A 113,659-nucleotide genomic window follows, 5' to 3' on the forward strand; every position below is an offset into this window, starting at 1 on the left:
GTCCGACTGCGGCCGTGGTGCCGTCCCGCGGCCGGCCCGCGCCCGATGTCGCGCAGCATGCATCACGGCCTCCTTAACTAAGTTCAGTGCTGTGACCAGCATGCCTGAACGCTGTTAAGGTGTCAATCGTGGCCGAGGGCATCGCCCGGGAGCAGATCGTCACGGCGGCGCTCGAACCCCTCGACGACCAGGGCACGGACGCCCTCGCCGTCCGCGCGCTCGCCTCCCGGCTGGACGTGCGCGCCTCCGCCCTCTACTCGATCGACCAGCGCGACGCGTGGCTCGGCGAAGGCGCGGCACTGGCCAAGGAGGCCGGCCGGACACTTCCAGGCGGCGACCGGCGGTTCAACCGGCTCAGAGCCAACGTCAGCAGACCGGGTTCGCCCAGCCCACGTCCGGGGCCATGCTGACGCTGCCGAGCACCGCGACCGGACCGGAAGCGAGCAGCAGCGCCCCGGCGGGGTCGACCGACCCGCCGGAGCGGCCCGGCGGCCCGAGCGCCTTCGAACAATGATCGGTTACGCTAACTATCGTCATATGACACGGTGTTCACGATCTCGGGTCGAGCCCGGGCGGTAGGAGGCGGGGCCATGGCCGCGTTTCTACGGATACCGACGCGCAACGCTAGGAATGGGTATTCATGAAACTGGCATTCAAGACCTCGGTAGTAGGAGCGGTCCTCGCCTCAACCGCCGTACTGGCGGCCCCGGGTACCGCATCGGCTGATGAGCCCCTGACCCGCTGTGACGAAGGCCAGATCTGCCTCTACGATGGCCACAACCTCACCGGTAGCAACTTGCAGCTCCAGTATCGGGTGGACATCCCCAACGTCGGCTCGGCGTGGAACGACCGAGCCAGCTCCGTGTGGAACCGTGGCGCGGGGTTCGTCTGCATCTACACCGATGCCGACTACCACGGCTACCACTACACCATCGAGCCGGGTGAGAAGCAGGAACTCCTGTTCCTCTACGACAACGCGGTGAGCTCCCTCGAGTACGGCGGCTGCGGGGGCTGAGCCGACCGGCTGACCGAACCCCTCAACCGCCCGCCACGTCAGACCGCTTGGAGGCGAGGCTTGCCTCCCTCGTACGCGAGTTGACGCATATCACGCCCCCGCCGGGTTCATTCCCCGCTGTCCTGTACGCGGCGGGGCGATGAACATTTCCACGACCGGAGCCCGTACCGCTCACACGGTGTCGCGCGTCACCGGCGCTTGTGGTTGGGGGCGTTCTCGCCGGGTTCGCTGCGCAGTTCGCGGGAGATCGCCCGTGCGCAGGTGCGGACGGCGGGTGTCATCGTCCGGTGGTCGACGGTCCCGCTCGGCAGGACCACGGACAGGGCGCCGCAGACGGTGTTGTCGGGGCCCAGGAGTGGTGCGGCCACGGAGGTCCGCGGCCACGGAGTGCTCAGTGTCACGGTGGCGAACCCGCCCCGGCGCACGTCGGCCAGGATCCGGCGCAGTTCCGTGATGTCCGGCGACTGCGGTCCGGCGGGCTGGGCGGAGAGGCCGTTCAGGATCCGCTCCTGCTCGGTGGGCGGTGCGCCGGCGAGCAGAACCAGTCCGACTCCCGTGGAGTGCAGCGGCACGCGGCCGCCGACGCGGTAGAGCACCGGATCGGCGTTGTGGGCGGACAGCCGTTCGACCAGCAGTGCCTCGTCGCCGTCGCGGACGGCCAGCAGGACGTGCTGGCCGGTGATGTGGAAGAGATCCTCCATGAACGGCATGGCGACGGCCCGCAGTCCATGGCCGCGAGGTGCCAGCGAGGCGATCTCCAGGAGTCGCAGGCCGATGGTGTACCGGCCGTCGTCGCGTCGTTCCAGTGCTCCGGTGCCGACCAGTTTCTTCGCCAGGCGCAGGGTGGTACTGCGCGGCATACCCGTGAGCCGTGTCAGCTCGGCCAGGGACAGGACCCGATGGGTCGGGTCGAAGGCGCCCAGGAGTGTGAAAGCGCGGTCGACGACCGCGTCACCCTGCGCGGGCCTGCGCCCGCGCCGCGGAGCCGGGTCACCGGGCGGGACCGCTTGAGCCATGCCGCAGTTTCCTGTTCCACTCATTGGCATCTGTACTGCCACTGTACGGCACACGTTCCTACGGTGGTCCATACCGCGGGGCGATGTCCCGCCCCGCCGGTACCGCATCTCCCACCGCATCTCCCACCCAGGAGCGATCCATGAAGATCCTTTCCAGTGACCTCACGCTGCTCGGCGGCAGGACGACCGGTATCGCCGCACTGCCGGACGAGGCCACCGACCAGCCCCTCCTGGTGTTCCTGCACGGCGGTGGTGCCACCGCGCGGTCGTTCGACATCCCGGGCCACTCACAGATCCTGCGGGCTGCGCGGAACGGATTCCCCGCCTACGCCCTCGACCGCCCCGGCTACGGCGGCAGCGAGCCTCTGGGCCTCCCCGCCGACTCCGACACCGGGGTGCTGCGGGCCGCCGCGGAACGGCTCGACCAGGCCGTCACCGAACTGTGGCAGCGGCATGCCACGACCGCGCCTGGGGTCGTCGTGATCGGTTGCTCCATCGGCGGCGCAGTCGCCATCCATCTGGCCGCCCGGTGGAGCGCCCAGGAGCGGCCGGGCTGGCCGCTGCTCGGTCTGGCCGTCGCCGACATTGGCCAACTGCCGCCGGAGAACGTGGTTGACGCCTGGCATTCCACCCCGGCCGAGGAACGCGTCGATGTGTCGGAACTCCAGGACAAGATCGCCGCGCCTCCCCGGTGGGCTCTGGCCCCTCATCAGCTCGCCCTGCACAGCATGCCGGGCATCCTGGAACCCGTCGTACGGGCCGAGGGGCTGGAGATCGTCGGCGGCTGGCCGCAGGAGTGGCGACAGGTCGCCTCGCGGATCACCGTGCCCGTCCACTACCGGCTGGCTGAGTTCGACACGCTGTGGACTGCCCGTCCCGACCTCGTCGCCGAGTTCGCCGACACACTGCGCACCCGTTCACCCTACGTCGACGCAGCCCTGTTCCCCGGCTCCGCGCACGGCCTCGCCGACAGCGTCGTCGGCCGCGAGTACTGCCTCCAGTCCCTCGGCTTCGCCGAGCGCTGCGCCGCCGCAGTGAGCACCCCGCAGCTTCTGCGAACGGACGTCTCGCGGTCATGAAGAACTGTCCGCCTCGGTTCGAGGCGGACGCGGTCGCGTTGTGTGCCGGTTGTCAGCTGCCCTCCGGTTCTGCGCGGGCTTGGGACAGCAACTCCACCACGGCATCGCCTCGTTCTGTACGGCTGATCCGTACGTGCCGCCCCTCGCGGTGACGTGCGAGGAGCCCGGCGTCCACGAGATGACGGCAGTGGTGGGTGGCGTTCGCCGGGCTGCAATTGAGCAGGACCGCGAGTTCTCCCATGGTCAGCGAGTGCGCCGTCGCGCGCAGAATCGCCGCGCGCAACTGGCCGACCACCAAGGAAAGCGCGTCCCTTTTCGATGCGGCGGCCCTCGCGGAGGTACCCCACAACCGGCCTATGCCGGGCAGCGGGTAGCCGATCCACACCAGATCCGGGCGGTCCAACGCGTACATGGAGGCACCGGGGCCGGACACGATGGGGACCAGGACCAAGCGTCGCCCCTCAAGTGCGTAGGTTCTCCCCTGTGGGTCGGGCAGTCGGAGACTGCCGTCCACCAGTCGGAAGCGCTCGCTCAGGCCCTGGAGTACTGCCTCGGCACATCCCTGCACGAGTGCGGCGCCGACTCGTTCGGTCTCCCTGCGAATGAGCCCTTCCGCGTTCTTCCAGATGGGACGGAACTCCTGCCACACGCAGCGGAGCAGACGCGCATAGGCGTTGATCCACTGCTGCGGGCGTTCCACGACCGGCCTCCACTGAGGCGGAAGGGCTCCGCCGAACTCTGTTTCGAGCTCATCCAGGAGGGTGTCGGGCGAGAGATCGGCCAACTGCGTGAACTGGGCGGCCGCGTCGCCGTCCGGCATACATGCGGTCGGGGTGATGCAGTCCGGGACGACCGAGTACCCAGGGGCGAACAGGGGTCTGAGCACCGCCGGTCCGACCGTGGACACCGCGGTGAGCAGCGACTGCCGCCAGTGCCGGGGCACACCATGGCTGCGTCCTCCGAAAACGTCGGCTGCCAACGACAGGAGGGTGGCACCCTGATGGGGCGCGAGAAGGATGCTGATTTCGTCAAGTGGGCCGAGACGCAGCTCGGTGTGCTTATACATGGAACCCCCCGGTCAAGTGCCCGCCCTTCGCTTTGCCCGGTTCTGGGAAGGTGCGGCCAGGAGCGCTGGAGCAGGATCATGCGTGGCCTGCTGTTCCCGGTCGCAGAGTGCGACCGGTGGCGACGCCGTCGGTTTTTTCCTTGGTGGATGTTCCGGTCGACGAGCGTAGGCGCGGTCCACGATGCGAGAGCACCAGTACGTGCTCACTGACCCCCCAGTTCGTGCACCAGTTTGTGCACCAAGCAGCAGTAGAGTGGCGACGCGGACGGGGATCGGGGGAGACCGGCATGACGGATGACAAGCGTTCTCGCTTGAATGGAACCGAGCCTTTCGAGGCGGCGGCCTCGTCCTTGTTCGCTCCCCTGCGGGTAACGGATCCCGGTCCGCCGGCGTTTCATGCCGTGGTCGACCACGTGGACATCGGGCCGGTGACCGTGGCCCGGATAGAGGTCGACGCCGCAACGGTGACCCGGGACCGCCGCACCATTTCCTCCCGCGACCAGGAGTTGATGCACCTGACCCTGCATCACCGTGGCCGGGTCGCGGTGATGCAGGACGGCCGGGCCGCCACCTTGAAACCCGGCGAACTGTTCGCCTGTGACAACACCCAGCCCTACCGGATCATCGGGTCCGCCCCCAGTGACATGACCGTGCTCTGTGTTCCCCGGGCGAACCTCGGCAGGCACGCGGACTCCATCGGCCGCCGCACAGCCCTTCCCCTGTCCGCGCAGGGCGGGATCGGTGGACTCCTCCGCTACGCGCTGTCCGTAGCCGACGAGGACGTTCCGGGCGGAGGACTGACGCGCACGTACCTGGCCGAGGCGCTCACCGCACTGTTACTGGCGGCTTTCGCCGACACCACCCCCGAGCGAGCCTCCGTCGCCAGTGACCTCGCCGACCGTATCCGCGTCCATGTACTGGCCCACCTCGGCGATCCCCGGCTCAGCGCCGAACGCGTCGCACGTCGGCACGGCATCTCCGTCCGCCATCTCCACGCGCTCTTCCAGGGCGCTGACCTGACCTTTGCCGCTTGGGTCCGGCACGAGCGGCTGCTGCGGATCCGCCGCGACCTGCTCGACCCGGCCTGTGCCGATCGATCCACGGCCGCGATCGCGAGGCGGTGGGGAGTACTCGACGCCAAGCACCTCGGCAGAGCACTGAAATCCGAGTTCGGCGAAACCGTGAGCGACCTGCGCCGTACGCAAAGAGCTGACTGAACAGCTGTTGTCTGTCCGACTTCTTCGGCCCGGCTTCTTCGGCAAGGACGTGTCGGGCCTTTGAACAAGCGGCTGTTTCCTGAGGACGAACGGCCACGGACCCGTTCACTCCGTGTCCGGGTTCTGTAACCGGTGCCGGTGGCTTACAACCCTGGTCGGGTCACGACAGTCAACCCTTCGAGATCGACAAGCTGTTGGAGCTGTCGATGAAACGGGGGATTCACATGAACATCATTCAGCGTGCCGCGGCGGTCGGAGCGGTCACGGCCGCCGTGGTCGGCGCCATGGGGGCCATCGCCCCGCAGGCAGGGGCGGCGACGCCCCTGGCGAAGTACAACGGTGTCTGCGGGACGGGCTACACGGTGGTCGACTCGGCACCGGTCGGTACGGCGGGCACGGTGTATCTGACGTACAACCCCGCCACGGGACAGGACTGCGTGGTGACGGTACGCACCCGTCCCGGCGCCGCCGTGTCGATGCTGGCAGCGCTCACAGACGCCCAGGACGTCGACCCCGAGTTCGACGACGGCCAGTACACGACCTACGCCGGTCCGGTGTACATCGGCCACCCGGGGCACTGTGTGAGCTACTGGGGACGGATCTCCGGCCAGAGTGGCGGAGCGGACAACGTGCACTGCACACCACTGACCGACTGAGCGGTCTCACCTCGTCGTGTGCTGTTCACGATCAACACGGTGTCCCCGCGGGGCGAGCTGCCGCGGGGTCAGGTGTGTGCGCCAGTGGGCTGACCAGGAAACGGCTTCGCGCCCCCTTGGACGGGCGTGGATGCCGGCTCGCCGGAGGGACTGAAGATGACCGACGTTGTGTTGAAGCTGTCAGCCCGTGACTTGGTCCATGCGGACCTGGCGTCGTGCGGGTGGGCAGGCTCGGACCATCACCTGGCCGGCGTCGCCGCGCAGTTGGAACGTGCCCGGGCCGGTGAGGTCGACTATCTCGCGGTCTGTCCCGCGACGAACATCCCTGTGGCGAAGGGCGGTGTCGACTACCGGGTCAAGGAGGGTGTCGGCACCTTGTGGCAGCTGGCGGTCCACCCCGCATTGCAATCGTGTGGGATCGGCACGTTCCTTGTCGGAGCCGCGGAACTGCGGATCAGGAACCGCGGTCTGCGGCAGGCCGAGCTGGGTGTGGAGGAGAACAACCCCCGGGCACGTGCACTGTACGAACGACTGGGATATGTCGCGTACGACCGTCAGCCGGACGCGTGGGACGAGCAGGCCCCCGACGGATCGCTACGCCGCTACGAAACCATGTGCACATTGATGCGGAAGGAACTCGTGTAGGCCGAGCGACAGCGTGGCCGGCGATGGTGGTACCAGGCAGGCACACCGCACGAGGTCGCGTTCGCGCCGGGGCAGAGGGGAGAAGCCCTCCAGGAGGGCGGCGGCCGGATCGTTCCAGGCGATCACTTCGTAGGTTGCGGGGAGCGCGAGCGCCGCGGTGCCCGGCAGCCGCCGCGGCCTCCGCTGACAGCCGAGCGGAATTGAACCCGTTCAAATTCCATGGCATCGTGAGTGCCCACCGATCTGGCGTGCGAGCCGATCAGGGCGTGACGTATGCAAGGGGGAGCCATGCGTGAGGAACGAGGGCGAGTCGCTGCGGTGGGGTTGCGTGGGGTGGTCCCGGCGGTCGCGGTCGCGGTCTTGATGCTGGCCACGGGGTGCGGCATGTGGGAGCAGCGGGAACTGGCTCGGGCGGACATCGCAGGCACCTGGACCGGGGGTGATGCCGGGACCCTGCGCTTCGAGGATGACGGCACCGTCGTCGTGACCGACCTTGCCGTGTACGACAACGACGGCGACCAGGTGTCGTCGTGCAGCGGCACCGGCGAGTGGGGCGTGTATCCCGACGACGAGGCGGCGAAGCTGCTGTGGACCAGCGTCTGCGACGGCAACCCGTGGGAATTCGGCGGCTCGAAGGCGCATCCGAAGATGCGGCGCAGCGTGGGCGACCCCGAGCGCGGGAAGGTCCAGACCCTCAGCCGCGAGGGGGAGGAGGCGCCCGGCGCGTCCGGGCGGTGACGCGACGCGCCCGTGGCCCGGTCGTCGGCGAGCTGCTCGCCGATCCGCATGCCGGCTTTCGGCCCCCCTGTCACACCCCTGACCCGCAACCTGACGATGCACACCGCACACCGCACACCGCACACCGCTCACCGCGCATCAGCGGCACGGGCGCGGCCGACGGCGAAGGTGTGATCCGCCGACCGCCCCCCCGCGCTGCCGACATCGAGCTTTCAGGGGGACGGGGGCGGGGTGCCGTGCGCCGCGTACGCCGCGCACGAGTCGCGAGGGGTGGACGGGCGGTGGACGGGCGGGTCACACCCTGGTCGACTCCTTCGTGTCCGCCCCAGCGGCTGCCGCCGATCCGTGGCCGGACCTCGGCTCGGGACCGCCTTCGCTGAGGCCGTACCGCGCGTGGAACCCGCGCAGGAAGCCGGGCGCGTACCAGGCCGTGTTGCCCAGCAGACGCATCGCGGCGGGTACGAGCACGCCGCGGACGGCGAGGGCGTCGATGAGGACGGCCAGTCCGCTCCCGAGGCCGAACATCTGGATGAAGCTGAGTTTGGAGGTGCCGAAGGCGAAGAAGCTCACCGCGAGCAGGAAGGCGGCCGCGCTGACGATGCGCCCGGTGTGGCCGAGGCCGCTGACCACCGCGGTCTCGTTGTCCGCTCCCTGGTCGTGGAGTTCCTTGATCCGGCTGGTGACGAAGACCTCGTAGTCCATCGAGAGGCCGAAGCCGATGCAGAACATCAGCACGGTCATCGACAGCTCCATCGGCTGGGCGGTGAAGCCGAGCAGCGACGACAGGTGGCCGTCCTGGAAGATCCAGGTCATCACACCGAGGGTGGCACCCAGGCTGAGCAGGTTGAGGAGCAGCGCGCGCAACGGCTGCACGACGCTGCCGGTGAACAGGAAGAGCAGCAGGAAGGTGCTGAGGACGACCAGGGCCACGGCCAGCGGCAGTTTGTCGGCGATGGACTCCTTGGCGTCGACGAGTACGGCGTCGTTCCCGCCGACCAGGGGGGCCGTCCCCGGGGGCGGTGTCACCGCGCGCACCCGCTCGACCAGCTTCTCGGCTGCCTCCGACTTCGGCGTCAGGCTGCTCACCACGCTGATCCGCTGTGCGTCGGGCCGGCCGAGGGCGGAGTCGGCCGGGCCGGGCACGGCGGGCCGCCCCGCGCTGTAGGTGCCCACGCTGCTCTCGACGCGCTCGACACCCTTGAGCGCGGCCAGTCGCTCCGCGTACGCGGCCAGCGGTGCCTTGGCCACGGAGGTGTCGAGGGCGATGAAGAGGGCCGCGTCCTCACTGCCGCCGAAGTCCTCCCGCAGGACCTGCGAGACCTGGCGGCTCTCGGCGTCCTTGGGCAGCACGCGCTCGTCCGTCGTGCCGAAGGTGATGTCCAGCAGGGGGCTCGCCGCCAGCAGCAGCACCGTGACGACGGGCACCGCGGTGAGCACGGGCCGCCGCATGACGGTGTGCGCCAGCCGTCCCCACCGGGATGCCCGGGCCTCGGAGCGGCGCACCTTCGCCCACGGCAGCCGGCCGCCGTTGACCCGGTGCCCCAGGGTCTTCAGCAGGGCCGGCATCACGAACAGGGTGCTCAGGGCGGCGATGGCGACGACGCCGACCCCGGCGAAGCCGAACGACCGCAGGAAGTACTGCGGGAACACCATGAGGGTCGCCAGAGCCGCCGCGACGGTCGCCGCGGAGAAGGCGATGGTGCGGCCCGCGGTGTGCACCGTCCGCCGGACGGCATCCTCCACGCTCACACCGGCCGCGAGCTGCTCCCGGAAGCGGTTGACCATCAACAGGGCGTAGTCGATGCCCAGTCCGAGCCCCAGGGCGGTGATGAGGTTGGTCGCGGTGTCGGCCACGTCGGTGACGCTGCCGAGCAGGAAGAGCTGGGCGAAGGAGCCGGTGATGGCGATGACGGCGATGACGAGCGGCAGCAGCGCCGCGACGACGCTGCCGAAGACGAACAGGAGCAGTACGAGGGTCAGCGGTACGGCGATCGCCTCGGCGAGGACCAGGTCCTCGACCACCTGGTTCGACAGGTCGGCTCCTACCGCGGCGCCTCCCCCGGCCCGGACGGTGAGGGTGTCCTTGTAGGAGCCGCTGTAGGTGTCCAGGATCGCGAGGGCGCTCTCCCGCTGCTCGGTGGTGTCTCCTTTCACGTGGGCGAGCACCAGGGCTTCACGGCGGTCCCCGGAACGCAGGTCGGGGCTCTTCGTCTCCCAGAAGGAGACGACGTTGCTGAGCCGCTCGTCCTTCTTGAGCTCGGCCACCAGGTCCTGGCCGTCCTTCTCGGCGGCAGGGGTGTCGATGCGGCCGTCGGGAGAGCGGACCAGCAGGACGAGGTTGGTCTCGCCACCGAACTTGTCGGCGATGACGTTCGCCGCGCGCGTGGAGCCGGAGGCGGGATCGTCGAAGCCGCCCCCCTTCAGCTTGTCGAAGGCGCCGGCGCCCACCACGCCCATCAGTGCCACGGCCAGGGCGGCCACGAGCAGCACCAGCCGGGACCGGCGGATCGCCAAGTCGGCCAAACGTTCGAACACGAGTGGATCTCCTTCAGGGGTCTTCGGGAAGGACGGGAGGCGGCGGCGCGGCCGGACGAGAAGCCGACGGAACGCGTCGCAGAGCCCTTCGCCCCGGCAGACGGTGCAGCGATGCCGCGCTCGTCGCCGCTGGGAACGACGCTAATGAGGGAGCGTGTTCTTGAGCAGAAGGAGATTTACCTGACACTGTCAGGTTTTCCGCACGGGGGCAGTCCTCTGATGACTCGTCCCGTCAACCGCCCTAGGATCGCCGCATGTTCGCCGACAAGCCCGCGACGGTCCTGTCGCCCCTGCGCCAGCGACGCCGAGCCGCCGCCATCCGGGAGATCGTGGACGCCGCCGAGCGCCAGATCGCCGAACACGGGCCGCACGCCCTGTCCCTGCGCGCGGTCGCCCGCGACCTCGGCATGACCGTGCAAGGGCTCTACCACTACTTCCCGAACAGGGACGCCCTCGTCACGGCGCTGGTGGCCAAGGCGTACGACGACCTGGGCGATGCCGTGACGGCGGCCGTCGACGCGGCGGCCCACGAACCGGCCGCACAGCGGTTCCTGGCCGCCGCCGAGGGCTACCGCCACTGGGCCGTCACCCACGTCGAACGGTTCCAACTGCTGTACGGCGCACCGCTGCGCCACTACGAGGCACCCGCCGAGGGCCCGACCACCCGGGCGATGCGCCGGCTGAGCGCCATCTTCCAGCGGGAGATGTTCGACGGGTTCACCACGGAACAACTCGCCGCGGCCGACACCCGGGCGCTCTCGCCGACTCTGCGGCAGCACCTGGAACCCCTGATCCCGCACGGCTCGGAAACCCTGCCGCCTCCCGCGACCGCCCTCCTCGTCGGCGCCTGGGGACACATGCACGGCATGGTCGTGCTGGAGGCCTTCGGGCACACCTCCTTCATCGGCGAACACCAGGCGGAGATCTTTCGCATGGCCATGCGTGACCTGCTGGAGGACCTTCATCGCCGCATCCACGCCGGCCAGGACCCGCCGAGCAGGTCTCCGAGAAGCACTGTCCCCGGGCCAACCTAGGGAAGCGCAGCGGTGGCGTGTCGGAGAGCAGCTTCACTTCACGCATCCGGTGATTCCTGGCGCCGGAACCCCGTCGCACCAGTCGCTCACGGCCGTTCCCGGTCCCGGCGCCGACCGGTCGGCAGCCGGACGGGCGCCGCGCCGGGGACCACGGTGTTGGTCACCGTGCCGATGCCCTCGACGGTGAGGGTGACCGTGTCGCCGGGTTTCAGGGGCGGGGGGTCCTGCCGGCCCCGTACGCCCCAGAGTTCGGCGAGGCAGCCGCCGTTGCCGCAGGTGCCGGAGCCCAGGACGTCGCCGGGGACCACCCGGGTGCCGCGGGAGGCGTAGGCGGTCATCTCCTCGAAGGTCCAGCTCATGTGGGAGAGCAGGTCCTCGCCGACCCTCTCGCCGTTCACCGAGGCGGTCAGGGCCAGGCGCAGGAAGCCGTCGGTGTCGCGGTGGGGCTCGAGTTCGTCGGCGGTGACCAGATAGGGGCCGAGGGTGGTGGCGGTGTCCTTGCCCTTGCAGGGGCCGAGGCCGACCTTCATCTCGGCGGACTGGAGGTCCCTGGCCGACCAGTCGTTGAACACGGTGTAGCCGACGATGTGGTCGCGGGCCTGCGCGGGGGTGAGGTCGCTGCCCTCGCGCCCGATGACGGCGGCCACTTCGAGCTCGAAGTCCAGCACGGCCGAACCGGGCGGCATCGGGATGTCGTCGTACGGGCCGTAGACGGCATGCGGGTTGGTGAAGTAGAACGTCGGCGCCGCGTACCACTGCTCGGGCACGCCGCCGGTGCCCTCCACGGAGCGGCGTACCCCTTCGACATGTTCCTCGAAGGTGACGAAGTCCCGCACGGAGGCGGGCCGCAGTGGTGCCAGCAGCCGGACCTGGGAGACGTGGGGGCCAGGGGGCACGTCCAGGGCCGCGGCGCCCGCGTCGAGCAGGCCCGGGAGTCCGTCGCTCTCCTGGATCAGTGCGGTGAGCGAGGTGACGCCGGGCAGCGGGAAGAGGGTGCCGTCCCCTTCCACGACCGCCACCCGGCGGCGGTGTCGGTGTTCGTAGGCGGCGAAACGCACGGTGCGGCTCCATCGGGTGCGGGGACGGGGGTGCGGGGACGGGGGAGCGGGGACGCGGCGGCGCGCGTCGGGGCAGTGCCGTACTGCCGCGTCCCCGGAGTCGACGGGTCGGGTCAGACCGGTGGGGCGACGAAGACGCCGCGGTCGGGGTCGTTGAAGGACTCCTTCGCGACGATCTCGTTCATGGCGTTCGCGGTGCCCCACTGGTCGGTGACCTCGGGCCGGGAGAAGTCGTAGACGTGCGGGTGCCAGGTGTCCTCGTCCAGGCACTCCAACTCCGTCGTGTACTCGACGGTGTTGCCGTGCGGGTCGAGGAAGTAGGTGAAGGTGTTGTCCCCGGCCATGTGCCGGCCCGGACCCCACACCTTCTTGAACCCGGCGCGCATCACTCGGCCGGAGCCGCGCATGTACTCGTCGATGCCGCGCATCTCGAAGGAGACATGGTGCAGGGAGGTGTGCGGACCGCGTGCGATCGCCATGGAGTGGTGCTGGTTGGAGATCCGCATGAAGTGCATGACCTCGCCCATGTGCGGCGAGCTGAGCGTGTCGGAGAGCGCGAAGCCGAGGTGGCGCTCGTACCACTCGCGGGTGCGGCCGAGGTCGGGGGAGTTGAGGACGACATGGGAGAGCTTGACCGGGATGGACTCCTTCTCCTCGATCCTGCGGTGCTGCCGTACCGCCACGTCGGCGGAGACCTCCAGGGTGCGGCCGTCGACGTCGAAGAACCGGAAGCCGTAGCCGCCGCCCGGGGTGTCCACCTGCCCCGGCCGTGAGATCAACCGGACGCCGCCCGACAGAAGTCGCTCGGCGAGCGTGTCCACGTCGGCCGCGCTCGCGGCGCCGTAGGAGACGAGGTCGAGGCGCTTCTCCTCGGCCCTGCGGAGCCGGACGACATACTGCTCGGGGGAGCCCTCGGCGGCCAGGAAGGAGATCCCGGAGTCCTCGGCGACCTTGGTCAGGCCCCAGACGCCGGCGTAGAAGTCGAGCTGCTTGTCGTAGTCGGGCACGGCGAGGTCGACGTGCCGCAGATGGGTGAGCAGACGCATGGTGTCAGTCCTTCCGGAGGAGGGCGCAGGCATTGCCGCCTCGGACGGCATGGAAGTCGGTGCCGGACAGGTGCGCGGCGCGCAGGGCGCCGACCGGGTCCTCGGTGCCCATGTCGAACGGGAAGTCGGAACCGAGGAGCACCCGGTCGGCCCCGGCGGCCCGGATCAACTCCCGTAGTACGTGCGGGTCGTGGACGAGGGAGTCGAAGTACAGCCGTTTGAGGTAGCTGCTGGGCGGGTGGGCGCAGCCGGCGCCCGCGTCCGGGCGTGCCGACCAGGCGTGGTCGGAGCGGCCGATGTGCGTGGGCAGATAACCGCCGCCGTGCGCCGCGATCAGCTTCAGCCCGGGGTGCCGGTCGAGGACCCCGGAGAAGATCAGGTGCGAGAGCGCGACGGCGTTCTCGGTGGGCTGGCCGACGGTGTTGGACAGGTACCACCGGTCCAGGCGCTCATCGAGCGTGCAGCCGAAGGGGTGCAGGAACAGCAGCGCGCCGGTCTCCTCGGCACGGGACCAGAAAGGTTCGTAGGCCGGGTCGGACAGCTCGCGTCCCGGGGCGTGGCTGGAGATCTCCACCCCGGCCAGGCCCTGCTCCAGGGCGTGGTCCAAGGCGCGGACCGCCTGTCCCGGGTGCTGGAGCGGGACCAGCCCGAGTCCGCGCAGCCGGTCCGGCGCGGCCGAACAGTGCGCGGCCGTCGCCTCGTTGGCCAGGCGGTACAGCTTCTCGGCCGTCTCCTCGTCCGCCCAGTAGTGGTAGTGCGAGGGGGAGGGGCTGACCACCTGCACGTCCACGCCCTGCGCGTCCATCGCGGCCAGGCGTACGGCGGCGTCGGTCAGCCGGGGGAGGCGCGCGCGGACCATGGGGCCGCTGACGGCGAGGGCGGCGGGGCCGTTGCGCCGGGCGTCCAGCGCCCTGGCCTCGGCGAGACCAGGCAGGCCGGCCACCAGCGCCTCGACCTCGGGGAGCAGGACGTGGGCGTGCACATCGACGGTCGGGGTGGTCCCGGACGCGGTGGGTGTCGTCACGGCAGCTCCCTGAGCATGGTCATGGTGCGGCCCATGAGCCCGGGGATGTCGGCGTCCCGGACTCCGTCGAGCTGCCACTGTCCGAGCTGCACGGAGGCCTCGACGGCCGGGCGGACGCGGGCGATCCGCCGCTCGTGGTACGCCTGGAACAGCGCGTCGTCCCAGGTGTCGGCGCCGGTCAGCAGCTCGGCGAGGACGAGCGCGTCCTCCAGGGACAGGGCGGCACCCTGGGCGAGGGTGGGCGGGCAGCAGTGGGCGGCGTCGCCGATCAGCACGACCCGGCCGCGGTGCCAGGAGCCCTCCACCAGCATGCGGTCGAACCAGGTGTAGTTGACCCGGGACGGGTCGTCGATGTGCGCGGTGATCTCCGGCCAGAAACCGCCGTACGCCGAGGCCAGGCGCCGCATCTCCTCGGCGTACGTCCCGGGCGGGATCGACGCCCGGTCGCGGTTGCCCTCGACGACGTAGGCGTACAGCGTCGTGTCGCTGGTGGGGCAGTAGCCGGCGATGTACGCCGGGCCGCCGTAGGCGAGGTCGGTGCGGACGACGCCCGCCGGGCGCGGGGCCGCGATGCGCCAGATCGCCATGCCGGTGGGTTCGGGCCGGTCGGTGATGCCGATGGCGGCGCGGGTCGTGGAGCCGAGGCCGTCGGCGGCGACGAGGAGGTCGTAGCGGGCCTCGGCACCGTCGCTGAGGCGTACGAAGACGCCGTCGGCGTCCTGGCCGAGGATCTCCGCGGTGGTGCCGAGGCGGACGGTGGCGCCACTGGCGCGTACGGCCTCGATGAGGATCCGCTGGAGCCGGGGGCGTTGCAGCCCCACCGTGGCCGGCAGGTCGTCGCCGCCGGTGCGCAGGTCGTCCTGGACATGCAGGACGGTGCCGTCGGGGGCGGTGATGCCGACCGAGTCGAAGCCGTACCCGGACGCCTCCACCTGTTCCCAGACGCCGAGTTCGCGCAGGACGCGCAGGGCGTTGCCCTGGAGGGTGATGCCGGAACCGGCGGTGGCGTTCCAGTCGGCCTTGGCCTCGATCAGGTCCACGGCGAGACCGGCGCGGCGCAGCAGGATCGTCACGGCGTTGCCGGCCGCGCCGCCGCCGACGACGAGGACCGTGCGGGGCTGGGTCATGAAGAACTCCTTCGTTCCTCGGTCTACTTGACCGCGATCGGGTTGACGGGCGAGCCGACCGCGCCCGTGATGGGCAGGGGGGCGGCGGTGAGCCAGAACTCGTGGCGGCCGTCGTGCGCGCAGTCGTCGGCGAGGGCGTCCAGGTCCCACATCTCGCCGATGAGCAGGCCGATGTTCGGGATGGCGACCTGGTGCAGCGGCTGGAAGGCGTGCGCGAACTCGTTCGGGCGGACCTCGAAGCCCCAGGTGTCGGTGGCGATCGCGGCGATCTCCGTGCCGTGCAGCCAGCCCGCCGTGGTGAACGACAGCCCGGGTGCGGGGCCGCCGGCGTAGTCGCCCCAGCCCTCCCGGCGGGCCCGCGCGAGCTGTCCGGTGCGCACCAGCACGAGATCGCCCCGGCCGACGGCGACCCCGTGCGCCTCGGCCGTCGCCGTCAGATGCTCCTCGGTGATCGCGAACCCGTCCGGCAGCTCACCGCCCTCGCCGACGACCCGGCCGACGTCGAGGAGCACTCCGCGTCCGGCGACGTGCGGGGCCATGTGCTCGATGCCGGTGACGAGGTCGCCGTCGGAGGTGACGACCTTCTCGGCGGGCCGTCCGTTCCATGCCTTGCCGTGGTCGAAGATGTGGCCGAGTCCGTCCCACTGGGTGGAACACTGCAACGGCATCGTGATCACGTCGTCGGCGCCGCCGATGCCGTGCGGGAAGCCCTGGTTGCCGAGGGCGGCGTCGGTGCCGGTGTCGAGCATGGTGTGCACCGGGTTGGTGCGCCGCCGCCAGCCCTTCTGCGGTCCGTCCATGTCGAAGCGCTGGGAGAGGGAGAAGCAGGCGCCGCGCCGTACCAGCGTCGCGGCCTCGCGGCGTTTCGCCTCGTCGAGGAAGTTGAGGGTGCCGAGCCGGTCGTCCTCGCCCCAACGGCCCCAGTTCGAGTACGCCTTCGCGGCCCGGGCGATGGCGCCCGCCGGGTCCGTACGGTCCGGGATCACCCGGTCACCTCCGCCACACAGCGGGTGCGCTGGGCACCGAGTCCGGTGATGGACGCGTCCATGACGTCGCCGTCGCGCAGCAGCCGGCCCCAGTGCATGCCGTTGCCGGCCGGGGAGCCGGTGAGGATCAGATCGCCGGGCAGGAGGCGGGCGGACCGCGAGGCGTAGGACACCACCCGGGCCACGTCGAAGATCATGTCCTTGGTCGACTCGTCCTGCATGGTCTTGCCGTTGAGCTTCAGCGTCAGACGCAGGTCGCCCGGGTCCGCGATCGACGTGGCGGGCACGATCCAGGGGCCGAGCGGGGTGAAGCCGGGGGCGTTCTTGCTGCGCAGCCAGTCGGTGCCGATCTGCGGCATGTCCCGGCGGAAGACGGTGGCCCGGTCGGTCAGATCGTTGGCGATCGTGTAGCCGGCGACGTGGTCCAGGGCCTCGCCGGGGGACACGTGGTACGCCGGGCGGCCGATCACCGCGGCCAGTTCCAGTTCCCAGTCGGGCTTCTCGGCCCAGGCCGGCAGCACGACGTCGTCGTAGGGGCCGGTGAGCGCGCTCGGCAGGCCGATGAACACGTACGGCAGATCCTCGGCGGCCCGCCGGTCCATGATCTCCGCCGCCTCGGCGCGGCGCTCCTCCTCCGGCCGGTCGTCCCCCGGGGCCCGGTGCGCGACGTGCAGATCGATCACGTGCTGCCGGTAGTTGGCGCCGGACTGGAACACCTGGCGCGGCTCGACGGGGGCGTGCACACGGAACTCCGCCAGCGGCCTGCGTGCCGGCGCACCGTCCTCGGCCAGTGCGGTCAGCCGCGGTGCCACCGACTCCCAGTCGTCCAGGAGCGTCCGCATGGTCAGGCCGGTGCCGCCGAGAGCGGGGCGCAGGTCGAGCGCCTGGGCGTCGGGGGTGACGAGGGCGGGGAAGGCGGGGCCCCCGGGAGCGGAGAGGGTGGCGAGTGCGAAGGGTCCGGCGAAGAGGGCGGACGCGGCTTCAGGTTTCACGGACATGTCCTCCTGATTGCGGTGGCACTAATCTGGACCCGCCACTCACGATCAGAGAAATCGATTCCATGGATGAGCGTCATCCAAGGGATGGATTCTCGCTGGTCATCGCCGTACAGCCAGGGAAAGGGCCGTGAATCTCAGTCGTCTGGACCTCAATCTCGTCGTCGCCCTGCGGGCGCTTCTCGAGGAACGCAACGTCACCCGTGCCGGGCAGCGCGTCGGCCTCAGCCAGCCCGCGATGAGCGCGGCCCTGTCCCGCCTGCGCCGCCACTTCGACGACGACCTGCTCGCGCGGGTCGGTGGCCACTACGAGCTGACCGCCCTCGGCCAGGTCCTTCTGGACCGCACCGCCACGGCGTACGACGTGCTGGAACGCCTCTTCGCCAGCCAGGCGGACTTCGATCCCGCCAGGGAGCGGCGGGAGTTCAAGCTGTTCGCGTCCGACTACGCCGTCGCGGTCTTCGGCGCCGAACTGGCCCGGGTCGTGCACGAGGAGGCCCCGGGCATCCGGCTGCGCTTCGCGCAGACCCCGGCCACGGTGGTGGACGCCACGGACGCGCTGCTGAGCACGTCCGACGGCCTGTTGATGCCGCACGGAGTCATCAGCGGCTTCCCCACCACCGACCTGTACGCGGACCGGTGGGTCTTCCTCGTCGCCGAGGACCATCCCGGCGTCGGCGACCGGCTCACCCGCCAGGACCTGGCCCGGCTGCCCTGGGTCACCTACCAGCGCACCTACGACGCCCCGGCCGTGCGCCAGCTCGGCATGCTGGGAGTCGAGCCCCGGGCCGAGGTCTCCGTCGACAGCTTCCAGAGCATCCCGCTGCTGGTCGCCGGAACCCGGCGCATCGCCCTCGTCCAGGCCCGCCTGGCCCGGCTCCTGGCCCCGCTCGCGGCCGTCCGCGTACTGGAACCGCCCTACGAGGCCGTCCCGTTGCGTGAAGCGATGTGGTGGCACCCCGTGCACACGCACGACGCGGCCCACATCTGGCTGCGCGAGACGGCCGCGCGCGTCGGCCGACGCATGGCCGACGCGCCCGAGGGGTGAGCCGACCGCGACGTCGGCGCGGGAAGGCGCGAGGGCGCGGCCGGCCGGCCCGGCACGACGTCGTCAGCGTGTCTGTGCACGTGAGCCGGGACGCAGCAGACCCACGACGGCGGTGACCATGAGGGCCAGGGCGGCGAGGCCCGAGACGAGGGGCAGCACGGCCACGTCGTCCTTCAGCTGATACGCGGCGTTGATCGCCAGGATGACGCCGACAAGCAGGTAGAGGGCGCTCATGCCCCGGCTCGTCGGGATGATCCGCCATGCGCGGTCACTCATGTCTGCCTCCAACTCGGCCGCTGTGCACTGTGGTTCGCGTGCCCAGAGGTCCGGGAGGCAATCCGGCCGGGCCGCCGCTCCGCGCCGGGGCCGGTGTCGTCGAAGCCGCTCCGCCACGGCGACGGTCATCGACCGGTGCGCCCACCGCCCGGCAGATCGGCCGCGGGTTCGGTCGCGTAGCGGCCCATCGCGTCGATGTCGGCCTGCGGTGCCAGCGGCCGCCCGTCATGGCCCGGCAGCGGTGCGTGCCCCGTCGCGCGCGATCTGGTTGGCTGGCTTCATGAGCGAGACAACCGCCCTTGGCGCGAGCGGCATTGACCCCGTAGAGCTGTTCGCCGATCCCTACGCCGTCTACGGCCGGCTCCGTGAGGAAGGGCCGGTGCACCGCATCACCGGTACGGACGGGCTGCCCGCCTGGCTGGTCACCCGCTACGACGACGTACGGCAGGCCCTCGCCGACCGGCGCCTGTCCCTGGACAAGAGCCACGGCACGCCCGGCGGGTACCGGGGCATGGCTCTGCCGCCCGCGCTGGACGCCAACCTGCTGAACATGGACCCTCCGGACCACACGCGGATCCGCAGGCTGGTCTCCCAGGCGTTCACTCCCCGCCGCATCCAGCAGCTGCGCGACCCCGTGCGACGCATCGCGGACCGGCTCCTCGACGCGCGGCGCGGGGACGAGGAGTTCGACCTGATCGCCGCCTACGCCGCCCCGCTGCCGATCGCCGTGATCTGCGACCTCCTGGGCATCCCCGAGGACAGCAGGCCCGACTTCCGTTCCTGGACCGACGCGCTGATGGCACCCGACCCCACACGCCCCGCCCGGGCGCGTGACGCCGTCGGCCGGCTGCTCGCCTTCTTCACCGGCCTCCTCGCGGACCGGCGAAGGCGCCCGGGCGACGACCTGCTCTCCGCGCTCATCGCCGTACGCGACGAGGAAGACCGCCTGAGCGAGGACGAGTTGATGTCCCTGGCCTTCCTCGTCCTCGTCGCCGGATACGAGAACACCGTCCATCTCATCGGCAACGCCGTCGCCGCGCTGCTCGCCCATCCCGCGCAACTGGCCGCGCTGCGGGCGGATCCGGAGCTGCTGGACGGGGCGGTGGAGGAACTGGCCCGCTACGACGGCCCGATGCCGCTGGCCATCCGGCGCTTCCCCGTCGAGGACCTCACCATCGGCGGCGTCACCGTGCCCGCGGGGGAGACCGTGCTGCTGTCCCTGGCCGCCGCCCACCGGGACCCGCGCCGCTTCCCCGAGCCCGACCGGCTCGACCTCACCCGCGACGCCACCGGGCACCTCGCCCTGGGACACGGCATCCACTACTGCCTCGGCGCCCCGCTCGCCCGGATGGAGACCTCGATCGCACTCACCGCGCTCTTCGACCGCTTCCCGGACCTCACCCCGGCCTGCCCACCCCAGGATCTACGGCACCGCTCGTCCATGCGCTCGCGCGGCCTCGTCGCCCTGCCCGTACGGACGGCCGCGCCCCGTGGCTGAGGAGCAGGGGCGGGCGCGGCCGTCGGGAGTGTGGGCCACGGCCGTGGGGGTCGCCAGGGTACGGGCGCTGGAGACCGAGCGGGCGAACGCGCTGTTCCGTGACCCACTGGCACGGGCCTTCGCCGCCGCGGGCGGCATGTGGCCGTCCTCGCCGGCGGCGGCGGCCGACGACGAGGCCGGGCGGCGCCGGCGGGCCGGCGTGGCGATCTCCATCGTCATCAGGACGAAGTTCCTCGACGACCTGTTGCGGCAGGCCTCCGCGTCCGGAGTACGGCAGGTCGTACTGCTCGGCGCAGGCATGGACAGCCGGGCCTTCCGGATGGACTGGCCCGAGGGCACCCGGCTCTTCGAGGTCGACACCGCTGCCCCACTGGACTTCAAGGCCTCGGTGCTGCGTCAGGAGCGGGCCGTCGCGCGCTGCGAGCGGATCACCGTCGCGACGGATCTCCGGGAGGACTGGCCGGGCGCGCTGGCCGCCGCGGGGCACGACCCGGCCGCGCCCACCGCGTGGATCGCCGAAGGGCTGCTGATCTATCTGCCGGAGGACGCGGTGGAGACGCTGCTGGCCCGGATCGGCGCGCGGTCGGCGGCGGGCAGCCGGATGGGGCTCACGCTGGGCACGCGCGGCGTGATCGAGCGCTTCGGCGCGGACGCCGTGCCGGGATCGGCGGCGTCCCTGTGGGTCTCGGAGATGCCCGACGACCCGGTGAGCTGGCTGGCCGGGCACGGCTGGGAGGCCGAGAGCCACACCTTGCGCGAGCGCGCCGCCGTCTACGGCCGTCCGCTCGGCACCCCGCCGCGGCGCGAGGAACGGCCCGGAGGGCTGATTTCGGCGGTCCGGAGGCAGAGCGCCCCGTCACTCCGGTCCTCCACCGGGCATCCGTGACGGCCCGCCGGGAAAGCCGGCGGGCCGTCACGGGCGGGTGGAATCAGGGCGCGTCACTCGATGGGAGAGGCCGAGACCACCGCCGGGACACTCCGGCTCGTCGGGCCGGAGGCCCGAACGCCCGGGAAGCTGTCACTGCCAGGTCCGAACGCCCGGGAAGTCGTCACGGCCGGGCCTGAACGCCCGGGAGGCCCTGGGCGACGGTGTCGCCCACTCGGCTCCGCCGTGCTCCTCAGCCCGTCGGCTGTGCGACCAGGTGGTCCGCGATGCCCGCCGCGTCGGGGTCGTAGTACTCCCTGATGGCCTCGGCCCAGGCCGACACCGATGCCTGCTCGGTGCCGGCCGGCTCCAGGGCGTCGAACAGGGACCTGATGTTCGGCTCGGAGAAGCCGATGGCCGTCATGACCGCCATGAAGGTCGGCCGCTCGACCATCCCGTCACCGTTCGGGTCCGAGACGGCCGTGAGCGCCTCGGCGAACTGGCCGACCGCCGCGGAGAAGCGTTCCGGGGCGAGGACGACCGCCTTGAACTCCTCGAAGTCGACCTTGTTGTCGCGGTTGGTGTCCAGCTCGTCGGCCAGGGTCTGCCAGAACGTCCGGAAAGCGGCCGTCATCGCGTCGCGCCTCGCCGCGTCCGCCTCGGGTACCGCGGCCACCACCCTCTTGGCCATCAGGTCGAAGTCGTCGGCTTCGAGGACTCCGTTGCCGTCGGCGTCGAACAGCGTGAACACGAGCCGGACCCGCTGGATCGCTTCCGTCCGCATGGGCGTTTCACCTTTTCCTGTCGGTGTACGCGCACTTCTCATCGGTATGTGCGCACTCCGCACGGTATGGAGAAAGGCTGGTCGGGTCATGAGGAATGCGCGGCGTTCATACGAAGGAGTGGCGGCGGACCGTCGGCCCGAGGTGGCCCGTGCGGGTGGCGTGACCGGACACCGGGGCGCATCTTGTTTCACGCTACATGTAAATGCATAATGCAGTGATGGACATGCGTGACGCACCGCCCGACGAGCCCCACGCGGCGACGGAGGACCTCGTCGTCGCCGTCGAGCAGGTACTCCGGCATGTGCGGCAGAGCGCCACCGCCGGAGGGCTCGGCATCGCCGCGTCCTCGCTGCTCGGGCGGCTCAGCCGCGAAGGGCCGTTGCGGCTCACCGAGTTGGCCCGGGCCGAGGGCGTCTCGCAGCCCAACGCGACCCAGCTCGTCACCCGCATGGAGCGGGCGGGGCTGGTGCGCCGCACCGCCGACCGCAGCGACGGGCGCGGGGTGCTCGTCGCGGTCACCGACGCCGGGCTGCGGGTCTTCGCGCAGCGCCGCGCCGAGCGTGCGCGGGCGCTGGGCGAACTCATGGCCGAACTGACCGCGCCCGAGCAGCGGGCGACCGAGGTCGCGCTCACCGCCCTGGCGCGGGTGATCCACGACCGGCGTCAGGAACGGGGGTGAGGCCGCCCGTGCACACCGCGGGCCCACCCGCGTCGACGTCCGGTTCCGCGCGGTCCCGCGTGCACCGGGTCCAAGGTCCCCGTGCCCGTCGCCGTCCCCGTCCCCGCTCCCTCCTCCTGCTCCTGCCCCGTTCCACCCGCCCTCGTCCGGAAGAGAACCGCACATGAGTGCACCGCACGGAAAGGCTGCCAGCCCGTTCCGGCAGCCCAAGGCCGTCTGGGCCGTCGCCTTCGCCTGCGTGATCTCGTTCATGGGCATCGGTCTGGTCGACCCGATCCTGCCCGCCCTGGCCGACAGCCTGCACGCCACGCCCAGCCAGGTCTCCCTGCTGTTCAGCAGCTATCTGATCGTCACCGCGGTCGCCATGCTGATCGTCGGCTGGGTCTCCAGCCGCATCGGCGCCAAGCGGACCCTGGTCACCGGCCTCGCCGTGATCGTCGTGTTCGCCGCGCTCGCCGGCACCACCGACTCCATCAACGGCATAGTCGGCTTCCGGGCCGGCTGGGGCCTGGGCAACGCGCTGTTCATCGCCACCTCCCTCGCCGTCATCGTGGCCTCCGCGAGCGGCGGGTTCGGCGGTGCGATCATCCTCTACGAGACCGCGCTGGGCCTCGGTATCGCCGTCGGCCCGCTGCTCGGTGGCGAACTGGGCGCCATCAGCTGGCGCGGTCCCTTCTTCGGCGTCGCCGTCCTCATGGCCATCGCCCTCGTCGCCACCATCGCCTTCGTCCCCTCCCTGCCCAAACCCGAGCGCCCCACCTCACCCGTCGCCCCGCTCAAGGCACTGCGCCACCGCGGCCTGCTCACCATGGGCATCATGGCGCTGCTCTACAACTGGGGCTTCTTCACCATGCTCGGCTACGCCCCCTACCCGATGGAGCTGAGCGCCCACCAGCTCGGGCTCGTCTTCACCGGCTGGGGACTGCTCGTCGCCGCGTTCAGCGTGTTCTTCGCCCCGCGCCTGCAAGGCCGGTACGGCACGGCGCCCGTTCTCTACGCCAACCTGCTCGGCCTCGGCATCGTCATGGCGGTCATCGCGGCGGGCGTCGACACCCCGTCCGTCGTCATCGTCGCGGTCATCGTCAGCGGCGCCTTCATCGGCATCAACAACACCCTCACCACCCAGGCCGTCATGCTCGTCTCGCCCGTCGAGCGCCCGGTCGCCTCCTCGGCGTACGGCTTCCTGCGCTTCATCGGCGGCGGCCTCGCCCCGTACGTCGCGGGCAAGCTCGCCGACGCCACCGATCTGAGCGTGCCCTTCTACCTCGGCGCCGCCACCTTCGTCCTGGCCATCCCCGTGCTCGCCAGCGGGCACCGGCTGCTGGCGCGGGCCGAGCAGCGCGACGGGGACGGCGAGAGCGTCGAACCCGCCGGAGCCGGCTCGCCCGTGTTCACACCGGTCGGCGCCGCCGCGGCCGCCGACGGTCACCCTCCGGTCGTGGTCGCCGTGGGCGCGCACGAGCGGGCCGCCGCGATCGTGGACGCCGCAGCCCGGCTCGCCCGCGACACCGGCAGCCCGCTGGAGGTCGTGCATGTGCGGCAGACCGCCGTCGTCGAGGGGCAGGCCGTCGACACCGAGACCGAGGAGGAGGCCCGGGACGCCGTCACCGCGCATCTCGCCCGGCTCGCCGGCCTCGGCGTCGCCGCCACCGGGCAGATCCTCACCAGCGTCGGCGACCACGCCGCCGCCGGACACGCCCTGGCCCGGCACGCCGCCGACGTCCACGCCCGGACCGTCGCCGTCGGCCGCTCCCCGCGTGGAGCGCTCGCCCAGTTCGCCGACGGCAGCCTCACCACCGCGCTGACGCACGCGGCCACCTGCACCGTCGTCCTCGTCGAACCCGACGACGACCCCCGGCCGCTGACCCCGGCATCGCTGACGGACCTGCGCACCGGCGGGGCCTGAGGCGCGGTGGGGCCGGGGCTGGTCGAGGACCCCGTCTTCGTCCTCGTCCCGGCCCGCTCCGGCTCCAACCCTGCTTCGGATGCTGCTCAACGGCCACGCCCGGATCCGAGCCCCGCGCGAATTGCGGCACCCGGTACGGGGACCGCGCGAGATCGCGGAGCGGTGGGGTATCGAGCCCTCCGAGGCCGGCTGTTTCCCCCATTCGGGCACGGGCACCCGGTATCCCTGCAAAAGGGATATTCGTGGCATATCGCTGCGGAACGCTCTCTCGACGCTCTAGCGACCAGGAGGAGCCTTGAGCGACTTCCAGAGCACCAGCCGCCCGGACCGGGGGACACCGGCGGCAGTGGCGAAAACAGCCCAGGACAAGGCGGGCGAGGGCGCCGGACTGGTGGGCGACAAGGCCGCCGAGGTGGCCGGCACGGCCAAGGAGCAGGCGGGGAACGTGGCCGGTGAGGCCACCGCCCAGGCCCGTGACTTCGTGGACGAGCTGCGCGAGCAGCTCCAGGACCAGGCGGACTTCCAGACCCGGCGCCTCGCCGACAACGTACGCAAGCTCTCCGACGAGCTGCGCGCCATGGGCGACAGCGGTGGGCGCGAGTCCAGCGCCGCCGGTGTCGTACGGCAGATGGCCGACGGCGGTCACAAGGTGGCCACCCGGCTGGAGGAGCGGGGGCCCGACGGCCTGCTCGGGGACCTGCGCGACTTCGCGCGGCGCCGTCCCGGTGTCTTCCTCGCCGGGGCCGCGGTGGCCGGGTTCGCCCTGGCCCGGGTGGGCAAGGGCGTCGGCGCCGCCGGACAGGGACAGGACGGCCATGCGGCCCTCACCGACGGCGCCGGCCCGGGCGGCCGCCCGGCGGGCGCGGGCGGTGCCCCGTACGCCGGCTTCGAGGACCCCGCGTACGGCTACGGGGAGGCCCGGCCGTCCTACGGCGGCCCGGGATACGGGCGGGGCTCCGGATACGGGGACGGCGGGGGCTACCGGGAGGGCGGAGGATACGGGGAGGGCTCGGCGTACGGAGAGGGGCCGGGGTACGGGGAGCCCCAGGGGTATGGGCAACGGCCGGAGTACGGGCGACGGCCGGGATACGGGGAACGGCCGGGATACGGGGAGGCTCCGCCCCGTGAGCCGCTGGGGGAGGGTGCCGAGCCGGCGCCGCCCGGGCGGCCGACGCGAAGGGACTGAGCCATGGCCACCTCCTACTGGGAACCGGGGGCGGCGCGGCCCTACGCACCGCAGGAACCGGTCATGCCCTCGGCCGACGGGGCCGAGCCGTCGCTCGGCGACCTCGTCGGCGAGATCGGCAGCGATCTGTCGCAGCTCGTCCGCGACGAGATCGAACTGGCCAAGGCGGAGATCAAACAGGAGTCGACGAAGTCCGGCAAGGCGTTCGGCATGCTGGGCGGCGCCGGATACGCGGGGCACCTGGTCCTGCTGATGGGCAGCCTCACGGTCATGTTCGCCCTCGCCAACGTCATGGACCTCGCCTGGGCGGCGCTCATCGTCACCGCCGTGTGGGCGGTGGCCGGCGCCGTGCTGTACACGACCGGCCGGGCCCGGCTGCGGGCCGTCCACGTCAAGCCCGAACAGACCGTGCAGACCCTCAAGGAGGACGCGCAATGGGCACGACACCCGACCAGCTGAGGACCGACGTGGAGTACCGGCGCGCGCATCTGGCCCGCAACGTCGATCTTCTCGCGGACCGGATGGGCCCGCGGCGGATGGCCCGGCGCCGTGCCGCCGCCACCCGGACCAGGATGACGCACATGAAGGAGCGCGTGATGGGCACTTCCCGTGACGCCGCGTCGCGCATGACGGACAGCGCGCACCACGTCGCCGGCGGCGCCGGCCAGGCGGCGGGCAGCGTCGCCGGCACGGCCCGCTCGACGGCGGGCCAGGTCGCCGGCACGACGCGGTCGGCCGCCGGCCAGGTCGCCGACACGGCGGAGCATGCCGCCGGGCAGGTCGGCGAGGCGATACAGCAGACACCGGAGCAGGTACGGCGGGGGACGGAAGGCAGTCCGCTGGCGGCGGGCGTCATCGCCTTCGGCGCCGGCATGCTCGCCGCGGCCCTGCTGCCGCCGACCAAGGCGGAGGAGCGGGCGGGACGGCAACTGCGGGAGCACTCCGACCAGTTGCTCGACCCCGTGAAGCGGGGCGCGGCGCAGGCGGCGCAGGACGTCAAGGAGGAGCTGCGCGAGCCGGCGCAGGAGGCGGTGGACGCGGTGAAGTCCACGGCGCAGGACGCGGCGCGCACGACGAAGGAATAGGCGCGGGCGGCCGGCCAGGACACGGCGCAGGGTCTGAAACAGGTGGGCGAGGACGCGGCCCACGAGGCCCGCGACAAGGCCGGCGGCGGCCCCGGCGGCCCCGGCGGCCCCGGCGGAGCCGGCTGACGGGGGCCCGTCCCAGGTTGGTCCCTCCTCCCCGCGGAGCCCGGGGGGAGGGACCGAGCGCGGGGGCGGGACACGCGGGAGTGCTCGGGGTGCGGTGGGTTGACGTCTGCGGGTGGGATGTGGCTGGTCGCGCCCGCGCGGCGGAGCCGCAGATGGGTACGGCCCCGCGCACCTGGGCTGGCCGGGGTGGGCCGGGGATTCGGAGCGCAGCCCCTGGCCTCGCCGGGCCCACCTTCCCGGGGCATGGGGCGCAGCCCGGATCTTTCCGGGGGTCCAGGAGGCGGAGCCCCTTGGGGGTTGCTTGCGGCGGGCCTCCGGGGCGTAGCCCCTTGCGTTTTTCGGGGGTGCAGGGGGGCGGAGCCCCCGCTCGGGTGCTGGGGCGGAGCCCAATGTCCCACCGCCCCAGGGCTGACGGGGCGGAGCCCCGCGTCCCAGCCACCCCGGGGTTGAGGGCGCGGATCCCCGCGTCCACCCACCCGGGGTCGAGGGGGCGGAGCCCCCTGGGGGAGGGGGCGGGCAGGGGTGGCGGGGGCGAAAGAGCCCGGGGGGACGCCGCCGTACCGGACAGGAGCGCCATGGACCCTCGCACCCCCCTCGCCGCCGGCACCGCCACCCCCCGCACCTGGGAGTACGCCGGATACGACCCCACCGCCGAACGCCTCAGGGAATCCCTGACCACCCTCGGCAACGGCCGCTTCGCCACCCGCGGCGCACTCCCCGAGTGCGACGCGGACGACGTCCACTACCCCGGCACCTACCTCGCCGGCTGCTACGACCGCCTCACCTCCGACGTCGCCGGCCGCCAGGTCGAGAACGAGGACATGGTCAACCTCCCCAACTGGCTCCCCCTCCGCTTCCGCCCCGCCGGAGGCGGCTGGATCACCCCGGACACCACCCCCGTCCTCGCCCACCACCTCACCCTCCACCTCGACTCCGGCCTGCTGGAACGCCACACCCGTTACGCCCTCGACGAGGGCCGGACAGCCCTCGACGTACGCCAGCACCGGCTCGTCTCCATGGCCGACCCTCACCTCGCCGCCCTGCACACCGAGTTCACCGTCGACGGCGCGGCCACCGGACTCGACGTCGAGTCGGCCCTCGACGGCGGCGTCACCAACGCCGGCGTCCCCCGCTACCGCGACCTCGACGGCCGCCACCTCACCCACGTCCACACCGGCACCGCCCCCACCGCCCCCGACACCGCATGGCTGCGCTGCCGCACCCGTACCTCCGACATCCGGATCGGCATGGCCGCCCGCGTCACGGCGGCCGACGCACCCGTCACCGTCCACCACGCCCACCCCCGCGCCCTGCACACCGCGCATCTGCGCCTGGAGCCCGGCCGTACGGCCGTCGTCGACAAGACCGTCGCCCTGCACACCTCCCGCGACCCCGCCATCAGCGACCCGCTATGCGCCGCCGCCGAACGGGCCGCCGCGGCGCCCGGCTTCGCGGAACTGCGGGACGACCACCGCGCCGCCTGGGAGCAGCTGTGGCGCAGGGCCCGGCTCGAGGTCCCCGGCGAACCCGGCCACATCCTGCGGCTGCACCTCTTCCACGTCCTGCAAACCCTCTCCCCGCACACCGCCGACCTCGACGTCGGCGTCCCCGCGCGCGGGCTGCACGGCGAGGCCTACCGCGGGCACGTCTTCTGGGACGAGCTGTTCGTGCTGCCGTACCTCAACCTGCACTTCCCCGAGGTCTCCCGGGCCCTGCTCACCTACCGCCACCGGCGCCTGGAACCCGCCCGCGCGGCGGCCCGCGCCCTCGGCCGGCGCGGGGCGCTGTACCCGTGGCAGAGCGGCAGCGACGGACGGGAGGAGACCCAGCGGCTGCACCTCAACCCCCGCTCGGGCCGCTGGCTGCCCGACCACTCCCACCTCCAGCACCACGTCGGATCGGCGATCGCGCACAACGTGTGGCAGTACTGCGAGGCGAGCGGCGACACCGAGTTCCTGCACACCGGCGGCGCCGAGATGCTGCTGGAGATCGCCCGGTTCTGGGCGGACTCCGCCACCTGGGACCCGGCCACGCGCCGGCACCGCATCCTCGGCGTGATGGGCCCCGACGAGTACCACGACGCCTACCCGGACGCCGGCCGCCCCGGCCTCGACGACAACGCCTACACCAACGTCACCGCCGCCTGGGTCCTCACCCGCACCCTGGAACTGCTGCGGTCGCTCCCCGAGCCCCGCCGTCGCGAACTCACCGAGGGCACCGGTCTGTCGGACACCGAACTCCAGCGCTGGGAGGAGGTCTCCCGCACCCTGCGCATCCCCTTCCACGACGGTGTCATCAGCCAGTTCGAGGGCTACGACGGCCTCGCCGAACTCGACTGGGACGGCTACCGCGCCCGCTACGGAGACATCCGCCGGCTTGACCGGATCCTGGAGGCGGAGGGCGACAGCGTCAACCGCTACAAGGCGTCCAAACAGGCCGACGTCCTCATGCTCGGCCACCTCTTCCCGCCGGACGAACTCGTCGCCCTCTTCGCGCGGTTGGGACACCGCTTCGACGACGACCTCTGGCGCCGCACCGTCGACCACTACCTGGCCCGCACCAGCCACGGGTCCACGCTCAGCGGACTGGTGCACGGCTGGGTCCTGGCCCGCTGCCGCCGCACCGAGGCGTGGACCTACGTCCAGGAGGCGCTGCGCGGCGACGTCGCCGATGTGCAGGGCGGCACCACCGGCGAGGGCATCCACCTCGGCGCCATGGCCGGCACCCTCGACCTCGTCCAGCGCGGCCTGCCCGGCCTGCGGACCCGCGGGGGCACCCTACGGCTCGACCCCGTGCCGCTCCCGGAACTCTCCTCCTACGGCTTCACCCTGCGCCACCACGACCACTGGGGCGTACGGCTGCGGCTGGAACACCGCCTCGTGGAGATCGAGGTGCCGCCCTCCGCCGCCGCCCCCCTCGACGTCCACGTCGCCGGCCAGGCGCTCCGCGTCCGCCCGGGGGAGGAACGCCGGCTGGCGCTGCCCGACTGAGGGCCCGCCGCACCGTACCCGGATGCGCGACGGAGCCGGTCCCGGGGCACCCGTACGAACGAGGACCATACGAACGCGTACGCACCCGCACGCACCGCCACGGACCGAGGAGAGCCGCCGCCCATGGGAACAGCCGTCCACGTCCCGCAGACCCGGGACATGATCGGGGAGGAACTCTCCGGAGACGAGGCGCTCACCGCACTGCGCCGGTACGGGGGCGTGCGGCTGCTGGTCCACTCCTTCGCCCGCTTCCGGTACGCCGACGGGTTCACCCACGCCCGTGCGCTCGGCTTCCAGGTCGTCCTCGGCATGGTGCCGTTCACGGTCGCCCTGGTCGGGCTCGCCACGTCGGCCCACACCGAGGGGGTGGGCCGGGTCATCGAGCTCACCCTCGGGCGGATCGTGCCGGGGGCGAGTGCGGACCTCGTCGAGGGCGCCTTCGACCGCACCCGGCAGACCGCCCACGGCAGCGTCTGGAGCGTCCTCGCCCTCTGCGCCGGCCTGGGCTTCGCCCTGCTCAACCTCGCCTCCGCGATGGGCCAGGTCGAGCGCGGCGCCAACCGCATCTACGGCATCGAACGCGACCGCCCCTTCCCGCGCAAGTACGCCCGCGCACTGCTCCTCGCCCTGGCGGCCGGCATGCCGATGGTGCTCGGCTTCGTCGTCCTCGTCGCCGGCGAGGCGGTCGGCGACGCGGTCGTGCGGGCGTTCGGGCACGGCGACCACGGGCCGGCCTGGTGGCACGTCCTGGAGGTGCCGGTCGGCCTGGTCCTGGCGTGGGTCGCCTCCGCGGTGATCTTCCGCTGGTCGCCGCGCCGCGACCAGCCGGGCTACACCTGGCTCGCGTTCGGCTCCGCCGTCCACCTCGTCCTGTGGGTCGCGGCCACCTGGCTGCTCGCCCTGTACGTCGAGAAGAGCAGCGCCTTCGGCGACCTCTACGGCCCCCTCACCGCCTTCATCGCCCTCCTCCTGTGGGCCAACCTCACCGGCATCGCCCTCTTCCTCGGCATCGCCTTCGCCGCACAGTTGGAAGCCGCGAGAGCGGGCATCACCACACCGGTACGCCCGGACCCCGGCCCGGGCGACTAGGGGCGGCGGGGGCGAGGAACCCGCCCCCGCGAAAGGTCAGCCCGCCGCCTGCCGCACCACCGCCACCCCCCGCGGCCCCAGCGTGAGCACACCCTCACCCTCGGCGGAGCCGAGCAGCACCTCGCCCGCGACCCCCGGCACGGACACCGTCTCCTCCGTCCGGTTCACCAGGAACAGGAACCGCACACCGTCCCCCCGCCGCACGACCAGCTCGACCCGCCCCCGCACACCCTCCGGCAGCTCGCTCACCACGCCCGCCGGCCCGAGCAGCCGCGGCAGCAACCCGGCCAGCCCCTCCGCCCCCAGCCGCGTGGACACGTACGCCGCCGAGCCTGCGCCCGCGACCCGCCGGGTGACCGCCGGCCGCCCCGCCTGCTCACCCGTCCGGTACCGCACCAGCACCTCGGTCCCCGGATCGGCCACATCGATCCGGTCGGTCCACAGGGTCCCGGACGTGCCGTCGTCCAGCTCCACCGCCTCCCCCGCGAGCAACGGCCCGAACTCCTCGACCCGGATACCGAGCAGCTCCCGCAGCGCGCCCGGGTAACCGCCCAGCCACACGTGGTCGTTCTCGTCGACGACACCGGAGAAGTACGTCGTGACCAGGTGACCGCCCTGCTCCGCGTACCGCGTGAGCTCCTTGGCGAGCCCGGCGGGCACGACATGCAGCACGGGCGCGATCAGCACCCCGTACCGCCCGAGGTCGGCACGCGTGGTGACGAGATCGGCGCGGACACCGAGCGCGAGCAGCGCCGAGTACCAGTCCAGCGCCTCCTGGTGGTAGTCGAGCAGCGAGGTGGGGTGCGAGTCCTGCTCGCTGGCCCACCACGAGTCCCAGTCGTAGAGGATGCCGACCCGGGCCGGTTCCCGCTCGCTGCCCGCGACCGGGGCCAGCGTCCGCAGCGCCGCGCCGAGTTCGGTCACCGACCGGAAGAGGTCGCTGTCCGCCCCGGCGTGCGGCACCATCGCCGAGTGGTACTTCTCCGCACCGGCCGCGGACTGCCGCCACTGGAAGAAGCACACCGCGTCGGCCCCGTGCGCCACGTGCGTGAGCGCGTCCCGCGCCATCTCACCGGGCCGCTTGGCGAGGTTCACCGGCTGCCAGTTGACGGCGCTGGTGGAGTGCTCCATCAGGAACCAGGGCCGGCCGCCCGCGATGCCGCTGGTGAGGTTGGCGGCGAAGGACAGCTCGTCGCGGTCCTGCGGCCCGGGCACCACGTAGTGGTCGTTGGAGACGAAGTCGACCTCCTCCGCCCAGTCCGCGTAGTCCATGCCCTTCGTGCCACCCATCACCATGAAGTTGGTGGTGACGGGGACGCCCGGGGTGAGTTCGCGCAGCAGGTCGCGCTCGGCCCGCAGATGGTCCTTGAGCGCGTCGGAGGAGAACCGCTTGAAGTCGAGCTGCTGGGTGGGGTTGGGGTGCGAGGCGGCCAGCCGGGGCGGCAGGATCTGCGCCCAGTCGCTGTAACGCTGGGACCAGAAGGCCGTGCCCCAGGCGTGGTTGAGGGCGTCGAGGGTGGTGTACCGGGCGCGCAGCCAGTCGCGGAAGGCGCGGGCCGCGTCGTCGGAGTAGTCGTAGACGTTGTGGCAGCCCAGCTCGTTGTTGACGTGCCAGGCGACCAGCGCCGGATGGTCCGCGTACCGGGTCGCCAGCTCGCGCACCAGGCGCAGCGCGTGGGTACGGAAGACGGGGGAGGTGGGACGCCAGTGCTGGCGCGCCCCCGGCCACAGCGTCTCGCCGTTCGCGGTGACGGGGAGGATCTCGGGGTGCGCGGTGGTCAGCCAGGGCGGCGGGGAGGCGGTGGCCGTGGCCAGGTCGACCCCGATGCCGCTCTCGTGCAGCAGGTCCATGACCTCGTCGAGCCAGCCGAAGTCCCAGGTGCCGGCGGTCGGCTGGAGCCGCGCCCAGGAGAAGATGCCGACGGAGACGACGGTGACTCCGGCCTCCCGCATCAGCCGGACGTCCTCCTCCCACACCTCCCGTGGCCACTGCTCGGGGTTGTAGTCGGCGCCGTAGGCGAGCCGGGGGGCGGCGGCACCGTCCGGCCCGCTCCGCGCGCGGGACTGGAGGGTGGAGATCATGGCGGTCCTTCCGGTGTGCACGGGGGCGGGCGCGGGATCACCGCGCCCGCCCCCCTGTCGTACGGTCTCGGGTGGCTGCGGGCCGGCCGGGCGACGGGCCCTACTTCTCGACGGTGAAGCCCTGCTCGTCGCCGTACTTGAGCGAGGCGTCCTGCCAGCTCTTCAGCCCCTCGGCGAGGGTGGTGTCCGAGACGTAGGCCTTGCCGACGGTGTCGTTGAAGATCGAGTTGGCGTACACCTGGTAGGGCAGGTACGACCAGTCGTCGGCGACGTCGGCGGCCGACTCGGCGAACACCTTGTTGGCCTGCTGTCCGCCGAAGTACGGGAACTTGGTGTTCTGGAACTCCGGGGAGTTCAGCTGCGCGGTGGTCGCCGGGAACGCCCCGTTGTCCACGCGGGTCTGCACGCCCTTGCCCGCGTTCGCGTACTCCAGGAACGCGTAGGCGAGCGCGTCGTTGCCGCCGAGCGAGGGCATCGCCAGCGAGCTGCCGCCGTTCTCCGCGCTGGCCTTGGCTCCCGCGGTCCACTGCGGCAGCGGGGCGACGCGCCAGTCACCGGCGGCGTCCTTCACCCCGGAGGCGAGGTTGGCGGGCATCCAGGCGCCGATGGCGAGGGTGGCGATGGTGCCGTCGCCCAGGCCCTTGTACCAGTCGTCGGTCCAGCTGTTGACCGGCGCCACCAGCTTGTCGTCGAGGAGCTGCTGCCAGGTGCCGGTGTACTTCTTGGCGCCCGCGTCGGTGAAGTCGATGCCCACCTTGGTGCCGTCGACCTTGTAGGGCCGCGAACCGGCCTGCCACAGCATGCTGGTGGTGAAGCCGGCGTCACCGGCGTCGTTGGTGATGTACGCCTTCGGGTTGGCCTTGTGCAGCTTCTTGGCGGCGTCGACGTACTCGTCCCAGGTGGTGGGCACTTTCAGCTTGTACTTGTCGAACACCTTCTTGTTGTAGAACAGCGCCATCGGACCGGAGTCCATGGGCAGCCCGTAGATGCCCTCGCCGCCCGCCTTCACCCCGTTCCAGGGGCCCGGGGAGAACGTGTCGGCGAGCTTGTCGGCACCGAAGGACTTCAGGTCGGTGAGTTCCTTGGTCAGGGCGTACTGGCCCAGCGCGTAGTACTCGATCTGGGCGACGTCCGGGACGCCCTTCTTCGCCGAGATGGCGTTCTGCAACGCCTTGTACTCCTCGTTGTTGGTGCCCGCGTTGACGAGCTTCACCTTGACCTTGGGGTGGGTCTTCTCGAAGTCGGCCGCCACCTGCTTGAGCGTGGGCTCCCACGCCCACACCGTGAGGGTGCCGCCCTTCTTCAGGGCCGCCTGGATGTCCGCGGCGGAGACCGACTTCTCGCTCGATCCCCCGTCGGCGTCGGAGCCACCGCAGGCGGTCGCCCCGAGGGCGAGGACGCAGAGGAGACCTATGCCGCGCAGCAGGCGGCCGGGGTGCTTGGGCATGGGTGTGCTTCCACTTCGTGAAGGAACGGGACAACGGGGGGTGGCGCGGGGGTGCGTGAGGGCTGCGCTATTCCTTGACGCTTCCGGCGGCGAGCCCGGACTGCCAGTACTTCTGGAGCAGCAGGAACGCGGCGATCAGCGGGAGGATCGTGAGCAGGGAACCGGTGACGACGAGGTGGAACACCGGCTGGCCGCCGGCGGTCTCGGCCTGGGCGTTCCAGCTGTTCAGGCCCAGGGTCAGCGGATACCAGTCCGGGTCCTTGAGCATGACCAGCGGCAGGAAGTAGTTGTTCCAGGTCGCGACCATGGTGAACAGCGAGACGGTGACGATGCCGGGCGCCAGCAGCGGCAGTGCCACCGTGAAGAAGGTGCGCACCTCGCCGGCGCCGTCGATGCGGGCCGCCTCCATCAGTTCGGTGGGGATCGCCTCGGAGGCGAACACCCACATCAGATACAGGCCGAACGGTGAGATCAGCGAGGGGATGATGACGGCCCACGGGGTGTTGGTGAGCCCCATGTTGCTGAACATCAGGAAGGTGGGCACCGCCAGCGCCGTACCCGGCACCGCGACCGCGCCGATCACCACGGCGAACACCGCGCGCCGGCCCGGGAACTGGAACTTGGCCAGCGCGTAGCCGCCGAGCACGGCGAGCAGGGTGGCGCCGCCGGCGCCGAGGACCACGTACAGCAGGGTGTTGAGCAGCCAGCGGGTGAAGACGCCGTCGTCGTACGTGAACGTCTGGCTGATGTTGTCCCACAGCGCGAAGTCGCTGTCGAACCACAGCCCGAACGAATGGGCCAGCCCTTCCTGTGTCTTGGTGGCGCTGATCAGCAGCCAGAGCAGCGGCACCAGGCTGTACAGCAGGACGAGGCCGGTGAGCAGGGTGAGCAGCACACTGCGCCGGGGCCTGCCGGGGGAGTGCGGGCGGCGGGGAGTGCGCAGCCGGGGCGCCGGACGTGGCGTACCGGAGGAGGCGCTGGGGGAGCGGTCGGGGACGGTGGTGACGGGGCTGGTCATCGCTGCCTCACGCTCCCTTGCGCATGCCGCGCAGCTGGACGACATAGGCGATGACCATGGTGATCAGCCCCATGACGATGGCGACCGTCGCGGAGTAGTTGTGCTGCTGTCCGGAGAAGGAGAGCGAGTACGTGTAGAAGTTCGGGGTGTAGTCGGTGGTGATCGCGTTGCGCGCCAGCGGCTTGAGGATGCTGGGCTCGTTGAAGAGCTGGAAGCTGCCGATGATGGAGAAGATCGTCGCGATGACGAGGGCGCCGCGGATGGCGGGCAGTTTGATGGCGGTGATGACCCGGATCTGCCCGGCGCCGTCGATCTGAGCCGCCTCGTACAGCGAGTGCGGGACGACGCGCAGCGCCGAGTAGAAGATCAGCATGTTGTAGCCGACGAACTCCCAGGTCACGATGTTGCCCAGCGAGGCCAGGATCAGATGCGGGGAGAACGGGTCCGGCAGCCGGACGCCGAACGCGTCGTTGATGTCACCGACCAGGCCGAAGCGGGTGCCGTAAAGGAAGCCCCACATCAGGGTGGCGACGACGGCGGGCACGGCGTACGGCAGGAAGATCGAGATGCGGAAGAAGGCACGGCCGTAGAGCCGTCCGCTGTCCAGCGCCAGGGCCACGAGCAGGGCGATGCCGAGCATGACGGGCACCTGGACGCAGAGGAAGAGCGTCACCCGGCCGAGCGCGGCCCAGAACTGGTCGTCCTGGAGGGCCTGCTGGTAGTTGTCCAGGCCGACGAAGGTGGTGCCGCCGATCAACTGGGTGCGGTAGAGGCTCAGATAGAGCGAGTACGCGATCGGGGCGAGGAAGACCAGGGCGAACACGGCCACGAAGGGGCCGAGGAAGCCCCACCCCGCCCAGGAGCGGCGGTCCCGTCGCACCGGGGGCGGGGCCGGCCGTGGCCCGGTGGCCGCCGGGGGTTGCAGCGTCGTCATGTGTCCGTTCCTCGTTCGTGCGTGCGCCGGGTGGAACCGCCTGACAGCGGATGTTTGCGTAAACATCCATGAGCCGAAAGGACCGTCCCTGCCGGTCCCTGCTGTTATGTTTACGTAAACATCCGATGGCCGAATATCTACACTGCCCGGTGACGACGGTCAAGGGTCCGCGGGCGGAGCGGAATGCGCGGGAAGGCGGCGGAGGCACGAGTGGACACGGCGGAGGGAACGCCGGAGGAAGTGGCCGTTCCGGTGCGCGATGCGGGAACGGCCGGTGGGGGCGCGGGTGTGGGCGCCGGTGCCCGTGGGCGGGGGCGCGGCGGGCGTCGGACCACCGCCTCGATGGCGGACGTGGCCCGTCTCGCGGGGGTCTCCTCGCAGACCGTCTCCCGGGTCTCCAACGGCTATGCGGGGGTGAACGAGGAGACCCGCCGGCAGGTGCTCGCCGCCATGAAGGAGCTCGGCTACCGGCCCAACAGCGCGGCCCGCGCGCTCAAGCGCGGCGAGTTCCGCACCATCGGCGTCATCACCTTCACGCTGTCCACCACGGGCAACGTGCGCACCCTGGAGGCGATCGCCCAGTCGGCGGCCCGCGAGGGGTACGCGGTGACGCTGCTGCCGGTCGCGGTGCCCACCCAGGACGAGGTGCGGGGCGCGTTCTCCCGCCTCGAGGAACTCGCGGTCGACGCGGTCATCGTCATCATGGAGGTGCACCTGCTGGACGCGGCGACGATCACCCTCCCGCCGCACGTCCAGGTGGTCGTCGTCGACTCCGACGCCGGCGAGCACTACACGGTCGTCGACACGGACCAGGCGGGCGGTACGCGCGCGGCCGTGCGGCATCTGCTCGACCTCGGGCACGACACCGTGTGGCATCTCGCCGGACCCGACGGGTCGTTCGCCGCGCAACGCCGTACGGACGCCTGGCGCGCGGAACTCACCGAGGCGGGCCGTACGGTGCCGGAGCCGGTGCGGGGCGACTGGTCGGCGGAGTCGGGCTACCGGGCGGGGCTCGCCCTCGCCGCGCGCCCGGAGTGCACGGCCGTGTTCGCGGCCAACGACCAGATGGCGCTGGGGCTGTTGCGCGCGCTGCACGAGAGCGGACGGCGGGTGCCGGAGGAGGTGAGCGTCATCGGTTTCGACGACATCCCCGAGGCGACGTCGTTCCTCCCCCCGCTCACCACGGTCCACCAGGACTTCGCGGAGGTGGGCCGGCTCTGCGTCCGGGCCGTCCTGCGCAAGATGCGCCAGGACGGGGAGGAACGGGGGACGACGCTGGTACCGACGAGACTGGTGGTACGGGGGAGCACGGCGGGGAGGCCGTAGGGGGCGCGGGGAACCGCGCGAAACGGGGCTTCGCCCCACCGCGACGCCCGGCGGTTCAGGTCGACGCTCCGATAGAATGCGTGGACGAAGGACATGGCGGAGCGGTACTTCCCGGCGAAGGCGGACATGGTGCCTGACATCGCGCCGTTGCGGGGGCGACGCGGCGAGTTGGCGGAACTGGAAGCGCTGGTGAGCCGTGCCCGCGGGGGCCGCAGTGGGGCGCTGGTCGTCTCCGGTGAGGCCGGTGTCGGCAAGACGGCGCTCCTGGACCACCTCACGGCACGGGCCGCGGCACACGTCCGCACCGAGCGCATCGTCGCCTCCCAGTCCGAGATGGAACTCGCCTACGCCGGTCTTCAGCAGCTCTGCGGGCACATGATGGGCTCGGTCGCCCGGCTGCCGACCCCGCAGCAGGAGGCGATCGAGGTGGCGTTCGGGCTGCGCAGCGCGGCCGCGCCGAGCCCGTTCCTCGTGGGGCTGGCCCTGCTGGGGCTGCTCACCGAGGCCGCCGAGGAGCAGGAACTGCTGTGCGTCGTCGACGACGCACAGTGGCTCGACCAGGCGTCCGCGCGCGCCCTCGCCTTCGCCGCCCGGCGACTGGACGCGGAGGGCATCGCCCTGGTGCTCGCCATGCGGCAGCCCGACCCGGTGTTCGCGGGCCTGCCTCACCTGGTCGTCGAAGGGCTCGGTCACGAGGACGCGTGCGAACTGCTGCGTCTGGCCGTACCCGGTGGTCTCGACCTGCGGGTACGCGACCAGTTGATCGCGGAGGCCCGCGGCAATCCCCTCGCCCTGCGTGAACTGCCCCGTGCCCTGAGCCCGGCCCAGATCGCCGGCGGATTCACCCTGACCGGTTCCCTGCCGCTGGAAAGCCGCATCGAGCAGAGCCTGGTCGTCCAGCTCGCCCCGCTGCCCGCACCCGCGCGCCTCCTGCTGCTGCTGGCGGCCGCCGAGCCCACCGGTGACCCGGGGCTGCTGTGGCGTGCCAGCGCGGTACTGGGACTGGGGCCGGAAGCCTTCGACGCGGCCAAGGACGCCGATGCGTTCGTCCTCGGCACCCGTGTCGGCTTCCGCCATCCGCTGGTGCGCTCGGCCGTGTACCGGGCCGCGTCACCGGCGGACCGGCGTCGCGTCCATGCCGCTCTGGCGGACGTCACCAGCGCCGAGCACGACCCGGACCGCAGGGCCTGGCACCGGGCCAGCGCGACCCTGCGACCGGACGAGGACGTCGCCGCCGAACTGGAGAAGTCCGCCGTGCGTGCGCGAACCCGCGGGGGCGCGGCGGCCGCCGGCGCGTTCCTGGAGCGGGCGGCGGAGCTCACGCCCTCGCCGTTCCACCGCGGGCAGCGGCTGATCGCGGCCGCCGAGGCCAAGCATGACGCGGGCGCGTCGGACGCGGCCCTGCGCCTGCTCGACTCCGCCCGCGCCCTTCCCCTCACCACGCTCCAGGAGGCGCTCGTGGTGCGGCTGCGCGCGCGGGCCGGATACGCGCTGCGGCGTGACCGCAGCGGCGTGCAGCACCTGCTCGACGCGGCACGGGGGCTCGAAGGGCTCGCCCCGGTCCTGGCCCGCGACACCTACATCGAAGCGCTCGCGGCGGCGACCTACGGCGGCCGGCTCGGTGACGCCGAGCAGGTGGCCGCCGTCGCGCACGCGATTCTCGGCGCCACGCCCGCCGCCGACGAGACCGACCGGGCTAGGGACCTGATCCTGCGCGGACAGGCGCTGCTCGCCACCGAGGGACAGACGGCCGCGCTTCCCACCCTGCGACGGGCCCAGCGCGCGTTCCTCGAACAGGCGCCGGACTTCCTCGAACTGCACTGGATGTGGTTCGCCTCCCGCGCCGCCCAGGACCTGTGGGACCCCGCCGGGCTGCGCGCGCTCGCCGACCGGCAGGTCGAGCTCGCTCGTGCCGAAGGCGTCGTCACCGTACTGCCGATCGCCCTGAGCCTGCTGATACTCGTGCAGACCATCGACGGCGACCTGGACGCCGCGGAAGCCTCCTGCGACGAGATCGACGCCATCAAGGAGGTCACCGGCAACCCGCTGCCGCCGTACGGACGGCTCCTCCTCACCGCGTACCGGGGGCAGGCCGACGAGGCGGAGCGCCTGGCCGAGCGGGTCCGGGCCGACGGGCTGGCCCGCGGCGAGGGACAGGCGCTGAGCGCGGCCAACTTCTCCGAGGCGGTCCTCTACAACGGCCTGGGCCGCTTCGCCGAGGCGGTGGCCAGCGGTCGGCGCGAACTGCCGTACACCCACGAACTGAATCTCGCGATGCGCACCCTGCTCGAACTGGTGGAAGCGGCCGCGCACACCGGTGAGCGCCCGCTCGCCGAGCAGGCACTGGAGCAGTTGGCCGGCGTCACACGGCCGGTGGGCACCAGCTACGCGCTGGCCGTGCTGGCGATGGCCGAGGCGCAACTGCGGTCGGGGGACGAGGCCGAGAAGCTCTTCCTGGACGCGATCAAGCGCTTCGAGCACGAGCGGATCCCGATCTGGGTGGGGCGTTGCCGCCTGCTGTACGGCGAGGCACTCAACCGCCAGGGGCGGTCCGCCGAAGCGCGCGAGCAGCTCCGCACCGCGCACCGGGTGCTGACGGCCTGCGGAGTGAACGGATTCGCCCAGCGCGCCGCGGACGAACTGCGCGCGAGCGGCGAGACCTTGCGGGTCCACGCACGGGGGTCGGCGGCGCGGCTCACCGAACAGGAACTGAACGTGGCGCGCCTGGCCCGCGAGGGGCTGACGAACCGGGAGATCGGCGCCCGCCTGTTCATCAGCGCGCACACCGTCGAGTACCACCTGCGCAAGGTCTTCGTGAAGCTCGGCATCAAGCGGCGCACCGAGCTGAAGCCCGCCCTCGCCGGACTCACCGCGACCGCGCCGAGCGTATGAACGCCCGGGGCCACGAGCCGGTCCCCTCTCCGGCTTCCGCCCGCGGGCGACGGCCGGCGCCATGCGCCGCGGACGTCTCCCGCCCGCTCCCTGCCCGGGCCGGTGCGTGTGCTTGACGTCGTCCCATGATTCGGGAGGGGCAGCAACATCTGGAACGTCGTCATCGGACCTTCCGGCACCACCTTCCGGCACCCTCCGGCAGCCTCCTCAGACGTGCCGAACCGTTCCGTGTCCGTCGGCGGGCGGGTGGGGGCGGTTCCACCCGTGCAGCTTGTCGGGGTTCAGGACGGCCCAGACGTGTGTGACGCGCTGGTCGGTGATGTCGAAGCTGATGACGGCGGCGACCCGGTCGTGGTGGCGCACGACGATCGCGGTGCGACCGTTGGCCGCCTGGAGGTGGAGGACGGTGCGGGGGCGGGGGGCGAGGAGTGTGAGGAGGGTCCGGGCGACGCGCTGGTCGCCGTGCACCGGCCTGGTCAGAGCACGGATCTTGCCTCCGCCGTCGAAGAACGCGATGGCGTGCCGAGACAGCAGGGACACCAGCTGCCTCGCGTCGTTGCGTACGCAGGCCTGCCGGACGGCGCGGACGATCCCGTCGTGCTGGTGCGACGGGGTGGGACGCGCGCGGTCGGCACGCAGGCCGCGGCGGGCGCTCTCGGCCGGCTCGGCGCACTCGCGCGGGGTCCGCCCGACGAAGTCGGCGACGATGCCGACGCCGGCGTCCACCTCGCCCGGGCCCGGCAGTCGGCGTGCGGGTGCGCACAGGCGCGCCAGACAGATGGTGCCCGTGCGCTCGGTCAGCCAGACACGCGGATCGCTGATGCCCGTCCGCTCGTCGTCGGTCAGGCCGTACCACCGCCGGTAGGCCTCGGTGACGGCCTCTTCGGCCGTCGGCCCGACGCCCAGCATCCAGCGAGCGACGTCGATCAGCTGCTGTCGCTCGTCCAGCAGCTCCGCGAGCGGTGTCGTGTCACCGGTCCCACCCATGAGGTGTCCTTCCTCTACCAGCACCACATCGCCACCACCGCGGTCGGCCGGCCGTGCCCTCGGCAGTGCAGACCGCACAGGCGCGGATCATGTGACAACAGGAGGCGACGCTGTCACACGGGGCGGTGCCGGCCGGTCTTGAAGGGGGAAACCAAGAGAAACAGAGGACACCGTGCGTGAGATCCTGATCGTGGGCGGCGGTTACGCGGGCTTCTACACCGCGTGGGGCCTGGAGAAGAAGTTGCGGCGGGACGAGGCGCGGATCAACGTCGTCGACCCGCGCCCCTACATGACGTACCAGCCGTTCCTGCCCGAGGTGGTCGCCGGGTCGGTGGAGGCCCGTCATGCCGCGGTCTCGCTCCGGCGGCACCTGCACCGCACCCGCCTGATCGCGGGTTCGGTCACCGAGATCCGCAACAGCGCGCACACGGCGACGGTCCGGCCGCCGTCCGGGCCGGAGTTCGACCTCCACTACGACATGCTGGTGATGACCGCGGGAGCCGTTACCCGCACCTTTCCGATCCCGGGCCTGAGCGACCAGGCGTACGGGCTCAAGCACGTCGAGGAGGCCGTGGCGATCCGCGACCGGCTGCTCACCTCCTTCGACCGCGCGGCGGCCCTGCCCCACGGGCCGGAACGCCGTCGGCTGCTCACCGCCACCGTCGTCGGTGGTGGCTTCTCCGGGGTCGAGGGTTTCGGTGAACTGCTGAGCCTGGCATCCGCGTTGCTCAAGCACTATCCCGAGATCGGGGCGGAGGAACTCGCCTTCCACCTGGTCGAGGCACGGGGGCGCATCCTGCCCGAGGTCACCGACCGGCCGGGGGAGTGGGTGGTGCGCTCGCTGGAGAAGCGTGGTGCGCGGGTGCATCTGAACACCCAGCTGGTCTCCGCGCAGGACGGCCGTGTGGTGCTCTCGGACGGATCGGAGTACGACTCGGAGCTGCTCGTGTGGACGGCGGGCAACGCCGCCAATCCCATCGTGCACAACCACACCGACCTCCCCGTCGACGCACGGGGTCTGCTGATGGTGCGCGCGGATCTCCGCGTCGGGACGGAGAGCGAGTTCGTGGCGGACGTGTGGGCGGCCGGTGACGACGCCTCCGTGCCCGATCTCGCCGCCGGCCGGCCGGACGCCCGCACGGTGCCCAACGCCCAGCACGCCGTCCGTCAGGGCAAGCGGCTGGCGAAGAACATCCTGGCGTCACTGCGCGGCCGGCCCACCAAGGACTATGTGCACCACAGCCTCGGCGTGGTGGCCACCCTCGGGCTGGGACACGGCATCTTCCAGTACCGCCGTCTGGTCATCAAGGGGTTCCCGGCCTGGCTGATGCACCGCGGCTACCACGTACTGGCCGTACCGAGCTGGGAGCGCAAGGCACGGGTGTTCGCCGTCTGGGTGACCGCCGCCTTCTTCGGCCGCGACGTCATCTCCCTCGCCTCGGTCCAGCACCCGAGGGAGGCCTTCGTCTCCAGCGGTGACCCACGGCGGAGCGAGAAGTCCCCCGACGCGGACGCCGTCGCCGGAGGAGCCGTGGTAGGCCCCGGGGGGCACGGCAGGGCGGCTCAGCGCTTGGCCGCGCGGTACAGACCGCGGCCCACCCGGCGGACACGGGACTGACCGACCAGACGGTCGAGCGTGCTCCGGACGGCGTTGATGCTGCCGCTGTCGGTGTCCCGGCCAAGAGCGGACGCCACATCCCTGGCACGGACGTCGGTGTTTCCGGCGTCCGCGAAGTAGGCCAGGATCTGTTCGGTCAGCTTGCCGTACGACTTGGAGCGGTCCCCGTCATCGGCCCCCTCGTCCGCGGACGGCACGGCTGCGGGCACGGGTGCCGCCGTCGCCGTCGCCTCCGCGACCACGTCCGCCGGACGGGCCGCCGCGGACGAGGGAACGGACTCGGGCATGAGGGCTTGCAGGGCACCGAGGGCCCGTTGCACGGAGCCGAGGTGAGCGGTGACCGCGGCCAGTTCCCGCTCCAGTGCCTGCTTCTGGATCTCCAGCCGTACCAGGTCCTCCTGGAGGCCCTCGGCGGTGATCTCGATGTTGCGAGCCTTGGGGGTCACGGAGACCATGCGTTCCTCTCGTCTCGTTCCGGCGGAGCCGCCCGACGCGGGCTCCGTCACCCGGCCCGGCACCGGGGGGCAGGATACCCGTACTGCCGGGAAACGGCCCACGTCGGGCGGCGAGCGCGGCGGACCGGCGGCGCGCCGACGACGAGGTCCGTCGCGACGCGCCACCGGGCCCGCCCGCCCGCTGTGTCAGGCACGGCCCCGCTTCGAGCGGCCGGGCCCGGCGCCGTTCTCCTGTCCCTCGGGAGCCTCGCCGTCGGTGGGGCCGGTCACCGGGCGCCGCAGTCGCCGTAGGGTCTCGGAGACGGCGTCGATACGTGCGTCCACCGAGTCGATCGCCTCTCGGAGCAGGCTCAACCGCCCCTCGAGCAGGGCGGCCTCCGCAGCCAGTGACGCGGTGGCGGCGGCGGGATCGGTCTGCCGGTCAGTGCTTCGGGACATCCCTCGTCCTTCCTCAGCTCGTGCCGTCGGCTCGTGGACCGTCGGCATCGCATTGACCGGACAGTGACGAGCCCTGTGACAGCTGCCTCGGACGCAACGTCGGTCACAGTGTGACCGTGTGAGGGTGTGCGGTGTTGTGTGGGGAGGAGATTCCCCGCGCAGCCCCGGGGACATGGATGCGGCCGTTGTGGTGCCGCCGGTAACGTGACGATGCGCGCGAGGCGGGAACCGCATCCAGGAGGACGAGAGCCGTCACAAGGACGGGTCGTTGAGCAGGAGGAGTCGGTATGGAGCCAGTGGTTGACACCATGCCGATCGGGGAGCTGCTCGACGAGCGGCGGCACCTGCTGGACGTCGCGCACTGGATGCTGGGCAGCGGCATTGCCGCCGAGCACGTCACCGACGAGGCGTACCGGGAGTGGTACGCGCTCTCCGAGCACCAGCGGGACCGCATAGGCGCGCCGCGGGCCTGGCTGACCCGGGTCGTGGGCAGCATCTCCCTCGGGCGGCTGGCCCTGTCCGATCGTGACGGGGGCCCACAGGGCCCCGTGGGTGTGGGCAGCCATGGAGCGTCCGACCCGGCTCCGGCGGACGGTCTCGACGCGCTGTGGGCCGGTGAGTTGGACGCGCTCACACCCGCCGAGCGAGCGGCTCTCGTACTCAACGACTCCTTCGGCAACGACGCCTTCGGCAACGACCCCTTCGGCAGCGCGGCCAAAGACCCCGTGAGCACGGCGGGACCGGCGGGCCGGGGCCGGCCGGGACCGGCGGACACCGAACCTTTGGACAGGGCCCGGCACAGCCTCCGGGCCAGGGCCGCACGTCCCACGCCACCGCGCGTCGAGGACGAACTGGTCGACGCCGTACGGCAGGCGTGCGCCGACGAGGACGCGGACCGTCTGGCCACCCTGCTGGACCCCGACGCCGTCGCGTTCTACGACGGCGGAGGCAAGGTCCGCACACTGACACGGCCCGTCGTCGGCGGCCCACGGGTCGCCCGGAGTCTCCTGACCCTGCTGGCCCGGCACCCGCGCACCACTCTGCACACCCGTCCCGTCAACGGGCGCACGGGTCTCGTCGCACGCTACGACGGCCAGGTCGCCGCCGTGGTCTGCCTCGACCTGGCCGGCTCACGCGTCGTACAGGTATGGGTCGTCCTCAATCCCGACAAGTTGCGCTCCTGGAACCGCCCCCGCGCCTGACCTGCCCCGTCCCGCGCCCGGCACACCGCGTCAGTGGCATGCTCAGACGCAGAGGACCGCCGCGGACCGGTGACGGGTGCGGGAGTGCAGGAAAGCGGAGATCTTGGCCGGGTTGAAGACCCACATCACCTGGTGAATGCCGCGGGACGTGGCCGCGACCGTCATGAAGGTGGCGGGCCGGCCGTCCCGGTGGATCAGGATGCCGCCGCGTCCGTTGGCCTCGACCGCTTCCGCCTCGACCGTGGGCCAGAACCGCGGATGAGCGGTGGACAGGTTCGCCACGCGGGCACGGCCCAGAACGGGCACCCGGGCCGCTCCCCTGATGCCGTTGCCGTCGGACAGACTGACCGCGTTCGGGGTGAGCAGCGCCTCCAGTCCGGCGACGTCGCCCTGCCGGGCGGCGGCGACGAACCTCTGGAGCAGCGTCCGGTGCTCGGCCGCGTCGACGCTGTCCCGCTGCTCCCCGGTGAGGTGTTTGCGGGCCCGGCTCACGATCTTGCGGACGTTGACAGGGCTGAGACCCAGGATGCGCGCGATGTCGGGGTAGGCGTAGTCGAAGGCCTCCCTCAGGACGTAGGCGGCGCGTTCGGTCGGGGAGAGCTTCTGCAACACCAGGAGCAGGGCGAGTTCCAGTGCCTCCGCCCGCTCGGCACCGACCTCCGGGTCGTTGCTGGTGTCGACGGGCTCCGGCAGCCACGGACCGATGTACGTCTCGCGGCGGACGCGGGCGGACTGGGCCACGTTGATGGCCAGCCGGGTGGTGGCGCTCGACAGGAACGCGACGGGGCTGATCACCAGGGTGCGGTCGGTCCGCTGCCAACGCAGCCACACTTCCTGGACGACGTCCTCGGCCTCCACCGCACTGCCCAGCACGCGGTAGGCGATGCCGAAGAGGCGGGGTCGAAGTGCGACGAAGACGGAAACGGCCTCGCTCAGGTCGCCTTCCACGGGGGTCGCCTCTGGATGCATGATCCCGGGTCTCCGTTTCTCTGTTGCCGGTGTCTGCGGAGGCGGCCGTACGACGCTTCGTCCGACCGCCGGAGCCCCGGCCCGGCGTACTGAGGATTCGGCAGGGCGTGGTGCTCACCTTCGCCCCGAACGACCGGCGGCGCCGACGTTTCGTTACACCTTTGTGCGGGTTTCCCCGGCGAATCCCGAGGACCGGCGCACGGCCGTTCCCGGAGCCGGTCTTGTCGCGGCGCACACGCGGCACGTCGGATGTCACATTCGCACCGACAGCGTGGTCTTCCATGGAAAGCGACCGTGCGTGACCCGAATGCTTCCCGCATTGCCCCCACTCGACGAGCTACCCCCCGAATCGGTATCCGTTTCTCATGCAGGAGACACATCATGGACTGGCGTGTAAGGGGCCTCTGCCTGACCGAGGACCCCGATCTCTTCTTCCCGATCGGCGGTCTCGGCAGTGGGCCGGCGGCGATTCAGACGGACGAGGCGAAGGCGGTCTGCCGCCATTGTCCCGTCGTCCGGCAGTGTCTGGCGTGGGCCGTCGACGCCGGACCGGTCGAGGGCATCTGGGGCGGCACCACGGAAGGGGAGCGCCGCGCCCTGCGACGGCACGTGGTGCGCGCGTCGCGCGCGACGGAGAGCGCCGCCTGATCGCCAGGTGGGCGTCGCGGTCCGCCGCACCCGTGTCCGTACTGTCGGTCCGGACACTCACGTACGCCTTGGTACTCGACGGTTCCGAGCCGTCGAGTACCAGTGGGCCCCCGAAGCGGTCGAACCGGCCGTGCACAGGGGAGGGGCCTGCCGCGCCGCGCTGCGGACGACAGGCCCCCTGTGACGGGTGCGGACCCCTCGCACGGGCCCCGCCCCCGACGACTCAGCGCTGTTGCGCGAGCCAGTCGGCGAACCGGGTCTCGGCGATGTGCGCGTCCGGACCGGGGAGCAGCGTGGTCTCCCGCAACTCCGCGCCGAAGTACGGGGCGTGCACGTCGGTCACGACCTCGCGCGGGTCCTTCTTGGCGGCCAGCCCCTTGCGGATCAGCTCGTCGAGCCGGAACTCCTCGGGGCCGGCGACCTCCACCACCCCGCCCACGGGGGCGCCGACCGCGGTACGGCCGACGACGGCGGCCACGTCGTCCGAGTAGAGGGGCCGGATCTTGACCGGCGCCAGCCGGACGGTGTCACCGTCGGTCGCCGCCTCGGCGATGCCCTTCATGAACTCGAAGAACTGCGTGGCGTGGACGATCGAGTACGGGATGCCCGAGTCCTTGATCAGACCCTCCTGCGCCTGCTTGGCGCGGAAGTAGCCGCTCTCCTGGAGCCGTTCGGTGCCGACCACGGAGAGCGCCACGTGGTGGGTCACACCGGCGTTCGCCTCCGCCTTGAGGAGGTTGGTGGTGGAGGTGCGGAAGAACTCCATGACGGCGTCGTCCTCGAAGGAGGGCGAGTTGGAGACGTCGATCACAACGGAGGCGCCGGTCAGGACCTCGGCCAGACCCTCGCCCGTGAGCGTGTCGACCCCGGTGTTGGGAGCGGCCGGCACCGCCTCGTGGCCGTGCTCGTTGAGTTTGGCGACCAGCTTGGAACCGATCAGTCCGGTACCGCCGATGACTACGATCTTCATGTGAATTTCCTTTCGGGATGCGCGATGTCGCCTGCACCAGACAAGACCGGATACTCACTCGCTCTGTGACAGGGCGAACCGCCTTTTCGGTGTTCTGGCGTTTCCGGTGCTTCTGGAGTCCGGGTGTTCGGGCTTTTCCGGTGAGTGTTCGGGCTTTTCTGGTGAGGGAGCCTGTTATTCGACGAGCTTTCCCTCGGTGGACACATCCGTCATGAGGGAAGCGATCTCGTCCGGGACGTCGGGAATGTGCTCGTGGGTGATTCCGGTCGTCGGAGACCAGACCAGGTTGACGCGGAAGGCGGGGTCCATGCCGGGGAAGTCGCTGCGGTTGTGACAACCACGGGTCTCCCGGCGTTCCAGTGCCGCTTCGAGGGTGGCGCGGGCCGCCAGGGCGGCCGACTTGAGGTCGAAGGCGTGGGCGAGGTCCTGGAAACCAGCGATGTCGGGATGGACGCCGACGTTCCGCATGCGTTTCTCGACGGCGTCCAGCTCCGCCAGGCCGGTGCGCAGACCCTGTTCGTCCCGGACGACACCGGCGTGCTCGGTCATGGTGTTGCGGATCGCGCGCTGGAGCGCCCGGACGTTCTCGGGCCCGTCCGCGGCGAGCAGCCCGTCGACCTCGGCGCGCGCCTCGGCCACGGCGGTCGCGGACCGGGGCTGCGCGGTGAGTGACTCCGAGTAGGCCGCCGCGGCCCGGCCGGTGATACGGCCGTAGACGAGGAGTTCGATCAGGCTGTTGCCGCCGAGGCGGTTGGCGCCGTGCAGACCGCTGGCCGCCTCGCCGATGGCGTACAGACCGCGGACGTCGGTGCTGTGGTCCTCGGGACGGACCCAGACGCCGCCCATCGAGTAGTGGGCCGTCGGAGCCACCTCGATGGGTTCACGGGTGATGTCGAGCATCTGGAGGTCGAGGAGCGTCTGGTAGACCCGGGGCAGCCGGTCCATGATCGTGCGCCGGGGGAGGTGGGAGACGTCGAGCCAGACCCCGCCGTTCGCGGTGCCCCGCCCCTCCTTGATCTCGGTGTACGAGGCGAGTGCCACGCGGTCGCGTGTGGACAGTTCCATGCGCTCGGGGTCGTAGCGGTTCATGTACCGCTCGCCGAGGGCGTTGCGCAGGATGCCGCCCTCACCGCGGGCGGCCTCGCTGACCAGGGTGCCCGCGGCGTTCTCCGGTTCGATGATGCCGGAGGGGTGGAACTGCACCAGCTCGGGGTCGCGCAGGCGGGCCCCGGCTTCGACGGCCAGGCGGAAGGAGTCGCCGGTGTTCTCGTCCCGGCGCGACGAGGTGCGGCGCCAGATGCGCGTGTGCCCGCCGGCCGCGAGGATCACGGCGTCCGCGTGGACGAGGTGGCGGGTGCCGTTGGTCAGGTCGAAGCCGTAGGCCCCGAAGACGGCGCCGTCGTGGACCAGCAGACGCGTGATGTAGACGCTGTCGAGTACCGGGATGTCCAGCTGGACCGCGCGCCGGATCAGGGTGCGCTGGATCTCCAGGCCGGTGTAGTCGCCCGCGAAGGCGGTACGGCGGAATGTGTGGGCGCCGAAGAAGCGCTGCGAGATGCGGCCGTCCTCTTCGCGGGCGAAGGCCATGCCGTACCGCTCCAGGTCGTCGATGCCCAGGGCCGCGCCCTGGGTGACGATCTCCGCCGTACGGGGGTCGCCGAGCAGATAGCTCTCCTTGAGGGTGTCCGCGGCGTGCTGCTGCCAGGAGTCCTCGGGGTCCATCGTGGCAAGGGCCGCGTTGATGCCGCCGGCCGCCAGGGACGTGTGGGTGTCCTCCTTGGGACGTTTGCCGACGGCGATGACGTCGACGCCGGCCTCGGCCAGTTCGATCGCCGCCCGCAGGCCGGACCCGCCGGTACCGATCACCAGCACCGTGGTGGAAAGACGTCGTTCGGTGAGAGGCACGCTTGCTCCCGTCGCTCTGAGTGGTCACTGACTAGGACCATGTCGGGCGGCGGTCTGTGACATCGGTGGCGCATACGTGTCACAACGTGCCGGGGTCCCCGGTCATCCGGGCGAACCCGACGGCCGTGCGACAAGGCGCCGGGGGAGGTCCGACGGCCGAAGAGGAGAGGACGGATGACGTACGTCATCGCACAGCCCTGCGTCGACATCAAGGACCGGGCGTGTGTCACCGAATGCCCCGTGGACTGCATCTACGAGGGCGCGCGCACGCTCTACATCAACCCGGCGGAGTGCGTCGACTGCCATGCGTGCGAACCCGTCTGCCCCGTGGAGGCGATCTTCCACGAGGACGATCTGCCGCGACACTGGGCGCACTACCTCGCCGTCAACGCGGAGTACTTCGACGAGGCGGCCTCCCCGCCGCGCGCACGGCGTGACGCGGTCGGCGATCATCCGGTGGTCGAGGCACTGCCCCCGCAGAGCGGGCCCCACAAGAAGGAGATCTCCGTCTTCACCGTCCGCAAGGAGGAAGCGGCCGACGCGGATCTGTGGTTCCCCTCCTGACCGGCCGTCGCCACCGAGCGTGCCCTGTCAGGGGGCGAGTGTGATGGTGGTGGGCGTTCCTCTCCACGCCATGCGCGCGTAGGGGCACAACGCGTCGGCCTTCCCGATCAGCTCGTCGGCCGTCGCGGGATCGACACCGGGCCACCGCACCACCAGATCGACGCGCAGCAGATAGCCGCCGTCCTCCGGGTCCCGGCCGAAGGCGACGGTCGCCACGACGGAGATCGCCGTGGGGTCCAGCGCCTCCCGCCGGGCCAGCAGGCTGAGCGCGCCGTGGAAGCAGGCGGCGAAACCGGCCGCGAAGAGCTGTTCGGGGTTGGTTCCCCGGCCGTCACCGCCCAGCTCGGCCGGCATCCGCAGGTCGAGGTCCAAGGCCCCGTCGGCCGAGCGTGCGTGACCGGAGGCCCGCCCGTGCGAGGCCGTACCACCGTGGACGGTCACCGTGGTGGTGTAGATGGGCGAGAATTCCTCCCCGTCGAAATCCTTCTCGGTCGACAGGGTGGGCAACTTGATCCGCTCGGTCACGGCAGGGCTCCGGTGTCGTCGTGGTAGGCGGTCCCGACAGGCGTCCGGGACTACTGGATGACCGACGAGCGACCGGTGTTGTGACGCCTGCCCGTCGAACGGCCGAGGACCCCCCGACAGCAGGTCAGTCGCGCAGCGAGGCCACGTAGGGCGCCAGTTTGGCGGGGTTCATCACCCACATGAGCCGGTCGATGCCGTCCGCCGAGATGTCGGCGGTCAGCAGGGCGACGGCCTCCTCGCCGGAGAGGACCAGGACGGCCGGCCGGCCGTTCGCCTCGACCCACCGGACCTGCGACCGCGGCCAGAAGCGCGGAGCGAAGGCCACGAGGTACTGCGAGACGTGGGGCAGCCCGACGACCGGGATCCTCGACGCGCCGCGCATCCCGTTGCCGTCCGTGTAGCTGACGACGTCGGCGGTGAGCACGTCCTCCAGGACCGACAGGTCGCCCGTCCGCGCCGCGGAGAGGAACACTTCGAGCAGCCGCCGATGGGCTGTCGGGGCAACGGCTTCCTTGCGTTCGGCGGCCAGGTGCTTGCGGCCGCGGCTCACCAGCTGGCGGGTGTTGGCCTCGCTGGTCTCCAGGATCTCGGAGATCCGTCCGTAGGGGTAGTCGAACGCCTCCCGGAGCACGTAGGCCGCGCGCTCCACGGGATTCAGCTTCTCCAGGAGCAGCAGGACCGCCATCTCCAGGGCCTCCGCCCGCTCCGCGCCCAGGTGCGGATCGCGCGTGGTGTCGACGGGCTCGGGAAGCCAGGGGCCGACGTAGGACTCCCGGCGCACCCGCGCGGACCGGGCCACGTTGATCGCCAGCCTGGTGGCTACCGTGGTGAGGAAGGCCGTCGGTTGGTGCACCTTCGAACGGTCGGTGCCCTGCCACCGCAGCCAGGTCTCCTGCACGATGTCCTCGGCCTCCGCCGCACTGCCCAGGATCCGATACGCGATACCGAAGAGCTGCGGGCGCGCCGAGAGGAAGTCCTCCGTCGCCTGGTCAAGGGTGCCGGGTGGGGTGCCAGCGTGCATGGAACATCCCTTCTGGCCTCGTGCACCCCATGCTACAAGCGGTCGCGGACGCTCGCGTCGGCCGAAGGACGGGCGTACGTGTGCGCCCGAATCCCACGGGTGGCACACCGTGGCAACGGCTCACCCTCGGACACGCACCGTCGTCGGCGGACCCTTGTGCCCGGCCGTCTCGCCCCCCGAGGGCGGTGCCACTGTCACGGACCGATCGCGCGCCCGGTCAGGACAGTGAACCGCCAGGGACCAGGAGGGGCACACCGTGTCGGACAGGACGCCGGCTCTCGATGCCGTGCACGGCATGCTGACGCTGTTGTTCGCCGTAGTGGCCCTGCACATGCTGTGGCGCGGTGTCCGGTCACCGGGTGCGGGCCGCCGTGACCGCCTGGATCTCCTCCTGCACTTCACCATGGCGGCGGCCATGGCGGCGATGCCCTGGAGTTCCGGCCCGTCCCTGTCCGGCCGGGCCGCGACGGTGTTCTTCACCGCCGCCGCGCTGTGGTTCCTGCTGACGGCCCGTACGGCGGCGGTGTTCGCCGACCGGCTGACGCCCGCCGTCGGCATGGCGGCGATGGCCTGGATGTCGCGGACCCCGTCCGGCGCCGGCGCCGTCTCCGCCTCCGCCCAGGAGACCGTGGCCGCCGCGGGCGTCCCGGCCGCGCACCACACCGCGGCCCACGGCCATGCCGCCGACGCCTCGACGACGGCGACCTTGGTCACCGGCGTACTGACGGTATTTCTTCTCGGCTGCGCCCTGCGGTCGTTGACGCGCCCCATGCCCGCACTGCGGACCGCCACGGCCCCCGCGCACCGCGCCGCCGCGACGGACCCGTACGGGCACGTGCGCGACGGCGCGATGGCGCTGGGGACGGCCGTGATGCTGCTGCTGCCCCACTGACCGTTGTCACCCGACTTCGAACCCGAGCCCGATCACGGCCTTGCCGCGCATCAGGAAGTCCGACAGATAGCCGTCGTGGGGCACTCCCGGAGCCATCCAGTACGTCGGGTGGTCACCGGCGTACACGTTGGCGATGGAGGGCTCCGCCACCAGCGCGTCGAGCAGCGCACGATCGCGGGAGAGGACCGAGAGCACGAGTGTCCCGCGCAGCGGGGCGATTCCGTCCGAGCGGCTCCAGGGCGCCACCCACACGCAGGGGAAAGGGAGTTCGGTCCGCAGCTGCGGGGCACCGGCGTCGGCGACCTGATGGACGGCCGGCCGCAGGGCGGCACTTCCGTCCCCGAGATCGTCGACGACGCCGTCACCGCCGAGCCAGGCGCGGGTCCCCGCCGCCACCGACCTCAGATAGGAGTCGAGGGCCCGGGCCCGGTCCAGCGGGCACACCGGGAGAACCGCCCGGGTGTCCTGAGGCGGCAGACCGGGCAGTCGGGACAGACGCGCCGCGAGGGCCTCCGCCAGCGGTGCCGGGTCGCCCTCGACGAGGACGGCGGTGGCGTTGACGCACGCGGTGCCGGCCTCGTCGGCGACCGAGGCGACGATCGTGTCCAGATGCTCCCGCCAGTCCGTGTCCGCCGTGACGAGGATCTTCGTCCGGCCGGGCCCCTGGGGCAGCACACGGGCGTCGTGGGCGTAACGGGCGACGACCTCGTCACCGCCGTACACCACCGCACGGTCGGCGCCGCGGATCAGCGCCCGCGCGGTCCGGTGGTCCGTGGGCAGCAGCGCCAGCCGGTCCCGGCCGACGCCCGCCCGGTGCAGCGCGCCGACCAGGCGGTGCGGGGTGAACGGCTCGCGCCGTGACGGCCGTACGGCCACGCGGTAGCCGAGGGCCAGCGCCTCCAGCCACAGCCGGTGGACCCCCGGATGATTGCCGGAGGCGTTGACCGCGAACACCTCGCCCCGGCGGGCCCACACGGCGTGCCCGGCCCCGAGGGAGGGATCCCGTCGGTCCCGGACCGTTCCGCGCGGCCTGCCCTGCTCGGCGGAGGCACGGGCGCGGGCGACGAACCTCGCCGTGCCGCGCGTCGCGTCGCGCACCACGGTCAGCGGGGTACCGGAGGTGCGGCTGACCAGGTACTCGTACTCGCGCACGCCCAGGCCGCCGACGGTGCCGGTGGCGAACTCCTCGGCGGCCGCCTCCAGCAGCGCGTCCAGGCCGTTCGCCGGGACCGGCCCGGCCTTGCGCAGCGCGGCCAGCGCCCGGTCGACGTACACCGGCGGCACCAGGCTCAGCCGCGCCACCTCGGCACCGGACACATCCGTCACGGTGTCCGGGACACGGGTGCGGTACGGGCCGAGGGGGCCCAGGGCGTCCAGGTACACCGGCGCGGCGGCGTCGGCGGCGGCCATCAGTACACGCCCTCGATCACGGTCTCGCCCCGCACCGTGGGAACCGGCGCCACGTCCGCCACGGCGTCGCCCGCGTGACCGCCCACGGGCCGGACGCGCACGGCCGTGTCGCGCTCGGCGTTGTGGGGGATGAGCATCGACTTGCTGACGTGGCTGACGATCACCTGGCCCCGCTCGCCGAACCCGACGCGCTCCCCGGTGGCGGGGTCGACGACCGACAGGAACACGTACGGCGACACCGGATCGAAGACGCAGGGCTGCGAGGCGTCCAGACCGGCGCGTTCGAGCAGCGCCGTGAGCATCATGGTGTTGCCGTACATGCCGATCAGCGGCACCCCGGGGAAGACCTCCGTGGCCAGCAGATGACGGGTGTCGGGGTCCATGTGGGTGCCGCCCCAGACGATGGCCCGGACCGAACCGTTGATCCGCTCCAGGAGGTCGTCCTCGCGGGCGAAGCGCTCCAGCAGGGGCGTGGTGGCGGCCAGGACACCGATTTCCTGGGTCAGCAGGATCCGCCGGCACTGTTCGACGAGGTGGTCGGTGTACGACTCCACCTCGTCGCCGCGGCCCGTGGCGATCAGCTTCCGCACCCACCGGGGATCCATGTCGATGCTCAGTCCCGGGCCGCCGAGCGAGGCCGCCGCCCGTTGCAGCACGTCCCCCACCAGATGCGGACCGGTCGGCGCCACGGTCAGCCACTGGGCACCGACGGGCAGCCCGTGCTCCCGCAGACGCCTGTCGACCTGTGCGGTGCTCTGCCGCATCCAGTCGTAGAGCTGGACGACCCGCTTGGGCGCCCCGGTCGTCCCGCCGCTGTCGAAGATGTTGAGCAGCCGGGCGTCGCCGCCGTAACCCCGGGGGATCAGGTCCGCCACCGGGACCTGGCGCAGTTCGTCGCTCAGGTCGGGGAAGAGCGCCAGGTCGTCCACGCCCTTGACGTCCCGCCGCGGATCGAAGGCGAGCCGTTCGGCCCGCTCCAGCCAGTAGCGGGAGCCGGTCTCCGGGTCGAAGTGCCAGCGCACGGCGGCGCGCACGAACTCGTCCGGATCGACGCCGTCGGACGGTCCGGCGTCCAGGACGGCGGGGGAGTCGTACGTCATGATCGGTCCTTCCTCGGCACGGGCTCGTGCGGCGCGTGCGGCGGGCGGGAATGGCGACGAGGGGCGCGCGGGGCGCCCGGTCATCGGCTGAACAGTTCGAAGGCGACGGCGGGAGCGCCGTCGAACCGTGCGCGGTGGACGCCGGTGCTCTCGCCCAGGAAGCGGCGCGCGTACGTCTCGGGGTCCTCCTCGGTCAGGGCTTCGAGGTAGGTCCGGTGCCGCAGCAGGGACTGGACGCCCTGTTCGAAGCCCGGCTCGGCGGACACGGCGTGGGACGGCAACGGTGAGTTGGCGACGGCCACCCAGCGGACACCGTTCCAGGGCGGCAGCCCCTGTCCGGCCAGTTCCGGGAAGATCCAGCGGTTGCCGGCGTCCGCCGCCGCGTCCAGCACGGCGCGCCCCACCGCCACGTGGTCCGGGGTGTTCCAGGCCCCGGCGGCCCAGGAGTCCCGGTGGTTCAGCGTGATCACCAGCTCGGGCCGGTGACGCCGTACGGCGGCGGCGATGTCGCGGCGCAGGGAGACGCTGTACTCGATCACTCCGTCCCGGTGGTCGAGGAACTCCACCGCGCGGACACCGACCGCCGCGGCGGCGGCCCGCTGCTCCGCCTCCCGCAGGGGGCCGGCCCGTCCGGGATCAAGTGTGTCGACGCCGGCCTCACCGCGGGTGGCGAGCAGGTAGGTGACCTCCTTGCCGTCGGCCACCCAGGAGGCCACGGCCGCCGAGCACCCGTACTCGAGGTCGTCGGGGTGGGCCACCACGGCCAGGGCCCGCCGCCAGTCGTCCGGCATCGGGCGCAGCGGTGCGGGAGCGGTGCCGGTCATGCCTGGTCTCCCGCCGGTCGCGCGTGCGGGGGAAGCAGGCTCTCCAGCGGGACCGAGGGGTCGGCGAGGGCGGCGTCGTCCGTCTCCGCGCCCGACTCGATCAGGGCGCGGATCGTCCCGATCACGTCCCACAGGTTGACGCTCATCCCCGCCAGCACCCGGTCGCCGGACATCCAGAACGCCAGGAACCGCCGCTCCTCCCGCGACCCGCGGAAGACGACGCGGTCGTAGCCGCCCAGTTGGGCGTACCCGGTGTACTCCATGCCGAGGTCGTACTGGTCGGTGTAGAAGTACGGCAGCCGGTCGTACACCGCGTCCTGACCGAGCATGCTCAGCGCGGCGGTACGGGGCTGGTGCAGCGCGTTGGCCCAGTGCTCCACGCGCAGATGTCGGCCGAGCCGGGGGTGGTAGGCGTTGGCGACGTCACCGGCGGCGTGGACACCGGCGGCGGAGGTCCGCAGACGGGCGTCGGTCACGATGCCGTCGCGCACGTCGAGGCCCGCCTCCTCGGCCAGGCGGACGTTGGGGGTGATGCCCACCCCCACGACCACGGCGTCGGCGGGCAGGTGGGTGCCGTCGGCGAGCCGGACCCCGTCGGCGCGGCCCCCGGTGCCGGTGACGGCCGCGATCCGGGCATGGGGACGCAGGTCCACACCGTGGTCCCGGTGCAGACCGGCGAAGACCTCGGCCGCCTCCCGGCCCAGGACCTTCAGCAGAGGCAGCTCACCGCGCTCCAGCACGATCACCTCCGCGCCGGCCGCCCGGGCCGCCGCCGCCGTCTCCAGCCCGATCCAGCCACCGCCCACCACCACGATCCGGGCGCCTTCGGTGAACGCCTCCTTGAGGCGCTCGCTGTCGCCCACGCGCCGCAGGTACAGCACGCCCTCCAGGTCCGCGCCCGGCACCGACAGGCGGCGCGGCGAGGAACCGGTGGCCAGCAGCAGACCGGCGTAGGGCACGCGCCGGCCGTCGTCGAGCGTCACCGCCCGGCCACGCGCGTCGACGGACGTCACGCTCGTGCCCAGGAGCAGATCGACGTCGTGCTCCCGGTACCAGCTCTCGGGGTGCACGTGGAGGGACTCGCGGTCCTCCTTGCCCAGCAGGTAACCCTTGGACAGCGGCGGCCGGATGTACGGCCGTTCCCGCTCGTCCCCGATCACGAGAAGCGGCCCGTCGTGGCCGTGCCCGCGCAGTTCCTCCGCGGCCTTGCCGGCGGCCAGGCCGCCCCCGACGATCACGAACGTCTTCGCACGTGGCATGAGATTCCCGTCCCAGTCTGTGAGGCGCACACGGACCGAGTGGTCCGGTCCTCCTTCAGACCGGGCGACGACATACGTTGTGACACCGTGGCACGCGTTCACCCGGCCCCGGGCTCCGGGAGTTCGCCGCCCGCCCCGCCCGCCGGTTCACCGGTGGGTCGGCCGCGTCACCGCCAGCACACGCGGATCGTCGTGCGCCGGTAGCGGGACGAAGCCGTGCCGTGCCAGGTCGTCAACGATCCGAGCGCGCGAGGCAGGCCACATCCAGAACGACTCCGTGTGCTCCCGCAGCACACGCCGTCCACCGCGCACCCAGTAGTCGACACGTGTGCGGATGCGGTATCCCGCCGCGGACATCGTCATGCGTCCGCCGTACACGTGCGCGCCCACCCGCTGCTCCGGCAGGCGGCGCACGACGTCGCGAGGAGGCAGCAGCGCGGGCGGCGGTTCCAGGAGGAGCGTGCCCCCGGGGGCCAGGGCCGCGTGGATCGCGGGCCACAGCGCGTCCCGCGCGGCCGGGGGGAGACAGGCGAGAGTGTTGTGGCACACGGCCACGTCCGCGGCCGCGTACAGCGCCGCTTCGTCCAGGGCGCACGGGTGCACGGTCACCCGCTCGCGCTGACGCGCGGGCAGGGTGGCGAGGCGGGTGAGCAGGGAGGTGCGCATGGCTCGGGCCGGCTCCACCGCGTGCACGTCGGCCGCGGACTCGGCCAGGCTCATCAGCGTGACCCGGCCGGTCCCGGCACCGATGTCCAGCACACCGAGACGGGCCCGCGCGACATGCCGGCCGTAGAGGTCGCGGACGCGTGCCGCGTCCCGGTCGGCCTGAAGGATGTCGTAGAACTCGGCGGTCACGGCGTAGGAGTCCGGGTCCGGCCGGGACACCGGTGCTGCGGTGATGACGGGGTGCATGTCCAGCTAGACAACGTGTGAGCCGGGCCTGTGACAGCGGGTGCCCCGCGAGGGGCCCGTCCCGAGCGGGCCCGGGGTGAGGCCCGTCACGGGGGCGGACTGTCGCCCGCCCGGTTCGCCGATCTCGTCGACCTGCCACCGGGACCGGAGTACGCCCGCTGGGACGGCCGTTCGGCCTTCCCGTCGGACCCGGCGGAGGTGGAGTTCCACGCCCCGCCGCTGTCGTGCCGGGGGCACCGCGCATGTCACACCCGCGTCGTCTCGCCGGTCATGGTGACGACAGCAACACACGAATCACGTCGAACAGCGCAGTGCCGGACGAGTCGGATTCGTCGCGCCATACGTGTGCCGGACGGTCTGACCGGCCGGGCGATCCGCGAGGGCGCCCCCACACCCCCGCCACGGGCGCACGGCGGCCGGAAGCCCGCGCGCCGTGCCACTGCCGCGGATCCACGGCCAGGCGCGCCTCCACGGCCAGGCCCGCCACCGCGGCGCCGGTGAGTCGCGGGTGACGCAGAGACGAAGGGTGAAGAGATGGGCCACGACAGCCGGCCGGTGGAGCCGGAGCGGGAGCGTACGGGGGAGAGGCTCGCCCGATGGGCGGACAGCCGGCTGGGCCGCCGCCGCACCGTCGCGCGCTCCGTCCGGCGCCTGGTCTTCCCCGACCACTGGTCGTTCCTGCTCGGTGAGATCGCGCTCTACAGTTTCGTGATCCTGCTGATCACCGGTGTCTATCTGAGCTTCTGCTTCCACCCCTCCTCCGACCTGGTCGTCTACCAGGGCGACTACGCCCCCTTGCGCGGGCAGTTGGTCTCGGAGGCCTTCGACTCGACCCTGCACATCTCCTTCGACGTCCGGGGCGGCCTGCTCGTCCGCCAGGCACACCACTGGGCGGCTCTGGTCTTCGTCGCCGCCGTCCTCGCCCACATGCTGCGGATCTTCTTCACCGGCGAGTTCCGCAAGCCGCGGGAGCTGAACTGGGTGCTGGGGTTCGGACTGCTCGTCCTGGCGATGTTCGCGGGCCTGACCGGCTACGACCTGCCGGGCGACCTGCTGTCCGGCACCGGCCTCCAGGTCGTGAACGGCACGATCCTCTCTATCCCCGTCGTAGGGACCTATCTGTCGTTCTTCCTCTTCGGCGGTGAGTTCCCCGGCGACGACCTGATCGCCCGCTTCAACACCCTGCACGTCCTGGTCATCCCCGCACTCATGGTCGTCCTCATCGTCGGCTACGTGGTCCTGGCCCTGCGCCACCGGCTCGCGCAGTACCCCGGACCCGGCCGTACCCGCGACAACGTCGTCGGTCTCCCGGCCAAGGTGTACGCCGTGAAGGCCGCCGGATACTTCTTCCTCGTGGCCGGCGTGATCTTCTTCATGGCCGCCGTCGCCGAGATCAACCCCGTGTGGAACTACGGCCCCTTCCGTCCCGACCAGGTCTCCGCCGGGTCCCAGCCCGACTGGTACATGGGCGTCGCCGACGGACTGCTGCGCGTCATGCCCGGCTGGGAAATCGACTTCCGGGGACACACCCTGGCTCTGGACAACCTTCTGCCGCTGCTGGCCGGGACCCTGCTCTTCCTGGCCATGGGGGCCTATCCGTTCCTGGAGGCCTGGGTCACGGACGACGACAGCGAGCACCACCTGCTGGACCGCCCCCGCAACCGCCCGGTGCGCACCGCCCTCGGCGTGGCCTGGATCAGTGTCTACTCGGTGGCCCTGATCGGTGCCGCCAACGACATCATCGCCACCAGGCTCCACGTGTCCGTCAATGACGTGACCCGGGCCGTGCGCGTCGGCCTCTTCGTCGTCCCGGTCCTGGCCTTCGTCGTCACCAGGCGCGTGGCGCTGGGACTGCAACGCAGTGACCGCGACCTGGTGCTGCACGGCCGCGAGACCGGCGTCATCAAGCGCCTGCCGCACGGCGAGTACGTCGAGGTCCACGAACCCCTCGACCCGGCGCGACTGCACACACTGACCTCGCACGAGCAGCACCGGCCCCTCGACGCCGTACCCGCGCGCGACGGGGACGGTGCCGTGGCCCGCCGCACGCAGCGCCTGCGCACCGGGCTCAGCGGCTTCCTCTACGGCCCCGGCACGCAGATCCCCAAGCCCACGGCGACCGAACACGAAGAGATCACCGGTCGACACGGGTCCTGAACCGCGAGGCGACACACACGAAAGGCGAGAAGGCGACACGACGTGCCGCGCACACCGATCATGATCCCGCCCGGAAGGCATGCGACATGAGCCGCACCTCCCGCACAAGCAGGACCCACACGACGATGACCGCCCTGGCCGGCGCCGGTGCCGCCGCCGGCCTGCTCGCCACCACGATCGCCCCGGCCTCCGCCGACAAGGGCGGCCCCGCCGACCGCGGCGACAAGCCCACAACCTCAACATCCCTCCCGCCGCCCAGGAGTTCATGGCCCGGCGGGCCGGTGCCCACACCACGGACGTGCGATCGTCCCACGCGGTGAGCGTCACGCACCCCGGAAAGGTCACCGGCGTCATAGAGGACCCAACCCCGCACCGCGTGCGGGCCGCGCACCGGTTCCCGGCCGCCCGAGGACGGACTCATGCGCCGCGAACCGCGGATCGTCCCGATAGGCCCCGGCCAACTCGCCCGCACCGTGGCGATGCACCGCTTGCTCGCCGCGGACACTGTGGAGCCGCTACCACCCGGGCGAGGGCCGACCCCCGCACGTAGGTGCCCGCTCTGCTGTCCCGCCTCGGATCTACACCTGATGGCCCGGGGCGCTGCCGGCCGAGGATTCCTGGCAGGGCCGTGGACTCGGCACCCGCCTGCTCCGACAACCTGGGCGAGCACGCGCGGGCCGGCGGCTGGACGACGCGCTACGGCCTCTGCCTGCGGCCCGCGTCGGACGACGCGGGCCGCAGGGGGCTCCTCATTCGGCGGTTCAGCGGTCGAGGCCGTACCGCGCGCGGGCCCGCGCGACGGTCTCCGGCGGGACCTGCCCCGCCCGGGCCAGCCGGTCCAGTGCGGTCGCCACGATCGACTCGGCGTCCACCCGGAAGTAGCGGCGCACGTCCTCACGGGTGTCGGACAGCCCGAAACCGTCGGTGCCCAGGGAGTAGTAGTCCTGCTCGACCCACTGGCTGATCTGGTCGGGCACCTGCCGCATCCAGTCGCTGACGGCCAGCACCGGCCCCGGCGCCCCGGACAGGGCCCGAGTGACGAAGGGGGTGCGTTCCTCGCCCCGCGTCCGGGCGTCGTCGGCACGCATCGCGTCCCGGCGCAGCTCCGTCCAGGACGTCACCGACCACACGTCGGCGTGCACGCCCCAGTCGGAGGCGAGCAGTTCCCGCGCGCGCAGGACCCAGTGGATCGCCGTACCGGAGGCGAGCAACTGGAGCCGGGGCCCGGCCGCGGGCGCCTCGGCGGCCCGGAACCGGTAGATGCCCCGCACGATGCCCTCCTCGATGCCGGGAACCGGCGGCATGGCGGGCTGGTGCTTGGGCTCGTTGTACACGGTCAGGTAGTAGAAGACGTCCTCGGGTCGCTCGCCGTACATGCGGCGCAGACCGTCCCGGACGATGACCGCGATCTCGTAGGCGAACGCCGGGTCGTAGCTGACGGCCGCCGGATTGGTGGCGGCGAGCAGGTGCGAGTGGCCGTCCCCGTGCTGCAAACCCTCGCCGGTCATCGTCGTCCGTCCGGCGGTGCCGCCGACCACGAAGCCGCGGCCCATCTGGTCGCCCAGCGCCCAGAACTGGTCGCCGGTCCGCTGAAAACCGAACATGGCGTAGAAGATGTAGAAGGGGATCATGGGTTCGCCGTGCGTGGCGTACGACGTCGCGGCGGCGGCGAACTCGGCGACGGAACCGGCCTCGGTGATGCCTTCGATGAGCAGCTGCCCGGTCGTGCTCTCCACGTAGTGGAGCAGTTGGTCCGCGTCGACCGGGTCGTAGGTCTGGCCCTGCGGCGAGTAGATGCCGGCGGTGGGGAACATCGACTCCATGCCGAAGGTGCGGGCCTCGTCGGGGACGATCGGCACCCAGCGGGCCCCGCTGCGCGGGTCGCGCATCAGGTCCTTGACCAGCCGGACCAGTGCCATCGTGGTGGCCATCTCCTGATGGCCGGACCCCTTCTCCAGGTCCTCGAAGGGCTTGGCGGGCGGTTCCGGCAGCGGCTTGGCGACCACCCGACGCACGGGCGCGGGCCCGCCCAGCGCGGCCCGGCGTTCGCGCAGGTACCGCACCTCGGGCGAGCCCTCTCCCGGATGCCAGAACGGCACCTGGTCACCGGCGAGCGCGCTGTCGGGGATGGGCAGCTCCAGCAGGTCGCGCATGGCCCGGAACTGATTCATCGTGAGCTTCTTTATCTGGTGGTTGGCGTTGCGCGACTCGAACGCCGGGCCCAGCGTGTGGCCCTTCACCGTCTGGGCGAGGACCACCGTCGGGGCGCCCCGGTGCTCGACGGCGGCCCGGTAGGCGGAGTACACCTTCAACGGCTCATGTCCGCCCCGCGAGTTCTCGAACAACTCGACCACCCGCGCGTCGCTCAGGGAGGCGGAGAGCGCCGACAGGGCGTCACCCGTGAAGAAGTGCTCGCGTATGTAGGCCGCGTCCCGCGCGGCGAGCGTCTGCATCTGGGCGTCGGGCACCTCGCCCAGGCGCCGTACCAGGTCGCCGGTGGTGTCTTGCGCCAGCAGTGGGTCCCAGGCCTCGCCCCAGAGCGTCTTGACCACGTTCCAGCCCGCTCCCCGGAACCGTGCCTCCAACTCCTGCACGATCTTCGAGTTGGACCGTACCGGGCCGTCCAGGCGCTGGAGATTGCAGTTGATGACGAAGGTCAGGTTGTCCAGGTTCTCGCGGGAGGCCAGGGTCAGGGCGGCCGTCGACTCCGGCTCGTCCATCTCCCCGTCGCCCAGGAACGCCCACACCCGTGAGGCGGAGGTGTCCTTGATGCCGCGGGCGTGCAGATAGCGGTTGAAGCGGGCCTGGTAGACGGCGCTGAGGGGGCCCAGTCCCATGGAGACCGTCGGGAACTCCCACAGCCACGGCAGCCGCCGGGGGTGCGGATAGGACGGCAGCCCATGGCCACCGGCCTCCCGACGGAAGGCGTCCAGTCGGCTCTCGCTCAGCCGCCCCTCGAGGAAGAGGCGGGCGTAGATGCCGGGGGAGGCGTGTCCCTGGACGAAGAGCTGGTCGCCGGAGCCGTCGCCGTCCTTGCCCCGGAAGAAGTGGTGGAAGCCGATCTCGTAGAGCCAGGCCGCCGAGGCGTAGGTGGAGATGTGACCGCCCAGCCCGAGGCGCGCGCCGCGGGTGACCATCGCCGCCGCGTTCCACCGGTTGAGCGCGGTGATCCTGGACTCCATCTCCAGGTCACCGTCGAACTCCGGCTGCGCGGCGGCGGGAACGGTGTTGATGTAGTCCGAGTGCAGCAGCCCCGGCAGGGACATGCCCGATCTCGCGGCGAACTCGTGCACCCGCCGCAGCAGGTACACCGCCCGCTCCGGCCCCGCGTTGCGCACGACGGCGTCGAGGGAGGCCCGCCACTCGGCGGTCTCCTCGCGGTCGCGGTCGGGCAACTGGTCCAGCTCACTGATCACGGAGGGCTCGGTCGGCCGGGAGGGTTCACTCATGGCAGCCTTCTTTTCACGGCGTGGGTGTCGGCGACACCGGCCGCGGACACGGTGGTTGTCGCGGGAACGACAGATCTGACGGGGTGATCCGGGCAGCGAGCATCGCCACCCGGCGGGGTCAGCGGCTCTTGAGCCACTGGGCGAACGTGTGAGGGCCCAGCCGGGCGTCGGGCCCGGGAAGCAGGTCCCGCTCATCGAGCACCGCGCCGAAGAACGGGGCCCGCGCGTCGGCGATCACCGGGCCGGGCCGGCCCAGGAAACCGAGCACCTCGGCCGTGACGTCCTCCAGCCGGAGCTCCTCGGGCCCGGCTGTCTCGACCACGCCGAACTGCGGCAACCCCACCGCGACATGGGCGAGGAGCGCGGCGACGTCATCGGCCGAGACGGGCCGCAGCAGCAGCGGCGGCACATGCACGCCGTCGGGCCGGGCGCCGGCCGCGGCGGCGGCCTCCACGGACTCGTGGAACGGCGTGGCACGCACCACGGAGTACGGCACGGTGGTGTGCCGGACCAGGTCCTCCTGCACCGCCTTGGCCCGGAAGTAGCCCGACCCGATCCGGTCGGCGCCCACCACCGACAGCGCCACGTAATGCTCGACGTTCGCGGCGGCGGCCGCCTTGAGGAGGTTGCCCGTCGCGGTGGTGAAGAACGCGGTGCCGGCCTCCTGCCGCCGGGAGGGCGCGTCGGTGACGTCCACGACCACCTCGGCGCCGCGCAGCGCCCGGTCCAGGCCCAGGCCGGTGCCGACGTCGACTCCTTCCCCGCGCGACACCGGCACGACCTCCACCCCGTGGTCCCGGAGCCGTGCGACGGTCCGGGAACCGATCAGTCCGGTGGCGCCTGCAACGACGACTCTCATCCGCGTCTCCTCCGTCGGGGGCCCGATGACCCCGCTGGGTGTCCTGGGCGTCCTTGGTGTCCTGGGTGTCGGGTGTCCTGGGCGGACGGTGGCGGATGCCGCAGTGCCACCGTGCCCGTCTCACCTAGACAGAACGCGAGTCCTTGGTGTGACACCGTGCGGCCGACCGACGTCCCCCGACCGGCCGTGGCACGTTGTCACAGACCCGCCCGGTGTCCGGTCAGGAGGGCGAGCGGTCATCACGACCGGAGACGACCCCGTGCCGGCGGACGATGCGCCGTCCGGACACGGCGGAACCACGGAAGGTGCGACTCGATGTCGGAGAATGCACAGCACGCCCACCACGGACACGGTCACGGAACCGGCGACGCGGACGGCCCCAGCTGGACCCGCGCGGCGAAGATGATCCAGGACGCCTCGCCGATCGTCGTCCCCGAGGGCGCCTCGGCGATGACCATCCACGTCGAGTGGGAGCCCGGCGACCCCGGCACCCCGCCGCACCGCCACTCCGGCCCGGCGTTCGGCTATGTCATCAAGGGTGCCGTCCGCTTCGAACTGGAGGGTGAGCCCGAGCGCGTGGTCGAGGCCGGCGGCACGTTCTGGGAGCCGGGCGGCGACGCCATCCACTACCAGGACGGCAACGCGCTCAGCGACGAGAAGACGGAGTTCGTCGTCACGATGATGTGCGCGCCCGGCAAGCCCATGCTCGAACTGGTCGACGAGGCGGAGCTGAAGGAGCGCGCCCACCTGCGCGCACCCCGGCCCACCGCCTGACCCCCGGACGGGCACTCACGACGGGGCCCCGCACCCGTGACACCGGCCAGGCCGGGAGGTCACGGATGCGGGGCCCCGTCGTCGTGCGGTGACGATGGCCCCGCTCCTGCCCCTGCTCCTACTCCACGAAGTACGAGTCGTGCCGGTCGAAGAACGCGGCACGCTCCTCCTCGGAAGCGTGCCCCAGCCGGGAGACCTGCTCGAAGTACTCCTCGCGCGGGGCGCCCGGGGTGAACAGCAGCAGCATGTCGGCCGGTGCGTCGGAGTCGTTGCGGAAGGCGTGCAGCCCGCCCTGGGGGACGTGCAGGAAGTCACCCTTGCGGGCGTCGACCCACCGCACACCGTCGAAGACGCGCACGGTGCCGTCCAGGATGAAGAAGGACTCCGAGATCCGCTTGTGGAAATGGGTCTTCGGGCCGCCCGCCCGGGGCCGCATCTCCACCCGGTACAGCCCGAACTCGCCCCGTGTGGTGGCGGTGGTGGCCAGATAGTGGGTGGCATCCTTTCCGGTGCCGCTCTCACCCAGGTTCGGCGGTGTGGTGGCCGGCCGGAAGACGGCGCTGACCTCACCGTCCTCACCCCAGTACTTCTGCTCCGGGTACGGGTACGACATATCTGGTTCCTTTCGTACGCTGCGTCAGCCGAACATGCCGGGCTCGTAACCGCCCGCGGGCTGCTGGTTGATGACGTTGACGCGGTCGCAGGCGTTGATGACGGCGATCAGCGAGATCAACGCGAGGGAGCTGGTCCTCGTCGTAGTGCTTCGCGGCCTCGGCCCACACTTCGTCCCGAGACACCGCCGGAGGCGTCCGCGAGGTGCCTTCCCTCCTCGGTCACCGCCAGGGCCGCGCGAATCTCCTCAAGGGGGAACGCCTACGGACCATTGACCGGGTGCCCGCGCGTTCTGTGACAACCGAATCCGCCCGCACGCACGGCATCTCCCGTTCCGTCGGCCTCGGAATCCGCAGGCATGACAACATCCCTGGCACACCGTGTGAAGAAAGACGCACCACGGCCCGCATTCGGTGTGGTCGCCGGGTGCGGGCGATAGCATCGAACGAGTGGACCGGGCCGTCGGCCCGAGTCGCGCCGCCCTCCCGGGCCCCGGCCACGGCGAGCGCACCGTCCCTCAGCGAACCCAAGGTGATCACCATGGCTACCGAGAGCGTCCTGCACCCGAGTCTCATCGTCCCGATCGGACACGTCGAGCCCGTTCCCCGCCGCATCCGGGGCATGGTCGGGGGCCGTGTCGCCTTCGACACCCGCCGCGCGCTGTACGTGTGGGAGTGGCAGGCGTACCCGCAGTTCAGCATCCCGATCGAGGACTTGGCGGAGGGTGTGCTCGACGACGACAGGCATACCGAGCAGCTCGGTGCCGGGCCCGCGCACCGCCACACCCTGCGGGTCGGCCCGGAGGTCCGTCCGGGGGCGGCGTGGGTCTGGGGGGAGGGATCCCCCGAAGCCCTGCGCGACACGGTGCGTTTCGAATGGGAGGCGCTGGACGCCTGGTTCGAGGAGGACGAGCCGGTCTTCGTCCATCCGCGGAGCCCGTACTCGCGCGTGGACGCGCTGCGTTCGCGCAGCACCGTCCGGGTCGAGGTGGACGGCGTCGTACTGGCGGAGGCATCCGGCTGCGTGAAGCTGTTCGAGACCGGTCTGCCGACCCGCTACTACCTCGACCCCATGAACATCGACTGGACCCGGCTGCGGCACTCCGACACGGTGACCCGTTGCCCCTACAAGGGGACAACGAGCGACTACTGGTCGTTCGACGGCGACACCGGCGCCCACGAGGACATCGCCTGGACGTACGACTTCCCGACCATCCACGCCAACCGCATCGCCGGACTGACCGCGTTCTACAACGAGCACGTCGATCTGTACGTCGACGGCTTCCCGCTGCCGAAGCAGGTGGACACCACCCGGGTGGCCGCCGACTAGCTGAACCGTTCGCGCGGGCCGGTAACGTCACACATCGACTCCTCATACGGTCTCATGAGGTGGAAAGCCATCCAAAAGCCTCAGCTCCCAAGGAGCGACCATGAGTGACCTCGTTCTCGAGCCCGCCGCGCAGGAATTCGCCGACGCCACCGCCAAACCGCCGCTGCTGTACGAACTCGGTGTCGAGGGAGCCCGCAAGCTGCTCGACGACGTCCAGTCCGGGCCGGTGGAGAAGCCGGACGTGGACGAGAAGTGGATCACCGTGCCGGCCGAGGTCGGTGACGTGCGGGTGCGCATCGTCAAGCCCGCCGGCACCACCGGCGTGCTGCCCGTCGTCCTCTACGTCCACGGCGGCGGCTGGATCCTCGGGAACGCCGGCACCCACGACCGTCTGGTGCGCGAACTGGCCGTGGGCGCAAAGGCGGCCGTGGTCTTCGTCGAGTACGACCGCTCCCCGGAGGCGAAGTACCCCGTCGCCATCGAGCAGGCCTACGCCACCGCCCAGTGGGTCACCACCAAGGGCGCCGAGGAAGACCTGGACGGTTCCCGCATGGTCGTCGCCGGTGACTCGGTCGGCGGCAACATGAGCGCCGCCCTCACCCACATGGCCAAGCGGCGCGGTGACGTGACCTTCCTGCACCAGTCCCTCTACTACCCCGTCACCGACGCCGGGCAGGACACGGAGAGCTACCGCGTCTTCGCGCACGGACCGCACCTGACCGCGAAGGCCATGGAGTGGTTCTGGAACGCCTACACCACGGATCCGGCGGAGCGGGACCAGATCACGGCCTCGCCGCTGCGTGCCACCCCGGAGGACCTCCGGGGACTGCCGCCGGCGTTCGTCGCGGTCGACGAGAACGACGTGCTGCGCGACGAGGGCGAGGCCTACGCCCGCAAGCTGATCCAGGCCGGGGTGCCGACCACGAGCGTCCGCTACAACGCCAGTCTGCACGACTTCATGATGCTGAACCCCGTCCGCGGAACGCAGGCATCCACCGCGGCGATCGAGCAGGCGATCCACGTTCTGCGCAAGGCCCTCGGCACCGACTGATCCACTTCGCACGGCACTTCCGGCACCCGGGTGCGCCCGATGACGCGCGTGGTGAGCCGGCTCAACGAAAGGCCACTCTCATGAGTGCACAGAAACCGACCGTCGTCCTCGTGCACGGCGCGTTCGCGGACTCGTCCAGCTGGAACGGCGTCGTCCGGGAACTCCGGTCGCACGACTACCCGGTGGTGGCCGCGAGCAATCCGCTGCGCGGACTGACCGAGGACAGCGCGTACGTCAGACAGCTCCTGGAGTCCATCGACGGGCCCGTGGTCCTCGCCGGGCACTCCTACGGCGGCTCGGTCATCAGCAACGCCGCGACGGGACTCGACCACGTCAAGGCCCTCGTGTTCGTCGCGGCGTTCCTGCCGGACGAAGGCGAGAGCGCTGTCGAACTGTCCGGCAGGTTCCCGGGCAGCACCCTCGGGGAGACGCTCCGCCCGGTGCCGGTCACGCTCCCCGGCGGCGGCCGGGCCGCGGACCTCTACATCGAGCAGAGCAGCTTCCACCAGCAGTTCGCCGCCGACGTCCCGGAGGAGACCGCGGCGGTCATGGCGGCCACCCAGCGGCCCGTGGCCGACGCCGCGCTGGCGGAGGGCGCCTCGGCGCCGGCGTGGAAGGACATCCCGTCCTGGGTCCTCGTGGCCGCCGACGACCGCAACATCCCGGCCCAGGCACAGACGTACATGGCCGAGCGCGCGAAGGCCACGGTGGTGCACGTCACCGCTTCCCACGCGGTCGGCGTGTCCCGTCCGGGCGAGGTCGCCCGGCTGATCAACGAGGCGGCGCAGGCGACCGGCTGAGCGGAGGGTGGGCCGCCGCCCCCGGGAGGCCCGGCGGCGGCCCACCGGCACCGCGCCCGCCGCGGCGCCGCGTCACATCCCCACCGGAGTGACACGGGAGTACCTCATGAACACGAGCAAACAGGCCGCTCGCGGGCTGGCCGACATACAGGCGTTTCTGTACCGCGAGGCGCACCTCAGCGCCGCTCGTCGAAGGGTGTCCGCCTTCACGGCGAGGGCCGACGGGCTGACCCACGGGCAGAGGAGGGAACTGGAGCGGTGGTACCTGGAGGAACAGAAGTACGTCGCCCGCATGGTGACCGAGCACATCGCGGAGCGCATCGGCGCGGCCGAGGCGGCGCACCGCCTCCGGTTCGGCCGCCGGCTGCGAGTCACGCTGATCGCCATGACCGCGATCGGCCTGACGATCTGCGTGTGCACGGCGGTCCTCGTGGGATCGATGACCTGACCGACCGACGCCGCACCGGGTCACCGCGGGATCCGTAGCGGCGACTTCCGGCCAGTGGACCCCGGCCGGAACGCGAGGCCGGGACGACGGGCACGCGGCGGAAGGCGGAGGCGGGCGCAGGCGGGGGCATCGGACCACCGGGTCCCGAGCGCCTGCGCGCCAGCCTCGGCAATCGGTTTGAGACAGGTCTACGGGAAGTGAAACGCCGGGGTATCGTGACAGCCGGGAGGCTGCCATGGTGAGGGACGGCGCACGGACCGAGCTCATCGGGCGGCAGGCCGAATGCGAAGTCCTCGACGACCTCCTCGCGCGGGCCAGGGCCGGCCGCAGCGGAGTGCTGGTGGTGCGCGGTGAGGCCGGCATCGGCAAGACCGAGCTGCTGAACCACCTGCTCGACCGGGCCACCGGGTGCCGCGTCGTCAGGGCGGTCGGCGTGCAGTCCGAGATGGAACTCTCCTACGCCGGGCTGCACCAGCTCTGCGCCCCTCTGCTCGCCCACCTCGACGGCATCCCCGAGCCGCAGCGCAACGCCTTGCGCACGGCTTTCGGCATGCAGGTCGGTGACGCTCCCGACCGGTTCCTGGTCGGCCTCGCCACGTTGAGCCTGCTCGCCGCCGCAGTCGGCGACGAGCCGTTGCTCTGCCTGGTCGACGACGCGCAGTGGCTGGACCGCGTCTCGGCCCAGACGCTGGAGTTCGTCGCCCGACGGCTGCTCGCCGAACCCGTCCTGCTGGTCCTGGCCGTCCGCGAGTCCGGCTCCCGCGAGGTGTTCGCCGACCTCCCGGAGCTCGCCGTGCGCGGACTCGGCGAGCGTGATTCCCGCGAGCTCCTCGACTCGGTCGTCACCGGGCCGCTCGACCGGCGGGTACGCGACCGCATCGTCGCCGAGACGCGCGGCAACCCGCTTGCCCTGGTGGAGCTGCCGCGCGGCCTGACCCTCCTCGAAATGGCCGGGGGATTCGGCGTACCGGAGAGCCGTCCCCTGTCCAGCCAGATCGAGGCGGGTTTCCTCCGCCGCATCCGGTCCCTGCCCGCGCAGACGCAGCAGTTGCTGCTCATCGCCGCCACCGAACCGGTCGGCGACGTGTCCCTGCTGCGGAGCGCCGGCGAACGCCTCGGCATCGAGGTGGACCGCGCCGCGACCGAAGCCGAGGCGTCGGGTCTGATGGCCCTCGGCACCTGGGTCCGCTTCCGCCACCCACTGGTGCGCTCCGCCGCGTACCGCGCCGCCGGGTTCGAGGAACGCCGGCGCGTGCACGCGGCCCTGGCCGAGTCGATCGACGCGACGCTCTATCCCGAACGCCGCGTCTGGCACCTCGCCAGTGCCGCGACGGGCCCGGACGAGGACGTCGCCGCCGAACTGGAGGGCTCCGCCGGGCGGGCGCAGGCGCGCGGTGGTGTCGCCGCGGCGGCGGCCTTCCTGGACCGGGCCGCCGGGCTGACACCCGATCCGGTGCGCCGCGGAGCCAGGGCACTGGCCGCGGCCCGGGCGAAGTACCAGGCGGGCGCCTTCGACGCCGCGCGGGAACTGGTCGAGGCCGCGGAGCTGAGTCACCTCGACGAGGCCGGAGCCGGACGTGCGACCCTGCTGCGCGGCCAGATCATGTCGGCGGCCAAGAGCGCCAGCGCCGGACTGCCGCTGCTGCTAGAAGCGGCGAAGCGGCTCCAGCCCTTCGACTCCGCACTCGCCGACCAGACGTACCGGGACGCCGTCTACGCGGCCCTGACCGCGGGCCGGCTGGCCACGGGCGGGGTCCGCGACGTCGCCGAGGCGCTGCTCAGCACGCCGGGCGACTCCGGTACCGAGAGCCGGGAGACCCGCCTGCTGACGGGCCTCGCCCGGGCGGTGACCGAGGGCTACGCGGTCGGCGCGCCGCTCCTCCTGGACGCCGTGGCGGCGTTCCGGGAAGGCGAACTCTCCCGGGAGGACGGCCTGGGCTGGCTGCCGTTCGCATGCCGGATGGCCCACAACACCTGGGACTTCGCCGCCTGGTCCGAGCTGTCGGCGCGGCTGGTCGACCTCGCCCGCGGCAACGGAGCGCTCGCCGTGCTGCCCTCGGCCCTCCTGCTGCGCCTGTCGAACCGGGTGTTCGCCGGCGACCTGCACGGTGCGGCCTCCCTCACCGTGGAGGCGAGCGCGATCGGCGAAGCCACCGGCAGCAGCTTCCTCGCCCACTACGGCGCACTCGTCCTGGAGCCCTTCAGGGGGCGGGAGTCGACGACCCGGCAAGCGATCGAGACCCTCACCCAGGACCGCTTCCTGCGCGGTGAGGGCAAGGTGACGACGGCCACCCAATGGGCCGCCGCCGTCCTCTACAACGGCCTCGGCAGATACGAGGAGGCCTACGCCGCGGCCGAGCGGGGCTGTGAGAACCCGCAGGAGATGGGCCTGTCGCTCCAGTCCCGGGTCGAACTCGTCGAAGCGGCCGTGCGCCTCGGGCGTACCGAGCGGGCGGCCGAGGCCGTACGGACGATCGAGGAGATGGCCCAGGTCAGCGGCACCCCCTGGGCGCTCGGCACCTCCGCGGCCGCGCGTGCCCTGGTGAGCGAGGGAGAGACGGCCGACGCCCTGCACCGGGAAGCGATCGAGCGGCTCGATGCGGCCGGGGTCCGGATGGACAGCGCCCGCGCACGGCTTCGGCACGGTGAGTGGCTGCGCCTGGAACGGCGCCGGGCGCAGGCGCGTACCCGGCTGAGCGAGGCACACGAGATGCTCGACGCCGCCGGGGCCGAGGCGTTCGCGGACCGCGCCCGACGTGAGCTGAAGGCCGCCGGCGTCACAGTGCGCGGCCGCGCCACGGCGGAGACCGCGGTGCTCACCGCGAAGGAGGTCGAGATCGCCCGGCTCGTGCAGGGAGGCTTCACCAACCCGGAGATCGGCGCGCGGCTCTTCCTCAGCCCGCACACGGTCGAATGGCATCTGCGCAAGGTCTTCGCGAAACTCGGCGTCTCCTCCCGCAAGGAGATCAGCTCGGTGCGGTTGGAGGCGATGGCGACCACGCCCTGACCCGCCCGGCGAGGACCGGCTCAGACGTGCGACGCCTCCGGTTCCGCCAGCAGCGCGGGCACCGTGACGATCTTCGACTCCCGGCTCAGCAGGCGGTGGACCGGACAGCGCCCGGCCGCCGCCAGCAACTGCTCCCGCTGCTCCGGTTCCAGGTCGCCGGTCAGCCCGACGTTCTTGACGATGTGCCCCTGCTTCCCGAACCGCACGGCCACGTCGATCCGCTCCAGTGGCCAGTCGTGCCGGTCCGCCAGAGCCCGCACGGCCATGGAGGTACAGGACCCCAGCGCGGCCAGCAGCAGCTCGCCCGGAGTGGGGCCCTCGTCGGCGCCGATGGGCTCGGGCTCGTCGGCGGTCAGGTGGTGCCTGCCGATCGAGACGGAACGGGTGAGCCGTCCGCCTTCGGCGACGGTCACGAGGCGCGTGGTCATGGGTCTTCCTCTCGGCCTGGGTAAGGGGACCGGGGCAGCGTCGACAGGTCCCTCTTCCGCAGTGACCGAGCGGCGCGGGCGTGTGTGACACCTCGGCCGGCGAGGGGGTGTCACAGACGGGGCGCGTGTCCCGTCACCAGCGCGTCCGTCCGGGCGGCCCGACAGCCGGTCGGGCGGCGCCGCTCACAGGACCGTGCTCAGGAGGCGCCGGGAGGTGATGCCCAACTTGGCGTACACCTTCCGCAGATGCCATTCCACGGTGTGCGGGCTCAGGAACAACTGGGCGCCGATCTCGGAGTTGGTGAGCCCCTCCCGGGCCAGGCGCGCGATCTGGCTCTCCTGAGGGGTGAGCGCCGCCACGGCGGCAGCGTCACGGCGGGCCACCGTCTCGCCGGTGGCCCGCAGTTCGCGGACGGCGCGCTCGGCGAACGCCTGCGCGCCGAACCGGGTGAACAGTCCGTGGGCCGTCCGCAACTGCGCACGGGCGTCGGCGCGGCGGCCCTCCCGCCGCAGCCACTCCCCGTACAGCAGACGCGCCCGGGCCGTCTCCATGGCGGCCCGGGTGCGACCGAGCCGCTCGATCGACTCCCGGTACAGCTCGTCGGCCGCCGTTCCGTCACTGAGCAGGGCGCGGCAGCGCGTCTGTACGCCCAGTGCCCAGTCCGTGGCGGCGGCGTCCGTGTCCCGGGTCAGCCGGGCCAAAGCCGCCTCGGCCATGTCGAGCCGGCCGCTGCGCGCCCCGGCCTCCACCAGCTCCACCAGCCCCCAGCCGGCCGCGACCAGGTCCTGCGGATGCGCGCTCGCCCGACGGGCGGCTTCCAGCGCCTCCTCGTACCTGCCCAGGCCGTTGAGGAGCACGGCCTCTGCCCGGCACGCGACGGCCACCCCGATGCCCTCACCGCGGCCGAGGGCGTCCTCCGCGTCGGCCTTGATCAACGGTGCGGCTTCGCTCGCGTGGCCCTGCCAGGCGGCGAGCGTCATCGCGCCGTACGGCGAGAAGCCGCTGCCGATCGCCTCCTGGACCCGGCCGGTCTCGGCGATGAGCAGCGCCGCCGCTTCCAGTTCACCGGCGGTCGTGTGGACGACCACCCGTGAATTGAGCGCGAGCGGCAACTCGGTCAGCGCCCCGACGGCACGGGCGGTGCGCACGTGGCGGGTGACCAGTTCCGTCCAGGCCTCGTGGTCCCACATGTCGGCCGCCAGTGCCGAAGCCACCCACGACCAGCGCAGTACCTCGTCGGGCTCGGTCTCCCGGCGGAACGCGCGCACCGCGTCGCGCGCGACGGTGACCGCGTCGCGATACCCGTCGAGGAAACGGGTGGTGAGTGCGTCCAGCAGCAGATCGGCGTTGCGCGGCGGTCCCGTGCGGGACGGGGCCGTCCCGCGCGCGGCCGCCGCCACCTCGCGTACACGCGCTTCGGACGCGAGGCGCCCGGCGAACATGGCGGCCGACAAGGCGTCCAGGAAGGTCTCGCGGGCCAGACCCACATCGAGCGGGACCAGGCGTCGCGCGGTGGCCGACAGCCTGGGGAGCGCTTCGTCCACGCGGCTGGAGGTGAGGGAGATCCGGGCCTCGACGAGATCCGCGCGGGCCCGGCCGAGTTCGTCGAGCGTGCCGGCCCGTGCCAGCTCCAGCAGGTCGCGCGCCGCGGCGGGCGCGCCGGCGCGCAGCTTCGCCTGAGCCGCGGCGAGGGCACGCGTCGCCTTGCGCCGCCGGTGCGGCGTCAGTACGGCAGCGTGGGCGAGGAACGCGGCCGCCGCGGCGGTGCCGCCCCGTGCCCGCGCCCGTCCGGCGGACGACTCCAGCTCCGCGGCGACGGCCTCGTCCGGCCGGACCGTGGCCCGCGCGAGGTGCCAGGCACGACGGTCGGGGTCGAGGTCGGGGTCCGTCGCTTCGGCCAGCACCCGGTGCACCTCCCGCAGCTCCGCGAGCCCGGCCGACCGGTAGATCGCGGAGCGCAGCAGCGGATGCCGGAAACGCACCAGCGTGCCGACGTCGAGCAGCCCCGCCGTCACCGCCGGCTCCACCGCGTCCGGGTCGACGCCCAGTCGCTCGACGGCGCTCCGGAGCAGCGACACGTCACCGACCGGCTCGGCGGCGGCCGCCAGCAGCAGGCGCTGCGTCGGCTCCGGGAGCGAGCGGACTCGCGCGAGATAGCTCCGCTCGATTCGGCCGGTCACCCTTCCGGGACCGTGCGGAGCGGTCCCGTCGACCGCTTCCGCGTCGACGCGGCCGTGGGGGAGTTCCAGCAGCGCCAGGGGGTTGCCGCGCGCCTCGGCCAGGACGCGGTCGCGGATCCGCTCGTCCATCGGGCCTTCGGCGTTCGCGTCCAGCAGTGCACGGGCGTCGGCGTCGTCCAGCCCGCGCAGCGTCAGCTCGGGCAGGCCGGCCAGGTCGTCGCGTCCCCGCTGCTCACGGGTGGCGAAGATCAGAGCCAGCGGTTCGGCGAGCATCCTTCGCGCCACGAACGCCAGCGTCTGCGCGGAGACCCGGTCGAGCCACTGGGCGTCGTCCACGAGGCAGAACAGCGGTCGCCGGGCGGCCACGTCGGTCAGCAGCCCGAGCACGGCCAGACCGACCAGGAACCTGTCCGGAGGCGGCCCCGCGCTCACCCCGAACGCCGTGGCCAGCGCTTCCGCCTGCGGGGGCGGCAGGGAACCGGCGTGGCCGAGGAAGGGCGCGCACAACTGGTGCAGTCCCGCGAACGGAAGCTCCATCTCCGACTCGGCACCCGCTCCCCGGGCGACCCGGTGCGCGGTGACGCGTGCCGCCAGGTGATCCAGGAGGGCGGACTTCCCGATGCCGGCGTCGCCGCGCAGCACCAGCACCGCGCTGCGACCTGCCTCCACCTCCGAGACCAGCCCGTCCAGCACTTCGTACTCACGGCGCCGGCCACGCAGCCGCTCCGGACCGTCCCCGCTCACGCAGCGCCCCACACGCGGCGAGCATAACAACACGGCGGGCGGCCGGAGCCGGGTCGGCTTACGCGGCCGTCTCCGTGACGTTGTCACAGAACGGAGATGCACGTGGTGGACGGCGCCGGCGACGTCTCCCGAGCGGTGCGTGCCGCCCTGGCGCGCGCCACCAGTGTCCAGGAGAGGCGGGCGCGGGGCGGCGGGTCCTTCACGGGGGAGGACCTGGAAGTCCGCGGGATCACGCTGGACGTCCTCGGGCACACGTGCCTCGACGCCCCCGGACACACGCGCCCGGACGGCCCCGGCGACCGGTCGGCCACGCCCTCATGGTGAGGGCCGGGAGCGGCGGGCGAAGCCTCGCGCCGCAGCCGGGACGTCCCACGGAAGTGCCACGCTCGCACGGTCCTGTGACCCGGATCATGGGCACGGGAGAGCATGGATGCCCCATGCCGCGCGATGTTCGCTGGGCGACATGAACGAAAACCCCAGGACTCCTTTCCCGACCCCTTCCCACTGGATCGACGGCCGTGCCGTCACCGGCTCCGGACCGTTGATCGACGTCGTGAACCCCGCCGACGAGTCGATCGTCGCCCACCTGCACGAGGCCACCGCCGACGAGGTGGACGCGGCAGTCGACGCCGCGGTCGCCGCCTTCCCCGGATGGGCCTCGAAGCCCCCGCGGCACCGGGCGGACGTCATGCGACGTCTGGCCGAGGGCGTGCAGAAGCGGAGCGAGGAACTGGCGGCCACCATCACCCTGGAGATGGGCGCCCCCATCGCCTTCTCCCGGCAGGCGCAGGTCGGATTCCCGGTCGCCTCCGTTCTGGCCGCGATCGCCGCGGCCGAGCGGTTCGAGTGGACGGAGACGGTCGAGAACTCGCTCGTCGTCCGCGAGCCCGTCGGAGTGGTGGGGGCCATCACCCCGTGGAACTTCCCGTTGCAGCAGTTGGTGACGAAGGTGGTCCCGGCGATGCTGGCGGGCAACAGCGTCGTCCTCAAGCCCTCGGAGATGTCTCCCCTCAGCGCCCGTATGTTCGCGGAGATCGCGACGGAGGCCGGGCTCCCGAACGGTGTGTTCAACGTGGTGCAGGGAACCGGCCCGGTGGTCGGTGAGGCCCTGTCCCGCCACCCGAAGATCGGCATGATCTCCTTCACCGGGTCCACCCGCGCCGGCAAGAGCGTCTCCAGCGCCGCTTCCGACACGGTGAAGCGGGTCGCACTCGAACTGGGCGGCAAGGCGGCCCACATCATCCTCCCCGAGGCCGACCTCGACTCCGCCGTCACCCGCGGACTCGCCTTCGCCTGGGCCAACGCCGGCCAGGCCTGCGGTGCCTACGTGCGCATGCTCGTGCCCGAGGACCTTCAGGCGACCGTGGTCGACAAGCTCCGGACCGCCGCCCAGGAGTACGTGGTCGGTGATCCCGCCGCCGAGGCCACGCGGATCGGACCACTCGCCTCGGAGACCCAGCGCCGACGCGTCGACGACTACATCCGGCGCGGCATCGCCGACGGCGCCACCCTCGTGACGGGCGGCCCCGGCCGTCCGGAGGGTTTCGGGACCGGCGCCTACGTCAGGCCCACGATCTTCTCCGACGTCGCACCGGAGTCGGTCATCGCCCAGGAGGAGATCTTCGGCCCCGTCCTGGTCGTCATCCCCTACACCGACGACGATCACGCCGTCGAGATCGCCAACGGCACGGTCTACGGCCTCAACGCCGCGGTGACCGGAGACGAGGACCACGCCATGGCGATCGCCATGCGCCTGCGTGTCGGGCAGGTCGACGTCAATGGCGGCCCGCACAACTTCCAGGCACCGTTCGGCGGATACAAGCAGTCCGGCAACGGCCGGGAGATGGGCCGTGCGGGCCTGGAGGAGTTCCTGGAGACCAAGGCGATCACACGCTGACGCACCCTGCCACCGTTTCCGAAGGGGAACACACTGTTCATCGGGAATGCGGCAACTCGGATGCGACGTTGAGTCGTTGACACGTGCTCGACATCTCGTTGATCCACTGAATCACGGCGGTGCGCCCGAACCGGGGCGGCACGGCCCCGTGCGAAAGGACGACCATGACGGACCGCGCGGCGCTGGCCGCGTTCCTGCGGGCGCGCCGCGAGGCCCTGCAACCCGAGGACGTCGGGTTGCCGCGCGGCCGCCGCAGACGAACCGGGGGACTGCGACGCGAGGAGGTCGCCACCCTGTGTGACATGTCGGTGGACTACTGCAGCCGGCTGGAGCAGCCGCGGGGCCCGCACCCCTCGGAGCAGATGCTCACCGCGATGGCCCGCGGCCTGCGCCTGTCACTGGAGGAACGCGATCTCCTGTTCCAGCTCGCCGGTCATGCCCTGCCGCGCCGTGCCCGACGCGGTGATCACGTCGCCCCCGGGATGATGCGCATCCTGGACCGGCTGGAGGACACTCCCGCCCAGGTGATGAACCACCTGGGCGAGACGCTGAGCCAGACCCGCCCCGCGGTGGCCCTGCTGGGCGACCAGACGGCCTACACAGGACTGGCCCGCAGTTCCCACTACCGCTGGTTCACGGACCCCGCCGCCCGCCTGGTCCACCCCGAGAGCGATCACGCCGAGCAGAGCCGTCTCATGGTGGCCGACCTCCACAGCGCCTACTCCCGCGACGGGGGCGACTCGGGTGCCGCCGCGCTCGTGGACGCGCTGAACAGGGAGAGTCCCGAGTTCGCCGGCCTGTGGCGGCAGCGACCCGTGCTGGGACCCTACTGCGCCTCCAAGCGCTTCGTGCACCCACAGTTCGGAACACTCGAACTGCACTGCCAGACACTGATCGACCCCGACCAGTCCCAGCGGCTCGTGGTCTACACCGCGACACCGGGGACGGAGAGCCACACCAACCTCCGACTGCTGTCCCTCCTGCCGGTCCTGTGAAGGTACGGCCCTCGCGGCTGCCGGGGTCAGGCCCAGTCGAGGGCGTGCTCGTGGGCCAGCCTCGGCAAGCGGTCGAACGCCGGAGGTCCGGCCGGGTGCCCGATGTTGACCACGAGGATGGAGTGCCAGTCGCTGTCGGCGAAGAACTCCTTGTCGATCCCGGCCCGGTCGAAGCCGGCCATCGGACCCGCGGCCAGACCGAGGGCGCGCACGGCGAGGATGAAGTAACCGGCCTGAAGCGGTCCGTTGAACGACGTGATGGCCTCGCGCCGGGCGGGCTCGCTCTCGAAGTACTCCTTCATCTCCGGACGGATGGGCAGGACGTGCGGGATGTGCTCGTGGAAGCGGTGGTCCGCGGCGAGAACCGCGACGACGGGCGCGGAAGCCGACTTCGGCCGGTTCCCCTCGTCGAGGTGCGGCAGCAGGCGCTCCTTGCCCTCGGCCGTACGGACGTACAGGACGCGCAGCGGCTGGGTGTTCGCCGCGGTCGGTGCCCAGCGGGTGAGCTCCCAGATGCTGGTGAGCGTCGCGTCGTCGACCGGGGTGTCGGCGAAGGAGTACGCGGTGCGGGCGTCGGTGAAGAGCGCGGCGCCGGCCTCTGCGGGGATGCGGGGGAGGGGTCCGGGGACGGACATGCGAAGTCTCCTGGCTCGTTGTGCTCGTACTAAGGAAGTAACTAGGAGAAAGCTGGTCGCTAGGAAAAACAGAGCGACCTTCGACAGAGTAGCACCCGGCTACCCTGGGGCCATGGAGAAGGCGAAGGGCACCCGATCGGCAGACGCGGACGGCACGGAGGCCGAGCGGCATCATCCGGCGGCTTGTGACGGCGCGCTGAGCAAAGCGTTCGGCTTTCTCGGCAAGCGATGGAACGGCGTCCTCCTGGCCACCTTGCAGCACGGCCCGCTGGGCTTCGCCGAGTTGCGGCGCGCTGTGGAGGGCATCAGCGACTCGGTCCTCTCGGAGCGGCTCTCCGAGTTGTCCGCCGCCGGTCTCGCGTACCGCGAGGTGGAGCCCGGACCGCCCGTCACGGTGCGCTACCGCCTCACCCCGGACGGGACGGCCCTGATGCCCATCCTCACCGAGCTGGCCGATTGGGCGTCCCGGCACCTCCCGGACACGCCGACTTCGCGGCGCGGCGGCCGCGGTTAGACGTCGCCGCCGTGGTGACACGGCGGGGGGGAGGGGAACGACAGCGTCGCGAGCTTCCTTGTGACAGCATTCGCCCCCTCTCTCACGTGGATTGAGTCACAAGGTGTGGGCACAAGGTGTGGTGTCTGCTCCGGGTATCGTGAAAGGGATCGTTCCGACATTCGTTGTGGGAGCTCGCCGTCCCCCGGAGCCACCTGAGGAGCCACGCGCATGATCGCCAGCCCGCTTCCGGACCTGGTCGGTCGGCGGCATGAGTGCGCGGCACTCGACGACCTGCTGGTCGGCCTGGGTGAGGGAGAGTCCCGGGTGCTGGTGGTCCGCGGCGAGGCGGGCATCGGGAAGACGGTGCTCCTGGAGTATCTGGCCGCGCGGGCGTCCCGGACGAAGGTGACCCGGGCGCAGGGCATCGAGGCGGACATGGAGCTGCCCTACGCGAGCCTGCACCAACTGTGCGCGCCGTTCCTCGACGAGCTGGACGGCCTGCCGGAACCCCAACGTGAGGCCCTGCGCGTGGCGTTCGGCATGGCGGCCGGGGATCCGCCCGACCGCTTCCTGGTCGGCCTCGCCGTGCTCACGCTGCTCACCCGGGCCTCGGAGACGCGGCCGGTGCTCGTCCTGGTCGACGACGCGCAATGGCTGGACCAAGTCTCCCTTCAGACACTGGAGTTCGTGGCCAGACGGCTGCTCGCCGAGGCGGTCGCGATGGTGTTCGCGGTACGCGACCCCGAAGGACAGCACGCCCTGACCGGTCTGCCGGCCCTCCACATCGGCGGCCTCGATGCCTCCGCCGCGGGGAACCTCCTGGAACAGGCCGTCGGAGGACGGCTGGAGAAGCGGGTCCGGGACCGGTTCGTGGCCGAGATGCACGGCAACCCCCTCGCCCTGCTGGAGTTCTCCCGAGGCCGCAGCGCCGCCGAACTGGCCTACGGCCTGGACTCGTCCGGCCACCCGATGGCCCAGGGCCCGGTCGCGACCCGCATCGAGCGGGACTTCGCCCACCGGCTCGGGTCGCTGCCGGAGGCGACGCGGACGCTGCTGCTGATCGCCGCGGCGGAACCGGTCGGTGACGCCCGCCTGTTGGCCCGCACGGCCGCCACGCTCGAGCTCACCCCCTTCGCCGCTCCGGCCAAGGTGGCCGGACTGATCGAGTTCGGCGAGTCCGTCCGGTTCCGGCATCCGCTGGTCCGTTCGGCGGTCTACCACCAGGCGGCACCCGAGGCGCGCCGAGCGGCACACCGGGCCCTGGCCGTCGCCACGGACCCGGTCCTGGACCCCGACCGGCGCGCCTGGCATGCCGCCCAGGCCGCGGACGGACCGGACGAGGAGGTCGCCGCCGGGCTGGAACGCGCGGCCGACCGCGCCCGGCAGCGCGGGGGCATCGCGGCCGAGGCGGTACTGCTGGAACGCGCGGCCGAGGTGACACCGGACCGCCGGCAACGAGGGCGCCGCGCCCTGGCGGCGGCGGAGGCGCACTTCTCCGCCGCGGCGCCCGACCGGGCCACGGAGCTCGCGACGGTGGCCGAACTGTGTCCCCTCAGCACCCTGGACCGCGCTCGCCTGGCGCGGCTGCGGGCCCGGATCCTCTTCGCCCGCAGCCGCAGCGACGAGGCCGCGCCCCTGTTCCTCGACGCGGCGGCGCAGTTCACCGCCGCCGGCTCGCCGCTGGCGCGGGAGACGTACCTGGAGGCGATCAGCGCCACCATCTTCGCGGGCCGTGTCCACGGCCCCACCGGGGCGCGCGCCGCCGCGATCGCCGCACGCGCGTCGGGCGCGCCCCCCTCCGGCTCCGAGGCCGCCGACCTCCTTCTGGACGGTGTGGCCGCGCTCCTCACCGACGGGTACGAGACCGGTGTGCCCGCGCTGCGCGGCGCCCTGGAACTGCTGGCCACCGAAGAACTGCGCACACGCGAGTCGACCGTGCGCTGGCTCTTGCTCGCACCGGTCGCGCTGGAGGCGTTCATCCACTACGCCTGGGACCTGCACGCGTGGGACACGTTGTCCGGCCGCGCGGTGCGCCTGGCCCGCGACATCGGCGCCCTCGGCGCGCTGCCACCGGCCCTCGTCTACGCCGGTGGGGTGCACATCCACTACGGCGACTTCGCCGAGGCGGCCAGGATGATCGACGAGGCCGACGCCCTCGCCGCCGCGACCGGTCACGCGCCGCACAAGTACGCGACGCTGGTGCTGGCCGCGTGGCGGGGCGAGGCGGACGTCGCCTCCAGGATCATCGAGGAGGCCCGGCAGAGGGCCGACCAGCGGGGCGAGGTGTCCCTGCTGGGTGCCACGGGCTACATCCAGGGAGTGCTGTACAACGGCCTGGCCCGGTACGAGGAGGCACTGGAGGCCGCGCGCACCGGCATCGAGCACGACGGGTTCAACTTCGTCGGCCTGTCGCTGGTCGAGCACGTCGAGGCCGCCACGCGGTGCGGTGAGCCGGACCAGGCCAGGGCCTCACTGGACCGGCTGGTCGATCTCACCCGCGCGGCCGACTCCGGCTGGGCCCGCGGCGCCAGGGCCCGCAGTCAGGCCCTTCTCGCCGACGGCGACGAGGCCGACCGGCTGTACCGGGCGGCGATCGTGGAGTTCGGGCGCGGCGGCGTCACCGTGGAGGTGGCCCGTAGCCATCTGCTGTACGGCGAGTGGCTGCGCCGTACCCACCGCCGGTCGCTGGCCCGCGAGCACCTGCGTACGGCTCACGAGATGTTCGACGGGATGCGGGCGCATGCCTTCGCCGAACGAGCCCGCCGCGAGCTGCTCGCCACCGGGGAGCACGTCAGGGCGCGGGAGACCAGGGTGACCAGCGCCCTCACCCCCCAGGAGTCACAGGTCGCCGCACTCGCCGCCGACGGCATGACGAACGCGAAGATCGGCGCGGAGCTGTTCATCAGCCCGCACACCGTGGAGTGGCACCTGCGGAAGGTGTACACGAAGCTCGGGATCAACTCGCGTCGCGCGCTGCCGGGTGCCCTGGCGAGCACCCGGCCCGTGGACAGGAAAGACCAGGGCATCGTGCGTGTCGGCTGAGAGTCCGTAGCCCCCTGGCCCCCGGGCCCCACGGACTCGACCACGGACAACAAGGGCGCGATGAGGGGGGCCGCGGACCGAGGGTGGACCCATCGCCCCTGAAGGGGCGTCCGTTCACCAGAAGGAGTCCCGATGTCCGCGCCCACTCCGGAAACCACCACGCCGGCCGGCACCTCGGCCGCCCGGCCTGCCGAGGGCGACCTGGACACCGCCCTCGACGTCTTCCTGACCCAGCGGAGACGACTGTTCCGCCTCGCCCACCGGATCGTCGGCGATGCCTCGGGAGCCGAGGACGTGGTGCAGGAGGCGTGGGTGCGCTGGCAGCTCACCGACCGCGCGGACGTCAAGAACCCGGCCGCCTTCCTGACCACGACCACCACCCGCCTGGCGCTCAACGTCGTCCGGTCGGGACGGCGCCGGCACGAGACGCCGTCCGAACCGCGGTTCACCGACGACCTCGACGACCACGCCACCTCCGACGACCCCATACTGTGCGCCGAGCGGACCGTGGCCATCGAGTCGGCTCTGGCCCTGCTCATGGCCAGGCTGACGCCCGATCGGCTGGCCGCCTACGTGCTGCGCAAGGGGTTCGACTACACCTACGCGGAGCTGGCGAAGGTGCTGCGGACCAGCGCCCCGAACGCGCGCGTGGTGGTCCATCGCGCCCAGGCCCGTCTCGACAGCGAACGCGAGCGGCCGATTCCCACCGAGTCGCACCGTCGCCTCGTCAACGCGTTCAGGACCGCCGCCGACACCGGGGAACTCGAAGGGCTCCTGCGACTGCTCGTTCCCGAGGAGCGGGTGCGCCGCTTGACGCCGTCGTCCCGCAGACCGGCCGGTGCCGCACACTTCCCGGCCCGCCACGCCGCGTGACACAGGGCGGCTGTGCGGGGGAGACCGGCCGCACCTCGGCCAGGGGCACGAGCTGCCGCACCGGTTCTCGTCGGCGGCGCTCTGCTGTCACATCCACGGCCTCCGTCCTGTCTTTCCTGTGCCGGGACACCGCCCGGCTCCAAGCAGCCATACGCCGGGGACAGCAGGGAGGCCACTGCCCATGAACGACGACGCCACGTTGATCACACAGTGGAACAGGCTGACTCGGGTCCATCGTCGGATCGAAGCCCGTATGGAGCGGCACCTCCACCGGCACCTGGGCCTGGGCGTGAGCGAGTTCTACGCCCTGCGCACCCTGAGCGACGGCGTGCGGGCCGGCACGGGACTGCTGTACCTGAGCGACCTGGCCAACGGGACGGGGCTGAGCCAGTCCGCCACCAGCCGCCTGGTCTCGCGCCTTCAGGAAAGGGGCCTGATCACCACGCACACCGCGTCCGACGACCGCCGGAGCGTCGAGATCGAGCTCACCGCCGTCGCGCATGACGTGGTGCGGAGGGGGTCGCCCCTGCTCGGCCAGGCGGTCGAGGAAGTCGTGCGACAGCTCCACGTCGAGGAGACGGACCAGGATCTCCTCCGCTACCTGCGTGGAGGTGCGGGCGACGGCGTGAGCGCCCGTGTCCCGCGAGCCGACTCCGCCGCCCGATGACAGGCGGCAGTTCGCTTCCGGCCCGTGAGGGGAGACGTCCAGGTGCGCGCCCTCCTTGTTCGACAGGCGCCGAACGTTCGGTAGCATGGCCGGTATGCCCGACCCTCACGCGTCGCCCGTCGAGAGCGAGATCTCCCTGCCGCGCCTGCTCGGAGTGCTCAGTGATCCGACGCGGTTGGGAATCGTCCGGATCCTGTCCGACGGTGCCGAGCGAGGGTGGGGGCAGTTCAGCGCTCCCGTCGCCAAGTCCACGCTCAGCCATCACCTCAAGATGTTGCGTGAGGCGGGCGTGACGCAGACCCGTCAGGAAGGCACCCGGTGCTTCGTGAAGCTGCGGGGCGACGCCCTGGAGGCTCGTTTCCCCGGCTTCCTGCCGGCGCTGCTGTCCGCCGCCGTCGCCGACCACGTCGGAGACCACGTCACCGAGCGGGCCGAGCAGGCCTGACCTCGTAGACACTCCACGCCGCACGCGTAGCGCCGGACTCGGCCCTCGATTTGACGTGTGCATGATTACCGACTGGGCGGGACGGCCGCATCACGTCCGAGGGGACGGCCGCATCGCGCCTGAGCAACTCCCGCGTGCTCAAAGAGCTTTGACTCCTCTCACGGTCGCCGTCGGCGCCCCCGCATTTGACGCCCCTGTCGGTCCTGCCCATAGTGTTCTATGTACATCGAACATCGAACAAGGAGTTCCTGATGTCCTCGAACCACCCCCACCAGACGTTCGCCGGTCACGTCGTGATCGTCACCGGCGCGGGGACCGGCATCGGCCGAGCCACCGCTGTCGCCTTCGCCGAGGCGGGAGCGCGCGTGCTGGGAGTGGGCCGTCGCCAGGAGTTGTTGAAGGAGACCGCCGCGGCCCACACCGGCATCGACGTCCTGGCGATCGACATCCGCGGCGACGACGCGCCCGGCAAGGTGGTGGACGCCGCCGTGGAGCGGTGGGGACGCCTCGACCACCTGATCAACAACGCTGGTGCGACAGCGGTCATGCCACTGGCGGAGACCGAGAAGCAGACGATCGACGATCTGCTCGCGCTCAACGTCGTCGCGCCCAGTCTTCTGGCCCGTGCAGCCCTGCCGCACCTCCGCCGGACCTCGGGGTCGATCATCAACCTCTCCAGCACCTACGGGCACCGCCCGATGGCGGGGGGCGCGCACTACTCGGCCACCAAGGCCGCCATCGAGCAGATGACACGGAGCTGGGCCCTGGAACTGGCCGGCGAGGGCGTCCGTGTCAACTCGGTCGCCCCCGGCCCCACCCGCACCGACGTCATGCTGCACGCCGGTCTGACACCGGAGGCGGCCAACGACATGTACGCCTACGAGCGCGACCGCATTCCGACCCACCACATCGCGCACGCGGACGAGGTGGCTCACTGGATCCTCCGCATGGCGGACCCGGCCGGACGTCATGCGACCGGCCAGGTGATCACCGTCGATGGCGGCCTGGAACTCGTCTGACCTCGGACGCATCCGTGACAGAACATGGAAAACGGACTCGGCGCGGGCCCGGCGAGCGGTGCACGAACGACATGGTGCACATCGTTCCCGGCTCCCACGAGTGATCGTCGGTGTCACGGATCGACGCCCGGCCCGGTCACATGTCGCAGGTGCGGTGGTGCGATCACGGCACCCGCGTGGACACCGACGGGCCGGACTTCGGAGCCGACCCGTGACAGCTTGGTCTGACGAAGGGACGACGGGACGATGACACCACCAGGGAAGCTGCCCGCACCGCAACACGGCCTCCTGCTCACGCACTTCCTCACCGTGCGCGACGTCGCCGTCTCCCGGCGCTTCTACGCCGACGTCTTCGGCGGAGAGGTGGTGATGGCGGAGAACCCGGCGATGGTGAAGGTCGCCAACAGCTGGATCATCATGAACCCCGGCGGCGGGCCCACCCCCGACAAGCCGGGGGTCACGCTGGAGCCTCCCCTAAGCGGTGAGCGGGTGTCCAGCTTCCTCAACGTGCGGGTGGCCGACCTGGCCGCCTTCTACGCGCACGCGGTCGCTCAAGGAGCCGAATTCCTCACCGAGCCCGTCGATCGCGGTGCCGAGCTGCGCTGCTATCTGCGCGACCCCGACGGCTACCTCATCGAGGTGGGCCAGTCCACCGGTCTGCTGCTGGGCGTCCACGCGGAGGCTCCGCGTGCCGCGACCGATGGCGAAGGGGTACCTGAATGAGGGTCGTTGTGCGGGACGACAGCGGGCTCATCGGTGTGGAGACCGCGCTCCGGGTCAGGGATCACGGACACGAGGTCGAACTGCTCTCCGCACCCCAGGGTCTCGACTCCTAGCCGGTCCGGAGAAGACCGGCCCGGACACCTTCGTGCGTGCCGACCTCGCGGCGAACGCGGAGTACCACCGTGTGTTCACGGACGTCCACAGCCCTTTCTTCGGCAGGTGCTTCGGGCCCTCGGACCTTTCTTCCCGACGCGAACGCCGTCATCGCGCGGACGAGTCACCGGGAATGGTTCGCCGGCCGGCCCTCGCCCGGCATCAATTCCTGACGGACCACGACGCCGTCCTCTCCAGGAGTACACATGACCAGCACCTCCCACGCGCCCGGTTCAGGAATCGGGACGGCTCGTCCCGATCATCTCGGGCACGTCATCTTCATCGCGGCGGCGGCCGCGATGGGCGGTTTCCTGTTCGGTTACGACAGTTCCGTGATCAACGGTGCGGTCGAGGCGATCCGGGACCGCTACGGCGTCGGTTCCGCGGTGCTGGCGCAGGTCATCGCGATCGCGCTGATCGGCTGTGCCATCGGTGCCGCGACCGCGGGCCGCATCGCCGACCGCATCGGCCGTATCCGCTGCATGCGGATCGCGGCGGCTCTCTTCACAGTGAGTGCCGTCGGCTCGGCGCTGCCCTTCGCGCTGTGGGACCTCGCGATGTGGCGGGTCATCGGCGGCTTCGCCATCGGCATGGCCTCGGTGATCGGTCCCGCCTACATCGCCGAGGTGTCCCCGCCCGCCTACCGCGGCCGGCTCGGTTCCTTCCAGCAGGCGGCGATCGTCGTCGGTATCGCGGTGTCGCAACTGGTCAACTGGGGGCTGCTGAACGCCGCCGGCGGTGACCAGCGCGGTGAGCTGATGGGCCTGGAGGCCTGGCAGGTCATGCTCGGCGTCATGGTGATCCCGGCCGTCCTGTACGGTCTGCTGTCTTTCGCCATCCCCGAGTCCCCCCGCTTCCTGATCTCCGTCGGCAAGCGCGAGCGGGCCAGGAAGATCCTCGAAGAGGTCGAGGGCAAGGACGTGGACTTCGACGCCCGCGTCAGCGAGATCGAGCACGCCATGCACAGCGAGGAGAAGTCCTCCTTCAAGGACCTCCTGGGCGGCAGCTTCTTCTTCAGGCCCATCGTCTGGATCGGTGTCGGCCTGTCGGTCTTCCAGCAGTTCGTCGGCATCAACGTCGCGTTCTACTACTCCTCGACGCTGTGGCAGTCGGTCGGTGTCGACTCGACGGACTCCTTCTTCTACTCGTTCACCACGTCGATCATCAACATCATCGGCACCGTGATCGCGATGATCTTCGTGGACCGGGTCGGCCGCAAGCCGCTCGCCCTGATCGGCTCCGTCGGCATGGTGATCGGTCTGGCGCTGGAGGCCTGGGCCTTCTCCTTCGACCTGGTCGACGGCAAGCTCCCGGCCACCCAGGGCTGGGTCGCCCTGATCGCCGCGCACGTGTTCGTCCTCTTCTTCGCCCTGTCGTGGGGTGTGGTCGTCTGGGTCTTCCTCGGCGAGATGTTCCCCAACCGGATCCGCGCCGCCGCCCTGGGTGTCGCCGCCTCCGCGCAGTGGATCGCCAACTGGGCCATCACCGCGAGCTTCCCGTCGCTGGCCGACTGGAACCTCTCCGGCACCTACGTGATCTACACGGTCTTCGCCGCCCTCTCCATCCCCTTCGTGCTCACGTTCGTGCGGGAGACCAAGGGCAAGGCCCTGGAGGAAATGGGCTGACCTGGGCCGGCCGACAGGCCGGTGGCCGCGCCGCAGCGGCGCGGCCACCGGCCTGCCCGGCGCGTCACGTCGGTCCCGGTCTCCTCGGCGAAGGTCGTCCTGATGACGCCGGCGCGGCGTCTCCGTCACCGGGGTCCGTCCGGATCTCCCCGCACAGAGGGGCATCGGCGGACGCCTGTACGCCCACGGCCCAGGCCCCGCCGTAACGAGCCCCGACGTCCAGGCCGCGGCCACACCTGCACGGTGACGGTCGCCCTTCTCCTCAGGAGCCCTGAGGCGGCTCCGGCTGCTCCTGTGCGGCCGAGGTGCGCGGCCTCGTCACACCGCCGGCGCCGGGTACGTCGGGTACTCCACCCCCGACACGTACTGCACCACCCGCACCACCTGACACGAGTACCCGAACTCGTTGTCGTACCAGAGGTACAGGATCGCGTTGTCGCCCTCGACCTTCGTCGCGCCCGCGTCCACGATCGAGGCGTGCCGGGAGCCGACGAAGTCGCTGGACACCGCGTCCGGCGCGGTCGTGAAGTCGATCTGCCGCTTGAGCGGCGAGGTCAGCGACACCTCGCGCAGATGGTCGAGGACCTCCTCGCGACTGGTCTCCCGCCCGAGCTGGAGATTCAGGATCGCGATCGAGACATCGGGCACCGGCACCCGGATCGAGCTCCCGGTGATCCGCGCCTTCAGACCGGGCAGCGCCTTGGCGACCGCCGACGCCGCCCCCGTCTCGGTGAGCACCATGTTCAGCGGCGCCGACCGCCCCCGCCGCTCCGACTTGTGGTAATTGTCCAGCAGATTCTGGTCGTTGGTGAACGAGTGCACCGTCTCCACGTGCCCGCGCTCCACCCCGAACTCGTCGTCCATCGCCTTCAACGGCGGCACGATCGCGTTGGTCGTGCAGGACGCGCAGGACAGGATCCGCTCGTCCGGCTTGATGGTGTCGTGGTTGACGCCGTGCACGATGTTGGGGACGTCGCCCTTGCCCGGCGCGGTGAGCACGACCTTGTCGATGCCGGGCCGCAGATGCTGCGACAGCCCCTCGCGGTCACGCCACTTGCCGGTGTTGTCGATGAGCAGGGCGTCCTTGATGCCGTACGCCGTGTAGTCCACCGAGGCCGGGTCGTCGGCGTGGATGACCTTGATGACATTGCCGTTGGCGGTGATCGTGCCGTTCGCCTCGTCGACGGTGATCGTGCCCTGGAACTGGCCGTGCACGGAGTCGCGGCGCAGCAGCGAGGCCCGCTTGACGAGGTCCTCGCCCACCCCGCCGCCACCGCCGCGCACGACGATCGCGCGCAGCCGCAGCCCGTTGCCGGAGCCGGCCTTCTCGATGAGCAGTCGCGCGACCAGGCGCCCGATGCGGCCGAACCCGTAGAGCACCACGTCACGCGGCTCACGGCGCTCGATCCTGTTGCCGCCGGTGGCCCCGGCGACGGCCGCCGCGGTGAACTCCGCCACCGACAGGCCGCGGTCGTCCTCCTTGTACGTCGCCGCGAGCATGCCGAGGTCGATCTGGGACGGGCCGAGGTCGAGCGTGGTCAGCGCCTCGAGGAAAGGCAGCGTCTCGGTGACCGACAGCTCCGCGCCGGCGATCTGCCGGGCGAACCGGTGGGTCTTGAGGATGCTGACCACCGACTTGTTCACCAGGGAGCGGCTGTGGAGGAGGACGGTGACGTCCCGCTCCCGGTGCAGCTTCCCGATCATCGGGATCATCGACTCCGCGATCTCCTCGCGGTGCTTCCAGTGGGTGAACGAACCGTCGTTGTCAGTCACAGAACTATCTCTCGATCGAGCTAGCAGGCGCTCATATGCTAACCACACGGTTCGTTTGATCGATCAAGGGGGGCGCATCCGCCCGGGCCGGCCCTGGCGCGACCCGCCCGGACCCGGCTCGGCCGGCAGCGCGAAGCGCATGAGGGGCGCACGGATTCAGACAGTGAGACCTGGACGCGCCCCCGCGGGCGTCGGGAGAATGCGCGGTGTCGGCGATCACGTGGCCGGGGTGCCGGCGGTCCGCCCGCCCATCCCCTCGCAGGAAAGCAGGTCGGCTGCCGTGCTGTTGTCTCTGCCCACCACCGTGTCCGGAATACAGCAGGCCCTGGCCGAGGGCGCGGTGCCGATCGGCGGCGCGACCCTCGTCTGGGCCACCTGGCAGCGGGACGGCTTCCCCGAGCGCGCCGTGTCGCTGCGCAAGCTGCCGGAGGCCAACGTGGTCGGGCGCGAGGAGCTCGGCGCGGCCGTCCTGCTGCACCAGGTCGACGACCGGGTGCCCGAGGTGCTGCGCCGGGCGGCCGGCTCGGTGGGGACCGGTGCCGTGCGCCGGACCGCCACGGTCGGCGGCAACATCGTCGGCAGCACGCTGCGCTGTCTGCTGCCCGCCGCACTCGTCCTGGACGCCCGGGCGCGGGTGCTGGCGACTGACCGGCCCTACGAGACCGACCTCGCCGAACTCGTCGCCAAGCGGCCGCTGTTGCTCGGCCTGCGCTGGCGCGCCCCGCTCACCAGCGGCTACCGCAAACTGCCGGGCGACGCGGGCGGACCGCCGCCCTTCGTGGTCGCCGCCGCCGTGCACACGGACGGCGAGGACGGCGGCCGCCTCCTCCGCGTCGCCGTCCGCGACGGCTACGACGTGATCAGCGAGTCCGCCGACTGCGGCGCGGGCACGCAAGCCGTGCTCGACACCCTGTGGCGGACACCCCTCGGCGCCCTTCCCGCCACGGCCCGGGAAGCGGTACGCGCACAGGTCACCGAGACCCTCGCCGATCCGGCGCTCGGCTGAGGCGGTGTCAGGGAGCGGGGCCGGCGCGCCCCGCCCGTTCCGCCCGGGCGGCGAACCCCCTGCCACCCGGGGCTGTTTGGCGCCCGGGTGAGCGGCAAGGCGGAGTGCATGACTGCATCGAACTCCAAACCGAACCACACCACACAGGCGAAGTCCGGGGCGGCCGCGGCCACCCGCGCCAAGGCCCAGGGGACCGCCGAGAAGGCGACCGCCCCCGCCTCCGGGGCCGCGAAGGCCGCCGCGGGCAAGGCGTCCGACGCCGCGTCGGCCGCCCGGGCCGGGACCGAGCGCGCGGCCACCGCGACCGCGCAGGCCGCCCAGACGGCGGCCAAGGGCGTCGAGGCGGGCCGGCAGGCGGTCGTCGCCACGACCGGGCAGGTCGCGGCCACCGCGCGGACGGCCTGGACGGTCCTCGCCCAGCGCAAGGCCGTCGCCGCGGGCGTCGGCGCCGGGCTGACCGCGCTCACCGCCGCCTCGTACGCGGTGGGCCGCCGCTCGGCGCGCCACACCCACGGCCCCCTCACCCGGCTCACCGGCGGCCGCTTCTGAGGGGCCGCCCCCGGGGAGTGCCCGGCGCTTCGCGCCCTGCCCCGGTCCCTCCGTCCGGCCGTCGGCGGGCCCTGCCCGCCGACGCCCGGCCCCACCCGCGCCACGGCCGTCGTCCGCCGCGCACGTGCACATCACCCCGGCGGGGGAAGATGAGAGCGCGAGCGAACGCACGACCGACGCGGAGGAGTGGGCGCATGCTGCACGAACGAGCCGGCAAGCCGGCCGAACCCGAGGACCTGATCGACGTCGCCCGGCTGGTGACCGCGTACTACGCGCTGCACCCCGACCCGGCCGAGCCCGGGCAGCGCGTCGCCTTCGGCACGTCCGGACACCGGGGATCGGCCCTCGCGACGGCGTTCAACGAGGACCACATCGCCGCCACCAGCCAGGCCATCTGCGAGTACCGGACGGCGCAGGGCACCGACGGCCCGCTCTTCCTCGGCGCCGACACCCACGCCCTGTCCGAGCCCGCCCGGGTCACCGCGCTGGAGGTGTTCGCGGCCAACGACGTCACCGTGCTCATCGACAGCGCCGACGGCTACACCCCCACCCCGGCGGTCTCGCACGCCATCCTCACTCACAACCGGGGCCGCACCTCCCGCCTCGCCGACGGCGTGGTCGTCACCCCCAGCCACAATCCGCCCGCCGACGGCGGCTTCAAGTACAACCCGCCCAGCGGCGGCCCGGCCGGCTCGGACGCCACCTCCTGGATCCAGGACCGCGCCAACGAGATCATCGCCGCCGGGCTGAAGGACGTACGGCGGCTGCCCTACGCCCGCGCGCTCGCCGCCCCCGGCACCGGCCGCCACGACTTCCTCGGCGCCTACGTCGCCGACCTGCCGAGCGTCCTCGACCTCGACGCGATCCGCTCGGCCGGGGTCCGCATCGGCGCCGACCCGCTGGGCGGGGCCTCCGTCGCGTACTGGGGGCGCATCGCCGAGCAGCACCGGATCGACCTCACCGTGGTCAATCCGCTCGCCGACCCCACCTGGCGGTTCATGACGCTGGACTGGGACGGCAAGATCCGCATGGACTGCTCCTCGCCGCACGCCATGGCCTCCCTCATCGCGCAGCGCGACCGGTTCCGCATCGCCACGGGCAACGACGCCGACGCCGACCGGCACGGCATCGTCACCCCGGACGCCGGGCTGATGAACCCCAACCACTACCTCGCCACCGCGATCTCCTACCTCTACGCCCACCGCCCCGACTGGCCGGGCCACGCGGGCGTGGGCAAGACGCTGGTGTCCTCCAGCATGATCGACCGGGTCGCCGCCGACCTCGGCCGCCGGCTCGTCGAGGTGCCCGTCGGGTTCAAGTGGTTCGTCGACGGGCTGGCCGACGGCTCGCTCGGCTTCGGCGGCGAGGAGTCCGCCGGGGCCTCCTTCCTGCGCCGGGACGGCTCGGTGTGGACCACCGACAAGGACGGCATCCTGCTGGCGCTGCTCGCCTCCGAGATCACCGCCGTCACCGACCGCACGCCCTCCGAGCACTACGCCGCGCTCACCGCCCGCTTCGGCGAGCCCGCCTACGCCCGTATCGACGCGCCCGCCACCCGGGAGCAGAAGGCGCGGCTCGGCAAGCTGTCCCCGGCGCAGGTCGGCGCCGACACGCTCGCCGGGGAGCCGGTCACCGACGTCCTCACCGAGGCCCCGGGCAACGGCGCCGCGCTCGGCGGCATCAAGGTCGTCACCGACAACGCGTGGTTCGCGGCGCGGCCCTCGGGCACGGAGGACGTCTACAAGGTCTACGCGGAGTCCTTCCGCGGCCCCGACCACCTGCGGCAGGTCCAGGAGGAGGCCCAGTCGGTGGTCAACCAGGCGCTGGGCGACTGACGCACCACGGGCGCCGTGCGGCCTGCGCCGCCCGTCCGGCCGGGGGTCAGCCCCGGCCGGACCGGTGGGAGCCGGTGGGCAGCGCCACGGTCAGGTCCCGGATCTCGTAGCCGTCGATCGCGGGCCGGAGCACCACCCGCGGCCGGCCGGTCATCCGTACGCCCTCCAGGGCGAACAGGCGGCTGAGGAACACGTCCGTTTCCAGCAGGGCGATAGGGGCGCCGGGGCACCGGTGCGGTCCGTCCCCGAAGGAGAGTCCGGCACGGCCGGGGCCGGACGAGAACGTCCGGTCGGGGCACACCCGCAGTGGCTCGGCGCCCACCGCCGTCGGATCGGCGTTCGCCTCGTCCAGCAGTACCTCGACGCACTCCCCGGCGCGCACGGCGACCGGACCGCCGGACGCGGGCAGCTCCAGGTCCGCCGTGGCCCGGCGGCGCAGCGAGCCGACCACCGGCTCCAGCCGCAGCAGCTCCTGGAGGACGACGAGGCGCCCGCTCTCGTCCGCCGCCCGGTACCGGGCGCGCAGCGCGTCGTCCGTGAACAGGTGCCAGGCCGCGAGGCAGACGAACTCGCGCGTGGTGACCATGCCCGCCGCCGCGAACGTCAGGCACTCGCCGAGGATCTCCACGTCCGAGCAGCCCTCCGAGAGGAGGTGAGAAATCAGGTCGTCGTGCTTCCGGCGGCGGTGCGCGCGGATCGCGGGGCGCACGTCGGCGAGGTGGATGCGCAGCCAGCTGGTGTTCTGCCGGACCAGCCAGTACAGACCCCGCGCACTCGTCAGCCCCGGCTCGCCGAACTCCTCGGGGAAGAACCGCTCCAGCCGCCGCCGGATGCCCGGCCGGCCGTACCGCAGCCCGACGACCTCGCTCACCACGCCGATCGCCAGTTCGAAGGCGAGCTCCGGCAGCGCGGCCTCACCCGCCGTGCGCAGCACCGCCAGCTGCTCCTCGGCCAGGCGTTCCATCACCGGGCGGTAGTGCGTGTCCACCCGGCGGGGAGTGAAGTAGCGGGCGGTCTGCCGCCGGTGCTCGCGGTGTTCCGGGCCGTCCCGGTAGAGCACGGGACGGCGTACGCGCCGCGGCAGCTTCTCGACGGTCTCGACACCGAGCCCGGCCTGCACGGTGCCGGGGCCGCGCAGCAGGGCCCGGGCCGCGGCGTACTCGCGCACCGGCCACGTACCGTCGTCCGCCCGCCCGACCGGGCACGCCGCGGGGGACCGGCCCCGGTCCGCCTTGCGCGTGCCACCCTGTCCGTCGCCCCGTCCGCCGTCCTGTCCGTCGCCTTGTGCGTCGTCCACCGGAACACCCCCCGAGCGGGGCCCGGCCGGCCGCCGGCCCCGTAGGCCATGTGACTCACAGGATCGGGGACGGGCGGATGCGGCGGCCAGGTCTGTTTCCGGCCGCCGTCGGCGACGGAAACCGCCTCACGAGGCCGGGGCGGGCGCGGTGACCAGTGCGCCGAGGACGAGGGACGCGTCGCGCCGCCGCGTGGCGACGAGCACCCTCTCGTCGCCGTCCCGGCACTCGATGACGATGCCGTCGAACTTGTACACCCTCGACCAGCCGGCCGGATCGTCCGGCTGGAAGGACCGTACGCCCTGGACGACGAGCGACGGCGCGAGCGGCACGAGACCGTAGCGCCCGGACGGATCCGGGGTGGCGGCCGGGCGCCCGTCGCCCACCAGCACATATCCGAGGCCGGCCACGCCGGTCATGCCGTCGGCGACGTCTCCCCGGACGCTCGCCCGTACGCACTTCCGGTGCGCGGGGACGACCGGGACGATGTCCCGCACGTCCGCCGCCCGCCGCAACCGGCGCCGCGTCCACCACACGAACAGACCGCTCACGGCCGCCGCCGGGAGAACACCCACCGCCGTGATCAGCAGCGCGTGCGGGACGTCGCCGCCGGCGGCGCCCGCGAAGAACCCGACGGGGCACAGGACCGCCGCGGTCACCCAGGCCCCGACCGGCAGCCACGGCCAGGACCGGTTCCCCCGGGCGCGGTAGCGGGGGAGGACCCAGGCGGACCACAGGGTGACGAGGCCGAGGGGGAGCACCGCGAGACCGACGCCCAGGGGGATCTGCCAGTCGTCGACCGGGGAGAGGCGGGTGTCCTGGACGGCATCCCCGGACCGCACGGCCCGGATCGCGCCGTGCCAGGAGGTGAGCGTCACCGTGTCACCGGCGCGCACCGCGTCGTACACGGGAGTGTGCCCGTCCATGTGCAGGCGCCGCTCGCCGCCGGAGCCCGGTGAGGTGACCACGAGGTAGTAGTCGGGGGTCTTCTTGTCGTGCACCTCCACCTTCTCCTCGACGGTGGCCTCGACCGCCGCCCGGCAGTCGGCGGACCGTGCGCCGGCCGGGCAGGCGGGCGCGGAGAGGTAGGCGTCCTTGTCCGCGATCTTTCCGGGCACCAGTGCGAACATCGCGGCGGACAGCAGGAGCAGCAGCACACCGAAGCCGTACCGTGCCCACGTTCCCCCGTCACGTGGCGTGCCGCTCGCCGTCCCCGCCATCCCCGTCGCCCCCTCCGCGGCCCCCTTGGCCGATGGATGCATCATGCACCCGGGGGCGGCCCGCGCTTGTTGCCGAGGTCCGGCAGTCTTCACCGCCGCCGGTTGCCGGGAGGGGCCCCGCGGTGCGGGGGACCGGTGGCGACCGCCTCAGCGGGTCACGCGGCGCCCCGAGCGGCGTCCGAGGCGGAGCCCGCCCAGGAACAGGGCGCCGATGAACACGATGATGCCGATGATCAGCAGATAGATCAGACCCTTGACGAGTGCGCCGATGAGGCCGAGGGCCACGGCGACCAGGACGAGGAAGAGGAAGACGGCCATGGCCGTGCCTTTCTTGTTCGTGTCGGGGACGGAACCCGCGGGCCCGAGCCCGTGGGCGGTCAGCGCCGTGCCAGCCGGCGTTCCCCCGTCGCGCCGGGGCGGTGTTCGAGCTCGTAGTGGGCGAACACGGCGGGCTCGTCGGTGGCGAGCAGCTCACCGTCGGTGTCGATGCTGGGCGCGCCCTTGATCTGCCTCTTGTCCCAGGCCACCCGGATGTACTCCGGCCCCACCTGCGCCTTGGCCAGCGGTACGAAGGTCAGCCGGTGCCGGGTGGGCATCCCCACGCGCACGGTGGCGAAGGCGGGCTCGTCCGTGGTGGTGTCCACGTAGATCGCCTCCAGCGTGCCGAGCTTCTTGTCGGATGCGTCGAGGACGTCACGCCCTCGCCATTCGCGGATGTCGGTGACGGTGAACACGTCCACGCCTTCCTTTCTGCTGCCGGGATGCACCTGGGTGCACCGGAACGCACCGGGGGTGCACGGAGCGCACCGGGTGCACGGGTACCGCACGACGGCGAGTACCTCGCCACCCTCCGGTTATCCCCGATCCGCCGCCGGGACCCCGCCGGACACCCGCCCGAACCCTCCGGCACGGCCGGGCCCGACGGTGCCGCCAGTAAACGCGCGCCGGACGCACGACGCATCCCGGGCGGCGCACCGCGCACATCACGGAAGCGGCCCGGAACGGTGCCCCTACGCCCCCAACTCCCTTCGGCGGGCACACCGTTGTCAGTGCCGGCCGCTAGTGTCCCCGGCGACAGGAACGACCGAGGACCACCGCCCGGGAACGGCCGGACGGCGGCCCGCACAAGCGTGAGGAACCGCAGATGGACCCTGCCTTCGCCGTATTCGCCGACTTCGGCTCCCGCCCCGCCGAGCTGACCAACGCCGTCGTGCGCCACCACCGCTGCGCGGTGGCCTCCTCGTACGTCGTGGTGACGGCCGGCGGCCACCTCAAGGCCGACTTCGTCGTGCCGGACCACCTGGACACCGCCGAGGCGGTCCTGCGGCTGGAGACGCTCGGCACCACCGCGCCGGTGGACGTCGTACTGAACGGCGAGACGGTGGCCAAGGAGGTCCGGCTGCCCGAGGCGGACACCCCCGACGCCCTGCGGGAGTACGTCCTCACCGTGCCCCGCGCGGCCCTGCTGCCCGGCGTCAACGTGCTGCACATACGCAACACCGACGGGGGCGGCGGCCTGCTGAGGCTGCGCTCGCTCGCGCTGGACCCCGTCGAGACCGCCGAGCGCGCCCAGCGGGCCCGCGCGGGCGGCGCCTCGGTGCGGACCTACGCCACCGAGCGGCGCCCGCTCGGCGCGCCCGCCTGGCACCCGGGGCCGCCCCTGCTGCTCCACCTCGACCAGGGCGAAACCCCCACCGGCGGGACCGGCCCGGCGCAGGAGCCGCCGGCCCGGCTGGCCTGGCGCGGCACCGACGGCACCGAGTCGTCCGTGGCGTTCCGCACCGACCTGTCCGGCTTCCACGGCCATGTCCGCGCGGCCGACGGCTCCCTCGGCGAGGTGCGCGGCACGCTCGCCGGGCAGCAGGCCGGCCCGGACGCCGCGCTCGCGGCCCGGTCGCGGCACTTCGTCACCGAGGAGGAGCACGACGGCGTCTGGCGCCCGGCCGGCCGTCTCGCCCTGCTGCTCGACGACGGCGGCGCCCCGGTGGAGCGCGTGACCTGGAGCGACCGCCGGGGCGGGGCCACCTCGCTCTCCCTGGTCACCGGGGCCGCCGGGGCGCCCGTGGGCGAGCGCCGCGACATCACCGGCCAGGTGCGCGAGGTGGAGGCCAGCGACGAGTTCGAGGCGGCCGGCGAGATCGCCCAGAACCTGCTGCGCGCCGCCCGCACCAAGTGGCTCGCCCACGAGGACGACCCCGAGGTGACCTTCACCTTCGGGGACCCCGTCGCGGTCACCGCCTACAGCCTGACCTCCGCCAACGACTTCACCGGGCGCGACCCCTCGGACTGGACCCTGGAGGGCTCCCACGACGGCCGGACCTGGACGACGCTCGACACCCGCGAGAACGAGCACTTCCAGCGGCGGTACGACACCAAGGAGTACGTCCTCGCCACCTCCGGCGTCTTCCGCCACTACCGGCTGAACATCAGCGACAACGCCGGTGACCATCTGACCCAGCTCAGCGCCGTGCGGTTCTTCGACGGGGGCGACGCGCCCGTCGCGCCCGGCACCTCCGACTTCCTCGGCTACCGCCAGGAGCCCGGTGCGGAACCGGTGGGCTACCGCGGCACGCGCGTCCCCGCGCCCGCCACCGGGACCCCGCTGGAGAAGACGGACGGCGAGGACGGGGAGGAACTGCTCGCCGGGGACTTCTCCGACACCGCGCAGAGCCTCCAGGAGGCCGCCCAGCTGCTGGATCGCCTGACCCGCTACCTGCGCCACTGAGCCGGGGCCGAGGCCAAAAGGGCCGTGCCGCACCCCGCACGAGGCGGGGTGCGGCACGGCCGGTTCAGCGGCTCCGCTCGGTCCTGCTCAGCACTGACGCAGACCGGGCGCCGGGTCGACCCGGGTGTGCACGTCGGCCGCCGGGACGTTGCCCCACTGGCCGTTGTCCAGCTTCGTCCAGTACCAGACGTTGTTGCCGCCGAGGTGGGTGTCGCCGGGGCCCCAGCACTGGAACCAGCTGAAGCCCGTGGTCAGCGTCCCGCGCACGTTGGAGCCGTAGGAGCGGTGCTCGTACCCCTTGGCCCCGACGCGGTTGCCGCACCACAGCTTGCCGTCGGAGCGCACCCCGCACTCGGCGGCCGGCGCGGCGTGCGCGGCCCGGGCGGCGTGGCCGGCCGGTGCGGCCGCGGCGGGGGCGGTGACGGTCAGGCCGCCGAGCAGGGCGGCTCCGGCGAGGGACAGGGCGATCTTCTTGAACGCGGACATGCTTCCTCCTGGAACGTGGCTCCCCGTGGAGCCGGGTGGGTGGTGGTGGAGCGGAAGGGCCGGGAGCGCCCGCCGTCAGCGGCAGGTGGGCACGCCGTCCAGCCAGGCGGGGCCCTTGAGGTAGATGTTGGTGATCCACGCCCGGTACTCGGGCAGATAGGACCAGGCGTCGTTGGTGTAGCCGTCCGCCGTCACGGTCTGGGCGTGCTTCTGGCACTCCACGCGCACCATGGTCGGCCCGTCGAACCGGTGCACCCGCGCACTGGTCGTGGACGCCTCCGTGTGCGTCCACACCCCCGTGCCCCACGTGCTGAAGGTGCCCGAGGGCGCCGAGCCGGTGCCGATGCGGACGGCGCCGGCGTAGTCGCCGCCCAGCCGCACATCGCTGACCATGACGTGGGTACCGGACTGCCGGGCCTCGACCATCTTCCCGGCGCCCAGGTAGATCGCGATGTGATGGATCCCGCCGCCCGAGCCCCAGGCGAGCAGGTCGCCCGGGAGCAGCGGGGCCGTGCCCTGCCCGGCGCTGAACCGCTGGGTCACCCGCGAGGAGTGGAACTGGTGGTACGAGTTGCCGTTCAGCGGGTCCCCGCCCAGAGCGCGGGCGTAGGAGTAGCGGACCAGCCCCGAGCAGTCGAAGCCGCGCCGCTCCGGGTCGTGGGCGCTGGCCGGGTCGCTCGGGTCGACCTGGCCGTACGTCGGCCCCGGCTGCGCCCCGTGACCGCCGCCCCACGTGTACCAGACGCCGATCTGCTCGCAGGCGGCCCGCACGGCGGCCTGCGCGGCGGCGGAGGCGCCGGGGGAGAGCACGGCACAGTTCCCGGCCGCCGCCGGGGCGGCGGGTGCCGCGGCGGCGGGTGCCGCCAGGGCGGCACCCCACAGGGTGAGTACCGCCGTCGCCGCGGCGGCCGCTCTGCGAAGCAGCGGCTTCCCCCGCGCCGCCGCGAAGACCTCGCGTGTCGTCATGTCCGTTCCCCGTTTCCCGCGCTCACGGCTGCCGTGAGCGTCGTGGATGTCGTCGATGTCCGGCCGGGCGCACGTGACCGGCCCGGCCGGCCACGGCCGGTAGTCACCGAAGGTGTACCGGTGACTACCGTCCGTCGGTCTCTCGAGACTGGGGCGCCGCCGGGCCGTCTGTCGAGGGATCACGGGTCGCCCACCGCGACGGGAAACGGGAAACCCCCGGGAAACCCACGGGCTGCGGGGCGCCGACGAGGGCCCGGATCGCCGCCGCGCGTGCGGCCGGGTCGAGGGACCACCGGCGGACGGCGCCGTCGGTGCCGCAGCTCACCGGCCGTTTCCCGCCCGGGGCGAACGTCACCCCCCACACCGCCCCGCCCCGCCCGACGAGCACCGCACCCGGCCGGTACCGCACGGCGTCCCACAGCCGCAGCGTGCCGTCGATCCCGCCGGAGGCCAGGGTGGAGCCGTCCGGCGAGAAAGTCACCGCGCGCACGGAACCGGTGTGCCCGGTCAGCCTCGCCACCGGGCGACCCGAGGCGGTGTCCCACACCCGGATCGTGCCGTCGTTGCCGCCGCTCGCCAGACGGCGCCCGCCGGGGGCGAACGACACGCTCCGCACGGCCCCGCGGTGCCCGCGCAGCACGGTCCGGGGCGTACGCGAGGCGACGTCCCACAGCCGTACGGTCAGATCGTCGCTGCCGGAGGCGAGCGTGCGCCCGTCCGGGCTGAACGCCACCGCGTTGACGAAGTCCTGGTGCGCGGCGAGTGTGCCCAGCTCCCGATGGCGGCGGACGTCCCACAGCCTCACGGTCCGGTCCGCGCTCGCCGAGGCCAGGGTGCGCCCGTCGGGGGAGAAAGCCACGGCGAACACCGAGCCGTCGTGGCCGCGGAGCGTGGCGACCGGCCGGCGCCGGACCGGGTCCCACAGCCGTACCGTGCGGTCCGCGCCGGCGGAGGCCAGCAGCCGCGCGCCGGGGGAGAACGCCACCGCGAACACCGCGCCCCGGTGGCCCCGCAGCACTCCGGCGGGCCGGTGCCCGCGCCGGTGCCAAAGCCGTACGGTGCCGTCCGCGCCCGCCGCCGCGAGCAGCCCGCCGCCGGGTGCGAACGCCGACTCCCGCAGCTCGGTGAACGGACGCGCCGTCCAGGCCCCGCGCCCCGGGTCCCACAGCACCGCCGAGCGGTCGAAGCTGCCGGTGGCCAGCCGGCTTCCCGGGCCGACCGCGACCGCGAGCACATAGTCGGTGTGGCCGGTGAGGGTCTCGGTGACCCGGTTGCCCGCCGTGTCCCACACCTTCGCCGTGCCGTCGCCGCTGACGCTCACCACGGCGGTGCCGTCCCGGGTGTAGGCGACCGCGTTGACGTCGTCGCTGTGCCCCCGCAGCACCGTCTCGTCGCCGTCGCCGTCGCCGTCGCCGTCGCCGTCCCGGCCGGTGACGTCCCAGATCCGTACGGTCCGGTCGGCGCCGCCCGACGCCACGCTGCGCCCGTCCGGTGCGAACGCCACCCCGAGGACCGCGTCGGCGTGGCCGCGCAGCACGGTGGAGCGCCCGTCCCGCACCCGCCACAGCCGGACGGTGCGGTCGGCCGAACCGGAGACCACCCGCCGCCCGTCCGGGCCGAAGGCCACCGCGTGCACGGCGTCGGTGTGCCCGCGCAGCACCGCCCGCACCTTCCGCGTCCGCACGTCCCACAGCCGCACGGTCCCGTCGGCGCCGCCCGAGACGAGGGTGGCGCCGTCCGGGGAGAAGGCCACCGAGCGCACCGCCCCGGCGTGCCCGTACAGCACGCCCGCCGCCCGCCGCTCGGGCAGCCGCCACAGCCGCACCGTGCCGTCCCCGCCGGCCGCCGCCAGCGTCCGGCCGTCCGGCGCGAACGCCACCGACAGCAGGGGTGCGCCGTACCCGGTGAGCGTCGCCACCGGCGAGCGCAGCCCGGGGCCGCCCCACAGCCGTACGGTCGCATCGGTACTGGCGGTCGCCAGCAGCCGTCCGCCGGGGGAGAAGGCGACCCCGTTCACCGGCCCCGTGTGCCCGGAGAGCCGGCCGGCGAAGGCACCCGACTGCGTACTGAGCAGGGCGCCGCGCGCCTGTGCGGTGGGCGCGGTCCGGTACGCCCGGGCCGCCATCAGCATCGACGCCTCGGGACGCCCTGCCGCCGTCGCCAGCGAGCGCACCGCCAGCGCCTGCGACTGCGCCACCCGCCGCTCCGCGAGCGCCCGCGACCGCTGATGGAGGGCGAGCCCGCCCGCGCCCACCGCGAGGGCCAGCAGCACGACCAGCGTGGCCAGCAGCCGGCGCTGGACGCGGGCCCGGCGCAGCGAGGCCAGCCGCCGACCGCGTTCCGCACCGCGGCTCGCCGCCAGGAACTCCTCCTCCACCGGGCCCGGCGGATCGCGGTCGCCCCGCGCACCCGCCCACTCCTCCGCCGCCGCGAGCCGGTTGCCCCGGTAGAGCAGCTCCGGGTCGCGCCCGGCGCGCACCCAGACCGCCGCCGCGTCGGCGAGCTGCTGGCGCAGCAGCAGCCCGGCACGGTCGGCGTCGATCCACTCCCGCAGCCGGGGCCAGGCGCGCAGCAGCACCTCGTGGGTGATCCGCACCGCGGACTCCCCGGCCGTCACCAGCCGGGCGCGCACCAGCGCGTCCAGTGCCGCGGCCGCCGCGGGTCGCTCCCGCACCTCCGCGAGCAGCCGCTCCGGGGCGACGGCCCTGCGGGTGGCCGCCTCGCCCTCGCGGACGTGCACCAGACGCAGCAGCACCCGGCGGGCCGCCTCCCGGCCGGCCCGGTCGAGCCCGGTGAAGACCTCCTCGGCCGTCCGGGCCACCGCTCCGTGCAGCCCGCCGGTCGCCGCGTACCCGGCCACCGTGAGCGTGCGGCCGGCGCGCGCGTCCCAGGTGGCGAGCAGGGCGTGCGAGAGCAGCGGCAGCGCCCCGGCGGAGCCGGCCGCGGTGCCGTCCTCGGCGTTCTCCTCAGCGCCCGCGTCGCGCGCCAGCAGTTCCAGCAGCCCGGGCTCCAGGAGCAGCCCGGCCCGCTCGGCGGGAGCGGCGACGGCGGTACGCAGTTCCTCGGGGGTCATCGGACCCAGGACGAAGAGCCCGCCGGTGAACACGGAGGCCAGTTCGGGACGGGCCAGACAGTGCCCGCTGAAGTCGGCGCGGAGCCCCAGCACCACGCGCGCCGGGGCCTCCGGTCCCGTGCACAGCGCGGTCAGTTCGCGCAGATAGGCCCGGCGCTCGGCGTCGTCGCGGCACAGCGTGAAGAGTTCCTCGAACTGGTCGACCACGAGCACGAGGCGGTCCGGTTCCGCTCCCGGCGTCCCGACCAGGGCGCGAAGATGGGCCAGGGGGCGCGCGGTCGGTGTGCACACCACCACGCGGACCGGCGCGGGCGCCCCCTCCGCGCCGGTCCGCGTGAGCGCCGGTACCAGACCGGCCCGCAGCAGCGACGACTTCCCCGCCCCCGAGGGCGCCACCACCGCCAGCGGCCCCCTGCCCGCCTGCCGCCCGAGCCGTTCGAGCAGGGCGGCGGTGGCCCGCTCCCGCCCGAAGAACCAGTCCGCGTCCTCGGGTCCGAAAGCCGCCAGGCCCCGGTAGGGGCACACCGTGGACGGCGGCTCGGGGCCGCGTGCCCGCGGCACCCCCGGGACCAGCCGGGAGAGCGCCCCGCCCGCCCGCAGCGCCTCGTCGCAGCGCCGCGCCAGGTCGGCCGTGGGCGGCTTGCCCCCGTTCTCGATCTTGCTGAGGTAGCCCTTGCTGTAGTGCACGAGCCGCGCCAGCGCCGACAGCGACAGCCCCCGCTCGGTCCGCGCCCGCCGCAGCGCCGCCCCGAACGCCTCGGCGCCCGCCGACGGCTTCCGTCCCCCGCTCATGGGTGCCCTCCCCCGGATGCGGGCGCTCACGCTAGCGGGGCCGGGCCCGCAACCGCGCGGGTCAATCACTCGTTGGGCTGAGGTGACCACCCTGTGGCGTGAACGGAGAGCCCCTTGCGCATGACCGACATCCAGCATTGCGAGATCCGTCCCGGACGGCTCGTGGAGTGGGCGCTGCACCCGGAGACGGTCGAGGCGGCGGCGGCTCTCCCGGAGGACTCCCGTCCACCGGCCTACGTCCAGGAGTCGCACGTACGGACGGCGCGAGCGGTGCGCGAGGACGGCCTCTACGTGCCGACCTGGACCGGCACCGCGTTCGACCTCCCCGGACCGGTCGACCTCGACGCGCTCGGGCGGGCCCTGCGCGCCTGGACCCTGCGGCACGAGACGCTGCGCAGCGGCTTCCGCTGGGCCGGCGACGAGATGCGGCGCTTCACCCTGGACGCCGACGCCGTCACCCTGCACCGCGAGGACATCGGCGACTTCCCCGACGCCGCCGCGCTCACCCGCCACCTGGAGCGCCGTTTCGACGCCGCGGCGGACGCGCTCGTCTGGCCCAACTTCCTGTACACGGCGGTCCTCCGGCCGGACGGCGCGAGCCTCTACCTCGCCTTCGACCACAGCAACGTGGACGCCTACTCCCTCTACCGCATCCCCGCCGAGATCCACGAGCTCTACGCCGCGGCCCGCACGGGCACGACCGTGCCCGAGCCCCCCGTCTCCAGCTATGTCGACTTCTGCGCCCTGGAACGCGCCAACGCCGACCTCATCGACGACACCCACGCGATCGTCGCCCGCTGGCGGGAGTTCGTCGCCCAGTGCGACGGCAGGCTGCCCAACTTCCCCGTCGACCTCGGCCTCGAACCCGGCGGTCCGCTGCCGGAGCAGAAGCTGATGCGCGACATACTCGTCGACGACGCGGACGCGGCCGGGTTCGAGGCGTACTGCCGGCCGTACGGCGGGAGCCTCGTCGGCATCCTCGCCGCCACCGCGCTCCTCGTCCACGAGATCGGCGGGCAGTCGGTTTACCGCACGGTCGTGCCGTTCCACACCCGGGCGAAGTCGCAGTGGCGAGAGTCGGTCGGCTGGTACGTGGGCGGGGCGCCGATCGAGGTCCCGGTGGCGCGGGCGCCCGACTTCGACAGCGCGCTGGCGATGGTCCGGGCCGAACTGCGCAGGAACCGCGCCCTGTCGTGGATGCCGCTGGCCCGCGTCCTGCACCTGCTCGGCGACGACTTCCGCCCCACGTCACCGGACCGCTACTCGATCGTCTCCTTCGTCGACACCCGCGGCTTCCCCGGCGCGGACCGCTGGCGTGAGATGCGTGCCCACGGCCTGATCCGCGTCTCCTACGGCGACCAGGTCTGCGCGTGGATCTCCCGCTTCCACGACGGCCTCCACTTCGCCGCGCGCTACCCCGACACGGAGATCGCACAGAAGAACATGCGCCGCTACGCGGAGGGCCTGCGGGAACACATCGTGGCGGCGGCCCGGGCCGGAAGGGGCGCGGGGAACGGCGCGAGGAGTCCCCACCCACCCGCACTCCCCAGTCAGCCCCACCCACCCGAGTTCTCCCGGGGCTCAAGGGGCGGAGCCCGTTGTCAAGGACGGGAAGGGTAGGGCGGCGGGGGCGGAAAAACAGGGTGCCGGTCGCCGAGCGAGGTCAGCCCTCGGACGCCCGCTCCGCATCGCGCGCCTTCAGACGGGCCGCCTCCCGGCGAACCTCCGCCTGCGTCGCCCGCTCCTTCTCCAACCACTCCGGCCGCTCGGCCTTCAGCGCCTCGATCTGCTCCGTGGTGAGCGCCTCCGTCACCCCGCCCCGGGCCAACCCCGCGATGGACACCCCGAGCCTCGCCGCCACCACCGGCCGGGGATGCGGCCCCTCGCGCCGCAACGTCCGCAGCCACTGGGGCGGCTCGGCCTGGAGCGCGTCGAGCTCGGCGCGCGTGACGACACCGTCCTGGAACTCCGCGGGGGTGGCGGGGAGGTACACACCCAGCTTCTTCGCCGCGGTGGCGGGCTTCATCGTCTGGGCGGTCTGCTGCGACTTCATGCCCTCCAGACTATCGGCCCCCCGCCGGGCCCCCGACCACGGTGGGTAACCTGGCGGCGTGACAGGCTCGGAAGAAACACCCCCCACGTTCCGTCTCGCGTACGTGCCGGGGGTGACACCGGCGAAGTGGGCGCGGATCTGGGCCGAGCGGCTGCCCGGCACCCCGCTCACCCTCCTCCAGGTGCCCGCCGCCGAAGCCCCCGGCACCCTGCGTGACGGTACGGCCGACGCGGGCTTCGTACGGCTCCCGGTGGACCGCGAGGTCTTCAGCGCGATCCCTCTCTACACGGAGGCGACGGTGGTCGTCGTCCCGAAGGACCACGTCGTCACGGCGGCCGAGGAAGTGACCCTCGACGATCTCGCCGACGAGGTCGTCCTCCACCCCCTCGACGACGTCCTCGGCTGGGACACCCCGCCCGGGGAGCCCGCCTTCGAGCGCCCCGCGACCACCGAGGACGCCGTCGAACTGGTGGCGGCCGGCATCGGCGTCCTCGTCGTGCCGCAGTCGCTGGCCCGGCTGTACCACCGCCGGGACCTCACCTACCGTCCGGTCACCGACGCACCGCAGTCCGGTGTCGCCCTGTGCTGGCCGGAGGAGGCCACCACCGGCCTCGTCGAGGACCTGATCGGCATCGTCCGCGGCCGGACCGTCAACAGCACCCGGGGCAGACAACGGCCGCAGGAGGAGCAGCAAGGCGAGCGCCGAGGGGAACAGACACGGCGCAAGCCGGCCACCGGCGGAACCAAGTCCGGCGGCAGCGGAGCGAAGTCGGGCGGGGCGAAGACCGGCGGCGCGAGGTCCGGCGGCACGAAGGCGGGCGGGAAGTCCGGCGGCGGCCCCCGCACAGGCCGCACCGGCGGCGGCAGACGCGGCGGCCGCCCACGCCGCGGCTGAGGCGTCCGCAGGACATTCCGCCCGTACCCCACCGGCCCCGGCCGACCCCCGCGCACATCACAGCGACCGCAGCCACTCCGCCGTCGCCCCCGGCCGGGGGAAGCGCAGCGTCCGCAGGGGTGCGAAGCGCGGGTCGCGCGTGCGCCGTTCGATCTCCCGGCGCCGGCCCGCGTGCTGCGACCACGCCCACCAGGCGGGATGCGCACGGCTGAACCACCCCGCCCAGGTCTCCCGGTTGCCGCCGAAGAGGGACTCGCGGGTGACCGTGCGGCGCAGTGAGCGGCGCAGCACGCGGGGCATGACGACGTGCCGGGGGTAGTCGAGCCAGAGCACGGTGTCGGCCCGCTCCCAGAGCAGGTCGCGGACCTCGGGGTAGCCGAGCGAGTCGACGATCCAGCACGGCCCGGCCGCCAGCCGCGCCACCGTCTCGGCCAGCTCCCCGTTGACGGCCCAGCCGGGGCCCGTGAAGTACAGCGCGTCCATCTCGTGGTACGGCACGTCCAGGCGCCGCCCCACGGCCCGGGCGAGCGTCGACTTGCCCGCACCCGTGACCCCCACCACCAGTATCCGCCGCACGCGCACACCCTACGGGGCAGGCCATCACCCGCCGTACGCGGTGGCACTAGTCTGAGTGCCGCCGAACAGACGTATGAGTCACGTGGGGCGCGAGTGCAGTGCAAGGGGAGAGGCGACCGGCGATGCCGTTGAGCACCGGGGAATCGGATTCCGTCGGGTCCGTGGGCGGCTACGAGCTGGTCGAACGGCTCGGCAGCGGCGGCATGGGCGTCGTGTACCTGGCGCGTGCGGCGTCGGGGCGGCTCGTGGCCGTCAAGGTGGTGCACGCGCAGTACGCGCAGGACGAGGAGTTCCGGGCCCGGTTCCGGCAGGAGGTCGCGGCGGTCCGCCGGGTGAGCGGGGCGTTCACCGCGCCCGTCGTGGACGCCGACCCGGACGCCGAGCAGCCCTGGATGGCGACGATGTACGTGCCGGGCCGTACGCTCGCCGGCATCGTCGCCGAGGACGGGCCGCTCGGCGGGCGGGCGCTGCGGGCGCTGGCGCTGGGGCTCGTCGAGGCGCTGCGGGACATCCACCAGGCCGGTGTGGTGCACCGCGACCTCAAGCCGAGCAATGTGCTGATGGCCGAGGACGGCCCGCGCGTCATCGACTTCGGCATCTCGCGCGCCGCCGACAACCAGGCGCTCACCGTGACCGGACGGCTGATCGGCACCCCGCCGTTCATGTCCCCGGAGCAGTTCGCCACGCCCCGGGACGTCACCGCCGCCTCCGACGTGTTCTCGCTGGGCTCGCTGCTCGTGTTCGCGGCCACGGGCAAGGGCCCCTTCGACGCCGACAGTCCGTATCTGACGGGGTATCAGGTGATGCACGAGCAGCCGACCCTGGAGGGGGTCGCCGAGCCGCTGCGTTCCCTCGCCGAGCGCTGCCTGGCCAAGGACCCGGCGTCGCGGCCCCCACTGGCCGAACTGCACGAGCTGTTCCGCTCCCTGCCGGACACGCCCGCTGCCCCCGGCACTCCGGCTCCTGCCCCGCGGCCCGCGCCCCGCACGGGCAGGGGCCGCCGTCTCGCCGTCCTCGGCGCGGCCCTGGTCACCGTCGTGGCGGCCGTGACGGCGTACCGGCTGGTGTCCGGCCCGGAGGACGACGACAAGGCGCCCGCCGCCTCCGCCACCCACCCCGCCGCCGTGCTGCCCGCCGGCTGGCAGCCCTGGCGGACCGGCCTCACCCGTCCCGCGACCAACGAGTCCCCGAGCCACGACGTGGACGCGGTGGACGCCGGCTGCGTGGCGAGCGGCGCCGCGCTGTACTGCGCGGGAACCGGCTTCACGGTCGCGCGCGTCGACGCCGCCACGGGCCGCGTCGGCTGGTCGTACGGCAGCAGCGCGGAGGCCGCCGAACGCCCCCTCGGCGTGCGCGACGGGCTCGTCTACACCTACGAGCAGCCCGACGAGACCGAGGTGTACGCGGCCCGGACACTGGTCGCCCTCGACGCCGGCACCGGCAAGCGGGTCTGGAGCCGCGACATCGACGCGAGCCACCCCGCCGCCCTGTTCAACGGCGGCATCCTGGCGGTGCCGCGGGGATCGTCCGACCTCATGGCCCTGGACGCCAGGACCGGCAAGCCGAAGTGGCGGACCCCGGCCAAGTCGTCGGCCGGCACCGGGTGCGGTCCTCTGGTGCTCGGCGGTGCCCCCTACGCCGTCTGCGTGGACGCCGAGAACCCCGCCGAGGGCCCGGCCGCCCTCGTCCGCCTGGACCCGGGCGACGGCAGGGCACACGAACTCACGCACCTCTCGCGGCGGGCGGTGCCGCTCGGCGCCGTCAGCGCACAGCCCCTGTTCGCCCTGCGCAAGCACCAGGACACCGAGTCGGAGGGCGGGCGGGACGAGGAGTACGACGACCTGATCCGGGTCGACCCGATCAGCGGCGCCCTCATCCACGTCCGCCTCCCCGACACCCCGCGCGGCACCCCGGCCCTCCTCAACGGCATGGTCTACTTCGTCCGCCCGGACGGCACCGTCACCGCCTACTCCTCCAACGGGCCGCGGCTCTGGCAGCGCGACACCGGGATCGAGAACCTGTCCGCCCCGGCCCGGTCGACGACCCGCGACGCCCTCTACTTCGCCAACCGCTACGGGCGTCTGGTCGCCCTCGACCGCACCACGGGCGCCGTCCGCTGGACCACGGCCAAGCTCGACGGCCTCGGCACCGCGGCCGCGAACACGCTCCCGAACGTGCTGACGGTGAAGGACGCGCTCGTCGCGGTGGCGGGCGACACGGCCTTCTCCGTCGACCCGGACCACCCCTCGCGCACCGCCGCGAGGAACTGATTCCCCGGTGGTCCCCGGCCCGGTTCAGCCGAGCAGCGCGGCCGCCAGCCGGCGCCACTCGGCGCGCGGCAGGGCGGCGAGCGGGTCCTCGGTGACGACCTGGAGCGCGAGGTGGTCCGCGCCGGCCGCGAAGAACTCCTCCGCCTTGCCGACGACCGCCTCCTCGTCGCCGAGCGCGAACACCGCGTCCACCAGCCGGTCGCTGCCGCCGTCCCGCACGTCGTCCTCGGTGAAGCCCGAACGCAGCAGATTGCCGGTGTAGTTGGGCAGCGCCAGATAGCGCCCGAGATACGCGCGGGCGGTGGCGCGGGCGCGGCCGGGGTCCGTGTCCAGGACGACCTTCAGCTCCGGTGCGAGGAGCGGCCCGGGGCCGAGCGCCGCGCGGGCGGACGCCGTGTGCCCGGCGGTGACGAGGTACGGGTGCGCGCCGGCGGCCCGGTCGCGGGCCAGCTCCAGCATCCGCGGGCCCAGCGCCGCCAGTACCCGCCCGTCCGCCGGCACCGGCTCGGCGGCGTCGTCCAGCGCGGTCAGGTAGTCCCGCATCGCGGAGTACGGGCGCGCGTACCGCGGGGCGAGCGCGCTGTGGCTCACGCCGAGCCCGAGCAGGAAACGCCCGGGGTGCGCGCGCTCGACCTCCGCGCGTTGCGCGGCCACGTCCGCCGCCTCGTGCTGCCAGATGCTCAGGATGCCGGTCGCCACGGTGATGCGGCGCGTCGCCCCGAGGACCCGTGCCGCGTACCCGACGGACGGGTTCCCGCCCAGCCAGAGCGTGCCGAAGCCGAGCGCGTCGAGTTCGGCGGCGGCCTCGTCGTAGGCGGCGGTGTACGCCTGGCCGTCGCCGCCGAGCGCACTGCTCCAGGCGCCGCTCCACACGCCGATCCTGCCGGTACGGTCACGCTGTGCCATGGAGGTTCTCCTTGTCGGTGTCCCGGTCGGGGAGGCGGCACCCGCCCCTCCTCCCTCCGCAACCTCCGTGTCCCCCGATTTGTGCCGGCGACGCCGGAGGTGCGCGCCCGCGCGGGGGCCCTCAGGCTGGGTACCGGGGAGCCGGGGGGCCGACACCGAGGGAACGGAGCAGGGCCATGGCCAAGAGCCGGGACCAGGGCAAGAAGCTGAAGAAGGGCGACAAGGTCGCCTGGAAGAGCCACGGCAGCGAGGCCGAGGGCACGGTGGAGAAGAAGATCACCGAACGCACCGAGGCGGCCGGACGCACGGTCGACGCCTCCTCCGACGATCCGCAGTACCAGGTGCGCAGCGAGAAGTCCGGCAAGTCCGCGGTGCACAGGCCGTCCGCGCTGAAGACGCCGAAGAAGGAGTGAGCCGGACATGGACGACAAGGAGCGCGAGGCGAGCCGCGAGGAGTTCCACGAGCTGGTGAACATGAAGCCGGCCGAGTTGGAGAAGTGGCTCGCCTCCGAGCCGTCCCGCGGCGCCGGGCAGCACAAGGACGGCGGCGAATCCACCGGCCACGCCTCCGGCCGCCGCATCGTGGACCTCCTCCGTACGAAGAAGGGGGACCTGTCGGACGACGACTACCAGCACATGCGCAAGGTCGTGGGCTACATCCGCCGCCATCTCGCCCAGCGGCCCGACGGCGACGTGCGCGAGACGCGCTGGCGGTACTCGCTGATGAACTGGGGGCACGACCCTCTGGAGTGACGGTCACGGCTTGGGTACCCGGCGGTATGCGGGCTCGTCGCGGTCACTAGGATCGGAGCCCGAAACAACCGATCGACCGGCAACGGGGTGAGTGCCGTGGGTGCCGGTCGGGGTCGCCGATGCCAGGGACCGCTCCCCGGGCTGCGGTGATCTTCCTGCCTCTGGGAGGACCTTCCGCATGTTCCGACGCATTGGGAACACTGTCGTCCGACATCCTGTCTGGACGATCGTGGCATGGCTGATCGCGGCGGTGGCGATCGTCGCCACCGCGCCGAGCCTGCCATCGAACAGTGACGAGAGCAGCTTTCTGCCCAAGAGCTACGAGTCGATCAAAGCCGCCGACCTCCAGGAGAAGGCGTTCCCCAGCGCCTTCACCCCGTCCGCGATCGCGCTCTACCAGCGCACCGACGGCGGCAAGCTGACCGCCGCCGACACGAAGGACGTCGCCCGCATCACCAAGGAGCTGGGCGCGAAGCACATCGACCAGGTGCAGAAGGTCGTCCCCGGCCAGCCGTCCAAGGACGGCAAATACACCATGACCCTGGTCCAGATGGACAGCAAGAGCGCCGGCCAGCCCAAACAGGCCGACGCCGCCAAGGAGCTCCGCGACTCGGTCAAGTCCCTGACCAAGGGCACCGATCTGGAGGCCAAGCTCGGCGGTTCCGCCGCGCAGGCCCTCGACCAGCAGGAGTCGTCCACCCGGGGCGAGGCGCTGATCGGCATCGGCACCTTCGTGATCATCCTGGTGACGCTGCTGATCATCTTCCGGGCGCCGATCCTGGCCGTGCTGCCGCTGATCCTGATAGGCGTGGTGTCCGCGATCGCCAACGGGCTCATCGCGTACGCCACCAAACTCTTCGATCTCCAGGCCAACAGCTCGATCTCGTCGATCCTCATCGTCGTGCTCTTCGGCGTGGGCACCGACTACTTCCTGTTCCTGATGTTCCGCTACCGAGAACGTCTGCGCGCCGGTGACGAACCCAAGCAGGCCATGGTCAACGCGGTCGCCCGGGTCGGCGAGGCCATCGCCTCGGCGGCGGGGGCGGTCATCATCGCCTTCCTCGCGCTGGTGCTCTCCACGCTGGGCTTCCTCAAGCAGATGGGCCCGGCGCTCGCCATCGCGGTCGCCGTCACCCTGGTCGCCGGCCTGACCCTGATCCCGGCCGTGGTCTCGCTGATCGGACCGAAGGTCTTCTGGCCGTCCAAGTCCTGGCAGACCGAGCCGGAGAACGCCCGCTTCGCCGCGCTCGGGCGCGGAGTGCGCCGCCGGCCCGGGCTGACCGCCGCGGTGTCCGGGCTGATCCTGGTCGCGCTGTCCCTCGGCACGCTCGGGTTCAACGCCACGTTCGACCTGGCCTCGGGCTCCATGCCCAAGGACAAGGAGTCCATGGTCGTCCAGGACGAGATGCAGAAGGCGTACTCGGCCGGCGCCGCCGCGCCCACCGACGTCTACCTCTCCAGCACCGACGGCAAGCCGCTGGACAAGGGCTCCTTCGACGCGTACGCCAAGAAGCTCGGCGCCGTGGACGGCGTCAGCAGCGCCACGATGAGCCAGATCAGCAAGGACGGCGCCACCGCCGACTTCACCGTCACCCTCAAGTACGAGGCCTCCGCGGACAAGGCGATCGACGCCGTCGGCGATGTGCGCGACGTCGCGCACTCCGCCGCGCCCGAGGGCACCGAGGCCCTCGTCGGAGGCATGTCCTCGATCTACAAGGACATCGACACCGCGGTCAACCACGACTACCGCACGGTCTTCCCGGTCGCCGCGCTCCTCATCATGGTGATCCTCGGACTGCTGCTGCGCAGTGTGGTCGCGCCCTGGTACCTGATGGCGTCGGTGGGTCTCGGCTTCGGCGCCACGCTCGGTGCCACCGTGTGGATCTTCCAGAACGGCCAGGGTCACTCG

General features: G+C 72.4%; 101 protein-coding genes and 2 pseudogenes (2 of these 103 running past the window's edge). 54 read left to right on the top strand and 49 right to left on the bottom strand.

Annotation, left to right across the window (positions count from 1 at the left end):
• Window positions 1–59, bottom strand: the 5' portion of a protein-coding gene (locus IO29_RS00455) for a hypothetical protein (RefSeq protein ID WP_030378131.1). It extends 256 nt beyond the left edge of the window; the window shows 59 of its 315 coding nt (coding positions 1–59); it begins with the start codon at window positions 57–59; the stop codon falls past the left edge of the window.
• Between the two features lie 69 nt (window positions 60–128).
• On the opposite strand from IO29_RS00455, the gene IO29_RS39195 reads away from it, so the two are divergent.
• Window positions 129–410, top strand: a complete 282-nt coding sequence (locus IO29_RS39195; RefSeq protein ID WP_030378132.1) for a TetR family transcriptional regulator — start codon at window positions 129–131, stop codon at window positions 408–410.
• A 230-nt stretch (window positions 411–640) separates the two neighbouring features.
• Window positions 641–1,015 (top strand): peptidase inhibitor family I36 protein, encoded by a 375-nt coding sequence (locus IO29_RS39960; protein WP_078618110.1) that lies wholly within the window; start codon window positions 641–643, stop codon window positions 1,013–1,015.
• 188 nt (window positions 1,016–1,203) lie between these two features.
• On the opposite strand, the gene IO29_RS00470 is transcribed toward IO29_RS39960, so the two are convergent.
• Window positions 1,204–2,031 carry an IclR family transcriptional regulator gene (locus IO29_RS00470; RefSeq protein WP_030378134.1) on the bottom strand — a complete coding sequence of 276 codons (828 nt, stop codon included), beginning with the start codon at window positions 2,029–2,031 and terminating at the stop codon, window positions 1,204–1,206.
• A 140-nt stretch (window positions 2,032–2,171) separates the two neighbouring features.
• On the opposite strand from IO29_RS00470, the gene IO29_RS00475 reads away from it, so the two are divergent.
• Window positions 2,172–3,110: an alpha/beta fold hydrolase gene (locus IO29_RS00475; RefSeq protein ID WP_051707083.1), complete on the top strand. Its 939-nt coding sequence runs from the start codon at window positions 2,172–2,174 to the stop codon at window positions 3,108–3,110.
• A gap of 52 nt (window positions 3,111–3,162) precedes the next feature.
• Here IO29_RS00475 and IO29_RS00480 read toward each other — a convergent pair whose 3' ends face one another.
• Entirely contained in the window at window positions 3,163–4,176 is a 1,014-nt protein-coding gene (locus tag IO29_RS00480) for an ArsR/SmtB family transcription factor (protein ID WP_030378136.1), read from the bottom strand.
• A gap of 287 nt (window positions 4,177–4,463) precedes the next feature.
• Between IO29_RS00480 and IO29_RS00485 the strand changes: the two genes are divergently transcribed.
• The 3 genes from IO29_RS00485 (at window position 4,464) to IO29_RS00495 (ending at window position 6,694) form a co-directional block, all read left to right on the top strand.
• Window positions 4,464–5,393, top strand: coding sequence for an AraC-like ligand-binding domain-containing protein (locus tag IO29_RS00485; protein ID WP_030378137.1), 930 nt, complete (start codon window positions 4,464–4,466; stop codon window positions 5,391–5,393).
• A gap of 224 nt (window positions 5,394–5,617) precedes the next feature.
• A complete protein-coding gene (locus IO29_RS00490; RefSeq protein WP_030378138.1) occupies window positions 5,618–6,049 on the top strand; it encodes a hypothetical protein in 432 nt (143 codons plus the stop codon).
• 156 nt (window positions 6,050–6,205) lie between these two features.
• The gene (locus tag IO29_RS00495; protein WP_030378139.1) at window positions 6,206–6,694 is read left to right on the top strand and encodes a GNAT family N-acetyltransferase; all 489 of its coding nucleotides are present in this window, start codon (window positions 6,206–6,208) and stop codon (window positions 6,692–6,694) included.
• Here IO29_RS00495 and IO29_RS40315 read toward each other — a convergent pair.
• Entirely contained in the window at window positions 6,644–6,895 is a 252-nt protein-coding gene (locus IO29_RS40315; protein WP_158709271.1) for an MmyB family transcriptional regulator, read from the bottom strand. The two genes, IO29_RS00495 and IO29_RS40315, sit on opposite strands and share 51 nt — an antisense overlap.
• A gap of 87 nt (window positions 6,896–6,982) precedes the next feature.
• Here IO29_RS40315 and IO29_RS00500 point away from each other — a divergent pair, with 87 nt between their 5' ends.
• Window positions 6,983–7,432, top strand: a complete 450-nt coding sequence (locus IO29_RS00500; RefSeq protein ID WP_158709264.1) for a hypothetical protein — start codon at window positions 6,983–6,985, stop codon at window positions 7,430–7,432.
• Window positions 7,433–7,726: 294 nt separating this feature from the next.
• Here the strand turns inward: IO29_RS00500 and IO29_RS00505 are convergent, their stop codons facing one another.
• The gene (locus IO29_RS00505) at window positions 7,727–9,967 is read right to left on the bottom strand and encodes an MMPL family transporter (RefSeq protein WP_030378141.1); all 2,241 of its coding nucleotides are present in this window, start codon (window positions 9,965–9,967) and stop codon (window positions 7,727–7,729) included.
• 254 nt (window positions 9,968–10,221) lie between these two features.
• Between IO29_RS00505 and IO29_RS00510 the strand changes: the two genes are divergently transcribed.
• Entirely contained in the window at window positions 10,222–11,001 is a 780-nt protein-coding gene (locus IO29_RS00510; protein ID WP_030378142.1) for a TetR/AcrR family transcriptional regulator, read from the top strand.
• Window positions 11,002–11,087: 86 nt separating this feature from the next.
• Here IO29_RS00510 and IO29_RS00515 read toward each other — a convergent pair whose 3' ends face one another.
• From IO29_RS00515 to IO29_RS00540, 6 genes are all read right to left on the bottom strand, one after another.
• Window positions 11,088–12,059, bottom strand: coding sequence for a fumarylacetoacetate hydrolase family protein (locus IO29_RS00515; protein WP_030378143.1), 972 nt, complete (start codon window positions 12,057–12,059; stop codon window positions 11,088–11,090).
• Window positions 12,060–12,172: 113 nt separating this feature from the next.
• Window positions 12,173–13,105: a VOC family protein gene (locus IO29_RS00520; protein WP_030378144.1), complete on the bottom strand. Its 933-nt coding sequence runs from the start codon at window positions 13,103–13,105 to the stop codon at window positions 12,173–12,175.
• Between the two features lie 4 nt (window positions 13,106–13,109).
• Window positions 13,110–14,129, bottom strand: a complete 1,020-nt coding sequence (locus IO29_RS00525; protein WP_030378145.1) for an amidohydrolase family protein — start codon at window positions 14,127–14,129, stop codon at window positions 13,110–13,112.
• The gene (locus tag IO29_RS00530) at window positions 14,126–15,256 is read right to left on the bottom strand and encodes an FAD-dependent oxidoreductase (protein ID WP_030378146.1); all 1,131 of its coding nucleotides are present in this window, start codon (window positions 15,254–15,256) and stop codon (window positions 14,126–14,128) included. The genes IO29_RS00525 and IO29_RS00530 overlap by 4 nt, the downstream gene beginning before the upstream one ends.
• Before the next feature lie 23 nt (window positions 15,257–15,279).
• Window positions 15,280–16,242, bottom strand: coding sequence for a cyclase family protein (locus IO29_RS00535; protein WP_030378147.1), 963 nt, complete (start codon window positions 16,240–16,242; stop codon window positions 15,280–15,282).
• Window positions 16,239–17,240: a fumarylacetoacetate hydrolase family protein gene (locus IO29_RS00540; protein ID WP_030378148.1), complete on the bottom strand. Its 1,002-nt coding sequence runs from the start codon at window positions 17,238–17,240 to the stop codon at window positions 16,239–16,241. The genes IO29_RS00535 and IO29_RS00540 overlap by 4 nt, the downstream gene beginning before the upstream one ends.
• A 127-nt stretch (window positions 17,241–17,367) precedes the next feature.
• Here IO29_RS00540 and IO29_RS00545 point away from each other — a divergent pair, with 127 nt between their 5' ends.
• Window positions 17,368–18,285, top strand: coding sequence for a LysR family transcriptional regulator (locus IO29_RS00545; RefSeq protein ID WP_030378149.1), 918 nt, complete (start codon window positions 17,368–17,370; stop codon window positions 18,283–18,285).
• Between the two features lie 63 nt (window positions 18,286–18,348).
• Here IO29_RS00545 and IO29_RS00550 read toward each other — a convergent pair whose 3' ends face one another.
• The gene (locus tag IO29_RS00550) at window positions 18,349–18,561 is read right to left on the bottom strand and encodes a hypothetical protein (protein ID WP_030378150.1); all 213 of its coding nucleotides are present in this window, start codon (window positions 18,559–18,561) and stop codon (window positions 18,349–18,351) included.
• Between the two features lie 280 nt (window positions 18,562–18,841).
• Between IO29_RS00550 and IO29_RS00555 the strand changes: the two genes are divergently transcribed.
• Both IO29_RS00555 and IO29_RS00560 read left to right on the top strand, forming a co-directional pair.
• The gene (locus tag IO29_RS00555; protein WP_030378151.1) at window positions 18,842–20,059 is read left to right on the top strand and encodes a cytochrome P450 family protein; all 1,218 of its coding nucleotides are present in this window, start codon (window positions 18,842–18,844) and stop codon (window positions 20,057–20,059) included.
• A 28-nt stretch (window positions 20,060–20,087) separates the two neighbouring features.
• Window positions 20,088–20,945, top strand: a complete 858-nt coding sequence (locus IO29_RS00560) for a class I SAM-dependent methyltransferase (RefSeq protein ID WP_051707085.1) — start codon at window positions 20,088–20,090, stop codon at window positions 20,943–20,945.
• A 232-nt stretch (window positions 20,946–21,177) separates the two neighbouring features.
• On the opposite strand, the gene IO29_RS00565 is transcribed toward IO29_RS00560, so the two are convergent.
• Complete coding sequence (locus IO29_RS00565) at window positions 21,178–21,708, bottom strand: EF-hand domain-containing protein (protein ID WP_030378153.1); 531 nt, start codon at window positions 21,706–21,708, stop codon at window positions 21,178–21,180.
• A gap of 218 nt (window positions 21,709–21,926) precedes the next feature.
• Here IO29_RS00565 and IO29_RS00570 point away from each other — a divergent pair, with 218 nt between their 5' ends.
• The 7 genes from IO29_RS00570 (at window position 21,927) to IO29_RS00600 (ending at window position 30,770) form a co-directional block, all read left to right on the top strand.
• Window positions 21,927–22,388 carry a MarR family winged helix-turn-helix transcriptional regulator gene (locus tag IO29_RS00570; protein WP_234307418.1) on the top strand — a complete coding sequence of 154 codons (462 nt, stop codon included), beginning with the start codon at window positions 21,927–21,929 and terminating at the stop codon, window positions 22,386–22,388.
• A gap of 163 nt (window positions 22,389–22,551) precedes the next feature.
• Window positions 22,552–24,294 (top strand): MFS transporter, encoded by a 1,743-nt coding sequence (locus tag IO29_RS00575; protein WP_030378155.1) that lies wholly within the window; start codon window positions 22,552–22,554, stop codon window positions 24,292–24,294.
• 295 nt (window positions 24,295–24,589) lie between these two features.
• Entirely contained in the window at window positions 24,590–25,480 is an 891-nt protein-coding gene (locus IO29_RS39965; RefSeq protein ID WP_199806843.1) for a hypothetical protein, read from the top strand.
• A 3-nt stretch (window positions 25,481–25,483) separates the two neighbouring features.
• Window positions 25,484–25,939, top strand: coding sequence for a phage holin family protein (locus IO29_RS00585; RefSeq protein ID WP_078618112.1), 456 nt, complete (start codon window positions 25,484–25,486; stop codon window positions 25,937–25,939).
• A complete protein-coding gene (locus IO29_RS00590) occupies window positions 25,915–26,565 on the top strand; it encodes a DUF3618 domain-containing protein (protein WP_030378158.1) in 651 nt (216 codons plus the stop codon). The genes IO29_RS00585 and IO29_RS00590 overlap by 25 nt, the downstream gene beginning before the upstream one ends.
• Window positions 26,566–27,266: 701 nt before the next feature.
• Window positions 27,267–29,681 (top strand): glycoside hydrolase family 65 protein, encoded by a 2,415-nt coding sequence (locus IO29_RS00595; RefSeq protein WP_030378159.1) that lies wholly within the window; start codon window positions 27,267–27,269, stop codon window positions 29,679–29,681.
• Window positions 29,682–29,804: 123 nt separating this feature from the next.
• Window positions 29,805–30,770 (top strand): YihY/virulence factor BrkB family protein, encoded by a 966-nt coding sequence (locus tag IO29_RS00600; RefSeq protein WP_030378160.1) that lies wholly within the window; start codon window positions 29,805–29,807, stop codon window positions 30,768–30,770.
• 36 nt (window positions 30,771–30,806) lie between these two features.
• Here IO29_RS00600 and IO29_RS00605 read toward each other — a convergent pair whose 3' ends face one another.
• From IO29_RS00605 to IO29_RS00620, 4 genes are all read right to left on the bottom strand, one after another.
• Complete coding sequence (locus tag IO29_RS00605; RefSeq protein ID WP_030378161.1) at window positions 30,807–32,852, bottom strand: beta-galactosidase; 2,046 nt, start codon at window positions 32,850–32,852, stop codon at window positions 30,807–30,809.
• 100 nt (window positions 32,853–32,952) lie between these two features.
• Window positions 32,953–34,299: an ABC transporter substrate-binding protein gene (locus IO29_RS00610; RefSeq protein ID WP_030378162.1), complete on the bottom strand. Its 1,347-nt coding sequence runs from the start codon at window positions 34,297–34,299 to the stop codon at window positions 32,953–32,955.
• A 67-nt stretch (window positions 34,300–34,366) separates the two neighbouring features.
• Entirely contained in the window at window positions 34,367–35,317 is a 951-nt protein-coding gene (locus IO29_RS00615; RefSeq protein ID WP_030378163.1) for a carbohydrate ABC transporter permease, read from the bottom strand.
• Between the two features lie 7 nt (window positions 35,318–35,324).
• Window positions 35,325–36,251 (bottom strand): carbohydrate ABC transporter permease, encoded by a 927-nt coding sequence (locus IO29_RS00620; RefSeq protein ID WP_030378164.1) that lies wholly within the window; start codon window positions 36,249–36,251, stop codon window positions 35,325–35,327.
• Between the two features lie 342 nt (window positions 36,252–36,593).
• Here IO29_RS00620 and IO29_RS00625 point away from each other — a divergent pair, with 342 nt between their 5' ends.
• Both IO29_RS00625 and IO29_RS00630 read left to right on the top strand, forming a co-directional pair.
• Window positions 36,594–37,577: a LacI family DNA-binding transcriptional regulator gene (locus IO29_RS00625; RefSeq protein WP_030378165.1), complete on the top strand. Its 984-nt coding sequence runs from the start codon at window positions 36,594–36,596 to the stop codon at window positions 37,575–37,577.
• 93 nt (window positions 37,578–37,670) lie between these two features.
• A complete protein-coding gene (locus tag IO29_RS00630) occupies window positions 37,671–40,469 on the top strand; it encodes a helix-turn-helix transcriptional regulator (RefSeq protein ID WP_030378166.1) in 2,799 nt (932 codons plus the stop codon).
• 207 nt (window positions 40,470–40,676) lie between these two features.
• On the opposite strand, the gene IO29_RS00635 is transcribed toward IO29_RS00630, so the two are convergent.
• Entirely contained in the window at window positions 40,677–41,456 is a 780-nt protein-coding gene (locus IO29_RS00635) for a sigma-70 family RNA polymerase sigma factor family protein (RefSeq protein WP_030378167.1), read from the bottom strand.
• Between the two features lie 172 nt (window positions 41,457–41,628).
• Between IO29_RS00635 and IO29_RS00640 the strand changes: the two genes are divergently transcribed.
• Window positions 41,629–43,074, top strand: coding sequence for an NAD(P)/FAD-dependent oxidoreductase (locus tag IO29_RS00640; RefSeq protein ID WP_234307419.1), 1,446 nt, complete (start codon window positions 41,629–41,631; stop codon window positions 43,072–43,074).
• On the opposite strand, the gene IO29_RS00645 is transcribed toward IO29_RS00640, so the two are convergent.
• Window positions 43,020–43,529, bottom strand: coding sequence for a hypothetical protein (locus IO29_RS00645; protein WP_030378169.1), 510 nt, complete (start codon window positions 43,527–43,529; stop codon window positions 43,020–43,022). The two genes, IO29_RS00640 and IO29_RS00645, sit on opposite strands and share 55 nt — an antisense overlap.
• A gap of 186 nt (window positions 43,530–43,715) precedes the next feature.
• Entirely contained in the window at window positions 43,716–43,967 is a 252-nt protein-coding gene (locus tag IO29_RS00650; protein ID WP_030378170.1) for a hypothetical protein, read from the bottom strand.
• A 287-nt stretch (window positions 43,968–44,254) separates the two neighbouring features.
• Between IO29_RS00650 and IO29_RS00655 the strand changes: the two genes are divergently transcribed.
• A complete protein-coding gene (locus IO29_RS00655; protein WP_030378171.1) occupies window positions 44,255–45,169 on the top strand; it encodes a sigma-70 family RNA polymerase sigma factor family protein in 915 nt (304 codons plus the stop codon).
• A 42-nt stretch (window positions 45,170–45,211) separates the two neighbouring features.
• Here the strand turns inward: IO29_RS00655 and IO29_RS00660 are convergent, their stop codons facing one another.
• On the bottom strand, window positions 45,212–46,138 hold the full coding sequence (locus IO29_RS00660) for a sigma-70 family RNA polymerase sigma factor (RefSeq protein ID WP_030378172.1): 927 nt from the start codon (window positions 46,136–46,138) through the stop codon (window positions 45,212–45,214).
• A gap of 381 nt (window positions 46,139–46,519) precedes the next feature.
• Here IO29_RS00660 and IO29_RS00665 point away from each other — a divergent pair, with 381 nt between their 5' ends.
• The gene (locus tag IO29_RS00665; protein WP_030378173.1) at window positions 46,520–46,786 is read left to right on the top strand and encodes a WhiB family transcriptional regulator; all 267 of its coding nucleotides are present in this window, start codon (window positions 46,520–46,522) and stop codon (window positions 46,784–46,786) included.
• A gap of 16 nt (window positions 46,787–46,802) precedes the next feature.
• Here the strand turns inward: IO29_RS00665 and IO29_RS40155 are convergent.
• From IO29_RS40155 to IO29_RS00675, 3 genes and pseudogenes are all read right to left on the bottom strand, one after another.
• A pseudogene (locus tag IO29_RS40155) lies at window positions 46,803–46,922 on the bottom strand (polyisoprenoid-binding protein); the annotation flags it as partial.
• A gap of 87 nt (window positions 46,923–47,009) precedes the next feature.
• Window positions 47,010–47,756 (bottom strand): SDR family oxidoreductase, encoded by a 747-nt coding sequence (locus tag IO29_RS00670; protein ID WP_030378174.1) that lies wholly within the window; start codon window positions 47,754–47,756, stop codon window positions 47,010–47,012.
• 174 nt (window positions 47,757–47,930) lie between these two features.
• Window positions 47,931–49,661: an L-aspartate oxidase gene (locus IO29_RS00675; RefSeq protein WP_030378175.1), complete on the bottom strand. Its 1,731-nt coding sequence runs from the start codon at window positions 49,659–49,661 to the stop codon at window positions 47,931–47,933.
• Between the two features lie 174 nt (window positions 49,662–49,835).
• On the opposite strand from IO29_RS00675, the gene fdxA reads away from it, so the two are divergent.
• Window positions 49,836–50,225 (top strand): ferredoxin, encoded by a 390-nt coding sequence (gene fdxA, locus IO29_RS00680; RefSeq protein ID WP_063738073.1) that lies wholly within the window; start codon window positions 49,836–49,838, stop codon window positions 50,223–50,225.
• 27 nt (window positions 50,226–50,252) lie between these two features.
• Here fdxA and IO29_RS00685 read toward each other — a convergent pair whose 3' ends face one another.
• Window positions 50,253–50,750 carry an Ohr family peroxiredoxin gene (locus IO29_RS00685; RefSeq protein WP_030378177.1) on the bottom strand — a complete coding sequence of 166 codons (498 nt, stop codon included), beginning with the start codon at window positions 50,748–50,750 and terminating at the stop codon, window positions 50,253–50,255.
• A gap of 124 nt (window positions 50,751–50,874) precedes the next feature.
• Window positions 50,875–51,771 (bottom strand): RNA polymerase sigma-70 factor, encoded by an 897-nt coding sequence (locus tag IO29_RS00690; protein ID WP_030378178.1) that lies wholly within the window; start codon window positions 51,769–51,771, stop codon window positions 50,875–50,877.
• Between the two features lie 256 nt (window positions 51,772–52,027).
• Here IO29_RS00690 and IO29_RS00695 point away from each other — a divergent pair, with 256 nt between their 5' ends.
• Window positions 52,028–52,663, top strand: a complete 636-nt coding sequence (locus IO29_RS00695) for a DUF5134 domain-containing protein (RefSeq protein ID WP_030378179.1) — start codon at window positions 52,028–52,030, stop codon at window positions 52,661–52,663.
• Window positions 52,664–52,669: 6 nt separating this feature from the next.
• Here IO29_RS00695 and IO29_RS00700 read toward each other — a convergent pair whose 3' ends face one another.
• The 5 genes from IO29_RS00700 to IO29_RS00720 form a co-directional block, all read right to left on the bottom strand.
• The gene (locus IO29_RS00700) at window positions 52,670–54,073 is read right to left on the bottom strand and encodes an aldehyde dehydrogenase family protein (RefSeq protein WP_030378180.1); all 1,404 of its coding nucleotides are present in this window, start codon (window positions 54,071–54,073) and stop codon (window positions 52,670–52,672) included.
• On the bottom strand, window positions 54,073–55,173 hold the full coding sequence (locus tag IO29_RS00705) for an acyl-CoA synthetase family protein (RefSeq protein ID WP_030378181.1): 1,101 nt from the start codon (window positions 55,171–55,173) through the stop codon (window positions 54,073–54,075). The genes IO29_RS00700 and IO29_RS00705 overlap by 1 nt, the downstream gene beginning before the upstream one ends.
• A gap of 80 nt (window positions 55,174–55,253) precedes the next feature.
• A complete protein-coding gene (locus IO29_RS00710) occupies window positions 55,254–55,997 on the bottom strand; it encodes a PIG-L deacetylase family protein (RefSeq protein WP_030378182.1) in 744 nt (247 codons plus the stop codon).
• Window positions 55,994–57,256 (bottom strand): NAD(P)/FAD-dependent oxidoreductase, encoded by a 1,263-nt coding sequence (locus tag IO29_RS00715; protein WP_030378183.1) that lies wholly within the window; start codon window positions 57,254–57,256, stop codon window positions 55,994–55,996. Before IO29_RS00715 ends, IO29_RS00710 begins: the two co-directional genes overlap by 4 nt.
• Window positions 57,257–57,403: 147 nt before the next feature.
• On the bottom strand, window positions 57,404–58,168 hold the full coding sequence (locus IO29_RS00720; protein WP_033224318.1) for a class I SAM-dependent methyltransferase: 765 nt from the start codon (window positions 58,166–58,168) through the stop codon (window positions 57,404–57,406).
• Window positions 58,169–58,702: 534 nt separating this feature from the next.
• Between IO29_RS00720 and IO29_RS00725 the strand changes: the two genes are divergently transcribed.
• Complete coding sequence (locus IO29_RS00725) at window positions 58,703–60,325, top strand: cytochrome bc1 complex cytochrome b subunit (protein WP_051707086.1); 1,623 nt, start codon at window positions 58,703–58,705, stop codon at window positions 60,323–60,325.
• 86 nt (window positions 60,326–60,411) lie between these two features.
• A complete protein-coding gene (locus IO29_RS40160) occupies window positions 60,412–60,645 on the top strand; it encodes a hypothetical protein (protein WP_324608149.1) in 234 nt (77 codons plus the stop codon).
• A 441-nt stretch (window positions 60,646–61,086) separates the two neighbouring features.
• Here IO29_RS40160 and aceE read toward each other — a convergent pair whose 3' ends face one another.
• A complete protein-coding gene (gene aceE / locus IO29_RS00730; protein ID WP_030378186.1) occupies window positions 61,087–63,774 on the bottom strand; it encodes a pyruvate dehydrogenase (acetyl-transferring), homodimeric type in 2,688 nt (895 codons plus the stop codon).
• Between the two features lie 118 nt (window positions 63,775–63,892).
• Complete coding sequence (locus tag IO29_RS00735; protein WP_030378187.1) at window positions 63,893–64,633, bottom strand: SDR family oxidoreductase; 741 nt, start codon at window positions 64,631–64,633, stop codon at window positions 63,893–63,895.
• 315 nt (window positions 64,634–64,948) lie between these two features.
• Here IO29_RS00735 and IO29_RS00740 point away from each other — a divergent pair, with 315 nt between their 5' ends.
• Window positions 64,949–65,407 carry a cupin domain-containing protein gene (locus tag IO29_RS00740; RefSeq protein ID WP_030378188.1) on the top strand — a complete coding sequence of 153 codons (459 nt, stop codon included), beginning with the start codon at window positions 64,949–64,951 and terminating at the stop codon, window positions 65,405–65,407.
• A 118-nt stretch (window positions 65,408–65,525) separates the two neighbouring features.
• Here IO29_RS00740 and IO29_RS00745 read toward each other — a convergent pair whose 3' ends face one another.
• Together IO29_RS00745 and IO29_RS00750 are read right to left on the bottom strand one after the other, a co-directional pair.
• On the bottom strand, window positions 65,526–66,020 hold the full coding sequence (locus tag IO29_RS00745) for a cupin domain-containing protein (protein ID WP_030378189.1): 495 nt from the start codon (window positions 66,018–66,020) through the stop codon (window positions 65,526–65,528).
• A 24-nt stretch (window positions 66,021–66,044) separates the two neighbouring features.
• A pseudogene (locus IO29_RS00750) lies at window positions 66,045–66,259 on the bottom strand (carboxymuconolactone decarboxylase family protein); the annotation flags it as partial.
• A gap of 300 nt (window positions 66,260–66,559) precedes the next feature.
• On the opposite strand from IO29_RS00750, the gene IO29_RS00755 reads away from it, so the two are divergent.
• From IO29_RS00755 to IO29_RS00775, 5 genes are all read left to right on the top strand, one after another.
• The gene (locus IO29_RS00755; RefSeq protein ID WP_030378190.1) at window positions 66,560–67,348 is read left to right on the top strand and encodes a DUF427 domain-containing protein; all 789 of its coding nucleotides are present in this window, start codon (window positions 66,560–66,562) and stop codon (window positions 67,346–67,348) included.
• Window positions 67,349–67,448: 100 nt separating this feature from the next.
• Window positions 67,449–68,399 (top strand): alpha/beta hydrolase, encoded by a 951-nt coding sequence (locus tag IO29_RS00760; protein ID WP_030378191.1) that lies wholly within the window; start codon window positions 67,449–67,451, stop codon window positions 68,397–68,399.
• Between the two features lie 80 nt (window positions 68,400–68,479).
• A complete protein-coding gene (locus IO29_RS00765; protein WP_030378192.1) occupies window positions 68,480–69,199 on the top strand; it encodes an alpha/beta fold hydrolase in 720 nt (239 codons plus the stop codon).
• A 106-nt stretch (window positions 69,200–69,305) separates the two neighbouring features.
• Window positions 69,306–69,647: a hypothetical protein gene (locus IO29_RS00770; protein ID WP_030378193.1), complete on the top strand. Its 342-nt coding sequence runs from the start codon at window positions 69,306–69,308 to the stop codon at window positions 69,645–69,647.
• A gap of 235 nt (window positions 69,648–69,882) precedes the next feature.
• Window positions 69,883–72,654 carry an ATP-binding protein gene (locus tag IO29_RS00775; protein ID WP_030378194.1) on the top strand — a complete coding sequence of 924 codons (2,772 nt, stop codon included), beginning with the start codon at window positions 69,883–69,885 and terminating at the stop codon, window positions 72,652–72,654.
• 20 nt (window positions 72,655–72,674) lie between these two features.
• Here the strand turns inward: IO29_RS00775 and IO29_RS00780 are convergent, their stop codons facing one another.
• Window positions 72,675–73,082 (bottom strand): OsmC family protein, encoded by a 408-nt coding sequence (locus IO29_RS00780; protein ID WP_030378195.1) that lies wholly within the window; start codon window positions 73,080–73,082, stop codon window positions 72,675–72,677.
• Between the two features lie 183 nt (window positions 73,083–73,265).
• Complete coding sequence (locus IO29_RS00785) at window positions 73,266–76,007, bottom strand: helix-turn-helix transcriptional regulator (protein WP_030378196.1); 2,742 nt, start codon at window positions 76,005–76,007, stop codon at window positions 73,266–73,268.
• Between the two features lie 96 nt (window positions 76,008–76,103).
• On the opposite strand from IO29_RS00785, the gene IO29_RS00790 reads away from it, so the two are divergent.
• From IO29_RS00790 to IO29_RS00800, 3 genes are all read left to right on the top strand, one after another.
• Window positions 76,104–76,331 (top strand): hypothetical protein, encoded by a 228-nt coding sequence (locus IO29_RS00790; protein ID WP_051707088.1) that lies wholly within the window; start codon window positions 76,104–76,106, stop codon window positions 76,329–76,331.
• Window positions 76,332–76,437: 106 nt separating this feature from the next.
• Window positions 76,438–77,904: an aldehyde dehydrogenase family protein gene (locus IO29_RS00795; RefSeq protein ID WP_030378198.1), complete on the top strand. Its 1,467-nt coding sequence runs from the start codon at window positions 76,438–76,440 to the stop codon at window positions 77,902–77,904.
• 164 nt (window positions 77,905–78,068) lie between these two features.
• Window positions 78,069–78,899 (top strand): helix-turn-helix transcriptional regulator, encoded by an 831-nt coding sequence (locus IO29_RS00800; protein ID WP_030378199.1) that lies wholly within the window; start codon window positions 78,069–78,071, stop codon window positions 78,897–78,899.
• A 26-nt stretch (window positions 78,900–78,925) separates the two neighbouring features.
• Here the strand turns inward: IO29_RS00800 and IO29_RS00805 are convergent, their stop codons facing one another.
• Window positions 78,926–79,534 carry a malonic semialdehyde reductase gene (locus IO29_RS00805; protein WP_030378200.1) on the bottom strand — a complete coding sequence of 203 codons (609 nt, stop codon included), beginning with the start codon at window positions 79,532–79,534 and terminating at the stop codon, window positions 78,926–78,928.
• 112 nt (window positions 79,535–79,646) lie between these two features.
• Here IO29_RS00805 and IO29_RS00810 point away from each other — a divergent pair, with 112 nt between their 5' ends.
• The 8 genes from IO29_RS00810 (at window position 79,647) to IO29_RS00845 (ending at window position 88,577) form a co-directional block, all read left to right on the top strand.
• Window positions 79,647–80,048 (top strand): winged helix-turn-helix transcriptional regulator, encoded by a 402-nt coding sequence (locus tag IO29_RS00810; protein WP_030378201.1) that lies wholly within the window; start codon window positions 79,647–79,649, stop codon window positions 80,046–80,048.
• 210 nt (window positions 80,049–80,258) lie between these two features.
• Window positions 80,259–83,072, top strand: a complete 2,814-nt coding sequence (locus IO29_RS00815; RefSeq protein WP_030378202.1) for a helix-turn-helix transcriptional regulator — start codon at window positions 80,259–80,261, stop codon at window positions 83,070–83,072.
• A 132-nt stretch (window positions 83,073–83,204) separates the two neighbouring features.
• A complete protein-coding gene (locus tag IO29_RS00820; protein WP_030378203.1) occupies window positions 83,205–83,945 on the top strand; it encodes a sigma factor in 741 nt (246 codons plus the stop codon).
• 181 nt (window positions 83,946–84,126) lie between these two features.
• Window positions 84,127–84,612 carry a MarR family winged helix-turn-helix transcriptional regulator gene (locus tag IO29_RS00825; RefSeq protein WP_030378204.1) on the top strand — a complete coding sequence of 162 codons (486 nt, stop codon included), beginning with the start codon at window positions 84,127–84,129 and terminating at the stop codon, window positions 84,610–84,612.
• A gap of 94 nt (window positions 84,613–84,706) precedes the next feature.
• On the top strand, window positions 84,707–85,057 hold the full coding sequence (locus IO29_RS00830) for an ArsR/SmtB family transcription factor (protein WP_030378205.1): 351 nt from the start codon (window positions 84,707–84,709) through the stop codon (window positions 85,055–85,057).
• Between the two features lie 251 nt (window positions 85,058–85,308).
• Window positions 85,309–86,076 carry an SDR family NAD(P)-dependent oxidoreductase gene (locus IO29_RS00835; RefSeq protein ID WP_030378206.1) on the top strand — a complete coding sequence of 256 codons (768 nt, stop codon included), beginning with the start codon at window positions 85,309–85,311 and terminating at the stop codon, window positions 86,074–86,076.
• A 246-nt stretch (window positions 86,077–86,322) separates the two neighbouring features.
• Window positions 86,323–86,799, top strand: a complete 477-nt coding sequence (locus IO29_RS00840) for a VOC family protein (RefSeq protein ID WP_030378207.1) — start codon at window positions 86,323–86,325, stop codon at window positions 86,797–86,799.
• 359 nt (window positions 86,800–87,158) lie between these two features.
• The gene (locus IO29_RS00845) at window positions 87,159–88,577 is read left to right on the top strand and encodes a sugar porter family MFS transporter (RefSeq protein ID WP_030378208.1); all 1,419 of its coding nucleotides are present in this window, start codon (window positions 87,159–87,161) and stop codon (window positions 88,575–88,577) included.
• Between the two features lie 318 nt (window positions 88,578–88,895).
• On the opposite strand, the gene IO29_RS00850 is transcribed toward IO29_RS00845, so the two are convergent.
• Entirely contained in the window at window positions 88,896–90,350 is a 1,455-nt protein-coding gene (locus IO29_RS00850) for a glyceraldehyde-3-phosphate dehydrogenase (protein WP_030378209.1), read from the bottom strand.
• A 280-nt stretch (window positions 90,351–90,630) separates the two neighbouring features.
• Here IO29_RS00850 and IO29_RS00855 point away from each other — a divergent pair, with 280 nt between their 5' ends.
• The 3 genes from IO29_RS00855 to pgm all read left to right on the top strand — a co-directional run bounded on the left by IO29_RS00855 (window position 90,631) and on the right by pgm (window position 93,740).
• A complete protein-coding gene (locus tag IO29_RS00855; RefSeq protein ID WP_030378210.1) occupies window positions 90,631–91,356 on the top strand; it encodes an FAD binding domain-containing protein in 726 nt (241 codons plus the stop codon).
• A 108-nt stretch (window positions 91,357–91,464) separates the two neighbouring features.
• A complete protein-coding gene (locus tag IO29_RS00860) occupies window positions 91,465–91,905 on the top strand; it encodes a hypothetical protein (protein ID WP_051707090.1) in 441 nt (146 codons plus the stop codon).
• Window positions 91,906–92,099: 194 nt separating this feature from the next.
• Window positions 92,100–93,740 carry a phosphoglucomutase (alpha-D-glucose-1,6-bisphosphate-dependent) gene (pgm, locus tag IO29_RS00865; protein WP_030378212.1) on the top strand — a complete coding sequence of 547 codons (1,641 nt, stop codon included), beginning with the start codon at window positions 92,100–92,102 and terminating at the stop codon, window positions 93,738–93,740.
• A 46-nt stretch (window positions 93,741–93,786) separates the two neighbouring features.
• On the opposite strand, the gene IO29_RS00870 is transcribed toward pgm, so the two are convergent.
• From IO29_RS00870 to IO29_RS00880, 4 genes are all read right to left on the bottom strand, one after another.
• Window positions 93,787–95,037: a cytochrome P450 gene (locus IO29_RS00870; RefSeq protein WP_030378213.1), complete on the bottom strand. Its 1,251-nt coding sequence runs from the start codon at window positions 95,035–95,037 to the stop codon at window positions 93,787–93,789.
• A gap of 126 nt (window positions 95,038–95,163) precedes the next feature.
• A complete protein-coding gene (locus IO29_RS00875; protein WP_234316374.1) occupies window positions 95,164–96,300 on the bottom strand; it encodes a hypothetical protein in 1,137 nt (378 codons plus the stop codon).
• A 102-nt stretch (window positions 96,301–96,402) separates the two neighbouring features.
• Window positions 96,403–96,573: a hypothetical protein gene (locus tag IO29_RS38780; RefSeq protein WP_199806844.1), complete on the bottom strand. Its 171-nt coding sequence runs from the start codon at window positions 96,571–96,573 to the stop codon at window positions 96,403–96,405.
• A 59-nt stretch (window positions 96,574–96,632) separates the two neighbouring features.
• Window positions 96,633–96,989, bottom strand: coding sequence for a PRC-barrel domain-containing protein (locus IO29_RS00880; RefSeq protein ID WP_030378215.1), 357 nt, complete (start codon window positions 96,987–96,989; stop codon window positions 96,633–96,635).
• 410 nt (window positions 96,990–97,399) lie between these two features.
• Here IO29_RS00880 and IO29_RS00885 point away from each other — a divergent pair, with 410 nt between their 5' ends.
• Window positions 97,400–98,980: a discoidin domain-containing protein gene (locus IO29_RS00885; RefSeq protein ID WP_033224325.1), complete on the top strand. Its 1,581-nt coding sequence runs from the start codon at window positions 97,400–97,402 to the stop codon at window positions 98,978–98,980.
• A gap of 87 nt (window positions 98,981–99,067) precedes the next feature.
• Here the strand turns inward: IO29_RS00885 and IO29_RS00890 are convergent, their stop codons facing one another.
• From IO29_RS00890 to IO29_RS36125, 3 genes are all read right to left on the bottom strand, one after another.
• Window positions 99,068–99,466, bottom strand: a complete 399-nt coding sequence (locus IO29_RS00890; RefSeq protein ID WP_030378217.1) for a hypothetical protein — start codon at window positions 99,464–99,466, stop codon at window positions 99,068–99,070.
• A gap of 75 nt (window positions 99,467–99,541) precedes the next feature.
• Window positions 99,542–100,432 (bottom strand): C40 family peptidase, encoded by an 891-nt coding sequence (locus IO29_RS00895; RefSeq protein WP_030378218.1) that lies wholly within the window; start codon window positions 100,430–100,432, stop codon window positions 99,542–99,544.
• A 124-nt stretch (window positions 100,433–100,556) separates the two neighbouring features.
• Entirely contained in the window at window positions 100,557–104,297 is a 3,741-nt protein-coding gene (locus IO29_RS36125) for an nSTAND1 domain-containing NTPase (protein WP_078618114.1), read from the bottom strand.
• Between the two features lie 120 nt (window positions 104,298–104,417).
• Here IO29_RS36125 and IO29_RS00905 point away from each other — a divergent pair, with 120 nt between their 5' ends.
• The gene (locus tag IO29_RS00905) at window positions 104,418–105,917 is read left to right on the top strand and encodes a condensation domain-containing protein (RefSeq protein ID WP_234307420.1); all 1,500 of its coding nucleotides are present in this window, start codon (window positions 104,418–104,420) and stop codon (window positions 105,915–105,917) included.
• Between the two features lie 43 nt (window positions 105,918–105,960).
• Here the strand turns inward: IO29_RS00905 and IO29_RS00910 are convergent, their stop codons facing one another.
• Window positions 105,961–106,350, bottom strand: coding sequence for a DUF5997 family protein (locus IO29_RS00910; RefSeq protein ID WP_030378221.1), 390 nt, complete (start codon window positions 106,348–106,350; stop codon window positions 105,961–105,963).
• A gap of 58 nt (window positions 106,351–106,408) precedes the next feature.
• Here IO29_RS00910 and IO29_RS00915 point away from each other — a divergent pair, with 58 nt between their 5' ends.
• Window positions 106,409–107,245: a LysR substrate-binding domain-containing protein gene (locus tag IO29_RS00915; RefSeq protein WP_030378222.1), complete on the top strand. Its 837-nt coding sequence runs from the start codon at window positions 106,409–106,411 to the stop codon at window positions 107,243–107,245.
• A 57-nt stretch (window positions 107,246–107,302) separates the two neighbouring features.
• Here the strand turns inward: IO29_RS00915 and IO29_RS00920 are convergent, their stop codons facing one another.
• Window positions 107,303–107,821, bottom strand: a complete 519-nt coding sequence (locus IO29_RS00920) for a P-loop NTPase family protein (RefSeq protein WP_030378223.1) — start codon at window positions 107,819–107,821, stop codon at window positions 107,303–107,305.
• 122 nt (window positions 107,822–107,943) lie between these two features.
• On the opposite strand from IO29_RS00920, the gene IO29_RS00925 reads away from it, so the two are divergent.
• The gene (locus tag IO29_RS00925) at window positions 107,944–110,091 is read left to right on the top strand and encodes a protein kinase domain-containing protein (RefSeq protein ID WP_030378224.1); all 2,148 of its coding nucleotides are present in this window, start codon (window positions 107,944–107,946) and stop codon (window positions 110,089–110,091) included.
• Between the two features lie 24 nt (window positions 110,092–110,115).
• Here the strand turns inward: IO29_RS00925 and IO29_RS00930 are convergent, their stop codons facing one another.
• Window positions 110,116–110,997, bottom strand: a complete 882-nt coding sequence (locus IO29_RS00930; RefSeq protein WP_030378225.1) for an LLM class F420-dependent oxidoreductase — start codon at window positions 110,995–110,997, stop codon at window positions 110,116–110,118.
• Window positions 110,998–111,173: 176 nt separating this feature from the next.
• Between IO29_RS00930 and IO29_RS00935 the strand changes: the two genes are divergently transcribed.
• From IO29_RS00935 to IO29_RS00945, 3 genes are all read left to right on the top strand, one after another.
• The gene (locus tag IO29_RS00935; RefSeq protein ID WP_030378226.1) at window positions 111,174–111,410 is read left to right on the top strand and encodes a hypervirulence associated TUDOR domain-containing protein; all 237 of its coding nucleotides are present in this window, start codon (window positions 111,174–111,176) and stop codon (window positions 111,408–111,410) included.
• A gap of 7 nt (window positions 111,411–111,417) precedes the next feature.
• Window positions 111,418–111,750 carry a DUF3140 domain-containing protein gene (locus IO29_RS00940; protein WP_030378227.1) on the top strand — a complete coding sequence of 111 codons (333 nt, stop codon included), beginning with the start codon at window positions 111,418–111,420 and terminating at the stop codon, window positions 111,748–111,750.
• Between the two features lie 178 nt (window positions 111,751–111,928).
• Window positions 111,929–113,659, top strand: partial view of an MMPL family transporter gene (locus tag IO29_RS00945; RefSeq protein ID WP_030378228.1) — the 5' portion only. The gene runs 441 nt beyond the window's last position; 1,731 of the gene's 2,172 nt are visible here — the first part of the coding sequence; the start codon lies at window positions 111,929–111,931; the stop codon falls past the right edge of the window.

Origin of the sequence: Streptomyces sp. NRRL F-6676 (assembly GCF_000725625.1) — a bacterium.
In the GTDB taxonomy this organism is placed as follows: domain Bacteria; phylum Actinomycetota; class Actinomycetes; order Streptomycetales; family Streptomycetaceae; genus Streptomyces.

Bases quoted from the DNA above. Each gene is read 5' to 3' on its own strand.
- IO29_RS00800 (WP_030378199.1), top strand. From the start codon at position 78,069: ATGACGGACCGCGCGGCGCTGGCCGCGTTCCTGCGGGCGCGCCGCGAG.
- IO29_RS00805 (WP_030378200.1), bottom strand. From the start codon at position 79,534: ATGTCCGTCCCCGGACCCCTCCCCCGCATCCCCGCAGAGGCCGGCGCC.
- IO29_RS00930 (WP_030378225.1), bottom strand. From the start codon at position 110,997: ATGGCACAGCGTGACCGTACCGGCAGGATCGGCGTGTGGAGCGGCGCC.
- IO29_RS00700 (WP_030378180.1), bottom strand. From the start codon at position 54,073: ATGGCCGCCGCCGACGCCGCCGCGCCGGTGTACCTGGACGCCCTGGGC.
- IO29_RS00790 (WP_051707088.1), top strand. From the start codon at position 76,104: ATGCACGTGGTGGACGGCGCCGGCGACGTCTCCCGAGCGGTGCGTGCC.
- IO29_RS00615 (WP_030378163.1), bottom strand. From the start codon at position 35,317: ATGACCAGCCCCGTCACCACCGTCCCCGACCGCTCCCCCAGCGCCTCC.
- IO29_RS00500 (WP_158709264.1), top strand. From the start codon at position 6,983: ATGCGTGAGGAACGAGGGCGAGTCGCTGCGGTGGGGTTGCGTGGGGTG.
- IO29_RS00485 (WP_030378137.1), top strand. From the start codon at position 4,464: ATGACGGATGACAAGCGTTCTCGCTTGAATGGAACCGAGCCTTTCGAG.
- IO29_RS00660 (WP_030378172.1), bottom strand. From the start codon at position 46,138: ATGCATCCAGAGGCGACCCCCGTGGAAGGCGACCTGAGCGAGGCCGTT.
- IO29_RS00595 (WP_030378159.1), top strand. From the start codon at position 27,267: ATGGACCCTCGCACCCCCCTCGCCGCCGGCACCGCCACCCCCCGCACC.
- IO29_RS40160 (WP_324608149.1), top strand. From the start codon at position 60,412: ATGAGCCGCACCTCCCGCACAAGCAGGACCCACACGACGATGACCGCC.
- IO29_RS00540 (WP_030378148.1), bottom strand. From the start codon at position 17,240: ATGTCCGTGAAACCTGAAGCCGCGTCCGCCCTCTTCGCCGGACCCTTC.
- IO29_RS00530 (WP_030378146.1), bottom strand. From the start codon at position 15,256: ATGACCCAGCCCCGCACGGTCCTCGTCGTCGGCGGCGGCGCGGCCGGC.
- pgm (WP_030378212.1), top strand. From the start codon at position 92,100: ATGCTGCACGAACGAGCCGGCAAGCCGGCCGAACCCGAGGACCTGATC.
- IO29_RS00490 (WP_030378138.1), top strand. From the start codon at position 5,618: ATGAACATCATTCAGCGTGCCGCGGCGGTCGGAGCGGTCACGGCCGCC.
- IO29_RS00835 (WP_030378206.1), top strand. From the start codon at position 85,309: ATGTCCTCGAACCACCCCCACCAGACGTTCGCCGGTCACGTCGTGATC.
- IO29_RS00575 (WP_030378155.1), top strand. From the start codon at position 22,552: ATGAGTGCACCGCACGGAAAGGCTGCCAGCCCGTTCCGGCAGCCCAAG.
- IO29_RS00755 (WP_030378190.1), top strand. From the start codon at position 66,560: ATGGCTACCGAGAGCGTCCTGCACCCGAGTCTCATCGTCCCGATCGGA.
- IO29_RS00480 (WP_030378136.1), bottom strand. From the start codon at position 4,176: ATGTATAAGCACACCGAGCTGCGTCTCGGCCCACTTGACGAAATCAGC.
- IO29_RS00875 (WP_234316374.1), bottom strand. From the start codon at position 96,300: ATGATGCATCCATCGGCCAAGGGGGCCGCGGAGGGGGCGACGGGGATG.
- IO29_RS00670 (WP_030378174.1), bottom strand. From the start codon at position 47,756: ATGAAGATCGTAGTCATCGGCGGTACCGGACTGATCGGTTCCAAGCTG.
- IO29_RS00610 (WP_030378162.1), bottom strand. From the start codon at position 34,299: ATGCCCAAGCACCCCGGCCGCCTGCTGCGCGGCATAGGTCTCCTCTGC.
- IO29_RS00650 (WP_030378170.1), bottom strand. From the start codon at position 43,967: ATGTCCCGAAGCACTGACCGGCAGACCGATCCCGCCGCCGCCACCGCG.
- IO29_RS00725 (WP_051707086.1), top strand. From the start codon at position 58,703: ATGGGCCACGACAGCCGGCCGGTGGAGCCGGAGCGGGAGCGTACGGGG.
- IO29_RS00570 (WP_234307418.1), top strand. From the start codon at position 21,927: ATGGACATGCGTGACGCACCGCCCGACGAGCCCCACGCGGCGACGGAG.
- IO29_RS00655 (WP_030378171.1), top strand. From the start codon at position 44,255: ATGGAGCCAGTGGTTGACACCATGCCGATCGGGGAGCTGCTCGACGAG.
- IO29_RS00715 (WP_030378183.1), bottom strand. From the start codon at position 57,256: ATGCCACGTGCGAAGACGTTCGTGATCGTCGGGGGCGGCCTGGCCGCC.
- IO29_RS00925 (WP_030378224.1), top strand. From the start codon at position 107,944: ATGCCGTTGAGCACCGGGGAATCGGATTCCGTCGGGTCCGTGGGCGGC.
- fdxA (WP_063738073.1), top strand. From the start codon at position 49,836: ATGACGTACGTCATCGCACAGCCCTGCGTCGACATCAAGGACCGGGCG.
- IO29_RS00820 (WP_030378203.1), top strand. From the start codon at position 83,205: ATGTCCGCGCCCACTCCGGAAACCACCACGCCGGCCGGCACCTCGGCC.
- IO29_RS00810 (WP_030378201.1), top strand. From the start codon at position 79,647: ATGGAGAAGGCGAAGGGCACCCGATCGGCAGACGCGGACGGCACGGAG.
- IO29_RS00745 (WP_030378189.1), bottom strand. From the start codon at position 66,020: ATGTCGTACCCGTACCCGGAGCAGAAGTACTGGGGTGAGGACGGTGAG.
- IO29_RS00720 (WP_033224318.1), bottom strand. From the start codon at position 58,168: ATGCACCCCGTCATCACCGCAGCACCGGTGTCCCGGCCGGACCCGGAC.
- IO29_RS00860 (WP_051707090.1), top strand. From the start codon at position 91,465: ATGACTGCATCGAACTCCAAACCGAACCACACCACACAGGCGAAGTCC.
- IO29_RS00895 (WP_030378218.1), bottom strand. From the start codon at position 100,432: ATGACGACACGCGAGGTCTTCGCGGCGGCGCGGGGGAAGCCGCTGCTT.
- IO29_RS00630 (WP_030378166.1), top strand. From the start codon at position 37,671: ATGGCGGAGCGGTACTTCCCGGCGAAGGCGGACATGGTGCCTGACATC.
- IO29_RS00555 (WP_030378151.1), top strand. From the start codon at position 18,842: ATGAGCGAGACAACCGCCCTTGGCGCGAGCGGCATTGACCCCGTAGAG.
- IO29_RS00830 (WP_030378205.1), top strand. From the start codon at position 84,707: ATGCCCGACCCTCACGCGTCGCCCGTCGAGAGCGAGATCTCCCTGCCG.
- IO29_RS00770 (WP_030378193.1), top strand. From the start codon at position 69,306: ATGAACACGAGCAAACAGGCCGCTCGCGGGCTGGCCGACATACAGGCG.
- IO29_RS00565 (WP_030378153.1), bottom strand. From the start codon at position 21,708: ATGCGGACGGAAGCGATCCAGCGGGTCCGGCTCGTGTTCACGCTGTTC.
- IO29_RS00735 (WP_030378187.1), bottom strand. From the start codon at position 64,633: ATGAGAGTCGTCGTTGCAGGCGCCACCGGACTGATCGGTTCCCGGACC.
- IO29_RS00760 (WP_030378191.1), top strand. From the start codon at position 67,449: ATGAGTGACCTCGTTCTCGAGCCCGCCGCGCAGGAATTCGCCGACGCC.
- IO29_RS00600 (WP_030378160.1), top strand. From the start codon at position 29,805: ATGGGAACAGCCGTCCACGTCCCGCAGACCCGGGACATGATCGGGGAG.
- IO29_RS00795 (WP_030378198.1), top strand. From the start codon at position 76,438: ATGCCCCATGCCGCGCGATGTTCGCTGGGCGACATGAACGAAAACCCC.
- IO29_RS00815 (WP_030378202.1), top strand. From the start codon at position 80,259: ATGATCGCCAGCCCGCTTCCGGACCTGGTCGGTCGGCGGCATGAGTGC.
- IO29_RS00765 (WP_030378192.1), top strand. From the start codon at position 68,480: ATGAGTGCACAGAAACCGACCGTCGTCCTCGTGCACGGCGCGTTCGCG.
- IO29_RS00635 (WP_030378167.1), bottom strand. From the start codon at position 41,456: ATGGGTGGGACCGGTGACACGACACCGCTCGCGGAGCTGCTGGACGAG.
- aceE (WP_030378186.1), bottom strand. From the start codon at position 63,774: ATGAGTGAACCCTCCCGGCCGACCGAGCCCTCCGTGATCAGTGAGCTG.
- IO29_RS00825 (WP_030378204.1), top strand. From the start codon at position 84,127: ATGAACGACGACGCCACGTTGATCACACAGTGGAACAGGCTGACTCGG.
- IO29_RS00495 (WP_030378139.1), top strand. From the start codon at position 6,206: ATGACCGACGTTGTGTTGAAGCTGTCAGCCCGTGACTTGGTCCATGCG.
- IO29_RS00780 (WP_030378195.1), bottom strand. From the start codon at position 73,082: ATGACCACGCGCCTCGTGACCGTCGCCGAAGGCGGACGGCTCACCCGT.
- IO29_RS39960 (WP_078618110.1), top strand. From the start codon at position 641: ATGAAACTGGCATTCAAGACCTCGGTAGTAGGAGCGGTCCTCGCCTCA.
- IO29_RS38780 (WP_199806844.1), bottom strand. From the start codon at position 96,573: ATGGCCGTCTTCCTCTTCCTCGTCCTGGTCGCCGTGGCCCTCGGCCTC.
- IO29_RS00585 (WP_078618112.1), top strand. From the start codon at position 25,484: ATGGCCACCTCCTACTGGGAACCGGGGGCGGCGCGGCCCTACGCACCG.
- IO29_RS00740 (WP_030378188.1), top strand. From the start codon at position 64,949: ATGTCGGAGAATGCACAGCACGCCCACCACGGACACGGTCACGGAACC.
- IO29_RS00710 (WP_030378182.1), bottom strand. From the start codon at position 55,997: ATGACCGGCACCGCTCCCGCACCGCTGCGCCCGATGCCGGACGACTGG.
- IO29_RS00470 (WP_030378134.1), bottom strand. From the start codon at position 2,031: ATGGCTCAAGCGGTCCCGCCCGGTGACCCGGCTCCGCGGCGCGGGCGC.
- IO29_RS00845 (WP_030378208.1), top strand. From the start codon at position 87,159: ATGACCAGCACCTCCCACGCGCCCGGTTCAGGAATCGGGACGGCTCGT.
- IO29_RS00840 (WP_030378207.1), top strand. From the start codon at position 86,323: ATGACACCACCAGGGAAGCTGCCCGCACCGCAACACGGCCTCCTGCTC.
- IO29_RS00510 (WP_030378142.1), top strand. From the start codon at position 10,222: ATGTTCGCCGACAAGCCCGCGACGGTCCTGTCGCCCCTGCGCCAGCGA.
- IO29_RS00475 (WP_051707083.1), top strand. From the start codon at position 2,172: ATGAAGATCCTTTCCAGTGACCTCACGCTGCTCGGCGGCAGGACGACC.
- IO29_RS00625 (WP_030378165.1), top strand. From the start codon at position 36,594: ATGGCGGACGTGGCCCGTCTCGCGGGGGTCTCCTCGCAGACCGTCTCC.
- IO29_RS00885 (WP_033224325.1), top strand. From the start codon at position 97,400: ATGGACCCTGCCTTCGCCGTATTCGCCGACTTCGGCTCCCGCCCCGCC.
- IO29_RS00645 (WP_030378169.1), bottom strand. From the start codon at position 43,529: ATGGTCTCCGTGACCCCCAAGGCTCGCAACATCGAGATCACCGCCGAG.
- IO29_RS00550 (WP_030378150.1), bottom strand. From the start codon at position 18,561: ATGAGTGACCGCGCATGGCGGATCATCCCGACGAGCCGGGGCATGAGC.
- IO29_RS36125 (WP_078618114.1), bottom strand. From the start codon at position 104,297: ATGAGCGGGGGACGGAAGCCGTCGGCGGGCGCCGAGGCGTTCGGGGCG.
- IO29_RS00690 (WP_030378178.1), bottom strand. From the start codon at position 51,771: ATGCACGCTGGCACCCCACCCGGCACCCTTGACCAGGCGACGGAGGAC.
- IO29_RS00775 (WP_030378194.1), top strand. From the start codon at position 69,883: ATGGTGAGGGACGGCGCACGGACCGAGCTCATCGGGCGGCAGGCCGAA.
- IO29_RS00910 (WP_030378221.1), bottom strand. From the start codon at position 106,350: ATGAAGTCGCAGCAGACCGCCCAGACGATGAAGCCCGCCACCGCGGCG.
- IO29_RS00520 (WP_030378144.1), bottom strand. From the start codon at position 13,105: ATGCGTCTGCTCACCCATCTGCGGCACGTCGACCTCGCCGTGCCCGAC.
- IO29_RS00890 (WP_030378217.1), bottom strand. From the start codon at position 99,466: ATGTCCGCGTTCAAGAAGATCGCCCTGTCCCTCGCCGGAGCCGCCCTG.
- IO29_RS00935 (WP_030378226.1), top strand. From the start codon at position 111,174: ATGGCCAAGAGCCGGGACCAGGGCAAGAAGCTGAAGAAGGGCGACAAG.
- IO29_RS00605 (WP_030378161.1), bottom strand. From the start codon at position 32,852: ATGATCTCCACCCTCCAGTCCCGCGCGCGGAGCGGGCCGGACGGTGCC.
- IO29_RS00940 (WP_030378227.1), top strand. From the start codon at position 111,418: ATGGACGACAAGGAGCGCGAGGCGAGCCGCGAGGAGTTCCACGAGCTG.
- IO29_RS00665 (WP_030378173.1), top strand. From the start codon at position 46,520: ATGGACTGGCGTGTAAGGGGCCTCTGCCTGACCGAGGACCCCGATCTC.
- IO29_RS00705 (WP_030378181.1), bottom strand. From the start codon at position 55,173: ATGACGTACGACTCCCCCGCCGTCCTGGACGCCGGACCGTCCGACGGC.
- IO29_RS00620 (WP_030378164.1), bottom strand. From the start codon at position 36,251: ATGACGACGCTGCAACCCCCGGCGGCCACCGGGCCACGGCCGGCCCCG.
- IO29_RS00905 (WP_234307420.1), top strand. From the start codon at position 104,418: ATGACCGACATCCAGCATTGCGAGATCCGTCCCGGACGGCTCGTGGAG.
- IO29_RS00590 (WP_030378158.1), top strand. From the start codon at position 25,915: ATGGGCACGACACCCGACCAGCTGAGGACCGACGTGGAGTACCGGCGC.